This is a genomic window from Clostridium gelidum (genome assembly GCF_019977655.1).
Lineage (GTDB): Bacteria > Bacillota > Clostridia > Clostridiales > Clostridiaceae > Clostridium > Clostridium gelidum.
The window spans coordinates 70,172-160,000 of sequence record NZ_AP024849.1 but is presented as its reverse complement, the minus strand read 5'-3'; the positions used below and the strand labels follow the sequence as shown (position 1 = coordinate 160,000).

75 protein-coding genes, 14 tRNA genes and 2 other annotated features (2 of these 91 only partly in view) are annotated in these 89,829 nt (G+C 29.9%); of the genes, 8 read left to right on the top strand and 81 right to left on the bottom strand.

The features are described from left to right. On the top strand, positions 1–243 hold the 3' end of the coding sequence (locus psyc5s11_RS00750) for a DUF5050 domain-containing protein (protein ID WP_224035777.1). Its footprint begins 774 nt before the window's first position; only the last 243 of its 1,017 coding nucleotides appear in the window; its start codon lies off the left edge, out of view; it ends in the stop codon at positions 241–243. A gap of 69 nt (positions 244–312) precedes the next feature. On the opposite strand, the gene murD is transcribed toward psyc5s11_RS00750, so the two are convergent. After that, entirely contained in the window at positions 313–1,689 is a 1,377-nt protein-coding gene (murD, locus tag psyc5s11_RS00745) for a UDP-N-acetylmuramoyl-L-alanine--D-glutamate ligase (protein WP_224035776.1), read from the bottom strand. A gap of 217 nt (positions 1,690–1,906) precedes the next feature. Here murD and psyc5s11_RS00740 point away from each other — a divergent pair, with 217 nt between their 5' ends. Beyond that, positions 1,907–2,914 carry an acyltransferase family protein gene (locus tag psyc5s11_RS00740; RefSeq protein ID WP_224035775.1) on the top strand — a complete coding sequence of 336 codons (1,008 nt, stop codon included), beginning with the start codon at positions 1,907–1,909 and terminating at the stop codon, positions 2,912–2,914. A 75-nt stretch (positions 2,915–2,989) separates the two neighbouring features. On the opposite strand, the gene psyc5s11_RS00735 is transcribed toward psyc5s11_RS00740, so the two are convergent. Both psyc5s11_RS00735 and psyc5s11_RS00730 read right to left on the bottom strand, forming a co-directional pair. Continuing rightward, entirely contained in the window at positions 2,990–4,381 is a 1,392-nt protein-coding gene (locus tag psyc5s11_RS00735) for a glycine--tRNA ligase (RefSeq protein ID WP_224035774.1), read from the bottom strand. Between the two features lie 139 nt (positions 4,382–4,520). Next, positions 4,521–4,687: a binding site (T-box leader), on the bottom strand. Between the two features lie 77 nt (positions 4,688–4,764). Further along, positions 4,765–4,839 (bottom strand) — tRNA-Asn (locus psyc5s11_RS00730). A gap of 162 nt (positions 4,840–5,001) precedes the next feature. On the opposite strand from psyc5s11_RS00730, the gene psyc5s11_RS00725 reads away from it, so the two are divergent. Next, on the top strand, positions 5,002–5,331 hold the full coding sequence (locus tag psyc5s11_RS00725) for a single-stranded DNA-binding protein (protein WP_224035773.1): 330 nt from the start codon (positions 5,002–5,004) through the stop codon (positions 5,329–5,331). A 77-nt stretch (positions 5,332–5,408) separates the two neighbouring features. Here the strand turns inward: psyc5s11_RS00725 and psyc5s11_RS00720 are convergent. From psyc5s11_RS00720 to purR, 40 genes are all read right to left on the bottom strand, one after another. Next, positions 5,409–5,483 (bottom strand) — tRNA-Asn (locus psyc5s11_RS00720). A 253-nt stretch (positions 5,484–5,736) separates the two neighbouring features. Next, a tRNA-Asn gene (locus psyc5s11_RS00715) sits at positions 5,737–5,811 on the bottom strand. A gap of 163 nt (positions 5,812–5,974) precedes the next feature. After that, positions 5,975–7,480, bottom strand: coding sequence for a lysine--tRNA ligase (gene lysS, locus psyc5s11_RS00710; protein ID WP_224035772.1), 1,506 nt, complete (start codon positions 7,478–7,480; stop codon positions 5,975–5,977). 13 nt (positions 7,481–7,493) lie between these two features. Beyond that, positions 7,494–7,976: a transcription elongation factor GreA gene (greA, locus tag psyc5s11_RS00705; protein ID WP_224035771.1), complete on the bottom strand. Its 483-nt coding sequence runs from the start codon at positions 7,974–7,976 to the stop codon at positions 7,494–7,496. Between the two features lie 336 nt (positions 7,977–8,312). Beyond that, the gene (gene dusB, locus psyc5s11_RS00700; RefSeq protein WP_224035770.1) at positions 8,313–9,278 is read right to left on the bottom strand and encodes a tRNA dihydrouridine synthase DusB; all 966 of its coding nucleotides are present in this window, start codon (positions 9,276–9,278) and stop codon (positions 8,313–8,315) included. Positions 9,279–9,346: 68 nt separating this feature from the next. Then, positions 9,347–10,129, bottom strand: a complete 783-nt coding sequence (locus psyc5s11_RS00695) for a type III pantothenate kinase (RefSeq protein ID WP_224035769.1) — start codon at positions 10,127–10,129, stop codon at positions 9,347–9,349. Between the two features lie 129 nt (positions 10,130–10,258). Continuing rightward, positions 10,259–11,929, bottom strand: a complete 1,671-nt coding sequence (locus psyc5s11_RS00690; RefSeq protein WP_224035768.1) for a formate--tetrahydrofolate ligase — start codon at positions 11,927–11,929, stop codon at positions 10,259–10,261. Positions 11,930–12,157: 228 nt separating this feature from the next. After that, positions 12,158–13,966 (bottom strand): ATP-dependent zinc metalloprotease FtsH, encoded by a 1,809-nt coding sequence (gene ftsH / locus psyc5s11_RS00685; protein ID WP_224035767.1) that lies wholly within the window; start codon positions 13,964–13,966, stop codon positions 12,158–12,160. 73 nt (positions 13,967–14,039) lie between these two features. Beyond that, positions 14,040–14,579 (bottom strand): hypoxanthine phosphoribosyltransferase, encoded by a 540-nt coding sequence (gene hpt / locus psyc5s11_RS00680; RefSeq protein WP_224035766.1) that lies wholly within the window; start codon positions 14,577–14,579, stop codon positions 14,040–14,042. 1 nt (position 14,580) lies between these two features. Further along, complete coding sequence (tilS, locus tag psyc5s11_RS00675; protein ID WP_224035765.1) at positions 14,581–15,987, bottom strand: tRNA lysidine(34) synthetase TilS; 1,407 nt, start codon at positions 15,985–15,987, stop codon at positions 14,581–14,583. Positions 15,988–16,201: 214 nt separating this feature from the next. After that, positions 16,202–18,598 (bottom strand): stage II sporulation protein E, encoded by a 2,397-nt coding sequence (spoIIE, locus tag psyc5s11_RS00670; RefSeq protein ID WP_224035764.1) that lies wholly within the window; start codon positions 18,596–18,598, stop codon positions 16,202–16,204. 789 nt (positions 18,599–19,387) lie between these two features. Beyond that, positions 19,388–19,476 (bottom strand) — tRNA-Leu (locus tag psyc5s11_RS00665). 76 nt (positions 19,477–19,552) lie between these two features. Next, positions 19,553–19,628, bottom strand: a tRNA-Met gene (locus psyc5s11_RS00660). 25 nt (positions 19,629–19,653) lie between these two features. Then, a tRNA-Leu gene (locus psyc5s11_RS00655) sits at positions 19,654–19,742 on the bottom strand. 6 nt (positions 19,743–19,748) lie between these two features. Next, a tRNA-Met gene (locus tag psyc5s11_RS00650) sits at positions 19,749–19,825 on the bottom strand. A gap of 7 nt (positions 19,826–19,832) precedes the next feature. Beyond that, positions 19,833–19,908, bottom strand: a tRNA-Met gene (locus psyc5s11_RS00645). A gap of 30 nt (positions 19,909–19,938) precedes the next feature. Continuing rightward, positions 19,939–20,027, bottom strand: a tRNA-Leu gene (locus tag psyc5s11_RS00640). A gap of 5 nt (positions 20,028–20,032) precedes the next feature. Then, a tRNA-Met gene (locus psyc5s11_RS00635) sits at positions 20,033–20,109 on the bottom strand. 7 nt (positions 20,110–20,116) lie between these two features. Further along, positions 20,117–20,192 (bottom strand) — tRNA-Met (locus psyc5s11_RS00630). A gap of 178 nt (positions 20,193–20,370) precedes the next feature. Further along, positions 20,371–20,446, bottom strand: a tRNA-Met gene (locus psyc5s11_RS00625). A 168-nt stretch (positions 20,447–20,614) separates the two neighbouring features. Continuing rightward, positions 20,615–20,690 (bottom strand) — tRNA-Met (locus psyc5s11_RS00620). A gap of 39 nt (positions 20,691–20,729) precedes the next feature. Next, a tRNA-Leu gene (locus psyc5s11_RS00615) sits at positions 20,730–20,818 on the bottom strand. A 301-nt stretch (positions 20,819–21,119) separates the two neighbouring features. After that, positions 21,120–21,533 (bottom strand): S1 domain-containing RNA-binding protein, encoded by a 414-nt coding sequence (locus tag psyc5s11_RS00610; protein WP_224035763.1) that lies wholly within the window; start codon positions 21,531–21,533, stop codon positions 21,120–21,122. A 140-nt stretch (positions 21,534–21,673) separates the two neighbouring features. Further along, positions 21,674–21,967 (bottom strand): FtsB family cell division protein, encoded by a 294-nt coding sequence (locus psyc5s11_RS00605; protein WP_224035762.1) that lies wholly within the window; start codon positions 21,965–21,967, stop codon positions 21,674–21,676. Positions 21,968–22,044: 77 nt separating this feature from the next. After that, on the bottom strand, positions 22,045–22,437 hold the full coding sequence (gene yabQ, locus psyc5s11_RS00600; RefSeq protein ID WP_224035761.1) for a spore cortex biosynthesis protein YabQ: 393 nt from the start codon (positions 22,435–22,437) through the stop codon (positions 22,045–22,047). Positions 22,438–22,443: 6 nt separating this feature from the next. Beyond that, positions 22,444–22,737 carry a sporulation protein YabP gene (yabP, locus tag psyc5s11_RS00595; RefSeq protein WP_224035760.1) on the bottom strand — a complete coding sequence of 98 codons (294 nt, stop codon included), beginning with the start codon at positions 22,735–22,737 and terminating at the stop codon, positions 22,444–22,446. A 419-nt stretch (positions 22,738–23,156) separates the two neighbouring features. Beyond that, entirely contained in the window at positions 23,157–23,417 is a 261-nt protein-coding gene (locus psyc5s11_RS00590) for an RNA-binding S4 domain-containing protein (RefSeq protein ID WP_224035759.1), read from the bottom strand. Positions 23,418–23,487: 70 nt separating this feature from the next. Then, positions 23,488–23,763, bottom strand: a complete 276-nt coding sequence (locus tag psyc5s11_RS00585) for an HU family DNA-binding protein (protein ID WP_224035758.1) — start codon at positions 23,761–23,763, stop codon at positions 23,488–23,490. Between the two features lie 219 nt (positions 23,764–23,982). Continuing rightward, the gene (locus tag psyc5s11_RS00580) at positions 23,983–25,434 is read right to left on the bottom strand and encodes a bifunctional methyltransferase/pyrophosphohydrolase YabN (protein WP_224035757.1); all 1,452 of its coding nucleotides are present in this window, start codon (positions 25,432–25,434) and stop codon (positions 23,983–23,985) included. A 19-nt stretch (positions 25,435–25,453) separates the two neighbouring features. Continuing rightward, on the bottom strand, positions 25,454–26,989 hold the full coding sequence (locus tag psyc5s11_RS00575) for a putative polysaccharide biosynthesis protein (protein ID WP_224035756.1): 1,536 nt from the start codon (positions 26,987–26,989) through the stop codon (positions 25,454–25,456). A gap of 96 nt (positions 26,990–27,085) precedes the next feature. After that, complete coding sequence (spoVT, locus tag psyc5s11_RS00570) at positions 27,086–27,634, bottom strand: stage V sporulation protein T (protein ID WP_224035755.1); 549 nt, start codon at positions 27,632–27,634, stop codon at positions 27,086–27,088. Between the two features lie 320 nt (positions 27,635–27,954). Then, positions 27,955–28,992 carry a peptidylprolyl isomerase gene (locus tag psyc5s11_RS00565; protein ID WP_224035754.1) on the bottom strand — a complete coding sequence of 346 codons (1,038 nt, stop codon included), beginning with the start codon at positions 28,990–28,992 and terminating at the stop codon, positions 27,955–27,957. A 203-nt stretch (positions 28,993–29,195) separates the two neighbouring features. After that, positions 29,196–32,696 (bottom strand): transcription-repair coupling factor, encoded by a 3,501-nt coding sequence (gene mfd, locus psyc5s11_RS00560; protein WP_224035753.1) that lies wholly within the window; start codon positions 32,694–32,696, stop codon positions 29,196–29,198. Positions 32,697–32,710: 14 nt separating this feature from the next. After that, complete coding sequence (gene pth, locus psyc5s11_RS00555) at positions 32,711–33,286, bottom strand: aminoacyl-tRNA hydrolase (protein ID WP_224035752.1); 576 nt, start codon at positions 33,284–33,286, stop codon at positions 32,711–32,713. Between the two features lie 21 nt (positions 33,287–33,307). After that, complete coding sequence (locus psyc5s11_RS00550) at positions 33,308–34,747, bottom strand: HAMP domain-containing sensor histidine kinase (protein WP_224035751.1); 1,440 nt, start codon at positions 34,745–34,747, stop codon at positions 33,308–33,310. Beyond that, positions 34,748–35,434 (bottom strand): response regulator transcription factor, encoded by a 687-nt coding sequence (locus psyc5s11_RS00545; protein ID WP_224035750.1) that lies wholly within the window; start codon positions 35,432–35,434, stop codon positions 34,748–34,750. A gap of 322 nt (positions 35,435–35,756) precedes the next feature. Beyond that, the gene (locus psyc5s11_RS00540) at positions 35,757–36,722 is read right to left on the bottom strand and encodes a ribose-phosphate diphosphokinase (RefSeq protein ID WP_224035749.1); all 966 of its coding nucleotides are present in this window, start codon (positions 36,720–36,722) and stop codon (positions 35,757–35,759) included. Between the two features lie 46 nt (positions 36,723–36,768). Next, positions 36,769–38,136, bottom strand: coding sequence for a bifunctional UDP-N-acetylglucosamine diphosphorylase/glucosamine-1-phosphate N-acetyltransferase GlmU (gene glmU / locus psyc5s11_RS00535; protein ID WP_224035748.1), 1,368 nt, complete (start codon positions 38,134–38,136; stop codon positions 36,769–36,771). 318 nt (positions 38,137–38,454) lie between these two features. Next, a complete protein-coding gene (gene spoVG, locus psyc5s11_RS00530; protein ID WP_224035747.1) occupies positions 38,455–38,730 on the bottom strand; it encodes a septation regulator SpoVG in 276 nt (91 codons plus the stop codon). Positions 38,731–38,888: 158 nt separating this feature from the next. Then, positions 38,889–39,704 carry a pur operon repressor gene (gene purR, locus psyc5s11_RS00525; RefSeq protein ID WP_224035746.1) on the bottom strand — a complete coding sequence of 272 codons (816 nt, stop codon included), beginning with the start codon at positions 39,702–39,704 and terminating at the stop codon, positions 38,889–38,891. A gap of 292 nt (positions 39,705–39,996) precedes the next feature. Here purR and murC point away from each other — a divergent pair, with 292 nt between their 5' ends. The 3 genes from murC to psyc5s11_RS00510 all read left to right on the top strand — a co-directional run bounded on the left by murC (position 39,997) and on the right by psyc5s11_RS00510 (position 44,723). Continuing rightward, complete coding sequence (gene murC, locus psyc5s11_RS00520) at positions 39,997–41,376, top strand: UDP-N-acetylmuramate--L-alanine ligase (protein ID WP_224035745.1); 1,380 nt, start codon at positions 39,997–39,999, stop codon at positions 41,374–41,376. A 280-nt stretch (positions 41,377–41,656) separates the two neighbouring features. After that, a complete protein-coding gene (asnS, locus tag psyc5s11_RS00515; RefSeq protein ID WP_224035744.1) occupies positions 41,657–43,051 on the top strand; it encodes an asparagine--tRNA ligase in 1,395 nt (464 codons plus the stop codon). 586 nt (positions 43,052–43,637) lie between these two features. Then, on the top strand, positions 43,638–44,723 hold the full coding sequence (locus tag psyc5s11_RS00510; RefSeq protein ID WP_224035743.1) for an HD-GYP domain-containing protein: 1,086 nt from the start codon (positions 43,638–43,640) through the stop codon (positions 44,721–44,723). A gap of 110 nt (positions 44,724–44,833) precedes the next feature. On the opposite strand, the gene psyc5s11_RS00505 is transcribed toward psyc5s11_RS00510, so the two are convergent. The 6 genes from psyc5s11_RS00505 to psyc5s11_RS00480 form a co-directional block, all read right to left on the bottom strand. Further along, positions 44,834–45,448: a DNA-3-methyladenine glycosylase gene (locus tag psyc5s11_RS00505; protein WP_224035742.1), complete on the bottom strand. Its 615-nt coding sequence runs from the start codon at positions 45,446–45,448 to the stop codon at positions 44,834–44,836. A gap of 361 nt (positions 45,449–45,809) precedes the next feature. Continuing rightward, on the bottom strand, positions 45,810–46,685 hold the full coding sequence (locus psyc5s11_RS00500) for an aldose 1-epimerase family protein (protein WP_224035741.1): 876 nt from the start codon (positions 46,683–46,685) through the stop codon (positions 45,810–45,812). A 223-nt stretch (positions 46,686–46,908) separates the two neighbouring features. Continuing rightward, complete coding sequence (nrdG, locus tag psyc5s11_RS00495; protein ID WP_224035740.1) at positions 46,909–47,418, bottom strand: anaerobic ribonucleoside-triphosphate reductase activating protein; 510 nt, start codon at positions 47,416–47,418, stop codon at positions 46,909–46,911. A gap of 176 nt (positions 47,419–47,594) precedes the next feature. Continuing rightward, on the bottom strand, positions 47,595–49,517 hold the full coding sequence (locus psyc5s11_RS00490) for an aconitate hydratase (protein WP_224035739.1): 1,923 nt from the start codon (positions 49,515–49,517) through the stop codon (positions 47,595–47,597). 18 nt (positions 49,518–49,535) lie between these two features. Continuing rightward, positions 49,536–50,702 carry a homocitrate synthase gene (gene nifV, locus psyc5s11_RS00485; RefSeq protein ID WP_224035738.1) on the bottom strand — a complete coding sequence of 389 codons (1,167 nt, stop codon included), beginning with the start codon at positions 50,700–50,702 and terminating at the stop codon, positions 49,536–49,538. 470 nt (positions 50,703–51,172) lie between these two features. Continuing rightward, on the bottom strand, positions 51,173–53,281 hold the full coding sequence (locus psyc5s11_RS00480) for an anaerobic ribonucleoside triphosphate reductase (RefSeq protein WP_224035737.1): 2,109 nt from the start codon (positions 53,279–53,281) through the stop codon (positions 51,173–51,175). Between the two features lie 387 nt (positions 53,282–53,668). Between psyc5s11_RS00480 and psyc5s11_RS00475 the strand changes: the two genes are divergently transcribed. Next, entirely contained in the window at positions 53,669–53,875 is a 207-nt protein-coding gene (locus psyc5s11_RS00475; RefSeq protein ID WP_224035736.1) for a hypothetical protein, read from the top strand. A gap of 212 nt (positions 53,876–54,087) precedes the next feature. Here the strand turns inward: psyc5s11_RS00475 and psyc5s11_RS00470 are convergent, their stop codons facing one another. From psyc5s11_RS00470 to udp, 30 genes are all read right to left on the bottom strand, one after another. Then, the gene (locus psyc5s11_RS00470; protein ID WP_224035735.1) at positions 54,088–54,279 is read right to left on the bottom strand and encodes a ferredoxin; all 192 of its coding nucleotides are present in this window, start codon (positions 54,277–54,279) and stop codon (positions 54,088–54,090) included. Between the two features lie 138 nt (positions 54,280–54,417). Then, a complete protein-coding gene (locus psyc5s11_RS00465; protein WP_375542003.1) occupies positions 54,418–55,260 on the bottom strand; it encodes an Mrp/NBP35 family ATP-binding protein in 843 nt (280 codons plus the stop codon). A gap of 16 nt (positions 55,261–55,276) precedes the next feature. Next, positions 55,277–56,116, bottom strand: coding sequence for a hypothetical protein (locus psyc5s11_RS00460; RefSeq protein ID WP_224035733.1), 840 nt, complete (start codon positions 56,114–56,116; stop codon positions 55,277–55,279). After that, complete coding sequence (locus psyc5s11_RS00455) at positions 56,106–56,876, bottom strand: prolipoprotein diacylglyceryl transferase (protein WP_224035732.1); 771 nt, start codon at positions 56,874–56,876, stop codon at positions 56,106–56,108. The genes psyc5s11_RS00460 and psyc5s11_RS00455 overlap by 11 nt, the downstream gene beginning before the upstream one ends. 159 nt (positions 56,877–57,035) lie before the next feature. Continuing rightward, complete coding sequence (locus psyc5s11_RS00450) at positions 57,036–57,602, bottom strand: hypothetical protein (RefSeq protein WP_224035731.1); 567 nt, start codon at positions 57,600–57,602, stop codon at positions 57,036–57,038. Between the two features lie 14 nt (positions 57,603–57,616). After that, the gene (locus tag psyc5s11_RS00445; protein WP_224035730.1) at positions 57,617–59,383 is read right to left on the bottom strand and encodes a hypothetical protein; all 1,767 of its coding nucleotides are present in this window, start codon (positions 59,381–59,383) and stop codon (positions 57,617–57,619) included. Between the two features lie 161 nt (positions 59,384–59,544). Next, positions 59,545–60,396 carry a 16S rRNA (adenine(1518)-N(6)/adenine(1519)-N(6))-dimethyltransferase RsmA gene (rsmA, locus tag psyc5s11_RS00440; RefSeq protein WP_224035729.1) on the bottom strand — a complete coding sequence of 284 codons (852 nt, stop codon included), beginning with the start codon at positions 60,394–60,396 and terminating at the stop codon, positions 59,545–59,547. After that, complete coding sequence (gene rnmV, locus psyc5s11_RS00435; RefSeq protein ID WP_224035728.1) at positions 60,397–60,954, bottom strand: ribonuclease M5; 558 nt, start codon at positions 60,952–60,954, stop codon at positions 60,397–60,399. Positions 60,955–61,094: 140 nt separating this feature from the next. Further along, positions 61,095–62,150, bottom strand: a complete 1,056-nt coding sequence (locus tag psyc5s11_RS00430; protein ID WP_224035727.1) for a 3D domain-containing protein — start codon at positions 62,148–62,150, stop codon at positions 61,095–61,097. Positions 62,151–62,444: 294 nt separating this feature from the next. Further along, entirely contained in the window at positions 62,445–63,230 is a 786-nt protein-coding gene (locus psyc5s11_RS00425) for a TatD family hydrolase (RefSeq protein WP_224035726.1), read from the bottom strand. Between the two features lie 207 nt (positions 63,231–63,437). Next, positions 63,438–64,436: a LacI family DNA-binding transcriptional regulator gene (locus psyc5s11_RS00420; protein ID WP_224035725.1), complete on the bottom strand. Its 999-nt coding sequence runs from the start codon at positions 64,434–64,436 to the stop codon at positions 63,438–63,440. 431 nt (positions 64,437–64,867) lie between these two features. Continuing rightward, positions 64,868–65,515, bottom strand: coding sequence for a fructose-6-phosphate aldolase (gene fsa, locus psyc5s11_RS00415; RefSeq protein WP_224035724.1), 648 nt, complete (start codon positions 65,513–65,515; stop codon positions 64,868–64,870). Positions 65,516–65,686: 171 nt separating this feature from the next. Further along, positions 65,687–66,619, bottom strand: coding sequence for a ribose ABC transporter substrate-binding protein RbsB (gene rbsB, locus psyc5s11_RS00410; protein WP_224035723.1), 933 nt, complete (start codon positions 66,617–66,619; stop codon positions 65,687–65,689). A 111-nt stretch (positions 66,620–66,730) separates the two neighbouring features. Further along, entirely contained in the window at positions 66,731–67,660 is a 930-nt protein-coding gene (locus tag psyc5s11_RS00405; protein WP_224035722.1) for an ABC transporter permease, read from the bottom strand. 36 nt (positions 67,661–67,696) lie between these two features. Next, complete coding sequence (locus tag psyc5s11_RS00400) at positions 67,697–69,196, bottom strand: sugar ABC transporter ATP-binding protein (RefSeq protein WP_224035721.1); 1,500 nt, start codon at positions 69,194–69,196, stop codon at positions 67,697–67,699. A 12-nt stretch (positions 69,197–69,208) separates the two neighbouring features. Further along, complete coding sequence (gene rbsD, locus psyc5s11_RS00395) at positions 69,209–69,604, bottom strand: D-ribose pyranase (protein ID WP_224035720.1); 396 nt, start codon at positions 69,602–69,604, stop codon at positions 69,209–69,211. 2 nt (positions 69,605–69,606) lie between these two features. Next, on the bottom strand, positions 69,607–70,536 hold the full coding sequence (rbsK, locus tag psyc5s11_RS00390) for a ribokinase (RefSeq protein ID WP_224035719.1): 930 nt from the start codon (positions 70,534–70,536) through the stop codon (positions 69,607–69,609). A 440-nt stretch (positions 70,537–70,976) separates the two neighbouring features. Continuing rightward, a complete protein-coding gene (locus psyc5s11_RS00385) occupies positions 70,977–72,971 on the bottom strand; it encodes a methyl-accepting chemotaxis protein (RefSeq protein ID WP_224035718.1) in 1,995 nt (664 codons plus the stop codon). Positions 72,972–73,235: 264 nt separating this feature from the next. Further along, a complete protein-coding gene (gene tkt / locus psyc5s11_RS00380) occupies positions 73,236–75,227 on the bottom strand; it encodes a transketolase (protein WP_224035717.1) in 1,992 nt (663 codons plus the stop codon). A 145-nt stretch (positions 75,228–75,372) separates the two neighbouring features. Beyond that, positions 75,373–76,023 carry a deoxyribose-phosphate aldolase gene (deoC, locus tag psyc5s11_RS00375; RefSeq protein WP_224035716.1) on the bottom strand — a complete coding sequence of 217 codons (651 nt, stop codon included), beginning with the start codon at positions 76,021–76,023 and terminating at the stop codon, positions 75,373–75,375. Positions 76,024–76,102: 79 nt separating this feature from the next. Next, entirely contained in the window at positions 76,103–76,750 is a 648-nt protein-coding gene (fsa, locus tag psyc5s11_RS00370; protein ID WP_224035715.1) for a fructose-6-phosphate aldolase, read from the bottom strand. A gap of 38 nt (positions 76,751–76,788) precedes the next feature. Then, a complete protein-coding gene (locus psyc5s11_RS00365) occupies positions 76,789–77,673 on the bottom strand; it encodes an ABC transporter permease (protein WP_224035714.1) in 885 nt (294 codons plus the stop codon). Next, the gene (locus psyc5s11_RS00360; RefSeq protein ID WP_224035713.1) at positions 77,663–78,790 is read right to left on the bottom strand and encodes an ABC transporter permease; all 1,128 of its coding nucleotides are present in this window, start codon (positions 78,788–78,790) and stop codon (positions 77,663–77,665) included. The genes psyc5s11_RS00365 and psyc5s11_RS00360 overlap by 11 nt, the downstream gene beginning before the upstream one ends. Further along, positions 78,765–80,315 (bottom strand): ABC transporter ATP-binding protein, encoded by a 1,551-nt coding sequence (locus tag psyc5s11_RS00355; protein ID WP_311196398.1) that lies wholly within the window; start codon positions 80,313–80,315, stop codon positions 78,765–78,767. Before psyc5s11_RS00355 ends, psyc5s11_RS00360 begins: the two co-directional genes overlap by 26 nt. Positions 80,316–80,412: 97 nt before the next feature. Beyond that, positions 80,413–81,459, bottom strand: coding sequence for a BMP family lipoprotein (locus psyc5s11_RS00350; protein WP_224035712.1), 1,047 nt, complete (start codon positions 81,457–81,459; stop codon positions 80,413–80,415). A 22-nt stretch (positions 81,460–81,481) separates the two neighbouring features. Beyond that, complete coding sequence (deoD, locus tag psyc5s11_RS00345; RefSeq protein WP_224035711.1) at positions 81,482–82,195, bottom strand: purine-nucleoside phosphorylase; 714 nt, start codon at positions 82,193–82,195, stop codon at positions 81,482–81,484. A gap of 31 nt (positions 82,196–82,226) precedes the next feature. Beyond that, positions 82,227–82,859, bottom strand: coding sequence for a YczE/YyaS/YitT family protein (locus tag psyc5s11_RS00340; protein WP_224035710.1), 633 nt, complete (start codon positions 82,857–82,859; stop codon positions 82,227–82,229). A 40-nt stretch (positions 82,860–82,899) separates the two neighbouring features. Continuing rightward, positions 82,900–84,090: a phosphopentomutase gene (locus tag psyc5s11_RS00335; RefSeq protein WP_224035709.1), complete on the bottom strand. Its 1,191-nt coding sequence runs from the start codon at positions 84,088–84,090 to the stop codon at positions 82,900–82,902. Positions 84,091–84,174: 84 nt separating this feature from the next. Continuing rightward, positions 84,175–84,576, bottom strand: a complete 402-nt coding sequence (gene cdd, locus psyc5s11_RS00330; RefSeq protein ID WP_224035708.1) for a cytidine deaminase — start codon at positions 84,574–84,576, stop codon at positions 84,175–84,177. Between the two features lie 33 nt (positions 84,577–84,609). After that, positions 84,610–85,392: a uridine phosphorylase gene (gene udp, locus psyc5s11_RS00325; protein ID WP_224035707.1), complete on the bottom strand. Its 783-nt coding sequence runs from the start codon at positions 85,390–85,392 to the stop codon at positions 84,610–84,612. Between the two features lie 391 nt (positions 85,393–85,783). Here udp and psyc5s11_RS00320 point away from each other — a divergent pair, with 391 nt between their 5' ends. Next, a complete protein-coding gene (locus psyc5s11_RS00320) occupies positions 85,784–86,524 on the top strand; it encodes a GntR family transcriptional regulator (RefSeq protein WP_224035706.1) in 741 nt (246 codons plus the stop codon). A gap of 469 nt (positions 86,525–86,993) precedes the next feature. On the opposite strand, the gene metG is transcribed toward psyc5s11_RS00320, so the two are convergent. Both metG and psyc5s11_RS28000 read right to left on the bottom strand, forming a co-directional pair. Continuing rightward, positions 86,994–88,931 (bottom strand): methionine--tRNA ligase, encoded by a 1,938-nt coding sequence (metG, locus tag psyc5s11_RS00315; RefSeq protein WP_224035705.1) that lies wholly within the window; start codon positions 88,929–88,931, stop codon positions 86,994–86,996. A 134-nt stretch (positions 88,932–89,065) separates the two neighbouring features. Next, positions 89,066–89,309: a binding site (T-box leader), on the bottom strand. A gap of 162 nt (positions 89,310–89,471) precedes the next feature. Next, positions 89,472–89,829, bottom strand: partial view of a hypothetical protein gene (locus psyc5s11_RS28000; protein WP_311196397.1) — the 3' portion only. The gene runs 35 nt beyond the window's last position; 358 of the gene's 393 nt are visible here — the last part of the coding sequence; its start codon lies beyond the right edge, outside the window; its stop codon occupies positions 89,472–89,474.

Sequence of the window (89,829 nt, the reverse complement as noted above, 5' to 3'; positions counted from 1 at the left end):
TGTAAGCGTCTTTATATTATGAATGGATTCCAATTAAAAACCATCAATAAATCTTTATACTTTATTAATGGAGATGATTCAAACAACTTATATTCATTATCAGTAGACCTTCAAAATTCAACTGCAACCACTAAACCTGAAATTTCTGAAGGAATAAATGAATATTATTTAAATTCTGCTGGTATTTTTTATAGTCCAAGCATAAATGTGAATAACATTTACTTTAATAAATTTTCTGTTTAAATCTTATATATTAAAAAGAAGGTTTGAAAATATTTTCAAACCTTCTTTTTTAATATATAAGCTCTATAATTATAACGCATTTACTATATCTTTAAATTTATTTCCTCTTACCATAAAATTAGGATACATATCGAATGATGCACACGCTGGTGATAATGTAATAATATCCCCTGCCTCAGCTGACTCTTTAGCTATATTAACAGCATCCTCTAATGATTTAGCCATTTTTATGTTAGTCTTAATTCCTTTTTCCTCTTCTAACTTATCAAATACAGTCTTTATCTTGTCTTTTGTTGCACCCATAAGAATTAATTCTTTTATATAAGGATAGCCTTCATAGGCTAATGGTTCAAAAGGTATCTTCTTATCATATCCGCCTGCAATAACTATGACTTTTTCATCAAATGCTTTAAGTCCAGCTAAAGTTCTTGTTGGGCTTGAAGCTATTGAATCATTATAATATTTAACGCCATCCATTTCTCTTACAAGTTCACATCTATGTTCAACACCTGTGAAAGTTTCCGCAACCTTTTTCATAGTTTCCACAGAAACATCATCTTTAGTAGCTATAAATGCAGCAAGGTAATTTTCAACATTATGCATACCCTTAATTACTATATCATCCTTTTTGCATACTTCCTTTCCTTCAACATAAAGTACACCCTCTTTATAATATGATCCATCTAATATCTCTCTATTAGAGCTAAATTCTTTTACAATTCCCTTTGCTTCTTTTTTAAAGTCATGAGTAATTTCATTTTCTCTATTTACTATCAATAGTCCTTTCGAATCTTGGTATAAAAAAATATTTTTCTTAGCTTCTATATACTCTTCCATATCCTTATGCATATCTAAATGATTAGGCGCTAAATTTGTACATATAGCAATATCAACTTCTTCTTTCATAGTCATAAGTTGAAAACTAGATAGCTCCAATACAACTCTATCATTTTCATTTATTTTTTCTATTTGTGAAAATAATGGAGTTCCTATATTTCCTCCAACCCAAGTTTTATATCCTTGTTCTTCTAACAACTTAGAAATAATTGTTGTAGTTGTTGTCTTTCCATCACTGCCTGTTATTGCATATACTTTTCCTTTAGTATATCTTACAAATTCCTCCATTTCAGAAGTAATATATGCCCCTTCTTTTTTTACCTTAACTAATGATTCACAATCAATTCTCATAGATGGTGTCTTAAATACTACATCAAATCCATTCAGATTATCTAAATATCCTGCTCCAAGTTCTAATTTAACACCTTTATTATTAAAATCAGTTGCCACATCTTTAAGTTCTTCTTTAGTCTTCTTATCAAATGCTGTTACTGTAGCACCTAAGTCTAATAAAAAGTTGATTAAAGGAATATTACTCACGCCAATTCCAACAACTGCAACCTTTTTCCCTAATATGAACCTTTTAAACTCTCTAAAGTCTTTTCTCATTTCCATCCTCCATATTAAAATCATTTATATTTATAGAAATACTCTATTTTTGCTTAGCTTTAATTATAGCACTATAAAAACTTTCATTCCATATTAGCACTAGATTGTTTATTATATCCCCTTTTATTGTTAATATTTTTTTATTACTTATTTGCTAATATTTTTATGGTATAATTGTAATTTAAATAATCTAATTAGTTAAGGAAGGTATTAAAAAATGAATAAAAGATTAAATTTCTTGGATATAGCTAAGGGAATATCTATAATGCTTGTTGCATTTGGACATATTGTTTCTAATGAAAGTAATATTATAAGAATATGGCTATATTCTTTCCATATGCCTCTATTTTTTATAATATCAGGCTGTTTGTTAAATTTGACTAACAATAAACGTACATTAAGAGAATTTATTATGAAAAAGATTCCCAGTTTATTATTACCATATTTATCGTTTGCAATTATTAATTATTTCTTTTTAATGGCTGTTGCATGGAGAGGACATTATTTAACACTTCAACTTGCCATTGATCATGTTGTTTATATCTTTAAATTATGTGGACGTTCTGCAATATGGTTTCTTCCATGTATTTTTATTTCTGAAGTATCATTTAAATTAATTAATGAAAATATTTCTAATTTTATAATTAAAATCTCTATTACTACATTAATCTTCATTATCCCATTTTTCATAAAAGCTCAACCCGATACTTTATTATTATCATTATTAAGAAGTTGCACAGCTATAGGCTTTATTACAATAGGTAATTATTTATTTAATATAATTACTAAAATAAATCTATCCAACTTACAACTTGTATTTATATTTTTAGTAAATATATTTTTAACATATGTTAACGGCGCCGTTGATTTATTTGAATTAAAATTCAATAATCCTGTTTACTATACTATAAATAGTATTATAGGAACATTAGCTATTATCTTTCTTAGCAAGAAACTAAATGAAAATAAAGCTTTAGAATACTACGGCAAAAACTCACTTATAGTCATGGGCACTCATATTATGTTAATCAGTGTGTATAATGTGACCTTGGCAAAAATATTCAATTCATATATTCCAACATTCTATAGTTATGCATATCCGATAATTGCACTTATAACGGTTATATCATTTGAATATGGCGTTATATATTTCTTCAATACATATCTTGGTTTTTTATTAGGAAAGCATAAAAAGAAACAAGAATATGTAAATTTAAGTGTTTAAATAAAGATTTCTATAAGCTTAAATACGTTAACAGCCTACTGACAAATCATCAGTAGGCTGTATTTTTATATTTTATTAAAACTCTAAACTCTTTTGAATATAACTTTCTAATTCACTTATCTTAATTCTTTCTTGTTTCATAGTATCTCTATCTCTAATAGTAACTGCGCCATCTTCTACTGTATCAAAATCAATTGTTATACAATAAGGAGTTCCTATTTCATCTTGTCTTCTGTATCTCTTCCCTATACTTCCTGTTTCATCAAAATCAACATTGAATTTTTTGCTTAATTCTGAATAAACATCTAAAGCTTTTTCTGAAAGCTTTTTAGAAAGAGGTAATATAGCTGCTTTAAATGGAGCTAATGTAGGATGTAAGTGCATTACTGTTCTAACATCTCCATCTTCTAATTCCTCTTCATCATAAGCTTCAACTAATAATGCTAAAGTAACTCTATCAGCACCTAGGGATGGCTCTATAACATATGGTATATATTTTTCATTAGTTGTTTGATCTAAGTAGCTTAAATCTTGCCCTGAATGTTCTTGATGTTTAGTTAAATCATAGTCAGTTCTATCTGCTATACCCCAAAGTTCACCCCATCCAAATGGGAATAAGTATTCTATATCAGAAGTTGCATTTGAATAAAATGATAATTCTTCTTCACCATGATCTCTCATTCTTAAGCTTTCTGGCTTTATACTTAAGTTAAGTAAGAAATTCCAGCAATAATCCTTCCAATATTTGTGCCATTCCAAATCAGTTCCTGGCTTGCAGAAGAATTCTAACTCCATTTGTTCAAATTCTCTTATTCTAAATATAAAATTTCCAGGAGTAATTTCATTTCTAAAAGATTTACCTACTTGAGCTATACCAAATGGCACTTTTTTTCTTGAAGTTCTTTGCACTGCCTTAAAATTTACAAATATACCTTGTGCTGTTTCCGGTCTTAAATAGATTTCTGACTTACTATCTTCAGTAACACCTTGAAAAGTCTTATACATAAGATTAAACTTTCTTATATCTGTATAGTTCATCTTTCCGCATTTAGGACAAGCTATATTATTACTTTCAATATATTCTTTTAATTGTTCATTAGTCCATCCATCAGCGCTAGCTACTTCTGCACCATTTTCTGTCATATGATCTTCAACTATCTTATCAGCTCTAAATCTTGCCTTACATTCTTTACAATCCATTAATGGATCTGAAAATCCACCAACGTGTCCTGATGCAACCCAAACTTGACTATTCATTAAAATTGCAGAATCTAATCCAACGTTATAAGGACTTTCTTGAACAAACTTCTTCCACCATGCCTTTTTTACATTATTTTTAAATTCTACACCCAAAGGGCCATAATCCCATGAATTAGCTAGCCCTCCGTATATGTCTGAGCCAGGGAATACAAATCCTCTATTTTTGCAAAGTGCTACAATCTTATCCATTGTTTTTTCTACTGCCATTATTTATCCCTCCAAATATATTTTATTAAGTATTGCGCATTAATAATCTTATTCACAACTAGCATGTATAAAATTATTTATGTGTTTATAAATATCTTTATAGTTTTATTTTGTAAATAAAATAAAAAGGCTCTAAGCACAAAGGGACGAAATTATAATTCCGCGGTTCCACCCTTTTTGGCTTAAGCCCATCTTTCGATATTACACTCAAAAGTTCCCATTCATCTAAAATCAATAATGGCTCACACCAAATGCCACTTCTCTTAAATTGATTTATAAATTACTATTCTTTTTCAACATGTATATTCAATTCATAAATTAATTTTAACAAAATACCTTTATATGTCAAGACTAAAATATCTTTTTAAAAAAGTATAAAAAAATGGCTCCGCGAAGAGGACTCGAACCTCCAACCTATCGGTTAACAGCCGAGTGCTCCACCATTGAGCTATCGCGGAACGTCATTACTTAATCTATTATATCAGCTTTTTATAATTATGCAACCCTATTTCATATCTTTTTACTTTTTTCTCTGATTTCTTATCTTTTTATTTTTTTCATGAATACGAACCTATGTTTTTGTCTAAACTTAAAATAAATAATTTTTAGGAGGAAAAAATATGAATAGAGTATATCTTATAGGTAGAGTCACAAGAGATCTAGAACTTCAACATTTTGGAACCGATGAAAGAAATTATGTAAGGTTCACTTTAGCAGTCGATGAGTATAACTCCACAACAAAAGAAAATACAACAAATTTTATTAATATCGTTGCCTTTGATAGAAAAGCTGAGATACTATCTCAGTACATAACTAAAGGTCGCAAATTATCCATAGAAGGTAAACTCAGAGCTGGTAGCTACTTGGATAAAAATAATTCAAAAAAGTATGCAGTAGATATAATTCTAGAAGATTTTGACTTTATTGATAATAAACCAAATGTAATTTAATATAACAAAAGGGTGGAAAATACTTTCCACCCTCAACTATTTCATCAAATGTTACTTATTATAAAAGCATAAAAAAATGGCTCCGCGAAGAGGACTCGAACCTCCAACCTATCGGTTAACAGCCGAGTGCTCCACCATTGAGCTATCGCGGAACGTCATTACTTAATCTATTATATCAGCTTTTCCAAATTATGCAACTCTATTCTTATATAAAACATAAAAATCTGTATCTTTTCACTCAACCATTTTAATCAAGTAATTATCACTTCTTCGTAATCATATTGATTTTTAATCCTTGCCAATATTTTACCCATTATAATTTTAAAAATAAAAAAGCTATAGCAGATATTCAATTTTATATGCTACAACTTCTAATCTCATTCATATTAAAAAAGTATAAACAAATGGCTCCGCGAAGAGGACTTGAACCTCCAACCTATCGGTTAACAGCCGAGTGCTCCACCATTGAGCTATCGCGGAACGTCATTACTTAATCTATTATATCAGCTTTCTTTAATAATTCAAGCTTTTTAATTGTTATAACTAAAAAAGATTCATATATATTGTTTTATATATGAATCTTCTTTATCAGCATATTAATCATATTTAGTTTTAAAAGTATTATATACTCTTAAATCTTATACTATTTTTGTGGTCTCATTGTTGGGAATAATATAACATCTCTAATTGATGCTGTATCAGTTAAAAACATTACAAGTCTATCTATACCCATTCCCATTCCGCCTGTTGGTGGCATACCTGTTTCAAGAGCGCTCATAAATTGTTCATCAAACATATATGCTTCGTCATCACCAAGTTCTCTCTCATTAGCTTGTTGCTCAAATCTTTGTCTTTGAACTATAGGATCATTTAATTCTGAGTATGCATTACAAACTTCTCTACCAAATACAAATCCTTCAAATCTTTCAGTAAACTCTGGATTTCCTCTCTTCTTCTTTGTAAGAGGTGAAATTTCAACTGGATAATCCATTACAAATGTAGGTTGAATCATATTTGCTTCACCAAATTCTTCGTATAAAGCATTTAACACTTCGCCCTTTGTTACTGTGTCTAATGGTTTCGCAAATTCCAAATGCTTTTCTTTAGCTATAGCTTGAGCTTCTTCATTAGATTTAATTTCATTAAAATCTATTCCTGCATATTCTTTTACAACATCTACCATAGTTATTCTTCTCCAAGGTGGCTTAAAATCTATTTCTGTTCCTTGATAAGCAACCTTAGTAGTCCCGTTTATCTTTTCACAAACATAGGCAACCATGTTCTCTGTAATTTCCATCATATCATTATAATCTGAATACGCTTCATACAATTCAATACACGTAAATTCCGGATTATGTCTAACATCCATACCTTCATTTCTAAAGTTTCTGCCTATTTCATATACTTTTTCAAATCCAGCAACAACCAATCTCTTAAGATACAATTCTGTTGCAATTCTTAAGTACATATCCATATCTAATGTATTATGATGGGTCATAAATGGCCTTGCAGCAGCTCCACCTGCTATTGATCCAAGGATTGGAGTTTCTACTTCTAGAAATCCCTTAGTGTCTAAGAATTCTCTTATTCCTGATACAATCTTACTTCTCTTTATAAACGTATCCTTTACTCCCGGATTTGTAATTATATCAACTTCTCTTTGTCTATATCTCAAGTCTGGATCCTTTAATCCATGCCATTTCTCTGGAAGTGGCTTTAGCGACTTACAAATTAATTCGAAGGAATTAACATTTATTGTAACTTCTTCTGTTCTTGTCTTAAATACTTCTCCAGTTGCTACAATCCAATCTCCCAAATCATAAGTCTTATATTGCTTTAAGTTCTCTTCTCCTACTTTATCAATCTTTAAAAATAATTGTATTTTTCCATCTTTATCATATATATCTGAAAATACAACCTTACCTTGACCTCTTTTAGACATCATTCTTCCAACAACTGTTACTTCTTTGCCTTCTAACTCATTATATCCTTCTTTTACTTGTTCTGATGTATGTGTTCTTTCTACTTTATAAACATCAAAAGGATCTTTTCCTATACTTTGCAATTCTGTTAGTTTATCTCTTCTTAAGCCTTCTTGTTCATTATACTGAGATTCTAACTCCTGTATACTAATTTCTTCTGTTGACATATTGTACCTCCAATTAATTCCTACTTATTCCTAGTATTTCAAACTTATTTACTCCATTTGGAACTATTACTTCTATTATGACCCCTACTTTTTTGCCAATTAAAGCACTTCCAACTGGTGATTCATTTGATATTTTGAAATTCATAGGATCTGCTTCTGCTGAACCTACTATTGAATATTCTACTTCTTCATCAAATTCATAATCTTTAACTTTAACCTTTGATCCAACTGAAACTATATCACTTGGAATTTCCGATTCATCTACAACGACTGCATTTTTTAACATATTTTCTAATTGAAGTATTCTTCCTTCTGTAAATGCTTGGTCATTCTTAGCTTCATCATATTCAGAGTTTTCACTTAAATCCCCATAACCTAATGCTACTTTTATCTTTTCAGTTATTTCTTTTCTTTTTACTGTCTTTAAATATTCAAGTTCACTTTCTAATTTTTTAACACCTTCATAAGTCATTAAATATTGTTTTGCTTGGCTCATATATTTTACTCCCCTTTTAAACCTTCTATATTTATTTAATTAATGAGTAGGCTCATTGATTTTTATTCTAAATTTTGCATTACACAATTAAACTTAGATAAACCCTGTTATTAAGTATTTCTTAAACAGAGCACATTTAATTATTTATTGTAAATCAGTTAAAATGCACTTCTAACCTTAAAACATTTAACTAATTATAAATCAGCATATTTGATATGTCAATAAATCCTGTCTTAAAGCAACTTATCATGCTATTATGATTTGATTTTCTAAATATTAAAGCATATGTTCCTAATAATTAAATTATTCTAACTATTATTTATAATAAGAATCCTTTTATAATTCTTCTTTATATCTTATTAAAATCTCAATTACTTTTTTACTATCATCTAAGATATTAATTTGATTTCTAATATCTGTGCATCTTGGGAGACCTTTAATATACCATGATGCATGTTTTCTCATTTCTCTAATGGCTTTAAATTCACCATCATATTTAATTGCTAATTCATAATGTCTAAGGCACATTTCAATTTTTTCTCTATAGGAAATCTCTTTAATAGATTCACCTTTTAATGCACTACTCACTTGATTAAATATCCATGGATTGCCTTGACTTCCTCTTGCGATCATTATACCATCACAATTGGTGATATTTCTCATATTAAGAGCATCTTCTGGTGAAAATACATCTCCATTTCCTATTACAGGGATAGAAACACTATCTTTAGCCTTCTTTATTATGCCCCAATCAGCAACACCTTGATACATCTGTTTTCTTGTTCGCCCATGGATAGTAATTGCATCAGCACCTGCATCTTCCATTCCCTTTGCAAATTCCACTGCATTAATATTGTCATCATCAAATCCCTTTCTGAATTTAACAGTAACAGGCTTTTTAGAAACCTTTTTTATAGCTTTTACAATTTCATATGCAAGTTCTGGCTCCTTCATCAAAGCAGAACCTTCTCCATTTTTAACTATCTTAGGAGCTGGACACCCCATATTTATATCAATAATGCAAATATCATCTCTATTATTTAAATGTTCTTCACAGATATTTGCCATTATTTCTGGCTCCCTGCCAAAAATTTGAACTGCTACCGGCCTCTCCTCATCTGCTATTCTAAGTAAGGCTTGTGTATTTTCACTTCCATAATATAAAGCTTTAGCGCTAACCATTTCAGTATAAACTAACCCACATCCCATTTCTTTACATAGTCCCCTAAAGGATATACCTGTCACACCTGCCATAGGCGCTAAAAATACATTATTCTCAAAGGTTAAATTTCCTATTTTCATTTAGAATGTACTCCTTACTTTTTCTATACTATCCATAAACTTTTCCATTCTTTAATTTTTAAAATTTTCTATTCCTTATTTTTTGTATATAATATATTTAATCCTTCTAATGTTAAGTCGGAATTGACCTTATCTATAATATCAGTTTCTTTAGCTATTAGATTAGCCAAACCACCCGTTGCTACTACAAAAGGTTCTTCTTTGTACTTAGATTCCTTCATTTCTTGTTTCATCTTTTTAACTATGTATTCAACTTGCCCAATATACCCAAATAAAATACCTGCTTGCATGCTTGATACTGTATTTTTGCAAATCATATTTTTAGGCACTTCTAATTCTACTCTTGGAAGCTTAGCAGCCCTTTCAAACAATGCATCTGCTGCAATTCTTATTCCTGGACATATACATCCTCCAAGATAATCTCCATTTGCCCTTACTGCACAGAACGTCGTAGCTGTACCAAAATCTATTATTATTACTGGTTTTTTATAGATTTCATATGCCGCAACAGCATTTACTATTCTATCTGCTCCAACTTCTCTTGGATTATCATACTTTATATTTATTCCTGTTCTTACTCCCGGTCCAACTATTATAGGTTCATGATTAAAGCATTTTCTTAACATATTTTCTAAAGAATGCATTATATTAGGAACAACAGAAGAAACTATAACTCCAGTAATATCCTTAGGATTAATGTCACTTGAGTTAAATAATTGCATAACTTGTATACCATACTCATCTGAAGTTTTATTTCCATCACTTGAAATACGCCAACTAGCTATATATTGATCTCCATTATGTACTCCCAAAACAATATTGGTATTACCTGCATCAACAAGTAAAATCATAGAAAGCACCACCTTAATATAGTTAAATTAAAAGCAGCCCAAAGAGCTGCCTTAATTTAGAAATTTACTTAAAAATAACAATATAATTTTAACAATTCTGATTGATTTGTCAAGGGTTTAAATATTATTTTAAAATAATCCTACTATCTCTCCACTCTTTAAGACATCCATCTTATTTGCAGCTGGAGTCTTCGGAAGTCCTGGCATAGTCATTACATCACCTGTTTGAACAACTATAAATCCTGCACCATTAGATACTCTAACTTCTTTAACTGTAATATCAAATCCTTCTGGTTTTCCTAAAAGGCTAGGATTATCTGATAAAGAATATTGTGTTTTTGCCATACATATAGGTAATTTGTCTAATCCAAACTTTTCTAATTCATCAATTTGCTTTTTAGCTGCTGGAGTATAGTTAACTTTGTCAGCTCCATAAATTTCTTTAGCTATAGTTAATACCTTTTCTTCAATAGTAGCTTCTTCACTATAGATTGGTGCAAAATCCGAATTATTATTCTCTAAAATATCTAATACAATATTTCCAAGTTCAACTCCACCTTCTCCACCTTTAGCCCATACGTCTGATAATGCTACTTTAACACCCATCTTGTTGCAGAAATCTTTTATAAATTGTACTTCTTCATCGCTATCTGTAACAAACTTATTTATAGCAACAATAGGTGTAACATTAAATTTCTTAATATTCTCAACTTGCTTTTCTAAATTAACTATCCCTTTAGCTAAAGCTTCAACACTTGGAACATTCAATTCAGTTTTACCTACTCCACCGTGGTGTTTTAATGCTCTTATTGTAGCTACAATTACAACACATTTAGGCTTTAAATTACCATATCTACACTTAATATCAAAGAACTTTTCAGCACCTAAATCCGCACCAAATCCAGCTTCAGTTATTACAATTTCACCAAGCTTTAAAGCAAGTTTAGTTGCCATTATAGAATTACATCCATGCGCAATATTAGCAAATGGACCTCCATGTATTAGTGCTGGAGTATTTTCTAAAGTTTGAACTAAATTAGGCTTAATAGCATCCTTCATTAGTAAAGCCATAGCACCTTGAATCTCTAATTCTTTAGCATAAAGAGGATTTCCATCTAAATTATAAGCAACTACAATATTTCCCATTCTTTCTTTTAAGTCTTCTAAATCGCTTGCTAAGCACAGTATAGCCATTATTTCAGATGCAACAGTTATATTAAATCCATCTTCTCTAACGAATCCATTAATTTTCCCACCCATTCCAACAACAATATGTCGAAGTGCTCTATCATTCATATCCATAACTCTTTTAAAGACTATTCTTCTAGAATCAATTTTTAAAATATTTCCTTGATGTATATGATTATCTATTGCTGCTGATAATAAATTATTAGCAGATGTAATAGCATGCATATCACCCGTAAAATGAAGATTAATATCTTCCATTGGAACTACCTGAGCGTATCCACCGCCCGCTGCTCCACCTTTAATTCCAAAAACCGGACCTAAAGATGGCTCTCTTAACGCTATTACTGCTTTTTTACCAAGTTTATTTAGTGCTTGACCAAGGCCTACTGTAACTGTTGACTTTCCTTCACCAGCTGGAGTTGGATTTATAGCTGTCACTAAAATTAGCTTCCCATCTTTATTTTCTTTAACCTTATCATATACATCTAAAGATATCTTACATTTATATTTGCCATAGTATTCAATATCATCTTCACAAAGACCTAATTTTTCAGCTACATTTTTTATTGGTTCCATTTTTGCTTCTTGTGCAATTTGAATATCACTTTTCATTTATGTATTCCTCCTAATTAACCAAAAATCAATTTATTGTATCTAATTATATCATTTCAGTCTATGTAATAAAAGTTTTTTCGAATAATTAATATGCTTTGAATTAAATTATTCGTATTATTGCCACTAAATATAATTGTTTTAAATATATTGAATTTTATCTTTTGTATATTAATTATAAAAAGGCTATTTCAAAATATAATTATTTTGAAATAGCCTTCTTATTAATTAATTATTCACAAAAATATCTTCAAATTCTTTTGCATCAAGCTTTTCTTTTTCGATTAATGCTTGAGCAACAGCATGTAATTTTTCTATATTTTCTTCTAATAGTGTGTTTGCTTTATTGTAAGCTTCATCTATGAATTTCTTAATTTCCTTATCTATTTTAGAACCAATTTCTTCACTAAATTCTCTTCCCTTGCCTAAGTTTCTTCCAAGGAAAACTTCATCATTACCTGAAGTATTGTAAGATATAGTTCCGATTGCATCGCTCATACCATAATCCATAACCATACTTCTAGCTATATGACTAGCTCTGTCTATATCATTTTTAGCACCAGTGCTTATATCTCCCATAATTAACTTTTCAGCCACTCTTCCTCCTAAAAGTCCAATCATTTCATCTTCTAACTTAGACTTAGAAGTATAAGAAGTATCTTCTTTAGGAAGATGCATAGTATATCCTCCAGCTCTTCCTCTTGGAATGACACTTATTTCGTGAACCGGGTCACAATTTGGAAGTAATCTCATAACAACTGCATGACCTGCTTCATGATAAGCAGTTAATTTTCTATCATGTTCAGTTACTATTCTGCTCTTCTTTTCAGGTCCTGCAATTACTTTAGTTATTGCTTCTTCCATCTCAGACATTGAGATTTGTTTTTTATCTCTTCTAACCGCAAGTAAAGCAGCCTCATTTGCTAAATTTTCTAAATCTGCCCCAGAAAATCCAGGAGTTCGCTTAGCAAGTACATCTAACTTTACATCATCTTGAAGAGGTTTCTTTTTCGTATGAACTTTAAGAATTTCTTCTCTACCTTTTATATCAGGTGCTCCAACCATTATTTGTCTATCAAATCTTCCTGGTCTGAGTAGTGCAGGATCTAATATATCTGGTCTATTAGTAGCTGCTATCATGACGATGCCTTCATTAACTCCAAATCCATCCATCTCTACAAGAAGTTGATTTAACGTTTGTTCTCTTTCATCATGTCCACCACCTAGTCCAGCACCTCTTTGTCTTCCGACAGCATCAATTTCATCTATAAATATTATACAAGGTGAATTTTTCTTAGCTTCTTCAAATAAACTTCTAACTCTAGACGCACCAACACCAACAAACATTTCAACAAAATCCGAACCAGATATACTGAAAAATGGAACTCCAGCTTCTCCTGCTATGGCTTTTGCAAGTAAAGTTTTTCCTGTTCCAGGAGGTCCAACTAATAGTACTCCCTTTGGTATTCTTGCACCCATTTGTAAGTATCTTGCTGGTAGCTTTAAAAAATCAACTATTTCTTCAAGCTCTGCTTTTTCCTCATCTGCACCTGCTACATCATTAAATGTAACAGTTTGACTTTCTGGTGCCACCATCTTCGCTTTATTCTTACCAAAATTCATAACTCCTCTTCCGCCTCCTCCACCTTGAGACTGTTGAGTAAATATGAATATAAGTATAAAAACAATTACTGCCATAAATATAAACGGAAGCAATGTTGCAATCCAAGTTGCATTATTCGATGGCTTCTGAAAAACTACCTTAACATCTGGTTTAGGTTGATTTTCTATTAATGAACTAACAAGTTCACTTGGAGCATAAGTAATAAAGGCCTTATTATCAGTTGTCTTTCCTTCTATAGTCATGCTATCTTCTTTAATTATAACGCTCTCTATTTCATTAGCATCCCACTTTTGTATGAATGCACTATATGCTATATCACTAGTCCCCTTTCCTGTTTGCCACATAGTAAGTGCTGCTAAAACTAGCATAACTGAGCATACAATCCATACAGCCGCGCTTGAATATTTTTTCATTCAAGGCCCTCCTCTCTCATCATATATAAAATTTTACCATAGGAATATTTTTATTACAATAAAATTGCAATTTCTATTTTTCATATATTTCTGGTTTCAGTATCCCTATAAATGGTAAATTTCTATACTTTTCAGCATAATCTATTCCATATCCAACTATAAATCCATCAGGAACTTCAAATCCAATATATTTTACATCTAAATCAGATGTCCTTCTTGCTTGTTTATTTAACAATGCAACTATTTCTATACTATTCGCTTTTCTTGCCTTTAAATACTTAAGCAAATACGTCAATGTAACCCCTGTATCAACAATATCTTCAACCACTAAAATATCTTTTCCTTCAATATTATTATCCAAATCCTTCAATATTCTTACAACCCCAGACGTCTCTGCAGAATTTCCATAACTTGATACCGCCATAAAATCTATTTCACAATGAATAGATATGTTCTTTATTAACTCTGCAGCAAATATTACTGATCCTTTTAATATACCAACTACAACTAAATCCTTACCTTTATAATCCTTACTTATGTCATTGGCTAGTTCTTTAATTCTTTTAGTTAAAACCTCTTCTGAAAATAATACTTCTTGTATATCTTGTTTCATATCAATATTCCTTTCTTTCAATGACTACTTTTAATATGTTTTTGGTTTTGTTTGTAATCTTATATTGCTCTGATGTCCTAATTCCAATAATCCATGCAATTTTTTCATCAAAACACAAAATAGGAGTAGTATCTCTCTCTTCTTTGGGTATTTTCATATCAATAAAAATATCCTTTAATTTTTTACTTCCATTCATACCTAAAGGAATGATTTTATCTCCATTCCTTCTATTTCTTATTAAAATATTATTATTTATTTCATCCAAATCAAAATACCTTATTAAATTACTTTGATTTAAGTGTACATCATTAATTTCACAATTCTTAATTACAAAAAATTCAACATTAAAATTATAAAACTTAATTTTATTTTTATCTATATTATTTTTATCTAAAGTTATTTCTTCTGTTTTACTATCTATATAACATTTTTCTATTTTATTTTTTATGTATATGTTCCCATAAATATTTTCAACATAAATTCCATTAGGCAAATCTACTACTTTCCCTGAATTATTCTTTGCCAAATATATGATTTTATATATATGCTTCATTTCAAAATCATAATTTAATTTTGAATATTCAGTTAGAGCATGCCTTAATACCCTATTTACTATAGGTTCTTCCTCTTTAAATATTCCCTTTTTTATAATAAGATAATCCTCGTACTTTTTACAATATTTATTGTATAAATCTAATGATAACTTTTCAAGAAATTCGTTATCTTTTTGTAAAAGCATAGACATTCTATTTATTGTCTGTATTATATCTTGATTGAAATTTTCTTTCATATATGGTAGTAAGTCTAGTCTTATTTTGTTTCTATTATAAATTTTTTCAAAATTAGTCTTATCAATTCTAGGACTTAATTTTTTTAATTTGATATATTTCTCTACTTCTTCTCTGCTGAGACATAAAATAGGTCTTATTATTTTGTTATCTCTAGAAGCTTTAATACCACCTAATCCTTCAAGTCCTGTTCCCCTCATAAGTCTAAATAAAATTGTTTCTGCTTGATCATTTGCATTGTGTGCGGTAGCAACCTTATTAAAACCCTCATCTTGTATAATCTCATCAAAAAAATCATATCTAACATTTCTTCCTGCCATTTCGGAAGACAACTTATGTTCCTTAGCATATAAATTTATATCTACACGCCTTACAAAGCATTTTATTCCCATTTCATTACATATATTGATTACATACTTCTCATCTTCAAATGCGTCTTCACCCCTTAGGAGATGATTCAAATGAGCTGCTGCTATCTCTATATTTAGTTCTTCTTTTAATTCAAATAAAATATTCAAAAGACATATGGAGTCTGGTCCTCCAGAAAGAGCAACTAAAACTTTATCTCCAGATTTAATTAAGTTATTTTCTTTAATATAAGGTATCACTTTTTCACACAAAAATAAACACTCCTATTTCTATATAATATTATATACTACTTTATACTATATTTTACGTATATATTTTTTGAATGTAAATAATATTATTAAAAAAACATAATTAATTACTTATAACATTCTTACTTCATATACAAAATCGGAAAATTATTCAATTCAACATAATAAAAAGCTACTTCAAAATCAATTGGCATTTTGAAGCAGCTTTTTATAATATTTAAATATCTAAATAGACTCTTGAAACTACCACAGTCATATCATCTTTAATAATCCCATTACTTAATTTTTTTGCTCTATCTAATATTTTTTCAGATAACTCCCTGGGATCTGCATTAATATTTTTTAAATATTCTTCTATCCATGTGGATTTTTCCGAATTTAATTTATCAACCTCCAAAATACCATCACTTACATTGATTAAAGTATCTCCAGGTTTTAATACTCTTTTTATAACTTCCACTTCTATTTCATCTACAAGTCCAAAAGGTAAATTCTTAGAATTAATAGATTCTACTTCATGACCTCTCTTAATAAAGCTAGGTGCTGCTCCTATTTTTACAAAGATTGTATCACCATTATATAAATTTACTTTATTTAAATCTAGAGTAGCATACTTCCCATTTTCTGCAAATCTCATACCCATTATAGAATTAATTGTATTTACGGTTATATCTTCATTAAACCCTGCTTCCATAAGGTTTTCTACCAAATCCACAGTTGCTTTGCTTTCTTCTCCAGCTTCAGGTCCTGACCCCATCCCATCACTTAATATAGTAATATAACTTCCACTAGCGCTTTTCCCAAAGCTATAATTATCCCCCGTTTGCTTTTCTCCACCTTTTGATTCTCTAGCTCCGTATGAGACCATATAGTACTTTGGTTTTTCTTCTATTGTTATAATACACTCATTTGTCTTAATATTAATATTACTCCCATCATCCCCACTACATAATTTCATTCTCATAGAATTGCTTAATACAGAAACTATCTTCTTTTCGCAGTAATTAACTCCTTCATAATTATTGATGCTTATTCTAATTTTTATTCTACCATTTTTATCTATATAACAAAAAACATCATTATAATAAATTGAATTTTTATTTAATACACGTTTTACTAATCTTTCTAAATCAGTATCTATAGTAACCTCTCTTTTAAAATCATTCAGAAGATTATCTAACGTACTTGATATATTAGCTATATGAGCTGATAATATATTCTTTCCTTCTGCTAGCCTCTCCTGTATCGCCTCGTTTACATTATAATTATTTACAATGCCTTCAGTACTCCTTAAAAGAGTAAAATTCTTAACACACTTCCTTTCTAAATCTTTTGGTATAGACAGCTTTCCATCCTCATAATTCTGTATTAATATTTGAAAAGAATTAAAAGTTTGATGAAAATCCCTCTCCCAACACAAAGGCTTGTTTTCACAATTTGAACAACTCCGGTCTGCCAAATTTTCTACTAAAGCACTTCCTTTTGATTTAATCAATAAATTTTTATTATCACTGGTACTTCCCAAGCATTTTGACACATTAACTAATACGCTTGTAAGTTCTTTAAGTTTAAACGTAAACTCCTCCTTTATTGCATTTAATTGAACTGCCCCTAATGATTCTTTCTTTCTATCTGGATTTATTTCAACTTCAATACGTTTATATACAGGCTTTGGAATACATAAAAATAAAATTGAACTAGATAGAACCTCAATTCCTAATTTCAATGTTATTGCATTAGAATATAGAGCTAATGCAAAATAAATTATTATACCTGAAAGTATTGAAAATATTTTTCCTGTATCTTTAAAAATGCCAACTACAAGCCCTCCAACTCCAAAAAAAGCTACACTGTACATCATGTTGTTAGATGCAACTCCAAGCATTATCCCCATTGAAACTCCAATCATAGCTCCATATGTTGCTCCACCCACATACGCAATCCCTAAAACTAATGTTAATGCACATATATTTCTTATTGAATAATCACTAATATTAATATCACCTATTCCAGCAACTAATAAACATAAAAATATTGCAAGACTGACTATTTCTTCTGAAGAAAAAAAATAATTAGTATTAATCTCTTCCAAAGAATTTAATGCATATTTTATAACATAATGTATCGGTATAATAATTAATGTTTGTAATAGGGATAAAGTTATGTCTACTCCCAATTCATACTTATTAATTACCAAGCCATAAATAAAAAAGCTACATAAAATTATTACAAAGGCTACTAACTCTTTTTTTCTCTTTTTATTAAGTTCTATAATACTGTAGTATATTGTTATTAAAGTGATGATTATTAAATATACATACCCATCTGTCAATAAATTATTAATTGTGAAATATCCTATACCAATTCCAATTGCTGCAACTAAATTGTTTCTTTTATTTTCTTTTGTAATAATAGCAATTAAATACGCTATTCCAATTGGCGCTATTCCACTACTATCTGATTGATTTAATAATAAATTTACTCGTCCAAGCAAAATTCCAACTATTAGAATTACCCCTAACTTTGCTATAGATGTTTGCATCCACATTTTTCTTTTTATATTTTCTACTTCATTTATTTCTTCATACTTGTTTACACCTAATCCATACTGCACATCGGTTCGCCTCATTTCCAAATAATGTAACTTAAGTATATCACTTCGAATTTACGATAAATGTCATAAGATGTTTCTCTTATAAAGTTTTCGTAGGACAACTTCATCTAAATTTCTCTAATATCTAATGATTTAATAGATTATTCTCTTTATCCTAAATTTCATTTAAAGCATTCCCATTCCATATATAATCAAATTTTCAAGCTTATTCTTTCATTTTTTCTCTAATATATATGCTGTAAAAATAATTCTTCATATAAAATCCAAGAAATCCTGTAAGAATTTCAACTATAATTGTCAATTGTATATTGTAAATTTTAAATTGCAACATATATAATTAATTTGTCGTTAACATTATTTTATTAGAAATTTATATATAATTATTTTCAATAAAATTATATGAAAAGGAGTCTAATACAAAATAATTAATAATTTATTTTATATTAGACTCTTTTATATACTTATATATAGTTGTTGTATCATTCCTATTTTCTTATAGAAGATATAAAGAATTAAAACGCATAGTTCTCTAGGTGAATCTTCCCCATTAAGGAGATGTGCATCATTGTTACTACATTACCCTTATAGTTACACATATAGCGCTTATGTGAGTTGTATAATGACTTTTGAGACTAATTAGTCGCTTTACAAGTGTACGTTCAGTAAAACCATATAAACTTATAACAATTCGCAGAAAATTTCATTTTACTTTGAATCAAATCCACCTAATATACATGTTGCATTAATATTAAAATATAAAAAAAGACTTAAGCTATTGCTTAAGTCTTTTGGTGCCGAAGACCGGAATCGAACCGGTACGGTGTTTAACTACCGCAGGATTTTAAGTCCTGTGCGTCTGCCAGTTCCGCCACTTCGGCATATTTATTACATTTGAATTATAAATTTACGACACTTCGGATAAAATTCGAATATTCTTATATATACAATATTTTATGGTTGCGGGGACAGGACTTGAACCTACGACCTTCGGGTTATGAGCCCGACGAGCTACCAACTGCTCCACCCCGCGTTATTATATTTTATCATATATATTATGGTGCCGAAGACCGGAATCGAACCGGTACGGTGTTTAACTACCGCAGGATTTTAAGTCCTGTGCGTCTGCCAGTTCCGCCACTTCGGCACATATTGGTAGCGGAAATAGGACTTGAACCTACGACACCTCGGGTATGAACCGAGTGCTCTAGCCAGCTGAGCTATTCCGCCATATTAATGGTTGCGGGGACAGGACTTGAACCTACGACCTTCGGGTTATGAGCCCGACGAGCTACCAACTGCTCCACCCCGCGTTATTATATTTTATAACATACATGTATATATGGTGCCGAAGACCGGAATCGAACCGGTACGGTGTTTAACTACCGCAGGATTTTAAGTCCTGTGCGTCTGCCAGTTCCGCCACTTCGGCACATATGGTAGCGGAAATAGGACTTGAACCTACGACACCTCGGGTATGAACCGAGTGCTCTAGCCAGCTGAGCTATTCCGCCATATTAATGGTTGCGGGGACAGGACTTGAACCTACGACCTTCGGGTTATGAGCCCGACGAGCTACCAACTGCTCCACCCCGCGTTATTATATTTTATCATATATATATTAGCCTAAGATTTACAATAAATTGATACGATGTTTAATCACCGTAGAATTTCAAATCTTTTGTACTTGCTAGTAAGCTCGGCATATACTTTTAGTGAAAATAGGATTATAACCTATGACACTTCTTATATGAACTGCGTTACCTAATTAGCATTGGTTGCGGGGACAGGACTTGAACCTACGACCTTCGGGTTATGAGCCCGACGAGCTACCAACTGCTCCACCCCGCGTTATTATATATATAAGTCTAAGACTTACAATAAATTGATACGATGTTTAATCACCGCAGAATTTTAAACCTTTTGTATTTGCTAGCAAGCTCCGCATATATTTTTAGTGAAAATAGGATTATAACCTATGACACTTCTTATATGAATTGCTTTGCCTAATTAGCTAATTGGTTGCGGGGACAGGACTTGAACCTACGACCTTCGGGTTATGAGCCCGACGAGCTACCAACTGCTCCACCCCGCGTTATTATATTTTATCATATACATACACATAATATATATATGGTGCCGAAGACCGGAATCGAACCGGTACGGTGTTTAACTACCGCAGGATTTTAAGTCCTGTGCGTCTGCCAGTTCCGCCACTTCGGCATGTTATTATTAACTAATCGTCAACAACAAAGCTAATTATAATATATAACTTTTATACTGTCAACAAAAATATTGTTATAAATTTTATTTACTTAAAATTCATAGCAATATGCAGAAAATTTTATGTATTTATTTTTAGATTAATTTAAACTTTATTATGCAAATTTCAATATGTTAATCTATTATTTATAATGTAGAATAAAATATAAATCAATACAAAAATATCATTTATTAATTTATTCTACATTTTTAATTTACTAAATAGTTTTTATATTGACATATATATTATGACCTAAAAATACTATTGCCCTTTTTTTCCACCTTTGCCTTTAAACTCTGTGTGTTTCTTTGCGTCTTGCATTCTTTCTTCACTATCTTTTAAGAACTTAGACATAATATCTTCGAAATTCCCTGTATTGCTACTAGGCTTTCTCTTTTCAGTAGGCTTCCAGTCAATCTCTGCTGGTTTAACTGATTTTTTTTGAACATTTGCTTGTTTTATTGAAAGACTAATTTTCCCATTATCATCAATTGAGATGACTTTTACTTTCACTTTATCTTGTTCTTTAAGATGTTCTCTAATATCTTTTACATAAGAATCTGCAACTTCTGAAATATGAACTAATCCAGTTTTGCCCTCAACTTCAATAAAAGCTCCAAAATTTGTGATGTTTATCACTGTTCCGTCTACTATGTTTCCTGCCATTAAGGTCATGTTTAAAAGACTCCTCCTTAAATTTAAAAATATATAAATTTATAAGAACAAATGCTATTATGCAGACGTTCTTTAATTTAAGATATCAATTCAATTATTATTTTATTCAGAGTTTTATAAGCTTTTCTATATAATGAAAGTTAATTAGAATTTTGGTCTATTGCCTCACCATTAACAACTTTTTCTCCAGGCTTAATCATTCCAAGCCTTTCCCTTGCTAATTTCTCAAGATAATCTGATGAGTCTGAATTGATTTTCTCAACTTCATCTTGAAGTCTCTCATTTTTTTGCTTAACTTCATCTAGCTGCAATTGCTTATTATCAATTTCTTTTTTAATTCTATTCATAGTTATACTTTGCCTAATATAGCTAAAAGCAAAGAAAATAATACATACCGCAATTATCACTTTTTTTAATATTAACTTTTTTTCCATCTATAGAACCTCTATTTTACAAATTCTCTTATGTCTATTGTAAACACTATCCTTCTATTATTCAAGTAATTTTTTTCTTATTTCCTTCTATCGGTGATTTTATAGGCAATTATTTTTAATGGATACCATACATTTTTCAACAATACTCGGATTGACTTGCAAAATATTTTAAATACTACCAATTCACTGACATAAAAATATTTACTAATAAATCTAAAATATAATAAAATGGCAATAATTATAAAAGCATATACGTAGGGAGTTAAGAATGCATAATTAGTGTATAACAAAAAAGTAAATACAATTAGGGCAATAAGTATACAAAATAATATGTCTTCTATTATTATCAATATTTTTATAGAGTTAATACCTCTTATTCCTCTATATATATCAAATAAAATTCCTGCTATAAAACCACCAACTAGGCTGTATATAACAAGATTAATTTGCATATTTAATTCTAACGGCATACTATCCTACTTGAATATTTTACTTATTATACTTTCATTGCTCTTTTTTGATACCTTTCCATTATACACTATAGATGCAATACTTCCAGCAATTATAACATCGCCATTTTGTACATCTAATTTATTCATTTTTAACTCTTCTCCCTTAATAGTTAAATTTCCTAACTTAGTTGTTAAATCTATTTTCTGATCATCAAAACTTATAACTTCAATAACACCACTTAAAGTTAACTTTTTTCTATCTTCTAAAGCTAAATTAGACTTATTATCTTCTATTTTATTTTCTACTTTTTTCTCCATTAAAAATTCCTCCATTCATTCTTCTTAAGCACATAAAATAAAATAGTCAAGCATGTCGGTTTGTTATTTTTTGAATGTGCCTTATACAATATATGCTTATATATTGTAATTTAGAATGTTGAATCTTTAATGGATTAGGCACATGAAAATAAATAACAAGTCCAAAACTGCCATGAATATTTTTCATGAGGCAAGGAAGTAAAGTGCCATCATAGCAGGCCTATTATCACATTTTGCTGACGTTAGCAGTGAACCCAAATCTATGATTTGGTGTGAATCACTTACTCAGTGAGCGTATGCGAGTCGATCTTCCTACGATGGAAAATATACTAGCATATGGATTTGTTGTTTTTTTGATTGTGCCTTAAGTCTATTTTCATATACTAAAGAAAGAGTAGATAAACTAACTTAATTAGTTTCTACTCCACATCTTCTTCTCCTTCAATAATTACATACATTTCTTTTGCATCTTCTTTTCTTACATGTTCTGCTATATTAATTATCTCTGCTTTTAATATTCTATTAGCAAATGTTATTTGGATTACGTCTCCTTCTTTTATCTTTGTAGAAGGTTTTGCTAATTTACCATTTATTAATATACGTCCACTCTCACATATCTCTTTAGCTACAGTTCTTCTCTTTATAATACGAGATACTTTTAAATATTTATCTAATCTCATACCTTTCTCCTTTATTAAAAGAACCCGAGAAAACTCGGGTTCTTATTTACTCTGACTAACTTTTGTTATATTACTTGTTTACTTTATCTTTGAATTCTTTACCAGCTTTAAATACTGGAACTGTTGTTGCAGGAATGTTTATAACTTCCTTAGTTCTAGGGTTTCTTCCTTCTCTAGCTGCTCTTGCTCTTGTTTCGAAAGTTCCAAATCCAACTAATTGAACTTTTTCACCTTTTTCTAATGATTCCTCAACACTTTCAATCAAAGCTTTTAATGCTAATTCTGCATCCTTTTTTGTTAATTTACTCTTTTCTGCCATACTAGTTATTAATTCTGCTTTATTCACAATAACATCCTCCTTAAAATCCAGTTATATATTTTCTAACTGTTTTCTTTATGTACTAAATTGCACTTCTTTATTATATAACCTCTTCAGCTACCCGTCTATAGAAAAACGCTTTCTTTCCCTATATATAACTAAATAATCCAAATAAATCGTTACAACATAGTTCCTATAAATAATTATTCTGCATAAACTAAGGAATTCCTTTATTTAAATTGTATATTATTCTAATTTTTTTGAAATTTCCCAAAGCTTATCCATTTCATCTATATTCATATTAGTTAATTCAATGCTTTTTTCTTTTGCAACTCTCTCAATATAATCAAATCTTTTTATAAACTTATCTATAGTCCAATTTAATGCTATTTCTTCATCTACTTTTAAAAATCTTGCAACATTAACACATGAAAATAATAAATCTCCAATTTCTTCTTTTATTTTCTCCATATTTTCTGTATTATATACATCCATTACTTCTTTAAGTTCTTCTTTTACCTTATTTATAGCAAAACTTACATCGTCAAAATCAAATCCAACCTTTCTTGCCTTCTCTTGAACTTTATGTGCCCTTAAAAGTGCTGGTAATCCTTTTGTTATACCCTTCATTTCTTCTGTAAGACTACTATAACCCTTTTCTTTTTTCTTTAATTCATCCCATTTTACAAGTACTTCGTCTGAAGAATTTAATTCATTACAACTTTTAAAGACATGTGGATGTCTGCTTATCATTTTATTGCATATTCCTTCAATTATATCACTTATATCAAAGTATCCATCTTCTTTTCCAATAGATGCATGAAAAACAACTTGAAGGAGCACATCTCCCAATTCCTCAATCAAAGAATTGTCATCCTCTTGATCAATTGCATCTATAACTTCATAACTTTCTTCTATTAAAGCTTTTTCAATAGACTTGTGAGTTTGTTCCCTATCCCACGGACAACCATCTTCACTTCTTAATACTTCTATTATCTCTAAAAGGTCATTGAAGTCCTTTTTATTTTTCAAGTCCTTTGGAATGTATATAGATGTTAAATAATCTATATCCTCTTGCATATCTAATTCAAATAAGGGTATTATTCTTATGCTTTCTTGATTTTTTATTCCTGCAGCTCTGACATAATAAATTTGTGTTTCATCATTATATTGCTCTAGTAGCTTTATTTTGACTTCTGATGCTATTAATTGATTATACACCTGAGTAACTATAGTTCCTATTCTCTTGTCTAAAATCTGATTACCTATATCAAAGGAGTCTATAACCTTCAATCCTCCTATTGGATCTATTCTAAGACTCTCAATCATGGCATCAATAAAGCTTACTGCTGGTATTATCTTATATTCTATATTATTTTCTTTGCATAACTCTATTAAATTAAATACTGATCTCTCTGCGACTAACGGATGACCAGGCACTGCATAAACTAAATCTCCTAGCCTCTCATGCTTTTTAATCAAGTCATTAGCTATGTTTAAATATACCTCATCAAAACTGCCTATACTTTCATAAACATTATCATAAGTATCAAATATAATTTTCTTTTCTTTTAAGTAATCTACTGTTGGATGCTTTTCTGTCCTTAAAAATACATTTTTATTGCTTTCAAGTTCACAGATTGTTCCTATAGTCAATGCTTCCTTAGCCCCTGGTCCTAATCCCACTATTTTAATCATTAGGTTCTTCTCTCCTTCTTTACCTCTTTTTAATTCTGCTCTTTATCTCTTCAACATCAAACACTTTAAATACAATTATTAATAGCATATATATTATCATACCTAAAAGTATAGATAATAAACAAGACATACCATTACTTGTTGTCTTTTTATATATAATATTATAACCGATTAATACAAATAACATCATAATAGTTGATGCATATACTGGTTTTATTAATATTTCATATAAATTAAGTTTTACTCTTAATGTAAATTTCATGGTTATTATATTTAAAATACTTACTGCAGCATAAGCACTAAAACTTGCTATAACAGCGCCATATATATTAAATTGCTCCATTGGAACCAGTATCCATGTTAATACAACCTTAATTATACATCCAATTAATAAATTAAGAACAGGTTTTATATAATTTCCCGTTCCTTGTAATATTGCTGTTGTCGTTTGAGTAATTATTATAAAAGGTATGGCTAAAGATAAATATTTTAATATTTCTATACCCGCAAATCTACCTGGAAATATGAATTTCATTACTGGTTCAGCTAAAAAGAAGAGTCCAAAAGCACAAGGAATTGCAATTACCGTTGTCATTTTCATAGCAGCATCTATTTTGTCTTTAAGTTCTTTTTGTCTTTTAAGTACAAATATTTCAGCTATAATGGGAATTAAAGATGTGCAAATTGCCATGGAAAGAGTTAATGGAATGTTTATAATAACAGATGCTTTACCCGTTAATTGTGCATATAGTACAGTAGCTTGCGTGTTTGTAAATCCAGCTTCCAATAGTTTTTGTGGAACTAATATTGAATCTATTAAATTCATAATGCTACTAACGGTTGTACCTAATGATATTGGTATTGCAATTCTTAATATAGTATTTAATATTTCAGGATTACTTTTTATCTTTTTTACCTTATAGAGTTTCCTTATCTTTTTGTATTTAGAATATAGATACAAACCTCCAATAGCAGCTCCTGCAGTAGCACCAAAGGCTGCTCCACCTGCAGAATATTCAATGCCCCTCGGCAATAGGAATATAGCAAGTCCTACTCCAAATATAACTCGCCCAATTTGTTCTATTATCTGTGATATGGCTGATGGGGTCATATTCTGCAAACCTTGAAAAAAACCTCTAAATATAGTTAAGAAAGATATTACAATTGGTGCAAAGGATATTCCTATTAATGAATAATAGGCTTTGCTATCCCATTTTAAGAACATTATTATTGGTTTTGCAAAAAAGAATAATACCAATGTAGTACCTGTCCCTATAATAGTCATTAAAATAGCTGATTCCTTCATTACTTCAAAACTTCCATACATATCATTTGTTGCATTTTTTTCTGATATCATCTTAGAGATTGCTACAGGTACTCCTGAAGCCATAGCTATAAAGAACATATATAGCGGATATGACATTTGATAATACCCTATTCCTTCATCGCCTATTAACATTATTAGTGGCCATCTAAAAAACAGACCTAAAAATCTAGTTAATATTCCTGCTGCTCCAAGAATTATACTTGCTTTTATTAGTGATTGCTTATTCATAAAACACCTCCAAACTTACATGTTACTAATTAATTATTATTGTAAGTTTGGAGGTATTATTCCTTTTATTTTTATATAGTGATCAAATACTAAATATTATTGCTCCATTTGTTTTCCTAAAAATGCTGCTGCTGTTTCAACTAGTTTTGTTTCAACTTCTCCAAGCTCCACATCTTCTTTTGATACAATAATTACTGCACCAATTTGATCACCTTCTGCCATAATTGGTGATATGACTTGACTGTTATAAGTTGTTTCATCATCATCATTATGTAATGGTATTACTGAATTACTAGATTTATTTAATAACACAGTTTTTCTTGAATCCATTATCTTTTCTAACTCACTACTTACTTTTCTTTCTACGTATTCTTTTTTAGTTGCTCCACTCACTGAAACAAATGCATCTTTGTCACAGATTAAGACAACGTGACCTATAACTTGTTGTAAGCTATCGCAATATTCTTTTGAAAAATTAGTAAGTTCTTCAATTGGTGAATATTTCTTTAGAATCACGCCTCCATCTCTATCTGTAAAAATCTCTAATGGATCTCCTTCTCTTATTCGTAAAGTTCTCCTTATTTCTTTTGGTATTACCACTCTTCCTAGATCATCAATTCTTCTAACAATTCCTGTTGCTTTCATTGGTTATATAACCTCCTTTGAAACTCTATTAATTGGTTGCACTATTATTATTTGAATTTCTAGAAATTTTATACACTTCTAGGCAAATTTTATATAAGAATTTATTTTTCATAGTAAAATAGCTAAACAGGGCATACACGGACTAGATTTCTTATGCATATAAATAATTTCTCCAATTTTGCATTTAATAATTATGTAAATATAATTTTATTAAATGAAAAGGCTGTTTCAAAATAATTTTCATTATTTCAAAACAGCCTTGTTCATGTTTATTATTTGAAGGTTTCTATAACTTAACAATTATTATAAAAAATTAAGAATTATAATTTATCCTCATTAGTTTTAACTTTTAAATCTGTTTTCCATTCTGCTATTTTATCATTAAAAGTGCTTCCTTGTTTTTGTTGTAACATTGTCGCTTTAATTTCATCTTTAACTTTATCTAATGGAGTTACTTCTGCACCTTTTAATCCAGTAGCTTTAATTATATGATATCCAAATTGACTCTTTACTGGTTGTGAAACTTCTCCCTCTTTTAAATCCTTAAATCCTGCCACAAATTCAGGAACTAATTGTGTTGAATTATAGGCTACAAATCCTAAGCTACCACCTTTATCCTTGCTTCCATCTATTGAGTTTGCCTTAGCTAATGTTGCAAAATCAGCTCCACCATCTATTTGTGCTTTCAATGAATTAGCCTTTTGCAATGATGCATCATAATCTACTGTTGTTCCATCACTAGCTTTTTCAGAAATTAATATATGCGCCACATTTGCTCCAGCACCTACTGAATATTTAGCATCTTTATTTTCATCATAATATGTTTGAACTTCATCGTCTGTAACAGTGACATCTTTTATAATGTCTTGTTGAACAGCCTGGAGTATGCTTTGATTCTTTATATAATCCTTAGCTTCATCCTCCGTTGTAAATCCATATTGTTTTAAAGCACTTTCCAATTGTCCTTCTTCAGTATATTGGGCTTTAAGTTGACTTATAGCTTCATCAGCTTTACTATTTAATTCGTCATCTGATGGCTTTACATTTAATTCAGTAGCTTTTTGTAAAAGTATCTTTTCAGTTACCATTTTATCTAATTGTTGTTTTTTTATTTTTGCTAGTTGATCTTTAGCTTTATCATTAGTTGCATAATCAGCTCCTAGCTGTTGTTTTAACTGTGGATCAGCTTTACTCATTTCTTTATCAAAATCGCCTTTTGTTATTTTTTCATTTCCAACTGTTGCAAGTACTGTTTTTTGTATTGCCTCCGGTGTCTTTTCGATCATCTTGCATCCCATAGCTGATACTGCAATTGTCAATATAGCTACTGTTGCCATTATTTTTTTTATTTTTTTCAAAATTTTCCCCTCGCTTATTCCTAAATTTAAACACTAAAAAAATTAACCATTTAAAGATACTATATACATTTTGTCACCTACGGTTATTTTTTGAATATGTCTTACTGTAAAAAGTAACAATATTAGTATATCAATATTGTTTTTATAATTCAATTTTTTATACTATTTTATTTTTGTTACTTCTCTTTTATATCATATCTTTGTTACAGTATTATGTCATTAAAAACTTCTTTTAAAAATTCTAATTTACTTTCTTTCTTTATATCTTTTAATTTGAATGCAAAATAAGGCTTGGCACCAAATTTTAATACCACACTCTTCTTATGCTTCTCCATTAATGTTTTGAATACTTTTTTATATTCACTTTCATTTTGTGCAAATTTGAATATTATTTCCTTAGGATTTTCTTTTACTTCTTCTATAAATATTGATTTAGCTCGACTCTTTATATATGCAATATCCATTAAATTATGAACTGGTTCTGGTATCTTAGAGTATCTATCTTCTAATTCTTCCCTTATGTCATTGTAATCATCTAATCCTTCAATTGCAGCTATCTTTTTATAAATCTCAATCTTTTGAATTTCATCATCTATATAGCTTTCTGGTATAAATGCATCAACTTTTATATCTAATGTGGTTTCTATAGGTTCCTTTTCAATATCTCCCTTAAGTATCTTAACTGTATCTTCAAGCATTCTACAATATAAATCATATCCTATTGATGCCATATGACCATGTTGAGACGACCCCATCATATTGCCTGCTCCTCTGATTTCTAAATCCCTCATGGCTATCTTGAATCCAGAACCTAGTTCAGTAAAATCCTTCAGTGCTTTAAGTCTTTTTTCTGCAACCTCTGTTAAAACCTTATCTTTAGTGTATAAAAGATAGGCATATGCAATTCTATTAGATCTGCCTACTCTACCTCTTAACTGATAAAGTTGAGAAAGTCCCATCTTGTCTGAATTGTAAATAATTATTGTATTTACATTTTGAATGTCCATACCAGTCTCTATTATTGTTGTACAAACTAATACGTTGTATTCCTCTGACATAAAATCAAACATTTCTTTTTCAAGTTGCCTTTCTGCCATTTGACCATGGGCAATTCCAACCTTACTTTCCGGGACTAATGTCTGCACAAACTTAGCCATTCTTTCAATGTCTTCAACTCTATTATATACAAAATAAACTTGACCACCTCTACCTATCTCTCTGATAATAGCATCTCTTATAAGTTGATCATTTTGTTCTACAACATAGGTTTGAATAGGGTATCTTTCTTCCGGTGGAGTTTCTATAACAGAAATATCGCGAGCTCCACTTAATGACATATGAAGAGTTCTAGGAATCGGTGTTGCACTTAATGTTAAAACATCAACATTTTTTTTGATACTTTTAATTTTTTCTTTTTGTTTTACTCCAAATCTTTGTTCTTCATCTACTACTAGTAATCCTAAATCTTTAAATTGTATATCTTTAGATACTAATCGATGAGTACCTATTAAAATATCTATATTACCCTCTTTTGCCTTTTGTAAAATTTCTTTTTGTTGTTTTGCGGTTCTAAACCTACTAACCATATCTACTTTTATAGGAAAATCAGAAAATCTATTTTTTAAATTTTTATAATGTTGTTCTGCTAAAATAGTAGTTGGAACTAATATTGCCACTTGTTTTCCATCCATGACAGCCTTAAATGAAGCTCTTAATGCAACTTCAGTCTTCCCATATCCAACGTCCCCACATAAAAGTCTGTCCATAGGCTTATCCGATTCCATATCTTGTTTTATTTCTTCTATTGACGTCAATTGATCTGGAGTTTCTTCGAATGGGAATTCATCTTCAAATTGCCTTTGCCATTGTGTATCCTTAGGAAACTTATGTCCCTTTACAGTGCTTCTCATAGCATAAAGTTTAACTAAATCTTGAGCTATTTCATTAATTGAATTTCTTGCTTTTGCCTTTGCTTTTTGCCATTCAACACTTCCAAGCTTATTAACCTTTGGAGATTTGCCTTCACTTCCAATGTATTTTTGGATTAAATCAAGTTGATCCACTGGAACATATAACTTATCACCTTTATCATATACAATATCTAAATAATCTCTTTTATGTCCTCCAACATCGATTTGCTTAATTCCTTTGTAAACACCAATTCCGTGATTAGCATGAACTACATAATCTCCTAATTTTAGTTCTGCAAAGCTCTTTATCTTAGAAATTCCTTTTTTCTTTGATTTACTATTTTTGAGTTTCCTCTTTGCTTCACCAAACACTTCCTTGTCTGATATTACGCAAGTTTTGTACCTTGGATATTCAAAACCTCTTAATTGGTTACCGAAAGTTATTACAACTTCCCCATATTCAATTTTATCAACATCATCTCTATAATTACTTTCTATTCCTCTATCCCTTAAAGTGCCTACTAACCGTTCTCCTCTAGATCTTGTTCCTGATAATATTAATGTCTTATATCCTGCAGTTTTTTTGCTTAATATATCATCAATTAGTAAATCCAATTGCCCTTGATAATTATTTAATGTCACTTGAGCTATATCCACTACTGAATATGGTGTAAGCCAATCAGTACCCTTAGTTAGTGCTTCAAAAAAAGCAATATTTTGATCTTCAAACGATTCTAATACTTGTTCTTTATTAACTAATAAATCTCCTTGTCCCGGAAATATATCACCTCTTTGAGAAAAAGCAGTAAAATTTTCTTCAAATTCTAAATATGTAGATTCTAATTTTCCTCTACATCTTTGAACATTATCTAATACAAAAAAGTAATCTTTAAAATAGTCAAAAAGACTTTCGGTTTCTTTAGTGAAATATGGCAAATAACTATCTATAGTTTCAAAAGATGATGTTTCTTCTAATGATTCTAGATTTTTGTTTAATATCTTTCTTAGCTTTTCTACTCTCTCATTGTCATTAGCACTTGATTCAATTCTATCAAACTCTTCCCTAAGTTTATCACTACCAATTTTTATGGTCTCTTCAGATATTATTATTTCTTTTGCAGGGAAAATATCTAATTTCTTCACTTTTTCAATACTTCGTTGAGACTCTGTATTAAAAGTTCTAATGGATTCTATTTCATCACCAAAAAGCTCAACTCTATATGGATAAGTTGAACACGTTGGGAAGACATCCAATATTCCACCTCTTAATGAAAATTGACCCTTTCCTTCTACCATTTCTACTCTTTCATAACCAGACTGAATTAATGTTTTTGATATTTCTTTAAGATTAGCTTCACCGCCTTCTTTTAACTTCATGCTATACTCTGAAAATAATTTATGTGGAGTATATTTAGCTGCAAAAGAGTCTATTGAAGTTACTATTATCTTCTTTTTCTTATTTAATATTTCATTTATTACCTTTAATCTTTCCCACCTTAAATCGCCAGAAATAGCATCAATACTGTAGAAAACAGTTTCTTTCACTGGAAAATAGTATACTTCATTGGTATAAAATATCAAATCTTCGTAAAGGTTTTTTGCTTCCATATCACTTTGAGTCACAATTATCATGGATTTATCAATATTCTCAAAAATTCCATCTATAATATATCCTCTACCGGATTCAGATGCACCATATATCCCAATAGGATATTTTTTACTTTCAATACCTTTTATGATATTTTGAAATTCTATGCTACTTTCCAAGGGCTCTAATAACCCTTTTAATCTCATCTCATGCACCTTCCTTAAATCGTTTTATTTATTTTAAATCCATTAAACTGATTCATAGCTGTTTTAGCATCACTTTTTATTATTTCTGCTGTTGCCTTTATTGCTGCATCTATGGTCTTATTTAATACAACAGTTTCTTCTTTTGTGAACTTTCCCAACACATGTTTTATTAAATCTCCGCCAGGTTGTCCTACGCCTACTTTTATCCTAGAAAAAACCTCACTACTAAGATGTGCTATAATGCTTTTTATTCCATTATGCCCACCAGCACTTCCCTTTTCTCTTATTCTTAAACTTCCTATTTCTAAGCTAATATCATCATATATAACTAAAATATCACCATTATCGATATTATAAAAGTTTACAACTTCTCTTACACTTTCTCCACTTAAATTCATGTAAGTATTTGGCTTTAAAAGAATAACCTTTTCACCCTCAATGAATCCTTCTCCATATGTACCTTTAAATTTTTGCCTGTTTATTTCAATATTATACTCTTTTGCAATATTATCAACAACTTTAAATCCAATATTATGTCTTGTATCCTCATATTCCCTCCCGGGATTTCCAAGACCTACTATTAAAAACATACTGTTCTCCTCCTTAGAATATTATCTATTTTTACTATTCTTATATTTTGTAAGTGAAAATGTGAATGTAACACCTATATGCGGATTATTTTTAACCCAAACTTCTTCACCTTGTTGCATCAGTATCATCCTCACTATAGGTAATCCAAGTCCAGTACTAACCTTATTTGTTCTAGATTTATCTGACTTATAGAATCTATCCCATATATGTCTTATTTCTTCATCTCCAATTTTAGGACCATTATTATATATTTGTACAAAAACTTTTGATCCTTTATGATATGTACTAATTTTTATCATTCCACTATTACCACAATACTTAATAGCGTTATCTAATAGATTAGTTATAACTTGCATTGTTTTATCTTCATCTGCATTTACATAATATTTTTCTTTTTGTAACTCTACCTTTAATGTTATTTCTTTTTCTTTTATATTTTGCTCATTATTTATAATACATAATCTAATTAATTCATTTATATTAATCTTTTTTATATTAAATTTTAATTTACCAGATTCAATAGTTGATAAATCTAGTAAGTCATTAATTAATCTTGTAAGTCTTTTTATTTCACTATAAACTCTCTCTAAATAATAACCTTCTTTATCCTTTGGAATTACTCCATCAATTATTCCTGCAATAAATCCCTTTATAGACGTAATTGGAGATCTTAATTCATGAGAAACATTTGATATAAAATCTCTCCTATTGTTCTCAACTTTCTCCAAAGATTCAGCCATTATATTAAAGGAACTCGCAAGTTCACCAATTTCATCTTTCGATTCTATATTAACTCTTCTATTAACTTCTCCACTTGCAAATTTTTTAGCTACATTATTTATTTCAGCTAACGGATTAATTAATATTTTCTTTGAAACTAAAGACAATACTGCTGATGCAAATAGCATTGCAACTAATGCAGATATCCATACAATAAAATAAATTCTGTGTAATTGCTTACTTATTATTGCTAAAGGAGTTGTCATTATAACATATCCTTGAAACTGATTATTTTCTATTACTGGATATATATAAGTAAAATTCTCATTAATATATTCTACAGGTTTTCCACTATTTAAAATCTTCATATTCTTTTCTGAAATATTAGACTTATCTTCTACCTCAATGTTATAAAAATCTACAGTTTTATTGTTTTTAATTTTAGAATATACATATATAGAACCAGCCTTATCTGAAACAATAATATCTGCATCAGCTCCAACACTTGCCATATCTACTATAGCTTGCAACTTATCAAACTCTATATCACCCTTTTCAGTATTATACATTTTAATAACTTTAGATATATATTCTCCATTTTGCTCAAATTCTGTTCTTTTTTCACCAAAATAAGTCATTCTAAACCATATAGATAACATCCATGCCAATAATACTAAAACAATAGTTAAAATAATTATAAATGTCATTATTAATTTTTGAAGTAGACTACCGCATTTCATTTATTTCACCTCAAATTTATATCCAACACCCCATACTGTTTCAATTTCCCACTGCTCTCCACCACTTATTTTCTCTCTTAATCTTTTTATATGAACATCCACAGTTCTAGAATCACCTGGATATTCATATCCCCAAACTTCACAAAGCAATTGTTCTCTTGTAAAAACTTTATTTTTATTATTTGCTAGATAATATAATAATTCAAATTCTTTTGGTGGCATTTTTATTTCTTTTTCATTATATATTACCTTATAAGAAGTCGAATCTATTGATAAATCACTTAATTTTATCACTTCACTTTTAATGTTTTCTGAAGAATATCTTCTGAGTACTGCTTTAACTCTAGCTAGTAATTCTTTAGGCTCAAAAGGCTTTACTATATAATCATCTGCACCAAGCTCTAATGCTAAAACCTTATCAAAAGTATCACCCTTTGCCGTAATCATTATAACAGGTGTTTCTTTTTGTTTTCTTATCCATTTTAAAATATCAATTCCATCTATATAAGGTATCATCACATCAAGCAAAACTATATCTGGACTATATTCTAAATATAATCTTTGTGCCTCTTTACCATCTAAAGCTATCTTAGTATTGTATCCAGAACTTTTTAAATACATATCTATCACTTCACTAATATTTTCATCATCATCTACAATCAAAGCCTTGGTTGTAACTCCATCCACTATTTTTCCTCCTCTTAATTAGACTCATATTACTTATATATCATACATAAATTATTTTTTTATAGCAAAGAAAGAAATATGATTAATACTTGCCATAGTAAGCATTTCAAAAATGCCTCACTTCACAATTATTAATTATATTTCAATTTAAATTTATAATATAATTCTATTATAACCTTAATATTCACTATCCTAAAATAAAAATTATTTATTTATATTGTAAAAATAGAATGCATATTTTCCCATTTTTCTGAAATAAATATACATCCTATTTTAAGTTTCTAAATGTGTCTATTATTTAAGTGTTTTTTAATAGCATTTCTTATTGTTGATATTCAAATAATTTACTTATTGGTTGATCATCATAAATTCTTTTTATTGCTTCTGCAAACAAAGGTGCAACTGAAATTGATCTGATTTTATTAGTCTCTAAATCTTCTCTTAATGGAATTGTATTTAACATAACTAGTTCCTCTATTACTGAATTATTTATTCTATCCATTGCTGGACCTGATAATACTCCATGAGTACAACATGCGTAAATATTTTTAGCACCTAATTCTCTAAGTGCATTCGCTGCATTTGCAATAGTTCCAGCAGTATCTATCATATCATCAATTAATATGCATCTCTTGCCTTCAATATCGCCTATAATATTCATTATTTCTGAAACATTTGCTTTTGGTCTTCTCTTATCTATGATTGCTATTGGTGCATGTAAGTTATCTGCAAATTTTCTTGCTCTAGTTACACTACCTAAGTCTGGTGAAACTACAACAACATCTTCTTGATCTTTTAATCCCTTTGATATAAAATGTTCTGCAAGGATCGGTGCACCAAGTAAATGATCAACAGGAATATTAAAGTATCCTTGAATTTGGGCTGCATGTAAATCCATAGTTAGAACTCTGTGTGCTCCTGCTGCAGTTAATAAATCTGCAACTAACTTTGCAGTTATTGGATCTCTTGACTTAACTTTTCTGTCTTGTCTAGCATATCCATAATACGGTATAACTGCTGTAATTCTGCCCGCTGATGCTCTCTTAAATGCATCAATCATAATTAATAATTCCATCAAATTATTATTAACAGGTGAAGAAGTAGATTGCACTATGAATACATCATTTCCTCTAACAGTCTCATTAATATCCACAGATATTTCTCCATCGCTAAAAGTTGAAACCTTAGATTTCCCGAGTGGAACGCCTAATATATCTGTTATATCTTGGGCTAACTGCGAGTGTGAATTTCCAGTAAATACTTTTATATTTCTTCCATGCGTTATCATAATTAAGAAGACCCCCTTACTTTTTTGGTGGTTTATAATTAAATTTTTATTTTTTTAATCCCTTTTTTTCAACCCAGCCCTTAATATTTCTTTGCTTAGCTCTCGCAACTGCAAGGTCACCTTCATTTACTTCAGATGTAATCGTAGATCCAGCTGCAATATATGTATTATCGTGAATTGTAACAGGCGATACTAAATTAGTATTACAACCTATAAAGCTATGATCTCCAATAATAGTCTTATATTTATTTTTACCATCATAATTTACAACTACTGTTCCACAGCCAAAATTACATTCTGACCCAACTTCAGCATCCCCTATATAAGTTAAATGAGATACCTTAGTTCCATCCCCAATAGTTGATTTCTTTATCTCTACAAAATCGCCAATTCTCGCATTTTTACCTATTGTAGTTTCTGGTCTTATATATGCAAAAGGTCCAACTGTTGTATTATCTCCAATACTGCTATTTAATATAACTGAAGATTGAATATCTACTTCATCTCCAATAATACTATCTGCAATTCTTGAATTTTGATAAAGAAAACAATTAGTACCTATCTTTGTATTACCTTCTAAAATATTATTAGGATATATTATTGTATCCTGTCCTATTTCAACATCAATACCTATATATGTTGTTTTAGGATCAATTAATGTAACTCCATTTTCCATATGTTTAAGATTTATTCTGTCTTTAAGAATTTCTTCCGCTTGTGCTAATTGAACTCTAGAATTTACGCCAATAGTCTCCTCATAATCTGTTATAACTGCACCTACTTTTTTGTTTTTTAATTTTAATATTTCTATAACGTCTGTAAGGTAATATTCGCCTTGCTCATTATTATTTTTTAAATTATCTAAAGCCTCTACTAATAATTCAATATCAAAGCAATAAATTGCTGAATTCATCTCATTAATTTTAAGTTCCTCTTCATTGCAGTCCTTATGTTCAACAATTTTTAGCACTTCATTATTTTCACGTACAATTCTTCCGTAACCAGTTGGATCATCAACGATTGCAGTTAAAATAGTAGCTGCATTATTATCGTTAATATGATCATTAATTAATCGTTCAATAGTAGATTGCTTAATTAAAGGAGTATCTCCTGCAAAAATTGCAACTACTCCCTTCTTATCTCTTAAAAATTCTTGAGCACATTTAACAGCATGCCCAGTTCCTAATTGCTCAGCTTGTAGTGAGTACGATACTTTTTTATCTAATGTTCTTTCTTTTACAAGTTCAGCACCCTTACCTATAATTACATCTATATCATCAATCCCTGAATTTCTTATTGAGTCTATAACATGTTTTAACATTTCTTTACCGCATACTTTATGCAACACTTTAGGTAAATCTGACTTTATTCTCTTACCTTGACCCGCTGCTAATACTAGTGCACATTTATACATTATATATCACACCTCATTCATAAATTTAGACATCCAAGAAAATCTACTCCCTACTCTTTTATCTGTGAAATGATCTTGGTTGTACTTAAAAGTTCTTGGTTGTGCTTCGCACTTTTTTCATCAGTGCGCACTTTTTTATATGGGTTATATTAACACGATTAATTATCTTAATAACGTGTTAAATATTCATATTAATTCAATTATATTGGAAAGCTACTCTTATTTCAACCTATATAATAGCCTTAATATTTCCTTTTAAAATTTAATTTCACGAAATAAGAGGAAGTCACAAAAACTTCCTCTTACGTCTCAAAACCATTACACTTTTACAACTTCTTCTGAAATAGCCTTTTGGTAAGCTTCTAAAATTGCAGTCTGAATTTTTTCTCTTGCTTCTGTATTTATTGGGTGAGCTATGTCTTTAAATTCTCCATCTGGTGTTTTTCTACTAGGCATAGCAATAAATAAACCCGCTTGTCCTTCTATAACTTTGATATCATGAATTACAAATTCATTATCAAATGTAACAGAAACTATTCCCTTCATTTTACCTTCTGATGTGATCTTTCTAATTCTAACATCTGTAATTTGCATTTTACTCCACCCCTCCCAGTTGCTTAAAAAATACTTAATATTTATATAATTTCTCCACAAATTTCTAAATTCCTTTTTTATATTTGATAAATCCTTATAAAATTTATTTTTTGTGAGTTTATATAAAATGCTACAGATGCAATATTATCCTAACTTAATTAAGAAAATACTTTTGAAGGCTGTATTCCTATGATTGCTGATTTATCTACTGCAGTTAATTCAACAATAGAAACATATTCACCAACTAATTTCTTTTCAATTTGTTTATTATCTATTAATACTCCAATTCCTATGAGCTCACTATCGAATTCCTTTAGTAGAGCTTTAATTCCAACCGCAGTTCCTCCACCCTTCATAAAGTCATCAATAAATATACATTTACTTGATAGTTTCATTGATTTTTTTGACAATGCCATTTGTTGTAACCTTCCATTACTGCCCGAAACATAATTTATCGTAACAGTTGGTCCTTCTGTTGCTTGACTATCCCTTCTTGCAATAACCAATTGTACACCTAAATTTCTAGCTACTTCATACGCTAGGGGAATTCCCTTAGTTTCAACAGTTATTACATAATCAACATCTTTTCCCTTAAAGCATGATGAAAGCATAACTCCCGCTTTACTTATTATTTTAGGGTTGTATACCAGGTCCGTCATATATACTATATTTCCTGGAATAACTCTTCCATCGTCACTTAATTGCTTACATAGCTCTAGTGCAAAAGCTTTCTTCTTTTCTTCACCACTTTGTGGGATATATTTTATTCCGCCTGCAACACCCGCAATTGTCTCGACTTTACCCATTTCAAGTCTTTCTAAAACTTCACGAACAACAACTATATCTTCACTTATAGTAGACTTTGCTGCATTTAATAATTCAGAAAAATTATTCAACCCTAGTATTTTGTTAGGATTTTCTACTAATATTTTGGTTATGGCAACTACTCTCTTATTTCTCGTAAATTTCTCCATTTTAATCACCTACACGAATTTTTTTATATTAAATCCCTTTAATATTCATATTTTATGCTAAATTTAAGTTAATATCAATATTTTTAATTATAAATGTTAATGTATATCTTTCTAACTTATACATTAATACGATAAATCTTCATAAAAATATCATGTATTTGTTTTTTTCTATGGTTGATTTTTAGAAAAATGTATATAATTATAATTAAAGCATAAAACTAAAGATTTTCATTAAGTTTTTAAAAAAGTATATTAACGCTTTAGTTTTATTAATTAAAAAGGAGTTGATCGTTTGTCTTTCGATTTTATAAAGGATAAAGATAAGAAAATTCATTTTATTGGTATAGGTGGAATCAGTATGAGTGGCCTTGCTGCTGTTTTATTAAATAGTGGGTTCAAGGTATCCGGATCAGATTTTAAAAATTCTCCAATTGTTGAGAAATTAAAAACTTCAGGTGCTGAAATTTATATAGGTCATAAAAGAGAAAATATTAAAAATGTAGATTTAGTAGTTTATACCGCTGCAATACCATCTGATAATCCTGAACTTTTAGAAGCTCAAGAAAAAAACATTTCATTAATGGATAGAGCTGAATTCTTAGGGGAAATTATGAAAGGTCATAAGTATAATGTAGCGATCTCAGGTACTCATGGTAAAACTACATGTACCTCTATGCTTTCTCATGTTACACTTGCTGGTAATTTAGATCCAACTATTTTAGTAGGTGGAGAATTAGATATAATTGATGGAAACTTTAGAATAGGTAATAGTGAGTATTTTTTAACTGAGGCTTGTGAATATAAGCGTTCATTTCTAAAGTTTTTTCCTTACGTAGGGGTGATTTTAAATATAGATGCAGATCACTTAGATTGCTATAAAGATATAGATGAAATTGCTGATACTTTTTTTAAATTCTCTAAACTTATTCCTAAGGATGGCTATCTTGTAGGATATGCTGATGATTTTAGAGTTAAAGAAATTCTATCAAAAGTAGATTGTAATACTTTAAGTTATGGTTTTGATGAAACTTCAGATGTAACTGCTAAAAATATTATCTTCAACAAAGATGGTTGTGCAACTTTTGATGTTTATAAAGAAACTAAAAATTTATTTACTCTTACTTTAAGTATTCCAGGTAAGCATAGTATATTAAATGCCCTTGCCTCAATATGTGTTTCTCTTATTTTTAATATTTCTAATGATAATATAATTGAAGGATTATCAAAATGCAAGGGAGCTCATAAGAGATTTGAATACAAAGGTGAAATAAATGGAGTTACTGTAATTGATGATTATGCTCATCATCCTACAGAAATTAAAGCTACTTTAAGTACTGCAAAACAAATTCAGCACAATAAAACTTATTGCATTTTCCAACCTCATACTTATACTAGAACAAAATCTTTATTTGATGAATTTACAGACTGTTTTAGTGATACTGATGAGCTAATATTAATGGATATTTATGCTGCTCGTGAAAAAGATACTGGACTTGTATCTTCTGATGAACTTGGAAATGCTATAAGAAGCAAAGGTATAAATTGTACTAATGTTCATTCACATGATGAAGCATTAAATTATGTTAAGTCAAAACTTACTTCTGGTGATTTATTATTAACAGTAGGTGCTGGTGATGTAGTTATTGTTGGAGAAAAATATTTAGAAGCTTAAATAATCCACAGTTTTGAAAGTTGGCTGGAGTAGACATGCCCCATTAAGGCTTACTTAAGTTGCATTAGCTAAGAAAGTATTGTAAAATCTAGTTAGTATTAAACCTAATAGAATATTGCATTAGACATATCCTGGAAAATAACAATTCAGTATGCTAGTCTAACTTTTTGTTTTTTGACTTGTTATTTCCTTTTATGTGCCTAACTTTTACAATAAAAAACCTTTTTCATAAATTTTATGTTTTAACTATAATATATTTATAAAATGGAGGTCATATAATATGGCAAAATCGAATTTAATTAGAAGCCTTTATAGAAATACTGATGATTTTCTATCAAAGGAAATAACAATATCAGGTTGGATAAGAACTTTAAGAGCATCTAATGCTTTTGGGTTTATAGAAGTTAATGATGGTTCCTTCTTTAAAAATATTCAAATAGTCTTTGATGATAAATTGGATAATTTTAAAGAAATATCAAAATTACCTATAAATTCTTCAATTTCAGTTATAGGTACATTAGTTGCCACACCTGATGCAAAACAACCTTTTGAAATTCAAGCAAAAGAAGTTATTGTTGAGGGAATGTCAAACTCTGATTATCCTCTTCAAAAGAAAAGACATACTTTTGAGTATTTAAGAACTATAGCTCATTTAAGACCTAGAACTAATGCTTTTTCAGCAACTTTTAGAGTACGTTCTGTTGCTGCTTTCGCTATACATAAATTCTTCCAAGAACAAAACTTCGTATATGCACACACTCCTATAATAACTGGTAGTGATGCTGAAGGTGCTGGAGAAATGTTTAGAGTAACAACTCTTGATCCTAAAAATCCACCATTAACTGAAGATGGAAATATAGATTATAGTAAAGATTTCTTTGGCAAAGAAACTAATCTTACTGTTTCTGGTCAATTAAATGGTGAGTGTTTTGCTTTAGCTTTCAGAAACATCTATACTTTTGGCCCAACTTTTAGAGCTGAAAACTCTAATACAACACGACATGCCGCTGAATTTTGGATGATTGAACCTGAAATTGCTTTTGCAGATTTACAAGATGATATGGAACTTGCAGAAAGCATGCTTAAGTATGTTATACAATATGTTATAGATGAATGTCCTGAAGAAATGGAATTCTTTAACTCATTTGTTGATAAAGGATTATTAGAGAGATTGAATCATGTAGTTTCATCAGACTTCGCTAAAGTTACTTACACAGAAGCTGTTGAAATCTTAGAAAAATGTGGCAAGCAATTTGATTACGATGTAGCTTGGGGCATTGATTTACAAACAGAGCATGAAAGATATCTTACTGAAGAGCACTTTAAAAAGCCTCTTTTTGTAACAGATTATCCTAAAGATATAAAAGCATTCTACATGAGAATGAATGATGACAACAAAACAGTTGCAGCTACTGACCTTTTAGTTCCAGGAATAGGAGAAATAATAGGTGGTAGCCAAAGAGAAGAAAGATTAGATCTCTTAAAGGGTAGAATGGCTGAATTAGGATTAAATGAAGAAGACTACTGGTGGTACTTAGAATTAAGAAAATATGGAGAAACTAAACATGCAGGCTTTGGTTTAGGTTTTGAAAGATTAATCATGTACATAACTGGCATGACAAACATCAGAGACGTAATACCATTCCCTAGAACTCCAGGAGCTAGCGAATTCTAAGAAGTTTAATATTCAACACATATGAATCTGTGTTATATTATTATATTACACAATTATTAAAAAGAGAGGTGAAATTAATTTGCCTCTCTTTTTGTATATTCAATATACATTAAATCTCGAATAAATACTAATTTAATATATCCTATATTCTTTGATATATTATTTTTTAATATAGTTGATCTGTAACTATTCCAATTGAAGTTGCTTTTATCATTGGATTTCCACTAAGTTTATATAATTTCCTCGTTCTAAATCCTTACATTTATAAGACAATTATCAACTTAAAATGTATACAACTTTTTCATTATTTTAAATTTATTTCTTCTAATACTATGTTACACATTATATAATTCTTGCAAACTATTTATATAAATACAGAATGGACTTAATATCATTAATGTCCTCTGATTAATAACATTAAACTCATAATTTTACAATATATCATATAAATAATAATATATTTTTCCTATAATACTACAAATAGACTAATTTTGCTGATATACTATTATTATGTTTTGATATATTAACTACGAATTATGTTGTAACTTGTATTATTTAAAACCAGACGTTTGAGGAGAAGATAATTATGAGATTAGTTCCAATTGAATGTGTAAAACCAAATACACTTATAGGTAAAACTTTATATGATATCGAAGGTAGAATATTAGTAAGATCTGGTGTAATTCTAAGCGAAGGAATTATATCTAAAATAAAAGAGATCAATATTTTATCCATATACATAATTGATGAATATAGCTCTGAAGAAATAGAAGATATTATTAAGCCTGAATTAAGACAAAAAGCAATTTTGACAATGAAAGAAGCTTTTTCTAATATAAATAGACTTACTGTAGCTGATAAGTTTTCAAAAAAAGAATCTGTATATTTTAATAACATTGAGAATATGGCTGAGGATCTAATTGAAAATGTACTAAACAACAAAAGTGTATTGCTTTCATTAGTAGATATAAGAAGTTTGAATAACTATGTTTATTCTCACTCTGTAAATGTTGCTGTAATATCACTTGTTCTTGGTACTGCTTTAAAGTTATCTAAGAGGCAATTACAATATCTTTGTACTGGAGCTTTGCTTCATGATGTTGGAAAATCATTTATTTCCAAGGAAATTCTTATGAAAGAAGAAGAACTAACGTCAGAAGAAACTTCATTGCTGCAACAACATTCAAATCTTGGATACAAATATTTATCAGATTCTTATAACTTAAGTGCTAATAGTAAAATAATAGCATTACAACATCATGAAAGGCCCGATGGCTTAGGTTATCCTAACGGATTAATTAATGATGAAATAAATACCTTAAGCAAAATAGTAAGCATTGCCAATGCATATGATGCGTTATCTACAGGTAGACCTAATAGAAAAGCAATGTTTCCAAGCGATGTTTTGGAGTATTTAATGTCTAATGCAGGTAAGATATTTGATTATGATATTGTTAATACTTTTTGTAAAATAGTAATTCCATTTTCTAAAGGAACTTTAGTTGATCTTAGTAACGGTGATATAGCTGTAGTTCAAGAGACACTACCTAACTTTCCACTAAGACCTATTGTAAAAATCCTTAAAAGCTCTAAAACTGAGACAATTAACAATGACATTAATTTAATAGATGAAATCTCAATAGTTATAGTAAGTATACGATACGAACTATAAGAAATTTATTAATATAAAGTACATATTGCTAATATAATTTCGGGCAACTTTTACACAAACTATTAATTGTAGGAATCAAAAAAATAACTGTCTCAAATGAATTGAAACAGTTATTTTTTAGAAATATATTTATTACCTTTTATGTAAAATCTCCAAGGGAAATTTATAGCCTCTTCTGCATAATCAATACCTATTCTTGTAGTTTCAACTATTTCAATCTTTTCCGACTCTCCATCCTCTATATAAAAGTCTCCTTTTTCATAAAGCTTAATGTAATTTTCTGATTTATTTATAGAAAATGCCATACACAATTTTGAAGGACCATTTGTAATTGATTTTTTCTTAGCTTCAGATAGCTCCTCATAATTTTCATCAAATCTTTTTCTAGCAAGATAATCAAATTCATTTAATGGTTCTAGTGCCCTTATTAAAACTCCTTCACCGTTGTTTTCAAGTCCACTTATAACATTGAAGCAGTGATATTTTCCATAAATAAAATATACATATGAAATGCCACCTTCTCTAAACAAAGGTTCTGTTCTTTCAGTTCTTCTGCCATTATAAGCATGAGATGCCTTATCTATTTCACCTATATACGCTTCTGTTTCAACAATCTTGCCTTTTAAAATTACATTATCAATATTTCTCACAAGAGTCTTCCCCAAAAGTTCTTTGGATAAAGTTAATGCTCCTTGCTTATAAAAATGTTTTTTTAAAATTGACATTTAGTTTCCCCCTTCTTAAGTATATTAGGCATATGAAAATAAATAACAAGTCCAAAGTTGCCATGAATATTTTTCATCAGGCAAGAAGACGAATTGCCCTCATAGCAGGCCTATTAGGTCAATTGGCCGACGCAGCATGATGGAAAATAGGCTGGCAAATGGACTTGTTATTCTTTTGATTATGCCTTAAAAGTGCAATTTACCAAAACTTTAATTCTATCCACATACCATTATAAATAATCCACAGATATATAAGTTTAATTCATATTTCTGTGGATTACTCTATAAAGTTTATTATTTCAAATATCCTGAAAATTATAAGCATATTTCTATTAAATCAGCATTAAAACAAATTTAATTTTTAAACAACTGTTACTTTATAAGTACAACTAAATTCTTTTCCTACTTCTAATGATATTATGCCTTCTTTTTCACTAAGTTCACCCTTAAAATCTTCATAATCTGCATGACCAAACCAAGGTTCTATACATACAAATGGTGCTCCATCTTTTGGTGCCCAAATTCCCATGTACGGAAAACCATTAAAGTCTACAGTTAACGCTTTGCTACTGATTTTTGATTTTATTGTTATTTTATCAGATTTTAAATTATCAAAAACTAAGGCATCATCTTTAAATAATTCCTTTGACAACATAAGAGTATCTATGGATTTTAAACATTCACTTTCATCATGAGAAAGATATCCATCTGTCGTAAGAACTTTTCTATCACTTGTTTCTTTTTCACTAAATTCAAGATAACAATCTTCTAATCTTTCATTTTGATTAATAGGACACATAAATGCTGGATGCGTTCCTATTGAAAAGTGTATTATCTTATCATCTAGATTATTAACACTATACTTAATATTAACTGTGTTATCTTCTAATGTATACGTAGATTTCAATGAAAACTTATATGGATATACTTTTAAAGATTCCTCTGAAAACCTTAATTCAAAAGTTACTTCATTATCCGTTTTAGAAATCAATGTAAACTCAGAAGTTCTAGCTAATCCATGCTGTGGTAATTTATATGTTTTTCCATCAACTCTGTACTTTGAATCTACAACCTTTCCCACTATAGGAAACAATATTGGTGCATGATACTTCCAATACTCAGAATTTCCATCCCATAAATATTCAGTTCCATCAATTTTACTTGCTATAGAATGTATTTCTCCACCATGAGTACTTGCTGTAATTTTAATACTTGAATTTTCTAAAGAATAAATCATAATATTTCCTCCTATATACTATTAATCTCGTAATAATCCTACGTGTTGTGATAGTTAAATTCAATCCCTTTTTCAATAATAACACCTAAGCCCGCATTTTAGGCGCATATTCTGAAGAATATATATGATAATATGGTTTAGAATATATATTCTTATATTCTTCAGAATACTTATGGTAAACCATATTAGAATATGCAATGTTTCATATAGCTTAGCTAACTGTTTATAAATTCATTGTAATAACTTCATTCAACCTTAAACTTTCTTTAACATCTATTATCCTTTGATTTATTGATCCTATAAACTTAAGTCCATCCTGTTGCTTTTCTTCTTCAAACCTGCCATCTACTAATACGTCAATACCATTAATTAAATCATTCCAACCTTCATATTCATCTTTATGTTCAATGATATATTCATAAGTATATCCTGTATAACTCCAAACATTTAATCCCTTGTCCTTAAATGCCTTTGCCATATAAGCAAACTTATCAGCCTGCTCCCATGGATCTCCTCCACTAAATGTAACTCCGCTTAAAATCGGATTATCTAACGTATCTTTTATTAATTCATCTAACATTCTTTCTTCCCCACCAGTAAAGTCATGAGTATCAGAATTAAAGCATCCTTCACAATTATGCTTGCATCCCTGAGCAAAGAATACTCTCCGCATTCCTGGCCCATTAACTAAACTTTCATAAGCTATTCCAGATAATCTTATAGTCTTTTCCATAATAATAACCTCTTTCTAAGTAATTTATCTATCATCATTCTAAAAATTCCTTTATTTATTAATTATAACTTAACTACAAATACAATTACAAATTATAATATCTTATAACACTAAAAGCACAAGAATTCAAAATTAATGAATTCTTGTGCTTTTTAATATTCTTCTATTATTATGAATTAAGCATTTGCTTTTACGTAGTTAAGTCTTCCGCCTGCTCTAATAACTGCAATTTCTTTTTCTGTTAAATCAATTGTTGCTTCAAATTCAGTTCCTTTAGTTAAGTTCTTTACTTTAACTACTCCTGATTCTAAAACAGCTTGAATATTCTCCATTTTTAAGTCATCTATTAAATCTATACTATCATAATCAGCTTCATTCTTAAATTCCACTGGAACTATTCCATTGTTTATTAAGTTAGCCTTATGAATTCTTGCAAATGATTTAGCTATAACTGCTTTGACTCCTAAGTATAATGGTGCAAGTGCAGCATGTTCTCTACTTGAACCTTGACCATAGTTTCCTCCAGCAATTATAAATCCACCGTTATATTCTTGAGCTCTCTTAGGGAATTCTGTATCTACTGTATTAAAGCAGAATTCTGCAAGATAAGGTATATTAGATCTAAATGGTAATAACTTTGAATTTGAAGGCATAATATGATCTGTTGTAATATTATCTTCAACCTTTATTAATACCTTACCTTCTACTTCTTCTCCTAATGGCTTAGCTACTGGGAATGGCTTAATATTAGGTCCTCTAACAACTTCAACTTCAGCATTAGTTTGTGCTGGTGCTAAAATCATAGAATCATCTATTAAGAATTCCTTAGGCATATCTATTGTTAAATCTATATCTACACCTGTTGGATCAGTCAAAACTCCATTGATTGCTGAAACCGCTGCAGTTTCAGGACTTACTATGTATATTTGTCCTGATAATGTTCCACTTCTACCATAGAAATTTCTATTCACAGTTCTAAGTGAAATTCCATTAGTTCCTGGTGATTGACCCATTCCAATACATGGTCCACAACCATTCTCAAGTATTCTTGCCCCAGCACTAATTATATCCGCCAACGCACCGTTTCTAGCCATCATTTCCATAACTTGTCTTGATCCTGGTCCAATTACTAAACTAATGTCTGCATGAACTTTGTTACCTTTTAATATCTTAGCAACCTTCATTAAATCTTCATAAGAGGAATTAGTACAGCTTCCTATAAATACTTGATCAACTTTAATCTTACCAACTTCACTAACCTTAGCCACATTATCTGGGCTATGTGGCTTAGCTGTAAGTGGAGTTAACTCATCTAAGTTAATTGTTACTACTTCATCATATGTAGCATCTACATCTGGCTTAAATTCTATCCAATCTTCTTCTCTTCCTTGTGCCTTAAAGAATTCTAAAGTTCTTTCGTCACTTGGGAAAATTGAAGTTGTAGCTCCAAGTTCTGCTCCCATATTAGTTATAGTAGCTCTTTCTGGAACTGAAAGTGTTTTAACGCCTTCACCAGCATATTCAAAAACTTTACCTACTCCGCCTTTAACCGTTAATACTCTTAAAACTTCAAGAATAACATCTTTAGCTGATACCATTTTATTTAATTTTCCTGTAAGTTCAATCTTTACTACCTTTGGAGTATTAATGTTGTAAGCTCCGCCTCCCATAGCAAGAGCAACGTCTAATCCACCAGCTCCCATAGCAAGCATACCAACACCACCTGCTGTTGGCGTATGACTATCAGATCCTATTAATGTATCTCCTGGTGTTGAAAATCTTTCTAAAAATATTTGATGACATATTCCATTACCTGGTTTTGAGAAATATACACCATACTTAGATGCAACAGTTTGAATAAATTTATGATCGTCTGCATTTTCAAAACCTTGTTGTAGCATATTATGATCTATAAATGCTACTGACTTCTTAGTCTTTACTCTATCTATTCCCATAGCTTCTAATTGAAGATATGCCATTGTTCCAGTTGAATCTTGAGTTAACGTTTGATCAATCTTTAATGCTATTGGTTCTCCTGCCTTTAATTCACCTTCAACAACATGGCTCTTTAAAATCTTGTAAACTAAATTATCACCCAAATTATGTTCCTCCTATTTCTATTTATTTTTTTCTTCTAATTGTCTATGATACTCTTTATATAATTGAACTACTTCTTTGTCAAATAAAGTTCTCTTCAATCTAACTGATGTGGATCTTACAAGCTCTAATATTCCTTTTGCTTCATCATCCGTAAGTACTCTATTATATTCTTTGAATTTATTTATTATTGAAGCTCTACCAGAGTGCTTTCCTATAACAATTTGTCTTTCAAGTCCCACTATTTTTGGATCGAAAGCTTCATAATTTTTAGGATCCTTTATTGCTCCATCTGCATGAATTCCTGATTCATGTGCGAACATATTTGTTCCAACAATTGCTTTCCATATTGGAAGTTCTCTTCCCGATGCTCTTGATACATATTGTGATACTTCTCTAAACATTTGAGTATTTATTGTATCACCATTATATCCATAAACAAGCATTAATGCCATTATAACTTCTTCTAATGCTGCATTTCCCGCTCTTTCTCCAAGACCATTTACAGTTACTCCAACATGTGATGCTCCGCCTTTAATACCAGCTACTGCATTAGCTGTTGCCATTCCAAAGTCATCATGAGTATGCATTTCTATATCAAAGTTTGTTTTATCATATATATATTTAATATCATCTCTGATTTTAAATGGTTCCATAATTCCTACAGTATCACAATATCTAAATCTATCTGCCCCTGCTTGTTTAGCTGCATTAATGTATTCAACTAAAAAGTCTTTATCTGCTCTAGATGCATCTTCCCCATTAACAGATACATAAAGACCATTTTTCTTTGCATATTCTACAGATTTAACCATGCTTTCTAATACCCATTCTCTAGATGTCCTAAGCTTATGTTGAATGTGTATATCAGATACTGATATTGATATAGCAACTGCATCAACACCACAATCTATTGATTGTTCTATATCACCAATTACAGCTCTATTCCATGCCATTATACTAGGTTTTAAATTTCTTTTTACAATTTCTTTTATAGCCTCTTTTTCGTCTCCACCCATTGTAGGAATTCCTACTTCTAGTTGATCAACCCCTAAGTCACTTAGCATTTGTGCTATCATTATTTTTTCTTCATTAGCAAAAACTACCCCTGCGGTTTGTTCCCCATCTCTAAGAGTGGTATCTACTATAGTAACTTTTTTGTTTTCTTTCAAATTACTAACTGCCATTGCAATCCCTCCACTTATATTTCTTAACTTATTGCATATTAAAATAATATTTTTAACAATAAAATTTCATTTTATTAGCCTTCTTTTATAATACCATATACCATCATCTATAGACAAGTATTATTCCTATTTTTGCAACAATCCCTAGGCTTCCATTCAAGTAATTAAAACAATCAACCTATTTAAGTTAAAATCAGTGCTATTATTGCAAGTTTTTTTTTCAATATTGCAATACTTTTATGATTTAAATTTAAGCCTTTATAATAAGTTTACTTATTTTATCCAAAATTTATACTAATTATATTATGTTAATAATCTTAAATAAATATATTATTTAGTTTATAATATGCATTTTTGCAAAGTTAACAATAAAAAATGCTATCTTAAAATAATATTATGAACTGAAGTCAATTCATTTTCTTATTTTAAGATAGCTTCTCAATTATTAATTAAATATGAGTTTATATTTTCTAATAATGATGCCCATGATTTTCTGTATGAGATATTCTTTCTTCTCTTTCATGGTATTTTCCTGCACCAAATCTTTCATCTAAACTTAAATATCCTGTAACTCTTGATATTCCTTGTATATCTTGGCTTCCGCATTTTGGACAACTACTTTGATTTTCATGTAAGTAAGTCCCACATTCCCTACAATATCTTATATGAAAATTAATTCCCACATAACCAATATTAGTATGCTTATACGCATAATTTATTATATCCATTACCGTTTCTGTAGTTGGTGCATCATCTACTTCAATATAGCTTATATGTCCACCATTGCAAAGCTTATGATATGGTGCTTCAATATCAATTTTATCTTTAATAGATATTGCATAGGCAACTGGTACATGAAAACTATTTGTATAATATTCTTTATCAGTTACTCCATCTATTATTCCAAATATCTTTTGGTCTTGTTTTATAAACTTACCTGAAAGACCTTCTGCTGGCGTTGCATAACAGCTCCAATTCAATTTATATTCTTCTGTAATCTTATCTGTATATTGTTTCATATGTTCAATAATCTTTATTCCAAGTTCTCTAGCTTCAGCATCTTCACCATGATGCTTACCTGTTAATGCTACTAAAGTTTCAGCAAGTCCTATGAATCCTATTCCCCATGTACCTTGCTTTAATATTGGTTCTATTGAATCATCAGGTCCTAAGCCTTCTGAACCTTTCATAAGACCTTGACCTGCAACAAAAGGCAAATCCTTAACTCTTAATTTTATTAACACACTATATCTATGGATTAAAGAATCCTTTGATAATTCTAGTCTTGAATCTAATATCTCAAAAAACTTATTTATATCACCTTTGGCTTGCAATCCTATTCTTGGAAGATTAATAGTTGTAGGTGCTATATTTCCTCTACCCTTACAACCTGGTTCACCATTTATATTTTTCATAAGGTAAGTTCTACATCCCATAGTTGCTGGAACATATCCCTTATCATAATATTCTTTATTAAAATCTGCATCAATGTTCATGAATGTTGGATTCATTCTTTTTGCAGCTACTCTACATGCTAATTTATATAGATAGAAATATGGATCATTTTCTTCTCTGTTAACTCCACATTTAACTCTAAAAATTATGTTTGGAAAAATTGGTTGCTCTCCCTTACCTAATCCTTTTTCATATTCTAAAAGAAAAACTTCACATACTAGTGCAGCGTCTGTACTTTCAGGTAATCCAATATTAATTGAACTAAATGGAACTTGAGATCCAGCTCTTGAATGCATTGTATTAAGATTGTAAACAACGCCTTGCATAGCTTGTTGTACTTTCTTTCTTACTCTTTTTTCAACTAAATCTTCTATCTTTTCTTTAGAAATTTCCAATTCTTCTAATTCTTTTCTGATTTCTTCTCTAGTAGGATTTACGAATATAGCCATATCATTGTCAAAATCCGGGTGAGATTGGCCTCCAAACATATCATTTTGAGTTGATTGTAATAAAATACATGATAATTCAGCAGCTGTTTCTATTCTCCTAGGAGCATTAATTGTTCCATATCCTGTATTAAATCCATTTTCTAGCATTTCTCTGGTTGGTATATGCAAACAATTTACAGTTAGATTATAACTATCTAAATCATGATAATATACATCTCCTGTTTCATGCGCTTTAGATAAATTTTTAGGCATTATAGCCAAAGTATTCCACTTATTTGATTCAGAAGCTATTCTAAGTAATTTTGAACTGAAATTATTTCCTACATTTGCATTATCTCTATCAGTCTCAACACCAATTTGTCTTATAGCTCTCATTAAATCTGATTTTATTTCTCTAACTTTAGTTCTTTCTTGTCTATATCCTGAATAAGCGAATGCTATATCTTTATGACCTTCATCATGTAACGCTTTCTCTACAAAATTTTGTATTTGTTCTACCGTTATGGTTCTTTTATACTCATCTTCAATATAGGTAATTACTTTCTGTACAGTATCTAATACTTGACTTTCTCTTAAATTTAAACCGATTTCAATAGCTGATCCTTTAATTGCTTGAGCTATCTTATCTGAATTAAATTCAACTTCTCTCCCATCCCTTTTCACAACATATAGCATTTTTTCCCCTCCATGACACAATATATAGTGTAGTCACTACTATGATATTATACTGTATTAAGTATTCATTAGCAATGCTTCTAATTTTTTATTTTTAAACCCCTAGATTTTAATTATCACTATTTATGTCTCATTATCTTTCGATTTGTTTCTTTTTTGAGACTTTTATATAGTTGACTTATTATAAATGCTTATTAATATTGTATTTTCCTACACTCCCACTATTTGTCCATTATTTTTTTCACTATTTTATGCTTATTTTTTATTATTTTTACCTAATGAAATTACAATGTTATATGATGCAATAAAATATTTCTATAATCTAATATGTATACTACTATCTCTATATGTAAATAATATTTACATATAGAAAGGAGTTATTTTAATATGAAAGATTTTATATTAGATTCAACCTATAAAGATGCTACTATTGTTAATAGTAATGGCGATATTTTCACTACATCATCTAATAATTTACCTTGCAATCCTATTGCTCACCATACAGTATATTTAAATAATACCAGTTCTAACTATAGCGCTAATCATAATAAAAATTATAAGTTTAACACTTATAATATAATTGACCATTTATAATAGTAAATATAAAATGAACTGACAAAGTGCTTTATATGATCTAATAGGATGAGATTTCTTGCTCGTAAGCCAGTTATTAACTTAGTTAAGTTAGCATGGTGAATGCAATTTTATAAGAAATTAGAAATTATTTATACGCTTTAAATTTCTATAGAAATAAAAAATAGGATTGATGCTTGCTTTTATGCAATCATCAATCCTATTTTTATATTCTATTCCTCTATTTCGATTGCATCTACAGGGCAGCTTTCTTCTGCTTCTTTTGCCGAATCTTCAGAACCATTTGGAACTTCATCAACTATTGCTCCTGCTTTTCCATCATCCTCCATGTCAAAACATTCTGGACATATTGATGGACATAATCCACATGCTATGCAAGTGTCTTTATCTACTTTTGGTTTCATTAATAAATCAATCCTTTCTAATATAAAATTACTAACTTATTATTTCCTAAGAAATATTAAGTTATGTATATGTAACATCATAATTTAGAAATAATATCAAAATAATTATTATCGTTACAACGAGTAACACCTATACTTTTAATATAACCCTTCAAATATTAATGAATATAATGGATTTTCTCTAATATATTCTTCAGCTTTGCCTTCTTCTAGTGCTTCTGTAAATTCAATATCAATTGGAAGTTCTCCTATTAGAGGCAATCCTAGATATTCGGCATTTTCCTCTGAAGATTTCCTGCTAAATACTCTTATTCTTTTATCACAATCTGGGCAGTTTATGTACGCCATATTTTCTACTACACCTTTAATTTTTACACCTATTTTTTGAGCCATAATAACAACTTTCTTAACAATCATCGATACCATATCTTGTGGTGTAGAAACTATTACTATTTCATCAATTGGAAACTCTTGCATTACAGTTAAAGCTATATCTCCAGTACCTGGTGGCATATCTATAAGTAAATAGTCAAGTTCTCCCCAATTAGTTTCTATAAACATTTGTTTTAATACACCTGTAATTACAGGGCCTCTCCATATAACGGGTTCTTCTTCAACTGCAGTTAAAAGGTTCATAGAAATCACCTTTATTCCACTTTCTGTTTCTACAGGTTCAAATCTTACCATATCATTTTCTAACGGAATTATAGTTGCTCTTTTACTATTAACGCCAAAAAACCTCGGCATCGATGGTCCTGTAATATCTGCATCTAAAACTCCTACTTTATAGCCTTTTTTAGCTAACATAGTTGCCATAATCCCAGTGACTGTTGATTTACCGACACCACCTTTCCCGCTTATAACACCTATAACATTTTTAATCTTTCCATATCTAGATATTAATTTCAAACTTTCTTCTTTACAGCCTTCACCCTTAGATTGGCATGTATCCTTACTTTTACAACTTTCGCAACTCATTATTTATCCTCCCTTTACGCTACCAGTCTTGTGGCATTTTATCTGGTTCGCTTACTTTAATGTCCCAATCTTTATAGTTATATTCTGCTACTATATAATAACTCTCAAAAGACTTATCTTTCTTATTCTCTACAGTTATTAATGTTTTAAAAGTTGTGCTATTATATCCTCTATTTTTAACTTTAATTACTGTATCAAAATCCCCATAATTATTATTCACCATATGAACATTTGGTAAAGTCTTATTTAAATTTTTCTTAAATTCTTCTAAATCCGCAGAAAATATATATTTTAAGCAATCTGAATCTGTGCCTATATCTATTCCAACTTTATTGTCATTATATAAAACATCCTTTTTACGTTCAATAACCTTCAATATTGATTGATAATATATGTATTGAAAATCTCTTGGTTTTCTTATAACTGAAAGATTTTGCATTATAGTATTTTCTAAATTCTTTGAAACTGAAAAAGCTTTATATTCATTATAGAAGTTACCTGTATCACGCTCACTTGCTCCAACTACATATTGATATTTTTCCTTTACTTCATCTCCAATACATACCTCAAATATATAATCTGGATCAAGAGAACTCTTTTTTGAAACCTCACTACCCTCTGACAAGAGTTTATAAATATCATCTATTGCGTTACTATTAGTAACCATAAATCTAAATCCGCTGTCTCTAACATTTTGTATTACAATCTTATCTATCTTATTTTGTTTTATATACTCAAATTGTTCATTTTTAAGATTCATTTTAACTTCTAAATTATTAATAAATGTACAGCCTGAGAGCATCATACTTAAAGTTAATAATGCAGTTAATATTATAATTGAAAATTTATTATTCTTCAATGTTCTTCTTCGCTCCTTTAAAAATCTTGTGATTATTGAAAATAATAATCCCCAGCGCTAAAGTAAATATTGCAATAAATTGTGATGTAGAAAAAATTCCAACACTACCTCTTTCATCATCTCTTAAAAATTCTACTAAAAATCTTCCTATGCTATATATTATTAAATACAAACCCACCACTTTTCCAGTCTTTCTTTCCTTTTTACTATAATATAATAGCAAAAATCCTAATAAAAAATCAAAAACAGAAGAATAAATTTGCGTTGGATATAAATGTATCCCTATTGGTGCAAGAGAATTTTTAGGAAACTCAACTCCTATAGCTGATGTAGTTTCTGCCCCATAACAGCACCCTGCCAGGAAACATCCAATTCTTCCAAACCCTTGAGCTATTGCAAGGCCTGGCACTGTCATGTCTAGCATTTCGATTATATTCCATTTCTTTTTTTTACAATATAAGTACATAGCTAAGGCTCCACCACCTATAGCTCCATATATAACAAAACCATATCCAAAATTTAATAATATACTTGGATCTTTTATAATATTCTTGAATTCAGTTATTATAAATAATCCTTTTCCACCAAGCATTCCGCCTATTATAGCAAAAATAATTAAATTTAATAATGAATCCTCATTAAAATCTTTCTTTTTTCCCTTATTTATAAATAAAGTGGCTGCAACAATTATACCAATTGCAATCATTAATCCATAACTCTTTACCTGTATACCAAATATCTCAAATAATATTATTCTCATTATTTCCCTCCAAACGTCAAATAAGTATCAAGGAGAAGCTAGTTTCTGCCTCTCCTTGATACTTAAATTATAATACTTATGCTTATCCTTGGCAAATTTTATTTGTTTTACTTAAGGTATACAATACGAGTTTAAACATTACACCTATTACGTTATTTTTCAAACTACTTTAATACTTGATATAATAGTATTTAAAATAATATTCATATCTTCCCTAGACTGCTTTTTCTTAATATTAAACAATACCTTTATTGTTTTGCCATCTTCTAAATTCAAATAATAACATTCATTTTTAAAGTCATACCCATTTTTAACACTTGTTTCATATTCTACTAACACTCCAGCATTATTAGAATTCTTAAAAGGCATTATTTGTGTATTAAAGTATTCCAAATACTGATTGTTCAAATCATTTTCTGCAAATACATCTAAATCTTCTTTAGTATTTATTACCTCCACTAAACCAGTGATTTTATTATTTTTGTCTTTGAAATTTAATTTATAACTTACATATTGGCCGTTGCTTTCCGTTTCCTCTACAATCCATTCACTTGGCAACGATATAACATACTTATCCTCATCAAAATCATATTTCTTAAAATCACTTATCCCCTTATCCATAAGAACTAATTGCTCAAAATTTACCTTAAAGAAACCTTGCGTTATGGCTAGTATTAGCATTAATGATATCAATATTGACATGACAATTAATTGCTTTTTATTCATATCAATCTTATTCCCTATTTTGTTGGGATTACAATTGAAGAATTATTGAAATCATAGAACATTAGCCAATACCCTATATCATTTTCATCATCACTAGTCCATGTTACAAATCCTGTTCTACCTCCATATGGTTGATCATTTTTTTCCTTACCTCCTGGAATTCCATATACAATATATTTTATTTCTCCATTTGTATTGCATTTATACCCTAATAAAAAATTACCTGATTTACTAATGTAAGGATAATAATTTAGCATTGGATAATATGCCAATGTATATTTATTATAATTTGATTCATCACACAAATCTTCTATGCTCTTTACATTTATTTTATATAATTTGCAATAATTTATATCAGTTAAGCTTCCTTTATATGGTTCAAAATCTTCTGCAAGTTTTTCAAAATACTGACCCACTTCTCCATTCATTTTAAAACTTTCATTTGAAGTTGCTTGTTGAATATTACCTGACTCCACTTGCTGCATATTGCTATTAATATTTGGTTGTTGTATGTTATTGCTATTTACGTTTGGTTGTTTCATATTATCTGTACTTGGCTGTTGTTTAATATTATTTGAACCTGCTTTTTGAATGTCATTTTCATATTCATCAAAATCTACTATATCTAATCTATCTATCCTATCCAATCTATTTTTTTCACTTGTTTCATTTAATTTATCTAGCTTAAAGTTTTCTTCTATCCTCCTAGAATTGCCTTGAATATTATCAAAATGTTGGTTATCATTTCTACATTTCTTTTCTATTTTAAATTTTTTCCACTTACAGTCATCATTTTTTTTATCTCTTACAAAACCATAAATTATAATATCTTCATGTAAGTTATTTATCCTTAAGTCTATTACACCATCATAATCATCTAATTTTTTAGCTACTTTGTTAATGACTTCCTCTATGCTTTCATTCATCTCATGCTTAATGCATTTTTTAGTTCCTTCTATATTCTCATGCTTCTCACATTTAACACATTTCTTAGCTTCCTTGCACTTATTTCTATCTTCCTCTAAAACATTTATATCTTCAGCTATATTTTCATCATTTTTAGTAATCCTATTTTGTGCTTTATCTTCTACTTTAGAATTATCTACATTTATGACTCCTACTTCTTTGTTTTCCTTTTCATCTTTTTTACGCTCAACTAATCCACTTTCTAATTCAGATGTTTCTACAATTCTAGCTTCTACAATTTTAGCTTCTACAATATTTGCCTGTGATATTATAGCTTTATCTGCGATTCCTGAACTAAGAATCTCCTTCTTTTTTGGTTCTATATCAAACTTATCAATATGCTTCCTAGGTTCGTCCTCCGGTTTATTAATATACTTTTTAGAATCTACTTTAACAACTTTGAATTTTCTCCAGTTATCCGTAGAATCTTCTCCATTCATAAAACCATGCATTATAAACTCAGTTTCATTATCCTTCACCTTACAAATTGCGGCTCCAGATATTTTTTCATAAGACATTCCAATGCCAGCTATGTTATTGACATAGTATTCTTTGCTGGTATCCCCTTTTCCAACTCCATTTATTGCTAGAGGTCCTAAATCAATTAATTGTTTTAAGTCCCTTTTACAACAAATAAGTACCATGGAATAGTTATCTTCTTGTTTAAGATTTTGGGCATAAAATGATACCTTACATTTGTCACCTTTTGCCTCAACCTTAGCATATCCAGATAAAGCTTTATCGTTAGAATGAGAATACCCTCTTTCATCTTCCTGTAATATTATAAAATTTCTATATAATTTATTATGTGCCAACCCTATATTCCCTCCACATATATTTATTCAATATATTATATGCATAAGAATTACTATTATGATTCAATTAAAGCACATGAAAAATAACAGGCCTTATTTTAAGACAATGCCTGTTATTTTCTTAAATATATTTAAATTTTTAGAATTTTTCTATAATATCTTTAATCGTTGTTTTTCACATCATATATGCAATCTGCTAACGTTGCAAATTCTTGTACTGATAGAGTTTCTGCTCTTCTCTTAGGGTCTATTCCCGATTTTTTAAATGCTTCTTCTGATTTTTCCTTACTTACATTAAGTGCCTTTGTAGCATTCCATAAGGTCTTTCTTCTCATATTAAATCCAGCCCTTACTAATTCAAACATAAACTTTACATCCTTAGTTTCAACTCTTGGCTTATCTAATCTATCTAATTTTATTACTATAGATTCAACCTTTGGTCTTGGAATAAATGATGTTGGTGCTACTCTTCTTATTATGCTAGTATTACAATAATACTGTACTAAAACAGATATTGCTCCATATTCCTTGCAATTTGGTTCTGAATTAATTCTTTCTGCAACTTCCTTTTGTATCATGATAGTTAAAGACTTAAATTTATATCCATCCTTCAAAAGCTTAAGAATTATAGGTGTTGTAACGTAATATGGAAGATTAGCTACAAGCTTAACATTTTTTTCTTCGCCAATAAGTTCATTAAAATCTACTTTAAGTGCATCTTTATGTATTAAATTGAAATTCTCATGATCCCCTAATTCCTTTTCCAGAATAGGAATTAAGTCACTATCAAGTTCTATTGCAGTTACTTTTTTTGCTTTCATTAAAAGCTGAGCAGTTAATGTTCCTACTCCCGGACCAATTTCTATAATAAAATCTTCATTATTTACTTCTGCTCCATCTATTATGTCATCAAGTACTGAATCATCAACTAAAAAATTTTGACCAAGACTTTTTGTAAATTTAAAATTATACTTGTTAACTAGTTCTTGAGTTTTTATATTCTTTAAATCCATTTACTTCTTACCCACTTCCAATTGTTTTTCTATTTCTTTTATAGCACTCGCAAATTCTTCCTTTGTTATTCCATAATTATTTAATCTCGAAATCATTTGAGTTGCATTACCATATCCTATGCCCAATATTTTACCGAGCATACGTCTTCTAATCTTTGATGTGTCATCTCCCGTAAGCTTAAAATAGAACATATCTTGTATAGTAAAAAATTCTTGCTTTTCTACCTGTGTTATCTTAGCCATTTCAAGCGCTTTTAAAATAACCTCTGGACAAGCATTTTCAACTCCGATGTCTCCATTTTTAAGTCCATCTTCTTTTGCAATATATGCATGCTTTATCCCCTTAACTCTCTTAGATATTATTCTTCTTATCTTCTCTCCCGCAAAATCTGGATCAGTCAAAACAATTACTCCTTTTCTTTTTTGAGCTTCTTGTATTCTTGAAATTACCTTTGCATTTATTCCAAATCCTCCAACAGATATTATTTCTGCATCTATTGCCTTCTTTACAGCATCAACATCGTCTCTACCTTCAACAACGATTACTTCTTTTATCAATATATTATACTTCCTTTCATTAATTATTCATTATTAATCATTAGATATCACTTATTTTATCTCTTTTCTAAAAAAAAGGCAAAATCCCTATAATTTAAAGAAAAAAAATAGAGATAACAAATGTTATCTCCTAAGATAATCTACCATTCTCCTGGATTAGCAACTAGTAATACATTAACGGATCTTCTACCCCACTCATTACATTCGCTTGATGAATTAAGGTATATATCAACCTTGTCACCCCTTATAGCACCACCTGTGTCAGCTGCAATTGCATATCCATATCCATCTACATAAACTTTACTTCCTAATGGAATTACAGATGGGTCAACCGCAATTGTACTCAAACCGCCTTTATTTCTAACAGGTGTTCTTCCTGTAGCAGTATTTGAATGATTACTGTAAGCTGTTGCTGTACAATTAAGCTTCTTTTTATAATTTATGGTATCTCCGCCTCTACTTGCGTACACTTGCCCAGTTCCTTTTACCACTATTTCATTTTGTGGTTCTAAAATAGTTTTAGTGCTCCTTACATTACGAGAAACCTCTACTCCATCTTTATATATTATTTGATAGGTAATTTCCTTCTCGCCATTATTTCCTTCACTCTTAACCTTTTGAACACTAATATCTAAATTTGCATCTTTTTCAACTATTGTATCGAAATTAATTGCTTGTTTCTCAACAAGGTCTTTTGTTTCTACTTTAACAAGTTGTACACTTACGCCACCCTCTATTTTAGAATCTAATGAAGGTAATACTTCATCTACATCTTTGTTAAATTCAATGCCTTGTTCTTTTAATGTAGTTTCTTCTGCAACTAGCATATTCTCAATAGTATCTTCTGCTGTTTGCACTTGTACTTTTATCCCATTTGATTTAATTTCCACTGGAATAGCTGTCTTTAATTTAATAGTTTCTTTCTCAGATACTTTGGATTCCAATGATGGTTGCACTTTATCTTTAGAAGCTAGTTCTACGCCTCTTTCTTGCAACACATCTTTAACAGTCCCCTTGTACGTGACAAAAGTCTCTTCTTTACCGTCTATACTTAATACGAGCGTTTTTCTCATGCTCATTATTGTCACTGCTGTAACAACTACAACTGTCATTGCAATTGTTCCAATTATAATTTTTGCCTTGGTCGGACCGTTAGAAAAACTTTCTTTAACAAATTGTCCCAATTTTTCTACCACTATTTCCCCTCCTTTGGCAAGAGTGTTCCTTGAATTATATATTAATAATCCAAAACTGTCAAATTCATAACCTCTTGCATAATAATGAAGCTTAGTCATAATGCACTCTGTGCATAAAAATATAATAATATAAAAATGATAGCGGATTTTAACATTACTCCATTATAAAGTTAGAAATGAATGATATTTAATTGTTAACTTTTATACTTAATTGATGATAAATTGAATGCATTTATAATTTATTATCAATTGAGTACACCAATTATTATTTAAGTGTACAAAATATATTTTACCTTATTTTACCTTTTTTATCAACCTATTAAAATTCTCATTAAAGCTTAAATTTGCCTTGTATGGATCAATTTCCTTTATCTCTGCAATTTTAGTTATTATATATTCAATATAGTCCGATTTATTCCTTTTTCCTCGATTTGGCTCTGGCGCCATATACGGACAATCGGTTTCAACAAGAATTCTTTCTAGTGGTATTTCCCTAGCTACTTCAACAAGTTTTTTTGCATTTTTAAAAGTAACAACACCTGTAAATCCTATGTAGTATCCTAGCTCTATACATTCCTTTGCAAATTCCACACTTCCTGAAAAACAATGAACAGTACCAGTAACCTCCGGAAACTCATTCATTATCTCTAGTGTATCCTTATGTGCATCTCTATCGTGAATAACAACTGGAAAACTTAATTCTCTTGCCAAATTCATTTGCCTTCTAAATACTTCTTTTTGAACATCCTTAGGTGGATTCTCCTCCCAATAATAATCTAAACCAATCTCTCCTATTGCTACTATTTTATCATTATCTTTAATATACGCTTTAATCTCATCTAAGGTATCTTCCTTCATTTCATTAGCATTCTCCGGATGTATTCCTAGGGCTCCCAATATAAAATCATGGTCTTTAGTCAATTTATCTGTGGTTTTCAAACTATCATATGACGCTGCACAGTTTAATACTCCAATAACTCCATTTTCTCTAATTTCCTTTAACACGTATTCCCTATCTTCATTAAACTGATCATCATCATAATGAGCATGACTATCTATTATTTTAAATTTCTCTTTCATGATTAGTATCATCCTTTCTATGTAAGTACATTAAATCAATTAAATTGAATACTCGTAATTATTTTTAACATTCATCTTATGTCTAGTCGTTTAAACCTCGCATCTCTTTAGATTAGAGCTAAAATAATCGCACAATATTAGATGAATTCCCCTTTGAGGAGATAAATACAACTCATTCAGATATAGTATAAAGCTTCACTTTATGTACTAAGCTGTTCCACCAACTATAATATTAGGTGCAAAGTATATTTTTTTATTATCTATTGGCTCTCCCTTTATAATATCTATTATTAATTCACAGGCTTGTTGTCCCATACTGTAAATAGGTTGTTGAATTGTTGTAAGTTCCGGTTCAATCATTCTCGATAATATTATTCCATCAAATCCCACTACTAGAATATCTTCTGGAATTTTATATTCTCTTCTTTTGAGGGTTTTCATCCCTCCTATAGCCATTATATCATTAGAATAAAAAATAGCATCAACAGATTTACATTGATCAATTATCTGATTAGTTACTTCAATACCACCATCTAAAGAAAATGTACTTTCAAAAATTAATGATTTATTATAGATTCCATACTTAGTCATAATCTCCTTATACCCATCTATTCTTTCTTTATTTACATTTATTTTTTTTGGTCCAGACACAAATACTATATTTCGCTTACCTTTACCATATAAGTATTCTACACCACATTTTATCCCTTGTTTATTATCAAAGTAAACACCTGGATAATCTTCAAAACCTCTAATATATCTATCAACAAACACAAATGGTATTTCATTCAATTTTAATATGTTAGCACTAGCTTCACTTTCTTCTCCTGGAATTAAAATTATACCATCAATCAATTTGCTTATTAAAAGCTCTACATATTTTTTTTCCTTATTTGCATCATTATCAGAATTACACAAGATTACATTATATCCCAATTTATTTGCAATATCCTCCACAGCTCTTGATAGCTCTGAGAAAAATGGATTTGATATATCTGGAATAATTATTGCAATGCTTCCAGACTTTTTAGTATTTAAACCCCTAGCAATATTATTAGGTATGTATCCAGTTTGTTCTATAATATCGTATATCTTTTTTTTAGTCTCTTCACTTATACTACTATCCTTATTATTAATAACCATGGATACTGTAGTTTTTGACACTCCTACTTTTTCTGCAATATCTTTCATTGTTATCTTCTTCATATATTAGCTACCTCAATCCTTAATATTAATATGTAATGCATATTCTTAATATTTCTAATCTAATTATATATTAATCTACTGTTTGTCAATAGTAATTATCATCATATTTAAATGGTATGACCTTTTTATTTCTATAAGTATATGCTTAAAAATTAATTTGCTAGAAAAGCCATATAAAAAATAACTTATTTTTTATATGGCTTTGATTACTATAAACACTCTTTAATTTACAACCAATTAAACTTTTTATCCACATATTTATTGTTTTTTTATTCATAATATTAACTGAATTATTACTCATTTTGTTAGTAACTTTGCATTATTAATTTTTTATAATATCTGCCTAAATCCGCATTCTACAAGCAAATTCTAAAATTCTTAAGTTCTAAAGTTGTCGCATAACTGTTTATTATTATTTACAAATGATACACTTATTTACCGAAAGCTGCAGCCCAATCTGCTTTGAATTTTTCAAGTCCTTGATCTGTTAATGGATGTTTTATCATTTGTAATACTAAGCTATAAGGAATTGTTGAAATATTTGCTCCAGCTTGTGCCACTTGAATAACATGAATTGGATTTCTTACGCTAGCTGCAATTATTTCTGTTTCTATTCCGTGAATTGCAAATATATCTGCGATATTTCTAACTAGTTCCATTCCATCCATTGATATATCATCTATTCTTCCTAAAAATGGACTTACATATGTTGCTCCTGAATTTGCTGCAAGTAATGCTTGTGTTACTGAGAATATTAAAGTTACATTTGTTTTTATTCCTTCTTTAGATAAAACTTTAGTAGCCTTAAGTCCTTCTGCTGTCATTGGAATCTTTACAATCATATTTTTGTGAATTTTAGCAATTTCTCTTCCTTCTTTAATCATTCCTTGTGCATCTTCACTTATAACTTCTCCACTTATTGGTCCATCTACTATTTCTGTTATTTCCTTTATAACTTCATTAAAGTCTCTACCTTCTTTTGCAATTAGTGATGGGTTTGTAGTTACACCACATATTACTCCCATTTCATTTGCTTCTTTAATATGTTCTATGTTTGCTGTGTCTAAAAAAAATCTCATCTTTCTTACATCTCCTATTCTTTAATTTTATTTATCTCTATTTTATATTATTTGTCTCATAATTACGTTAACCAGTATTATTCTAATTTGTTATATTATAAAAGTATAATCCTTATTACATAAATTTCGGATTATACTTTTATTTATGACCTTAATAAAATTGTATCTTTATTACTTAGCCTTTACATATAATTTTAAGTCAGCTCCAATTTCCTTATCTACACTTTCTCCATTTAATATCTTTTTAGCATTTTCTATAGCCATACTTCCCATTAAATCTGGTTGTTGTGCTACTGTTGCTGCCAGTTCTCCTGAATCGACAGCTTTTTTGGCATCATCACCTCCATCAAATCCAACAACTACAGCTTTTTTCCCTGAAGTACTTAATGCTTTAACAGCACCTAATGCCATCTCATCATTTTGTGCAAAAATAGCTTGAATATCTGGATTTGATTGTAGCATGTTCTCAGTTACAGTTAATCCTTTTTGTCTATCAAAATCAGCTGGTTGAGATGATACAACCTTTAAGTTTTTGTCTGCATCAACTATATTATGGAACCCTGTTCCTCTATCACGTGTTGCAGAAGCACCTGTTGTTCCTTGAAGTTCTGCTATATTGCCTTTACCACCAAGTTGTTCTTTTATAAAGTTACCTGCCATTTCTCCACCTTTTACATTATCTGATGCTATATGGCAAATTACATCTCCACCATTGGATTTTCTATCTACAGTTATTACTGGAATTTTTTCATTATTCGCTTGACTAACTGAACTTTGAGCTGCATCACTGTCAACAGGATTAAGTATTATAGTACTAACTCCCTTTTGTAATAAATCTTGAACATTTGAAAGCTCTTTTGATGAATCATTTTGTGAATCAACAACTAATAATTCGTATCCTAATTCTTTAGCCTTAGCCTCAGCACCATCTTTTAGTGTTACAAAGAAAGGATTGTTTAAAGTTGAAACAACCATACCTATTTTTTTAGAATCAGATTTTTTACTTGGGGATGAACTATTACTGCTAGAGCTACATCCTACAAACACACCCATTGCCATAGTTGCTATAATTGCAACTGATACTAGTTTAAATATTTTTTTCATAAAATTCCCTCCTAAAAATGTTTGAATAAATTTTATTAGTTAAATCTATAGGGGCTACCTTCAGATTTAACTAGTAATATCGTGTTTTTTTTACCCTATATATTTTATGTATTAGTTAGCCTTTTTCTTGTCGATTAAAACTGCTAGTAGTATTACTAATCCTTTTACTATAGTTTGATAAAAGGCTGAAACATCCATAAGATTTAAACCATTATTTAAAACTCCAATAATTAGTACACCTATTAGTGTTCCAAGTATTGTTCCTTCTCCACCAACTAAATTTGTACCACCAATAACTATTGCTGCTATTGCATCTAATTCATATCCACTACCAGCTGTTGGTGCAGCTGATCCTATTCTACTTGTAACAATAATTCCAGCTATTGCGGCTGTAGCACCTGATATAATGTACACCCAGTTTTTGACACCATTAACATTTATACCCGAAAGCCTTGATGAATCTTCATTTCCACCTACTGCATATACATATCTTCCATATCTAGTTTGTGTCAAAACATACGCACAAATTGCAAATACAATTATGGTAATAATAACTGGAACAGGTATTCCTAATATTCTACTATTCGTTAGTTTCATAAAACTATCACCTAAACCTGATATAGGATTACCTCCAGTAAATACATACGTAACTCCTCTAAATACGGTTTGTGTAGCCAAAGTAGCTATAAATGCTTGGATTCTTCCTTTTGAAACAATTATTCCATTGATAAACCCTACTAAAATCCCTGTAAATAATGCTGCTAATATTCCTAGTGATATACTTCCTGTATTTTTTATAGTTACAGCTGATACTGCACCTGATATTGCAACAATTGATCCTACAGACAAATCTATTCCACCTGTAAGTATTACAAAAGTCATTCCTAATGATATAACTGCATTTACAGAAATTTGAGTAAATAAATTTCTTAAATTTGATATTTGTAGAAATGTTGGCGAAATTACACTAACAATTATGCATAATATAATTAATGCTAAAATAGATTTATATTTTAATAAATTGTCTTTTATATTAGTCATTTTTAACTCTCCCTTATAAAAAATTAAACTCTTTTTTTATTCTCCAATTGCTAATTTCATTATACTTTCTTGAGTTGCTTCTTTCCTGCTTAACTCTCCAGTTATTCTTCCTTCATGCATTACTACTACTCTATCTGATATTCCAAGTACTTCTGGCATATCTGAAGAAATCATAATAACTGCTTTTCCTTCAGCTTTTAGCGCATTTAGTACATCATATATCTCCTTTTTTGCACCTACATCTATACCTTTTGTTGGTTCATCTATTATTAAAACTTTAGGAGACTGTATAAGCCACTTCGCTATAATAACTTTTTGTTGATTACCCCCACTTAAATTCTTTATTAACTGGTCTTGACTAGGTGTTTTAATTGATAATTTTTTTATATATTCATCAACTATATTTTTTTCCTCTGCTTTACTTATACGAAACGTTTTCTTTTCAAACTTATCTAAAGAAGCTAATGTCATATTTTCTTTTACAGATAAAGGTAATATAAGTCCTTCTTTTTTTCTATCTTCCGATAAATATGCTATTCCGTTATTTATTGCATCTTTAGGACAATTAATGTTTACTTGTTTTCCATTTATCTCAATAGAACCACTAGTTTTTTTATATTCTCCAAAGATAACCTTTGCAACTTCTGATCTACCTGCACCCATAAGGCCTGACATTCCAAGGATTTCTCCTGCTCTTATTTCTAAATTAATTGATTTTAAAATACCGTCTAAACAAATATCCTTCAATTTTAATATAGGTGTTACATTAGTTGGTTCTTTATATGGATATTGTTCCTCCATTTTTCTTCCTACCATCATAGTTATCAAATCATCTTTGGTAACATCTTTTACCTTAACTTCACCTACATATTTTCCATCTCTTAAAACATTTATCCTATCACATATAGCAAAAATTTCGTCCAATCGATGAGATATATATATTATTGCTATATCCTTACTCTTAAGCATTTTAACAACTTTAAAAAGATTCTCCGTTTCTGTATCTGTTAAGGCTGTTGTTGGCTCATCCATAACTATTAAATTGGAGTTTTTAGAAATAGCTTTTACTATTTCAAGCATTTGCATTTCTCCAATGCTTATATTTTTAACATACTCATCTGGCTCAACATTACATCCTATTTGTTTTAGATAATCTTTACACATACTGTTCATTGTTTTTCTATCTAGCTTTTTAGTTAATTTGTTTATTTTTTCATTTCCTAAAAATAAATTCTCTGCAACTGTTAAATTCGGTAAAACACTCAACTCTTGATGTATTATTGATATACCTAATTTTTCAGCTTCCTTTACATTCTTTATATCTACTTCTGTGCCTTGTATAATAACTTTACCATCGTCTTTTTGATAAACACCACTTAAAATCTTCATTAATGTTGATTTTCCAGCACCATTTTCCCCCAAAAGAGCTAATACTTCTCCTTCATATAAACTTAAATTTATGTCTTCAAGTGCCTTTACTCCAGGAAAAGTTTTTGATATACCTTTCATTTCAAGTAAAGGAATATTTCTTTCCATAATTACTCCTCCTTAAAAAATCACTCCCGATTTAAGAATTATATTCGCATAAGGGGTTTGTTCTCCTGTTCTAATTATAGCCTTACACTCATTTAACATTACTTTCAACTCTTCATGAGTTATAAAAGTAAATTTTACATTTTTAAATTGTTTTTTTATTTCCATAAAAACCTTAGGATTATTTTCCTCTGTTTCTGTAGCCAAGATTACCTCTTCTACTTGAAGTTCTAATAATACATTCTTCAATGTATCTATAAAACTTGGAATATCTTTTGATAACGCTATATCTATCCGTTTTGTTTTATCAGGTATTGGTAATCCACAATCTCCTATAGCTATTAAATCTTTATGTCCCATTTTTGAAACTACACTAGAAATTTCTCCATTTAAGATACCAATTTTTTTCATTTTTATTCCTCCCCATAAATATCATTAACTTCTTTTAAAAATGGTATTGAAGGTTGTGCCCCTTCTCTTTGAACTGCTATTGCTGAAACCTTATTCCCAAATTTAACTGCTTCTACTAGTGAATTAATATTTAAATTAGATTTTATTAATTTAGTACTTATTGCTCCTATAAATGAATCTCCAGCTGCAGTACTATCTACTGCATTAACTTTATATGCAGGAATTAATATTCCATCCTCTTTTGATATCACAGCTGCACCCTTATCACCTAATGTAATAATCACATATTTAACTTCATTATTTAAAAATATATTTGCGGCTTGCTTTGCACTTTCTAAATCTTTAACATTTACTCCTGTAAGTGTTGTAGCTTCGGTCTCATTAGGTACTATCAGATCTGTATACTTAAGTAACTCTTTAGGAATTTCTTTTGCCGGAGCAGGATTTAAAATTGTAACAACTCCATTTTCTTTTGCAATTTTAAAAGCCTCTTTAATGACTTCAATTGGCGTCTCAAATTGCGCTACTATTATGTCACTACTAGCTATAACTTCTTTGCACTTATCTATTTCTTTTAAATCAAGAGTCATATTTGCACCTGGTACAACTATTATTGAATTATTACCTTCATTGTTTACAGTTATTATTGCTGTACCTGTTGGTTTAACATCATCTTTAAATATACTGTTAACATTTATATTTTCTTTTTCAAGACTATTTACCATTTCCAATCCATAAGCATCTTGACCCACTTTGCTTATCATATATACGTCTGCACCTAGTCTTCGTGATGCAACTGCTTGATTAGCACCTTTGCCACCATGTGCTAATTTAAAATTATCACTAAAAATTGTTTCTCCAACTAGTGGCATTTTATTTACTGAAACAACCATATCCATATTAATACTTCCAAGGATACAAACTTTATTCATACACTCACCTCTTCTTACTTAACCGGTTAAGTAATCCGGTTAAGTGAATTATAAAACGTTATCATAATAATGTCAATAGTTTTTTGTAAATGTTTTCTTACCGTTTAATTCTTTAAAATTTAATATAAAACTTTAAACTTACATTTAATTATTCATATAAACTTATATTTGTAGTATTTGCAGAAGTAATTAATATATACTGGACATTTAAAGATTCTTCGGAAAATTAAATCCTTTGAGCCAATCTACATATTATTGAATTATTTATTTCAGTTGATCATAAAGTATCATTTCTTTAATTCTATATTAATGTATTCAAATGAAGGTGGAGCTATTTCAACTCCACTTTCACTATGGTATATTTGTGTTTTTAGCAAAATAACTATCTCTCAAGCAAACGATTTGTTTATTTTTATAAATTCTATTTAACAATGAACATATTACATGGTAAATTTCCCAATCTCACTATTCAATTCTTCTATTAAATTTATTAATTTTCTAGATACACTTTCAATTTCACTACTTGATATTTTAAATTCATCAGATGTTGCAGATATCTCTTCAGTACTTGCCGCTAATCCTTCTGAAACTTTACTAACATTTTCTATAGATTGTAAAATTACATTCTTTTTATTATTATTATCTTCTGATAATGTAACTAACTGATTTATTTTTAACGTAACATCTTTAATTAGCTTAGTCATTTCTTCAGTTGATTTCATTGTTGTATTCAATTTTTCTTTCTGTTCTTTTATTTCTAAATCCATATTTTTAGTTGAATCAATCATATTTTTGCTTTTAGCTAAAACTTCATCTATAACATTAGTAATCTCAGATAAAGAAAGTGTGGTCTTTTCTGATAACTTTCTTATTTCTTCTGCTACAACACTAAAACCTCTCCCTGCTTCTCCAGCTCTGGCAGATTCTATGGCAGCATTTAATGCAAGAAGGTTTGTCTGATCTGCTATAGACTTAATTGTTGTCGTAATATTACTAATATTAGAAACCTTATCATTTACATCTCGTATTACCAAATTAAAGTTATCAAAACTATAACTAAAATTATTTAGTGACCCATTTAACTTTTGCATTTCTCCATTATTATCAAATAACTTACATTCTATTGAAGATGAAATTCCAGCCGCAATATTAATATTATTATTCATATTTTCAATATTTTCTCCAAAAGACTCCATTTGTTCTTGAATAGTCAATACTTCTAATGATTGACTAGTATTTCCTTCTGCTGTATCATGCATGATAATAGAAATTCCCTTTGCACCCAAAGTAATTTTTTCAGAAGCATCCTCCAATAAAACTGATTGATTATTTAAAACAGCTGTATCATTTTTCATAACATTAATTACTTTGCTTATTGAATTAATGGTCTTTACCAATGATCTGCTTATACTTCCTATTTCATCTAATTTTTTCAGTTCTTCATCTTTTATTGGCACATTAAAATTACCACTTGCTAAAATATCTATATTATTTTTTAAGTAAATTAATCTATTGCCAAGATTTTTACCAACCTTGTAGAGTACTGTAATAAGAATAGTAGTTGCAATTATAGCAATGACAAGTATATATATTATTATATTTACTAAATCCTTATATACTTCCTTTGAATTAATTTCAAAAGCTAAAGACCAATTAGTAGTTCCTTCAATTTTACAATATGCTACCGTTTTATTATCATAAGTACCTATTCCTGATTGTCCAGCTATCATTTTCTTATGAATTTTTGATAATCCACCTAATTTATTATTTTCCTTAGAATTTTGTATTATATTAACCTTTTTTCTTACATCATCAATATTTTCAGAAGCAATAATATTTCCATCCTCATCTAATATATATGAATTTCCTAAATTAAAATACTTTAAATCCTTTATACTGTTAGACAGATAGCTACTATCAAATGTACATGTTAAATAACCTACAACTTCATAATTGTATATAATAGGTACTCCTATGAAGATAATTTGTTCATTTGTATTTTCTATAAATATAGGAGTACTAACATATGTGTTCCCAGCCATTAATATCTTATATTGTGGTTCCTTACTAGTATCACTCTCAAACCCATCAGTACTTCTTAAATATCCATCTTTACCGACTATTCCTATGGATCTTATATTGAATTTATTTGTATATTCCTTTAAGAATTCTTTCTTTTGACTAAATGTTTTATTAGGATTTGCAATAGCTTCATTTGTGGCAATTGAATTTGCCAATACAATTTTTTTGTTTATATCTTGCGTAACTAAATTAGCCGAATCACTTATCATTCTTTGCATAGTGCTAGTCTTTGTCTCTACTAAGGTATTTTTAGTAATCAAAATAATTGTTAAAACAACTATTATAAAAATTACGCTAAATAGTATTCCTAATTTTTTTATTAGTGTGCCCCCAATTGTAACATTTTTCTTCATTAATTTCCCCTCCAATTTTAATTAAAATTATTTATACGCATATATAACTTAAATAAATTAACAATGTTATTTCTAAAACATTAGTTATTTATTCTTTAAATAATAAATAACTAATAAATATTCTTTAATTAGATACTCTACCTAAATAACCTTTAGGCATAATAATAATCTAAAAATACTCATTAGTTATACTGTACACTCCAAATTCATTAAAATTATATATTGCAAACCGCTGAGAAATAAATTACTAAAAATATTATTTAACTATTTCTTAATAACATTAATAGCACTTTTAATAACATTCTCAACAGTAAATCCAAATTGTTTAAATAATGTATCTGCATTTCCTGATGCTCCAAAAGTATCTAATGAAATAACATCTCCATCAAGACCTACATATTTATGCCATCCAAAACTTGTTAATGCTTCAACAGCAACTCTTGCTCGAACTTTATTTGGCATAACTGATTCCTTATAAGCTGCATCTTGAGCTTCAAATAATTCGAATGATGGCATACTTATAACTCTTGCATCTATTCCTTTAGTAGCTAATTCATCAGCTGCTTTAAATATTAATTCAACTTCTGAACCTGATGCCATAAGAAGTACATCTGGAGTTTCTTTTTTAGAATCTTTAAGAATATATCCACCCTTTAATGCTCTTTTTGCACATCCATCATATAATGGCAACTTTTGTCTTGTTAAAACTAATGACGTTGGTGTAGTTCCATTAGTTATAGCATAATACCAAGCTGCAGCTGTTTCCTTTGAATCAGCTGGTCTAAATACTGTCATATTTGGCATACTTCTAAGTGCTGCTAATTGTTCTATTGGTTGATGAGTTGGCCCATCTTCCCCAACACCAATGCTATCATGAGTTAAAACATAAGCTACAGGAAGATTCATAAGAGCTGATAATCTCATAGCACCCTTCATGTAATCACTGAATACGAAGAATGTTGAACAGAATACCTTAAGTCCACCATGTACATACATACCATTAACTATAGCTGCCATTGCATGTTCTCTAACTCCAAAGTGAAGATTTTGTCCGCTTCTGTCTGTGTCTGAGAAATCTCCCTTGCCAGCCATATAAGTTTTATTTGAAGGAGCTAAATCTGCTGATCCTCCTACTAAATTAGGAATAATTTGAGCTAATCTGTTTATCAAAATTCCTGAAGATTCTCTTGTAGCCATTTCTTTATCAAAGCCCCAGAATTCTTCATTATTTAATAATGCTTCTTTATCAACTTCACCACTCATCCATGCAGCATATTCTTTTGCAAGTTCAGGGTACTCTTTAGAATATTCACTGAATAATTTATTCCAAGCTGATTCTTTTGAAACACCTTTTTCTATGTGTTCATTCATATTTGAATACACTTCATCTGGTACATAGAAAGCAGGTTCTGTTTTCCAACCTAAGTTTTCTTTCATTGCAATTACATTTTCAGCACCTAGTGGTTCTCCATGAGCTGAAGCTTTTCCTTGCTTTGCAGGACATCCAAAACCAATTTGATTTTTAACTATTATAATTGAAGGTTTTGAAGTTTCTGCTTTAGCTGCTTCTATTGCACTTTCTATTGCATCTATATCATTTCCATCAGCAATTTTTAATACTTGCCAGCCATAAGCTTCATATCTTTTAGCAACATCTTCTCTAAATGCTATATCAGTACTTCCTTCAATTGAAATATTATTGGAATCATATAATACAACTAATTTTCCAAGTCCTAAAGTTCCAGCAAGTGATGATGCTTCTCCTGAAATCCCTTCCATAAGACAACCATCTCCACATATTGCATATGTATAGTGATCAACTACACTACAGTTTGGTTTATTAAACTTGTCAGCAAGATGCGTTTCTGCCATCGCCATACCTACTGCATTACATACACCTTGTCCAAGAGGTCCAGTTGTAATTTCAACACCTTTAGTATGACCAAACTCAGGATGTCCTGGAGTTAAACTTCCTACTTGTCTGAAATTTTTAATATCGGAAACTTTTACTCCATATCCAAATAAGTGTAATAATGAATATTCAAGCATTGACCCATGCCCTGCTGATAATACAAATCTGTCTCTATTATCCCAAGTTGGATTTTTTCCATTATGGTTCATTTTTGTCCATAGTGTAAATGCCATAGTTGCTGCTCCAAGTGGAAGTCCTGGATGTCCTGACTTTGATTTTTCAATAGCATCTGCTGAAAGCACTCTTATTGCATTAATAGATAACTTATCTAATTCTCTACTCATTTTTTTCCTCACTTTACCGTTTAAATTTTATAATATAACTTAAATGACACTATTACTATAACTTTTCTATATTGTTATAGTATTTTTTGTTCTTGCATTTTTACAATTTATATTTAGTTTATCTTTTTGTAAAACATGGCAAAACTTACTTGCTTTCATTAACGATAGCAATACTAGCACTTGCACCTATTCTACTTGCACCTGCATTTATCATATCCATAGCAGTTTTATAATCTCTAACACCACCTGATGCTTTTACACCTAAACTTTCCCCTACAGTTTTTCTCATAAGTGCAATATCTTCTTTTGTTGCTCCACCATTTGAAAAACCTGTTGATGTTTTAACAAAATCTGCTTTAGCTTCTTTAGATATTTCACATGCTTTAACTTTTTCTTCATCTGTTAATAAACATGTTTCAATAATAACCTTAACTATTGCCTTTCCTTTAGCTGCATTTATTACTGCTTCTATATCTTCTTTAAAAAGATCATAATTCTTAGCTTTTAATGCCCCTACATTTATAACCATATCTATTTCATTTGCTCCATTTTCAATAGCTTGAGTTGTCTCAAAAGCCTTAGCTTCCTTAGTCATAGCTCCTAATGGAAATCCTATTACTACACAAGTTTTCACATCACTTCCTACAAGTTTAGCGCTAACTAATTTTGCATAACATCCATTTACACAAACAGATGCAAAATTATATTCTTTAGCTTCCCTGCAAAGTTTCTTAACATCTTCAACGGTTGCTTCTGGCTTTAATATTGTATGATCTATATATTTAGCTATATTCATTTTATATCTCCCCTTAATTATATTTTTTGAACTCTGAATTAATTTGTTCTTCAATTTTCAGTTGTTCATTGTTAAAGGCTTATTTACAAAAAGCTGCTGCCCAATCTGCTTTGAACTTTTCTAAACCTTGATCTGTTAATGGATGTTTTACCATTTGCATAACTAAGTTAAAGGGTATTGTTGATATATCTGCTCCAGCTTTTGCTGCTTCAATAACATGAATTGGATTTCTTACACTAGCTGCAATTATTTCTGTTTCTATTCCATGAATTGCAAATATATCTGCGATATTTCTAACTAGTTCCATTCCATCCATTGATATATCATCTATTCTTCCTAAAAACGGACTTACATATGTTGCTCCTGAATTTGCTGCAAGTAATGCTTGTGTTACTGAGAAGATTAAAGTTACATTTGTTTTAATTCCTTCTTTAGATAAAACTTTAGTTGCCTTAAGTCCTTCTGCTGTCATTGGAATTTTTACAATCATATTCTTATGAATTGCAGCAATTTCTCTTCCCTCTTTAATCATTCCTTGTGCATCTTCGCTTATAACTTCTCCACTTATTGGTCCATCTACTATTTCTGTAATTTCCTTTATTACTTCATTAAAGTCTCTTCCTTCTTTTGCAACTAATGATGGGTTTGTAGTTACCCCACATATTACTCCCATTTCATTTGCTTCTTTTATATGTTCTATGTTTGCTGTGTCTAAAAAGAATCTCATTTTCTTACATCTCCTATTCTTTAATTTAATTTATTAACCTAACGAGTTCCTTTTTCATAAGGTATTCCATCAGCCTTTGGTGCAACTGATTTTCCAACAAAAAGAATTAAAACTACAATTGTTAGAATATAAGGTAACATTGCAAGTATTTGTGAAGGAATAACAAAGTTTCCGCCACCTAATACAACAGTCAATGCTTGTGCAAATCCAAATAATATACAAGCTCCATATGCACCATGTGGAGTCCATTTTCCAAAAATAACTGCAGCTAAAGCAATAAATCCTTGCCCACTAATTGCTGTTGGAGTGAATTGTGCAATTATGGCTAGTGTCATAGATGCTCCTCCAAATCCTGCTAGTATTCCAGAGATTATTACACATATGTAACGAATTCTAGTTACACTAATTCCAAGGGTATCTGCTGCTGCTGGATGTTCTCCTACTGCACGAATACGAAGTCCCCATTTAGTTTTATATAAAATAAACCATATAACTACTGTTATTATAACTGCTAAAACAACTGTAATATCTACACTAAATATTTTAGGTAATTTAGTAGTAACCGGTTTAGTCATTGTAGCACCTTCAAATAATAATCTGCATAAGAATAAAGAAAAACCAGATCCTAAGAGGTTTATAGCAATACCTGAAATTGTTTGATCTGCATTAAATGTTACAGAAGCAACTGCATGTAATAAAGCAATTATTCCACCTGAAATTCCTGCTGCCAAGAAACCAAACCATGCATTACCAGTATAATATGCTACTGCTGCACCAGTAAAAGCACCTATAGTCATCATTCCTTCAATTCCAATATTTACAACTCCAGCACGTTCAGATACAACGCCACCTAATGCTCCAAAAATTAATGGTGCTGAATACATGAGCGTAATACTTAATAATAATAATATGCTATTTAACATTTTTTTCACCTCTCTTTAAAAGTTTATCCGCTAAAGCAGGTACAACTTTAGTCAATGCAACAAAGAATACAATAGTACCTATCATAATATTAATTATTTCCGATGGTGCACCTATTGCAGATTGTATAGATTGTCCTCCATATAATAATCCACCATATAATAGACCTCCAAATATACATCCAATTGGAGAACTGCCTGCAATTAATGCAACTGATAATCCATTGAATCCATTATTTTCAAACGCTGCCATAGTAGATAATTTATGCGGTGATGTTCCTGTAATAGCGAGTGCACCTGCAAGTCCTGATAATGCACCTGCAATTATCATTGATTGTATTATATTACGATTAACATTTATCCCTGCAAATTCTGCTGCATCTTTGTTTAATCCAACTGCACGTAATTCATATCCCTTAGCTGATTTATACAGTAGAATTGATACTAACACAGCCATTATAATAGCAACGATAATTCCAACATTTACATCTGTTTTTAGTAAGACTTCTGAAAGCCATTTGTGCTGTGAAAGAAATTGAATTCCAGCATCAGAAGTTTTCCAATTGCCTAGTATAGTAGTAAAACCTGATCCATTAATAGGGTAAGTACTTGTTGAATCTGGTTGATGAAATACATTTGTTGATACAATAAAATTAGATAAATATAATGCAATCCAATTTAACATTATGCTTGTTATGACTTCATGTATTCCAAATTTAGCCTTAAGTAATCCTACAATACCCCCAAATATAGCTCCAGCTATTACACCAGCCATAATTACTATAGGAATTTGTATTATTGCAGGTAAATCTAATTTAATTCCAACCATTGTTGCAGCAATTGTTCCTATTATATATTGACCTTCTGCTCCAATATTAAATAACCCTGTTTTAAATGCAAATGCAACACTAAGACCAGTTAAAATTATAGGTGTTGCTTTGATAATTGTATTTGACATATATTTAGGTTTTGAAAAAATCCCATTAAAAAGTGCACTAAAAGCATCTATTGAATTATATCCTGCTAAACTAAGTACTATTGCAGAAACAACAAATCCCAAAAATATTGCAATAAATGTTGCAGTAACTGGCTTTTTAAGAATCTTTACTACTGTTTTCATTACCTTTACCTCCTGCCATTAATAAACCTATCGTATTTTCATCAACATCTCCTTGCTTAAATGTATCTACAATAGTACCAGCATAAATTACAGCTATAGTATCCGAAACATTCATAACTTCGTCAAGTTCAAAAGAAACTAAAAGAACTGCTTTTCCTTTATCCCTTTCTCTAATTAATGTTTTATGAACATACTCAATTGCTCCTACATCTAATCCACGGGTTGGTTGAACTGCAATTAATAAATCTGGATCACTAGCTACTTCTCTTGCAATTATAACTTTTTGTTGATTTCCTCCGGATAATCCTCTGACAGGCGCTAATTCACAGTTATCAGGTCTTATGTCATACTGTTTTATCATATCCTTAGTATGAGAGATAATTTCTTCATTATTTAAAAAACCATTTTTACAATACGGTTTGCTTTTATATTTTTCTATTACAACATTTTCAGCAACACTAAAATCTAATACAAGTCCTCTTTTTTGTCTATCTTCATGTATTGTTGAGATTTTATGTTTAATTACATTTTCAGTAGTAGTATTTTGTATTTCTGTTCCATTTATTTTAATGGTACCGCTCTCACATCTTGTTAGACATGTAATTGCTTCAATTAATTCCTTTTGTCCATTTCCATCAATTCCTGCAATACCAACAATTTCTCCTTTACGAACCTTAAGTGATAAATTCTTAACTGCATCTAATTTTCTTTCATCCTTTACACTTAAATTATCTATTTCAAACACAACTTCCTCTGGTTTGGCAGGTTCCTTATCAACAACCAATTTAACTGCATGACCTACCATCATAGTAGCAAGTTCTGAACCTGTTACCTCTTTAACATTAACTGTATCTATATATTTTCCTCTACGAATTATTGTACAAACATCAGAGGATTCCTTTATTTCCTTTAATTTGTGTGTAATTATAATTATTGTTTTCCCATCTGCAACAAGATTATTCATAATCTTTATTAAATCTTGGATCTCTTGTGGAGTAAGCACTGCTGTTGGTTCATCTAATATTAATAAATCAGCTCCACGGTATAATGCTTTTAATATTTCAATACGTTGTTGCATCCCTACTGAAATATCTTCAACTTTTGCATCTGGATCTACTTCTAATCCATATTTTTCTACAATATTTATTATTTCTGCGCGAGCTTTTTTCATATCCAATATTCCAAATTTACTTGTAACTTCACCACCTAATATAATATTTTGTGTTACCGTAAAATTTTCAACTAGCATAAAGTGTTGGTGAACCATTCCTATTCCATTTTCAATAGCTATATTAGGGTTCTTTATATTTATCTTTTCACCATTAAGATATGTCTCTCCTCCGTCAGCTTGATATAATCCATAAAGTACATTCATTAGTGTACTTTTACCTGCTCCATTTTCTCCGAGTAGTGCATGAATTGTACCCTTTTTAATATCAATACTGATATCATCTAAGGCACAGAACGAACCAAACATTTTTGTAATTCCACGCATTTGCACTGCATATTGTTTGCTAATTTCCATACCAATATCCTCCCTTAATTTATATGCTTTGCCAACATAGAATTCCTAGTTAGCAAAGCATACCTATTTTTTATATTAATACTATCTTTAAATTCTACTATTTGCCAAATGCTTTAAAAGTTTCTTCATTGAAAGGTGGCACTATTGAACCAGCTTTAATTTTATCTTGAACTTCCATAGCTGCTTTATATACTGCTGGATCCATATTTTTATTTTCAGTTGGAATTCCTACAGCATTTTCTTTTAAACCATAAGTATATGTTTTTCCACCAATTTTATTTCCACTCATAGCCTCTTTTGAAATATTTTCAACTGCAACATTAGCTAATTTCAATGCTGATGTTAAAACATTATCAGGAGCTAAATATGCTTGGTCACGGTCAACACCAATTGCAAATTTATTTGCTTCTTTAGCTGCTTCAATTACTCCTACTCCTACTCCACCAGCTGCATGGAATACAATATCGCATCCAGAAGAGAACATTTTATTTGCTATTGCTTTTCCTTTTGATGCGTCAGAGAAGCTTTCAGCATATTGAACATCTACAGTAATTTCCTTGTTTAATTCTTTTGCTGCATACTGTACGCCTGCTTGATATCCATATTGGAATTGATCTATAATTCCACTTTTTATACCACCAACAAATCCTACTTTATTTGTTTTAGTTGTCTTTGCTGCTGCATAACCTACCATAAATGATGGTTCTTGAGCCCTAAACATAACTCCTGTAACATTAGCTGGAGTCTTATCTCCATATGAGTTGTCAACTATAGCATAGTTAACATCTGGATTTGATTGTGCTGCCTTTGTTATTGCATCTGACATTGCAAAACCAATACCCCAAACTAATTTATTACCACCATCAACAACTTTATCTAAATTAGTAGCATAATCTGATTCTTGCTTAGATTCTAAATAACTTGACTTAGCCCCTTTATTATTTTTTTCGAAGCTTTGTAACCCTTCCCATGAAGATTGATTAAATGATTGGTCATTTACCCCACCTGTATCAGTTACCATTGCAACCTTATATTCCTTTTCACTGCTAGTTCCTTTATCCTCTGTTTTAGTACTACTTGATCCACAACCAACCATAGTTCCCATCATCATTGTTGTCATTAATAATGCGATAATTTTTTTCATAATACTTCCTCCTAAAAATTTATTATTTTGCTATTTCAAGGGCAATTTTCATCATCTCTGTAAAACTCAATTGTCTGTCTTCTGCTGAAAGAGATTCTCCTGTTAATGGACAGTCTGAAATTGTAAGTAAACATAATGCATTCTTTCCAGCCTCTGCCGCATTCATATAAAGTGCAGCAGCTTCCATTTCTACTGCAAGAATACCCATACTTCTCCATTTTTCTAATGCTGTTTTATCTGCATTATAAAATATATCAGATGATAATATATTTCCTATAACAGCATTTATGTTGTTTTCCTTTGCCTTTTCAACTGCACTACTAGTTAAATCAAAGCTTGCAATTGGAGCAAAAGTGCCTGGTAAATTATATTGTGAAGCATAATTTGAATCAGTTGATGCTCCTAAACCGATTACAATATCACGTAAATGTAACTTTTCAGATACACTTCCGGCTGTTCCAATACGAATAATATTATCTACATCATAGTAATTAAATAGTTCATATGAGTAAATTCCTATGGATGGCATTCCCATACCTCCACCCATAACAGAGATACGCTTTCCTTTATAAGTCCCAGTATATCCAAGCATATTTCTAACTGAATTAAATTGAACAATATCTTCTAAAAAATTTTCTGCAATAAACTTTGCTCTTAACGGGTCTCCTGGCATTAATACTGTTTTTGCTATTTCTCCTAATTTAGCTCCATTATGTGGAGTTGGTGTATTTATCATAATTTTATCCTCCCAAAATTTTATTTTAAAATTAACTACTAACAGTTAATTTATTTAACTTAATCAACTTCAAAACTCTCTTATCAAAAACTTCTGATACTTTCTGTATAGTTGGTCCAGCAATTAAAGCTGATATAACTGTAACAGCACCCATTTTCCCACCAAATGTAAATCCTAGTATCAACATACAAATATCACAAATTATTTTTGATGTTTTATATTGATTCTTTATTTTATCTCTTAAAATAACTACAATTCCTGTACATGGGTCCATTCCAATATCTACTGCTATGAAAATACCAACACCTAAAAACAACATTAAACAGCCACAAAAAGCAGTAAATATTCTCCAGTTTAAAGTATTAGGGATGTTAAGCATTTGATGTATTTTAAACCCTAAATCAATAAAGCTCCCCATTGGTACTGCATACACAAACGTCCCTATATTTATATACTTGCGTCCTAGTATGAACATTGTCACTACAAAAGCACAATTTATTAAATTTGTTACTAGTCCAAGTTCTTCTCGTGGAAGTCCACATAAATTGCGGACTCCATCATAAAAAACTGCAACTGGATCATTTCCTAACATTGCTGATGAGTTAAATGAAAGTGCAATACCTACCAACGCAACTCCAACTATTGCTATTAATATCTTTCTCAAAAAATTTTTATATGATTTATTTTTCAATTTATTAATACCTTTAAACAAGTTTATCTAATACTGATTTGCCAATTGTATTTTCAGGCATTTCTAAGCCAAAGTTATCTGCTATTGTAGCACCAATAGCAGCAAAGCTATCGCTTGTTTCCATTAATCCATATTCACTCATAGATGGTGAATATGATAAGAAAGGGACAAATTCACGTGTATGATCAGAACCTTTATAAGTTGGATCATTGCCATGATCTGCAGTAATTATTAGTAAATCATCTTTCTTTAATTTCTCTAATACCTTACCCAAATTAACATCAAACTTTTCTAATTCTTCTGCATAGCCAACTGGATTTCTTCGATGTCCCCATAATGCATCAAAATCAACTAAGTTAACAAAGCATAACCCATTAAAATCTCTGTCCATTATTTCTAATGTTTGTTCCATTCCATGAACAGAACTTTGTGACTTGTTTGATTCTGTTATACCTTCACCATCAAATATGTCATTTATTTTTCCAACAGATATTACATCAAAACCATTATCTTTTAATGTCTTAAGTACAGTTGTTCCAAATGGCTTTAAAGCATAATCATGTCTATTACTTGTACGTTTAAATTCACCCTTTTTCATTCCCAAATACGGCCTTGCTATAACTCTTCCTACTTTCCATTCGTCCTTAAATGTTAATTCTCTTGCAATTTCACAGCAACGATAAAGTTCATTTAATCCAAATGTTTCTTCATGACCACAAATTTGTAAAACAGAATCTGCTGAAGTATATACAATCATATCCCCTGTTTCCATTTGATGTTCTGCAAATTCATCTAAGATTTCTGTACCACTAGCACTTTTATTTCCAACAATTTTATGCCCTGTTCTTTTTATTAGCTCATCTAATAATTCTTTTGGAAAACCTGTATCTGTAAATGTTTGGAATGGCGTTTCTATTTTTAGACCCATCATTTCCCAATGACCAGTCATAGTATCTTTTCCCACACTTGCTTCTGCCATTTTCATAAAGTGAGCTAAAGGCTTTTCAACTGAATCTACATGCTTTATAGAATGTAAATTAGCTAATCCTAACCCTTGTAAATTAGGAATATTAAAATTTTCTACTGATTCTGATATATGTCTAAGTGTATCTACATCAACATCACCATATTCTTTTGAATCATTCATTTCTCCAATTCCAAGTGAATCTATTACAATTGTGAAAATTCTATTATATTTATTCATAATCTTATCCCTCCTAAATTAGTAATCCTAAAAGCTAATCTCATACCTATTAAATAATATGTTCTCCAAAGGTTAAGCTTATTATCATTTCAAATCTTCTTCTGTAAAAGACATTGGCAATAAATCTTGTATATTCGTAACTTTTTCTATTTTATGATTAGATAATACTATCGGAGTATGTTTTTCTAATAATTCTACTAATACTTGGCGACAAGCTCCACAAGGAGTTGCTAATGTTTTTCCTTCACTTACAATAGCTATTGCTTCTATATCCTTTTTACGATATCCATTTGAATAAGCTTGAAAAATTGCATTTCTTTCAGCACAATTTGTTAAACCATAAGATGCATTTTCAATATTTGCACCCATAAAGTATTTATTGTCTTTAGTTAAAACACAAGCACCAACATGATAATTTGAATAAGGTGCATATGCATTTTCCATTGCTTCAAAAGCTCTGTCTAAAATATCTTGATATTCTTTCATATTTGTCCTCCTTGTAAATAAATTAATTTTCTATTAAATCATCTTTTCTTTATCAGCTTTTATTAAATTTCTAATTGATTCTATTGCTACTTCTATTGCTGCTTCTGTATCATGTACTTGTATGTTTTCTAATCCTGCATTTTCACGTTCTTGGTTAGCAACTGTTAAAAATACTGAACCTACTCTTACTTTTAAATAACTTCCTACTACGAATAAAGCTGCTGACTCCATTTCAGATGCAAGGCATCCACATTTTAACCAAGCATTCCATTTGTTTATTAATTCATAACCCACTGGCTTTGTTTCTGGAGAATGTTGTCCATAGAATGAATCTTTGCATTGAACAACTCCAACATGATATATCTTGTCTAAATCTTTAGACGCTTGCACTAATGAATTAATAACATCAAGATTCGCAACAGCAGGGAATTCAATTGGTGCATATTCCTTACTAGTACCTTCCATTCTAATTGCTCCAGTGGCTATAACCATATCTCCGCCTTTAACATTTATATCCATTCCTCCGCATGTACCTACTCTAACAAAAGTGTCAGCACCGCATCTTACCAATTCCTCTAATGCTATAGATGCTGATGGTCCACCTATTCCCGTTGATGTAACACTTACTTTTACATCATCTAAAAAACCAGTATAAGTAACATACTCTCTATTATCTGCAATTAACTTTGGATTATCAAAGTATGTAGCTATCTTCTCACACCTCTTTGGATCACCTGGCATTATAACGTACTTTCCTACGTCTCCCTCTCCAACATTAATATGATATTGCTTACCCGAATCCTGTGAATAATTCATATTTATCCCTCCATTTATTTTTTATATAAACTAGTTTCAGAATACGATTACAATCGTATCATAAAAAAAATAAACATCTTTCAAGCTTGTCTATCAACTTGTATATTTGTCTACTCCTAGAGAATAACATGTCTATTGTTCCATGTCAAGTAGTTTAAAACTTTTTATACTTTATAGTTATTATTTTGCTTCAATCTATGGTAAAATATAAATATCAAGCTAGACAACATGGTGCTTCATTAATACTTACGCATTATTCATAATAATTTAATTGTTTATATTTAATAATTGAAGTTATACCCAATATAATCAATATATTTAATTGAAAACTATAATTTAATCAGTCTACTTGTCTAAACAAGTTTATATTCTACAGAAGGGTGATATTTTTATGAATGAATTTAATATAATAGATAAACAAAAGGAATTAAGATATGTAAGTGTATATAATAAACTTTTTAAAATGATAAATGAAGGTACTTTTCCTGAGGGAAGTAGATTACCATCAGAACCTGAACTATCTAAATTAATTGGTGTTAGCAGAACAACCTTAAGGCAAGCACTTTCATTATTACAAGATGATGGACTAGTAAATAACATTCGAGGCAAAGGCAATTTTATAGTGAAATTGAAACCCAATAACGACATTGGATTAGAAACTATAGGACACCCTATATATAAGTGTATGAATGATACAATTGATGATGTAGAACTTAAATTACGTATAGAGCCATCAACAGATTATTTCAATCAAATTTTAGTAAAGAAAACTGCTGTTGTTGTGTTAGTAGATAGATGGTACAGGTCTAAAGGTAAAACTATAGCTTATACATTTACCTTGTTACCAATTGAAACTATTTCAAATCTTAATATAGATTTAAATAATCAAGATCAATTTTTAGAATTCTTAGAAAGAGATCTTTATAAAATATCTACTAACATATTAGTAGAAATAAAATATTCAACAGCTGGAAACTTTGCAGCCAAAACTTATCCTATTTCAGATGAGAATCAATTCCACTTAATACAAGAAACTATATATAATGAAAATGAATTTCCGATTACCTCTAACAAGCATTATTTACCCATAAAATCTAGCTCTATTAAATTTAATCCAATGAAGTCTATTTAGAATTTAGTTACACCTAATAAAATACTATCTATTGTAATTGGTCATGTACCCTTTATTTAATTAGTTTCTTAAAATATTAATATTCTCCTATTTATAAAGTATATTTTTAATTATTTCTCAATATATTTGACACCCAATTGACATATTAATAGCGTAAAATTTGAATTGTAAAGTAGTTAAAGCATTATTATTTACCCCTTTTAACCACTAATTTATATGGTTAAAGAACGCCTCACCCCCCTAAGTGAGACGTTCTATTTTTTTATGCATATTAAAAAAAATAACAAATCAATACACTTAGTGCATTGACCTGTTATTTTCTGTAATATTCCTTATATATGAAACTCCTCTTCCTAACGTCAGATGAGTAAGCGATTCACACTAAATCATTTTCATATGATGTTAACTCATAAATGAGTTAACTAAGTTCAAGGAATCAAATCATAGATTTGGACTTTCACTTATCTGCTTACCTTACTATGCTACCTGTTTCAAGTTCCCCTGGATCTACTGCTTTTAATATACTATCATCATCAGTTGCAGCACATAAAATCATTCCTTGTGATAATTCTCCTCTAAGCGTTACTGGCTTTAAATTAGCAACTAATACTACATTTTTCCCAACTAACTCTTCTGGTTTATAGTAACTTGCTATTCCAGAGACTACTTGTCTTTCTTCCCCACCTAAATCTACCTTTAGTTTTAATAATTTTTTAGCTCCCTTTATTGGTTCACAAGCTAATACTTTAACCACTCTTAAATCAAGCTTTTCAAAATCATCAATTGTCACTTCTTCTTTTATAGGTGTTATTTCTCTCTTAGTTGGAATAGATACTACCCTTAAAGCTTCTAATTCTTCAAGTTTTTTATCAACATCTATTCTTGGGAACAAGTTTTCAGTTTTGATTACTTTTGTTCCTGCTTTTGTTCCATCAAATACCTTTAGAGAATCCCATGAAATTTCTGAAGTATTGATTTGGACATTAATCTTCTTAGCTGTATCTGGTAAGAATGATGAAATCATTACTGATGCAAATCTAAGACTTTCAGCTAAATTATAAAGAACTGTTCCAAGTCTAGCTTTTTTACTTTCATCTTTAGCTAATATCCATGGTGTTGTTTCATCTATATACTTATTAGCTCTTCCTATTAATTCAAAAACATGTTCCAAAGCTTGCGGTATATTTAATATGTTTATTGATTCTTCAACTTTAATTGGTGCTGCTAATGCTAAACCTATTAATTCATCATCAATAGCTTCTTTTTCAGATTGTGCTGGCATTTCTCCATCAAAATACTTTTCAACCATTGCAACAGTTCTTGATAAAAGATTGCCTAAATCATTACAAAGATCTGAATTTATCTTCTTTATAAATATTTCATTATTGAATAATCCATCTGCTCCAAATGGGATTTCTTTTAATAAATAATATCTTACTGGATCTACTCCAAATTCATTTACAAGAACAACTGGATCTACTACATTACCTTTAGATTTTGACATTTTCCCACCATCAACAAGTAACCATCCATGACCAAATACTTGTTTTGGAAGTGGTAACTCTAAAGCCATTAGCATAATTGGCCAATAAATAGTATGGAATCTTAAAATATCTTTTCCTATTAAATGCACATCTGCTGGCCAATATTTTTCATATAATTCTTTATTGTCTTGACCATATCCTAGAGCAGTTATGTAATTTGATAATGCATCAATCCAAACATAGACAACATGACTTTCATCAAAGGTTACTGGAACTCCCCAATTAAAGCTAGTTCTTGAAACACAAAGATCTTGAAGTCCTGGTCTCAAGAAGTTATTTAACATTTCATTCTTTCTTGATTCTGGTTGAATGAATTCTGGATTATCTTCAATATATTTTATTAATCTATCTGCATATTTGCTCATTTTAAAGAAATAAGCTTCTTCCTTTGATTTCTCAACTGGTCTTCCACAATCAGGACAGTTTCCATTTTCTAATTGAGTATCAGTCCAAAATGATTCACAAGGTGTACAATACCACCCTTCATAAGAGCTCTTGTATATATCTCCTTGATCATATAATTGCTTAAATATATCTTGAACTGCTTTAATATGATAATCATCAGTAGTTCTAATGAACTTATCATAGCTTATATTCATCATGCTCCAAAGGTCTTTAATTCCAGCAACAACTTCATCTACATGTTCCTTTGGTGTAATGGCCTTTTCTTCAGCTATTCTTTGGATTTTTTGACCATGTTCATCTGTTCCTGTTAAGAACATTACATCATAGCCTGTTAATCTCTTAAATCTAGCTAATGCATCAGCAGCTACAGTAGTATATGTATTTCCTATATGAAGTTTTGTTGATGGATAATAAATTGGTGTAGTAATATAATATGTTTTTTTACAATCTGTACACATTATTTGTGTTCCTCCTTATTTTAAACAATGAGTAACAATTTAAAATTCCCCATTGCATTTTTAACATTTGAAATTAAATTATCTTTTTTATTATTTATAACAAAAAAGCCTCTATATAGGTATATTTAAACCTATATAGAGACGTATTATACGCGTTACCACTCTAGTTTTTACTTATTTCACAATAAATAACTCAATAGGTGACTATCATCACCTTGCAATGTAACGGTTGCTACCGTACTTCCCTAACCAAATAATCTTGGCTCAAAAAGTATGCTCTAAGACCATCTTCATAAAATTCGCAAACGCTAACTTTCAGCATATGTTAACTCTCTTTTAGAATGCTTTTTTTATTACTCTTCTTTTCATTGCATTTAATTTTTTTTACTATTCTATTATTGTAACTAATTTTGCTAATATAATCAATTATTATTTTAAAAAAATATTCATCTCCTTCACATGGTTATTTGTCCAAAATTATATAATCAACATACTTTATATATTGTAGGTAACAATCACCTTATTTTTAATTCAAATTCACTATTCAACCCAAGCTCCTGATGCATTTAATTTATAACCATCAATAACTGTGTTACTTAACATAGCTCCTGATTGATTGAAGCAATACCACTTCCCTAAAATTTGATACCATCCAATAGCCATAGTGCCATCAACCTTAAGGTAATACCAAACTCCAGCAAAGTTAACCCAGTTGCCAGTAATCTTAGTACCCGTTGCATCGTAGAAGTTCCAAGCTCCATCAGCTAATTTAGACCAACCAATAGAATAAGTTCCTGATTGTCTTGAAGTATTAGCAATAACAGCTGGAGGTTCTACTTTCTCTGAAGCATTAGTAATAGTTGAAGGTACTATTGAAACAACAGCAGCAATAACCACT

What these genes read in the sequence shown, in the direction of transcription:
- greA (WP_224035771.1), bottom strand. Translation starts at nt 7,976, where the DNA reads ATGAGCCAAGCAAAACAATATTTAATGACTTATGAAGGTGTTAAAAAA.
- psyc5s11_RS00580 (WP_224035757.1), bottom strand. Translation starts at nt 25,434, where the DNA reads ATGATTAAAATAGTGGGATTAGGACCAGGGGCTAAGGAAGCATTGACT.
- psyc5s11_RS00320 (WP_224035706.1), top strand. Translation starts at nt 85,784, where the DNA reads ATGAATGAATTTAATATAATAGATAAACAAAAGGAATTAAGATATGTA.
- murD (WP_224035776.1), bottom strand. Translation starts at nt 1,689, where the DNA reads ATGAGAAAAGACTTTAGAGAGTTTAAAAGGTTCATATTAGGGAAAAAG.
- psyc5s11_RS00475 (WP_224035736.1), top strand. Translation starts at nt 53,669, where the DNA reads ATGAAAGATTTTATATTAGATTCAACCTATAAAGATGCTACTATTGTT.
- psyc5s11_RS00610 (WP_224035763.1), bottom strand. Translation starts at nt 21,533, where the DNA reads ATGACCTTAATGGCAGGAAACATAGTAGACGGAACAGTGATAAACATC.
- psyc5s11_RS00540 (WP_224035749.1), bottom strand. Translation starts at nt 36,722, where the DNA reads ATGATAACGCATGGAAGAAATATAAAAGTATTTACTGGAAATTCACAC.
- psyc5s11_RS00470 (WP_224035735.1), bottom strand. Translation starts at nt 54,279, where the DNA reads ATGAAACCAAAAGTAGATAAAGACACTTGCATAGCATGTGGATTATGT.
- nrdG (WP_224035740.1), bottom strand. Translation starts at nt 47,418, where the DNA reads ATGGAAAAGACTATAAGATTATCTGGAATAGCTTATGAAAGTTTAGTT.
- psyc5s11_RS00725 (WP_224035773.1), top strand. Translation starts at nt 5,002, where the DNA reads ATGAATAGAGTATATCTTATAGGTAGAGTCACAAGAGATCTAGAACTT.
- ftsH (WP_224035767.1), bottom strand. Translation starts at nt 13,966, where the DNA reads ATGAAAAAATATTCAAGCGCGGCTGTATGGATTGTATGCTCAGTTATG.
- yabQ (WP_224035761.1), bottom strand. Translation starts at nt 22,437, where the DNA reads ATGCCGTTAGAATTAAATATGCAAATTAATCTTGTTATATACAGCCTA.
- deoD (WP_224035711.1), bottom strand. Translation starts at nt 82,195, where the DNA reads ATGATAAATACACCAACTCCACATAATGGAGCTAAATTAGGAGAAATA.
- nifV (WP_224035738.1), bottom strand. Translation starts at nt 50,702, where the DNA reads ATGGCAGTTAGTAATTTGAAAGAAAACAAAAAAGTTACTATAGTAGAT.
- psyc5s11_RS00425 (WP_224035726.1), bottom strand. Translation starts at nt 63,230, where the DNA reads ATGAAAGAGAAATTTAAAATAATAGATAGTCATGCTCATTATGATGAT.
- spoVG (WP_224035747.1), bottom strand. Translation starts at nt 38,730, where the DNA reads ATGCAAATTACAGATGTTAGAATTAGAAAGATCACATCAGAAGGTAAA.
- psyc5s11_RS00335 (WP_224035709.1), bottom strand. Translation starts at nt 84,090, where the DNA reads ATGAATAAATATAATAGAATTTTCACAATTGTAATAGATTCACTTGGA.
- psyc5s11_RS00500 (WP_224035741.1), bottom strand. Translation starts at nt 46,685, where the DNA reads ATGATTTATTCTTTAGAAAATTCAAGTATTAAAATTACAGCAAGTACT.
- psyc5s11_RS00505 (WP_224035742.1), bottom strand. Translation starts at nt 45,448, where the DNA reads ATGTCAATTTTAAAAAAACATTTTTATAAGCAAGGAGCATTAACTTTA.
- psyc5s11_RS00420 (WP_224035725.1), bottom strand. Translation starts at nt 64,436, where the DNA reads ATGAAGAAGATAACAATGAAAGATATTGCAGAAAAAGTAGGAGTGTCA.
- psyc5s11_RS00550 (WP_224035751.1), bottom strand. Translation starts at nt 34,747, where the DNA reads ATGAAATGCGGTAGTCTACTTCAAAAATTAATAATGACATTTATAATT.
- cdd (WP_224035708.1), bottom strand. Translation starts at nt 84,576, where the DNA reads ATGAAAGAATATCAAGATATTTTAGACAGAGCTTTTGAAGCAATGGAA.
- hpt (WP_224035766.1), bottom strand. Translation starts at nt 14,579, where the DNA reads ATGAAACAAGATATACAAGAAGTATTATTTTCAGAAGAGGTTTTAACT.
- purR (WP_224035746.1), bottom strand. Translation starts at nt 39,704, where the DNA reads ATGGAGAAATTTACGAGAAATAAGAGAGTAGTTGCCATAACCAAAATA.
- spoVT (WP_224035755.1), bottom strand. Translation starts at nt 27,634, where the DNA reads ATGAAAGCAACAGGAATTGTTAGAAGAATTGATGATCTAGGAAGAGTG.
- psyc5s11_RS00735 (WP_224035774.1), bottom strand. Translation starts at nt 4,381, where the DNA reads ATGGCAGTAGAAAAAACAATGGATAAGATTGTAGCACTTTGCAAAAAT.
- rbsK (WP_224035719.1), bottom strand. Translation starts at nt 70,536, where the DNA reads ATGAATAAAGTTTGTATCCTTGGAAGTATTAATATGGATATGGTTGTT.
- glmU (WP_224035748.1), bottom strand. Translation starts at nt 38,136, where the DNA reads ATGTATAAATGTGCACTAGTATTAGCAGCGGGTCAAGGTAAGAGAATA.
- rsmA (WP_224035729.1), bottom strand. Translation starts at nt 60,396, where the DNA reads ATGGATTTAAAGAATATAAAAACTCAAGAACTAGTTAACAAGTATAAT.
- deoC (WP_224035716.1), bottom strand. Translation starts at nt 76,023, where the DNA reads ATGAATATAGCTAAATATATAGATCATACAATATTAAAGCCAGAAGCA.
- psyc5s11_RS00400 (WP_224035721.1), bottom strand. Translation starts at nt 69,196, where the DNA reads ATGGAAAGAAATATTCCTTTACTTGAAATGAAAGGTATATCAAAAACT.
- psyc5s11_RS00480 (WP_224035737.1), bottom strand. Translation starts at nt 53,281, where the DNA reads ATGCTATATGTTGTGAAAAGGGATGGGAGAGAAGTTGAATTTAATTCA.
- fsa (WP_224035724.1), bottom strand. Translation starts at nt 65,515, where the DNA reads ATGAGATTTTTTTTAGACACAGCAAACATAGAACATATTAAAGAAGCA.
- psyc5s11_RS00360 (WP_224035713.1), bottom strand. Translation starts at nt 78,790, where the DNA reads ATGAAAACAGTAGTAAAGATTCTTAAAAAGCCAGTTACTGCAACATTT.
- metG (WP_224035705.1), bottom strand. Translation starts at nt 88,931, where the DNA reads ATGTGTACAGATTGTAAAAAAACATATTATATTACTACACCAATTTAT.
- fsa (WP_224035715.1), bottom strand. Translation starts at nt 76,750, where the DNA reads ATGAGATTCTTTTTAGACACAGCAAACATAGAACATATAAAAGAAGCA.
- psyc5s11_RS00355 (WP_311196398.1), bottom strand. Translation starts at nt 80,315, where the DNA reads ATGGAAATTAGCAAACAATATGCAGTGCAAATGCGTGGAATTACAAAA.
- psyc5s11_RS00690 (WP_224035768.1), bottom strand. Translation starts at nt 11,929, where the DNA reads ATGAAAAGTGATATTCAAATTGCACAAGAAGCAAAAATGGAACCAATA.
- psyc5s11_RS00605 (WP_224035762.1), bottom strand. Translation starts at nt 21,967, where the DNA reads ATGGAAAAAAAGTTAATATTAAAAAAAGTGATAATTGCGGTATGTATT.
- psyc5s11_RS00455 (WP_224035732.1), bottom strand. Translation starts at nt 56,876, where the DNA reads ATGAGAATAATATTATTTGAGATATTTGGTATACAGGTAAAGAGTTAT.
- psyc5s11_RS00450 (WP_224035731.1), bottom strand. Translation starts at nt 57,602, where the DNA reads ATGAATAAAAAGCAATTAATTGTCATGTCAATATTGATATCATTAATG.
- pth (WP_224035752.1), bottom strand. Translation starts at nt 33,286, where the DNA reads ATGTTTTTAATAGTAGGTCTTGGAAATCCCGGGAGGGAATATGAGGAT.
- psyc5s11_RS00405 (WP_224035722.1), bottom strand. Translation starts at nt 67,660, where the DNA reads ATGACTAATATAAAAGACAATTTATTAAAATATAAATCTATTTTAGCA.
- tkt (WP_224035717.1), bottom strand. Translation starts at nt 75,227, where the DNA reads ATGAGTAGAGAATTAGATAAGTTATCTATTAATGCAATAAGAGTGCTT.
- rbsD (WP_224035720.1), bottom strand. Translation starts at nt 69,604, where the DNA reads ATGAAAAAAATTGGTATCTTAAATGGAGAAATTTCTAGTGTAGTTTCA.
- psyc5s11_RS00695 (WP_224035769.1), bottom strand. Translation starts at nt 10,129, where the DNA reads ATGATTTTACTTGTTGATGCAGGTAATACCAATATTGTTTTGGGAGTA.
- dusB (WP_224035770.1), bottom strand. Translation starts at nt 9,278, where the DNA reads ATGAAAATAGGAAATTTAACCTTTGAGAATAATGTATTTTTAGCGCCT.
- psyc5s11_RS00590 (WP_224035759.1), bottom strand. Translation starts at nt 23,417, where the DNA reads ATGAGATTAGATAAATATTTAAAAGTATCTCGTATTATAAAGAGAAGA.
- lysS (WP_224035772.1), bottom strand. Translation starts at nt 7,480, where the DNA reads ATGTCAACAGAAGAAATTAGTATACAGGAGTTAGAATCTCAGTATAAT.
- psyc5s11_RS00365 (WP_224035714.1), bottom strand. Translation starts at nt 77,673, where the DNA reads ATGTTAAATAGCATATTATTATTATTAAGTATTACGCTCATGTATTCA.
- psyc5s11_RS00385 (WP_224035718.1), bottom strand. Translation starts at nt 72,971, where the DNA reads ATGAAGAAAAATGTTACAATTGGGGGCACACTAATAAAAAAATTAGGA.
- yabP (WP_224035760.1), bottom strand. Translation starts at nt 22,737, where the DNA reads ATGGAGAAAAAAGTAGAAAATAAAATAGAAGATAATAAGTCTAATTTA.
- udp (WP_224035707.1), bottom strand. Translation starts at nt 85,392, where the DNA reads ATGAATTATTCACAGGATTCGGGTAAGCAATATCATATTAATGTTGGA.
- psyc5s11_RS00510 (WP_224035743.1), top strand. Translation starts at nt 43,638, where the DNA reads ATGAGATTAGTTCCAATTGAATGTGTAAAACCAAATACACTTATAGGT.
- psyc5s11_RS00575 (WP_224035756.1), bottom strand. Translation starts at nt 26,989, where the DNA reads ATGAATAAGCAATCACTAATAAAAGCAAGTATAATTCTTGGAGCAGCA.
- asnS (WP_224035744.1), top strand. Translation starts at nt 41,657, where the DNA reads ATGGCAAAATCGAATTTAATTAGAAGCCTTTATAGAAATACTGATGAT.
- mfd (WP_224035753.1), bottom strand. Translation starts at nt 32,696, where the DNA reads ATGAGATTAAAAGGGTTATTAGAGCCCTTGGAAAGTAGCATAGAATTT.
- psyc5s11_RS00350 (WP_224035712.1), bottom strand. Translation starts at nt 81,459, where the DNA reads ATGAAAAAAATTATCGCATTATTAATGACAACAATGATGATGGGAACT.
- rbsB (WP_224035723.1), bottom strand. Translation starts at nt 66,619, where the DNA reads ATGAAAAAAATATTTAAACTAGTATCAGTTGCAATTATAGCAACTATG.
- psyc5s11_RS00740 (WP_224035775.1), top strand. Translation starts at nt 1,907, where the DNA reads ATGAATAAAAGATTAAATTTCTTGGATATAGCTAAGGGAATATCTATA.